At 40.6% G+C, this 115,343-nt stretch carries 127 protein-coding genes, 2 other RNA genes and 1 riboswitch (2 of these 130 running past the window's edge); of the genes, 95 read left to right on the top strand and 34 right to left on the bottom strand.

The window, feature by feature from the left end; all coding sequences use genetic code 11:
• From M2369_RS13505 to pbuX, 12 genes are all read left to right on the top strand, one after another.
• Positions 1-1,798, top strand: the 3' portion of a protein-coding gene (locus M2369_RS13505; protein ID WP_259254582.1) for a DEAD/DEAH box helicase. It extends 449 nt beyond the left edge of the window; 1,798 of the gene's 2,247 nt are visible here — the last part of the coding sequence; its start codon lies off the left edge, out of view; its stop codon occupies positions 1,796-1,798.
• A 23-nt stretch (positions 1,799-1,821) separates the two neighbouring features.
• Positions 1,822-3,069, top strand: coding sequence for a ribonuclease H-like domain-containing protein (locus M2369_RS13500; protein ID WP_203143380.1), 1,248 nt, complete (start codon positions 1,822-1,824; stop codon positions 3,067-3,069).
• A 314-nt stretch (positions 3,070-3,383) separates the two neighbouring features.
• A complete protein-coding gene (cotD, locus tag M2369_RS13495; RefSeq protein ID WP_072368252.1) occupies positions 3,384-3,620 on the top strand; it encodes a spore coat protein CotD in 237 nt (78 codons plus the stop codon).
• A 49-nt stretch (positions 3,621-3,669) separates the two neighbouring features.
• A complete protein-coding gene (locus tag M2369_RS13490; RefSeq protein ID WP_202394241.1) occupies positions 3,670-4,212 on the top strand; it encodes an SLOG family protein in 543 nt (180 codons plus the stop codon).
• Between the two features lie 75 nt (positions 4,213-4,287).
• Positions 4,288-4,593: a cell division regulator GpsB gene (gene gpsB, locus M2369_RS13485; protein WP_008344631.1), complete on the top strand. Its 306-nt coding sequence runs from the start codon at positions 4,288-4,290 to the stop codon at positions 4,591-4,593.
• A 60-nt stretch (positions 4,594-4,653) separates the two neighbouring features.
• Positions 4,654-5,035: RNase P RNA component class B (gene rnpB, locus M2369_RS13480), an RNA gene on the top strand.
• A gap of 108 nt (positions 5,036-5,143) precedes the next feature.
• Positions 5,144-6,298, top strand: a complete 1,155-nt coding sequence (locus M2369_RS13475; protein WP_259254579.1) for a THUMP domain-containing class I SAM-dependent RNA methyltransferase — start codon at positions 5,144-5,146, stop codon at positions 6,296-6,298.
• Between the two features lie 105 nt (positions 6,299-6,403).
• Positions 6,404-6,601, top strand: coding sequence for a hypothetical protein (locus M2369_RS13470; RefSeq protein WP_041507043.1), 198 nt, complete (start codon positions 6,404-6,406; stop codon positions 6,599-6,601).
• Between the two features lie 76 nt (positions 6,602-6,677).
• Entirely contained in the window at positions 6,678-8,615 is a 1,938-nt protein-coding gene (locus tag M2369_RS13465; protein WP_025207526.1) for an ATP-dependent DNA helicase, read from the top strand.
• A gap of 127 nt (positions 8,616-8,742) precedes the next feature.
• Positions 8,743-10,248 carry a carboxypeptidase M32 gene (locus M2369_RS13460; protein ID WP_259254576.1) on the top strand — a complete coding sequence of 502 codons (1,506 nt, stop codon included), beginning with the start codon at positions 8,743-8,745 and terminating at the stop codon, positions 10,246-10,248.
• A 341-nt stretch (positions 10,249-10,589) separates the two neighbouring features.
• A riboswitch (purine riboswitch) is annotated at positions 10,590-10,689 on the top strand.
• A 118-nt stretch (positions 10,690-10,807) separates the two neighbouring features.
• A complete protein-coding gene (gene xpt / locus M2369_RS13455; RefSeq protein ID WP_072368248.1) occupies positions 10,808-11,392 on the top strand; it encodes a xanthine phosphoribosyltransferase in 585 nt (194 codons plus the stop codon).
• Positions 11,389-12,708 (top strand): xanthine permease PbuX, encoded by a 1,320-nt coding sequence (gene pbuX / locus M2369_RS13450; RefSeq protein WP_007500846.1) that lies wholly within the window; start codon positions 11,389-11,391, stop codon positions 12,706-12,708. The genes xpt and pbuX overlap by 4 nt, the downstream gene beginning before the upstream one ends.
• A 65-nt stretch (positions 12,709-12,773) precedes the next feature.
• Here pbuX and M2369_RS13445 read toward each other — a convergent pair whose 3' ends face one another.
• Positions 12,774-13,628, bottom strand: coding sequence for a polysaccharide deacetylase family protein (locus M2369_RS13445; RefSeq protein ID WP_259254574.1), 855 nt, complete (start codon positions 13,626-13,628; stop codon positions 12,774-12,776).
• Positions 13,629-14,446: 818 nt separating this feature from the next.
• Here M2369_RS13445 and M2369_RS13440 point away from each other — a divergent pair.
• From M2369_RS13440 to M2369_RS13415, 6 genes are all read left to right on the top strand, one after another.
• Positions 14,447-15,544, top strand: coding sequence for a type III polyketide synthase (locus M2369_RS13440; protein ID WP_259254572.1), 1,098 nt, complete (start codon positions 14,447-14,449; stop codon positions 15,542-15,544).
• Entirely contained in the window at positions 15,544-16,053 is a 510-nt protein-coding gene (locus tag M2369_RS13435; RefSeq protein ID WP_047946661.1) for an isoprenylcysteine carboxyl methyltransferase family protein, read from the top strand. Before M2369_RS13440 ends, M2369_RS13435 begins: the two co-directional genes overlap by 1 nt.
• Positions 16,054-16,117: 64 nt before the next feature.
• Complete coding sequence (gene fbpC, locus M2369_RS13430; RefSeq protein ID WP_306172627.1) at positions 16,118-16,225, top strand: Fur-regulated basic protein FbpC; 108 nt, start codon at positions 16,118-16,120, stop codon at positions 16,223-16,225.
• A 131-nt stretch (positions 16,226-16,356) separates the two neighbouring features.
• Positions 16,357-19,950, top strand: coding sequence for a dynamin GTPase (dynA, locus tag M2369_RS13425; protein ID WP_259254570.1), 3,594 nt, complete (start codon positions 16,357-16,359; stop codon positions 19,948-19,950).
• A gap of 41 nt (positions 19,951-19,991) precedes the next feature.
• The gene (locus tag M2369_RS13420) at positions 19,992-20,255 is read left to right on the top strand and encodes a YpbS family protein (RefSeq protein WP_135009182.1); all 264 of its coding nucleotides are present in this window, start codon (positions 19,992-19,994) and stop codon (positions 20,253-20,255) included.
• 274 nt (positions 20,256-20,529) lie between these two features.
• Positions 20,530-21,417 (top strand): 5'-3' exonuclease, encoded by an 888-nt coding sequence (locus M2369_RS13415; RefSeq protein ID WP_047946659.1) that lies wholly within the window; start codon positions 20,530-20,532, stop codon positions 21,415-21,417.
• Between the two features lie 40 nt (positions 21,418-21,457).
• Here M2369_RS13415 and M2369_RS13410 read toward each other — a convergent pair whose 3' ends face one another.
• From M2369_RS13410 to M2369_RS13400, 3 genes are read right to left on the bottom strand one after another with little or no spacing between them, the layout of a single operon-like run.
• A complete protein-coding gene (locus tag M2369_RS13410) occupies positions 21,458-21,583 on the bottom strand; it encodes a hypothetical protein (RefSeq protein ID WP_008346357.1) in 126 nt (41 codons plus the stop codon).
• Between the two features lie 43 nt (positions 21,584-21,626).
• On the bottom strand, positions 21,627-22,022 hold the full coding sequence (locus M2369_RS13405) for a reverse transcriptase-like protein (RefSeq protein ID WP_017359712.1): 396 nt from the start codon (positions 22,020-22,022) through the stop codon (positions 21,627-21,629).
• 1 nt (position 22,023) lies between these two features.
• Entirely contained in the window at positions 22,024-22,713 is a 690-nt protein-coding gene (locus M2369_RS13400; protein ID WP_007500834.1) for a queuosine precursor transporter, read from the bottom strand.
• A gap of 94 nt (positions 22,714-22,807) precedes the next feature.
• Here M2369_RS13400 and M2369_RS13395 point away from each other — a divergent pair, with 94 nt between their 5' ends.
• The 3 genes from M2369_RS13395 to M2369_RS13385 all read left to right on the top strand — a co-directional run bounded on the left by M2369_RS13395 (position 22,808) and on the right by M2369_RS13385 (position 24,017).
• Entirely contained in the window at positions 22,808-23,479 is a 672-nt protein-coding gene (locus M2369_RS13395; protein WP_259254566.1) for a ribonuclease H family protein, read from the top strand.
• Position 23,480: 1 nt separating this feature from the next.
• On the top strand, positions 23,481-23,663 hold the full coding sequence (locus tag M2369_RS13390) for a zinc-finger domain-containing protein (RefSeq protein WP_096881553.1): 183 nt from the start codon (positions 23,481-23,483) through the stop codon (positions 23,661-23,663).
• Between the two features lie 171 nt (positions 23,664-23,834).
• Complete coding sequence (locus M2369_RS13385; protein WP_008346368.1) at positions 23,835-24,017, top strand: hypothetical protein; 183 nt, start codon at positions 23,835-23,837, stop codon at positions 24,015-24,017.
• A 51-nt stretch (positions 24,018-24,068) separates the two neighbouring features.
• Here the strand turns inward: M2369_RS13385 and cspD are convergent, their stop codons facing one another.
• Entirely contained in the window at positions 24,069-24,269 is a 201-nt protein-coding gene (gene cspD, locus M2369_RS13380) for a cold-shock protein CspD (protein ID WP_003215784.1), read from the bottom strand.
• Positions 24,270-24,536: 267 nt separating this feature from the next.
• Here cspD and M2369_RS13375 point away from each other — a divergent pair, with 267 nt between their 5' ends.
• The gene (locus M2369_RS13375) at positions 24,537-25,238 is read left to right on the top strand and encodes an AIM24 family protein (RefSeq protein WP_007500832.1); all 702 of its coding nucleotides are present in this window, start codon (positions 24,537-24,539) and stop codon (positions 25,236-25,238) included.
• Between the two features lie 34 nt (positions 25,239-25,272).
• Here the strand turns inward: M2369_RS13375 and M2369_RS13370 are convergent, their stop codons facing one another.
• Both M2369_RS13370 and metA read right to left on the bottom strand, forming a co-directional pair.
• A complete protein-coding gene (locus M2369_RS13370; protein ID WP_007500831.1) occupies positions 25,273-26,424 on the bottom strand; it encodes a diglucosyl diacylglycerol synthase in 1,152 nt (383 codons plus the stop codon).
• 227 nt (positions 26,425-26,651) lie between these two features.
• On the bottom strand, positions 26,652-27,560 hold the full coding sequence (gene metA / locus M2369_RS13365; RefSeq protein ID WP_008346374.1) for a homoserine O-acetyltransferase MetA: 909 nt from the start codon (positions 27,558-27,560) through the stop codon (positions 26,652-26,654).
• 138 nt (positions 27,561-27,698) lie between these two features.
• Between metA and M2369_RS13360 the strand changes: the two genes are divergently transcribed.
• The 12 genes from M2369_RS13360 (at position 27,699) to M2369_RS13305 (ending at position 38,555) form a co-directional block, all read left to right on the top strand.
• On the top strand, positions 27,699-29,381 hold the full coding sequence (locus tag M2369_RS13360) for a formate--tetrahydrofolate ligase (RefSeq protein WP_047946657.1): 1,683 nt from the start codon (positions 27,699-27,701) through the stop codon (positions 29,379-29,381).
• Between the two features lie 74 nt (positions 29,382-29,455).
• Complete coding sequence (locus tag M2369_RS13355; RefSeq protein WP_007500827.1) at positions 29,456-29,938, top strand: glutathione peroxidase; 483 nt, start codon at positions 29,456-29,458, stop codon at positions 29,936-29,938.
• A gap of 2 nt (positions 29,939-29,940) precedes the next feature.
• Positions 29,941-30,564 carry an HD domain-containing protein gene (locus M2369_RS13350; protein WP_259254561.1) on the top strand — a complete coding sequence of 208 codons (624 nt, stop codon included), beginning with the start codon at positions 29,941-29,943 and terminating at the stop codon, positions 30,562-30,564.
• 30 nt (positions 30,565-30,594) lie between these two features.
• A complete protein-coding gene (locus tag M2369_RS13345) occupies positions 30,595-31,734 on the top strand; it encodes a conserved virulence factor C family protein (protein WP_017367471.1) in 1,140 nt (379 codons plus the stop codon).
• Positions 31,735-32,044: 310 nt separating this feature from the next.
• The gene (ilvD, locus tag M2369_RS13340; RefSeq protein ID WP_007500822.1) at positions 32,045-33,721 is read left to right on the top strand and encodes a dihydroxy-acid dehydratase; all 1,677 of its coding nucleotides are present in this window, start codon (positions 32,045-32,047) and stop codon (positions 33,719-33,721) included.
• Positions 33,722-33,802: 81 nt separating this feature from the next.
• Entirely contained in the window at positions 33,803-34,237 is a 435-nt protein-coding gene (locus tag M2369_RS13335) for a BrxA/BrxB family bacilliredoxin (protein WP_008346384.1), read from the top strand.
• Positions 34,238-34,302: 65 nt separating this feature from the next.
• Positions 34,303-35,100, top strand: coding sequence for a class I SAM-dependent methyltransferase (locus tag M2369_RS13330; protein WP_259254555.1), 798 nt, complete (start codon positions 34,303-34,305; stop codon positions 35,098-35,100).
• Positions 35,101-35,366: 266 nt separating this feature from the next.
• Positions 35,367-35,984 carry a YpjP family protein gene (locus M2369_RS13325; protein ID WP_039165603.1) on the top strand — a complete coding sequence of 206 codons (618 nt, stop codon included), beginning with the start codon at positions 35,367-35,369 and terminating at the stop codon, positions 35,982-35,984.
• Between the two features lie 18 nt (positions 35,985-36,002).
• Complete coding sequence (locus M2369_RS13320) at positions 36,003-36,530, top strand: phosphatidylglycerophosphatase A family protein (protein ID WP_008346387.1); 528 nt, start codon at positions 36,003-36,005, stop codon at positions 36,528-36,530.
• A 102-nt stretch (positions 36,531-36,632) separates the two neighbouring features.
• A complete protein-coding gene (locus M2369_RS13315) occupies positions 36,633-37,427 on the top strand; it encodes a thymidylate synthase (RefSeq protein ID WP_017367468.1) in 795 nt (264 codons plus the stop codon).
• Positions 37,424-37,912: a type 3 dihydrofolate reductase gene (folA, locus tag M2369_RS13310; RefSeq protein ID WP_024718553.1), complete on the top strand. Its 489-nt coding sequence runs from the start codon at positions 37,424-37,426 to the stop codon at positions 37,910-37,912. Before M2369_RS13315 ends, folA begins: the two co-directional genes overlap by 4 nt.
• Positions 37,913-37,931: 19 nt before the next feature.
• Positions 37,932-38,555, top strand: coding sequence for a lysophospholipid acyltransferase family protein (locus M2369_RS13305; protein ID WP_035703293.1), 624 nt, complete (start codon positions 37,932-37,934; stop codon positions 38,553-38,555).
• A gap of 38 nt (positions 38,556-38,593) precedes the next feature.
• On the opposite strand, the gene trhA is transcribed toward M2369_RS13305, so the two are convergent.
• Complete coding sequence (gene trhA / locus M2369_RS13300; RefSeq protein WP_039165595.1) at positions 38,594-39,229, bottom strand: PAQR family membrane homeostasis protein TrhA; 636 nt, start codon at positions 39,227-39,229, stop codon at positions 38,594-38,596.
• A 13-nt stretch (positions 39,230-39,242) separates the two neighbouring features.
• On the bottom strand, positions 39,243-40,211 hold the full coding sequence (locus M2369_RS13295; RefSeq protein WP_259254543.1) for a sigma 54-interacting transcriptional regulator: 969 nt from the start codon (positions 40,209-40,211) through the stop codon (positions 39,243-39,245).
• A 180-nt stretch (positions 40,212-40,391) separates the two neighbouring features.
• Between M2369_RS13295 and ilvA the strand changes: the two genes are divergently transcribed.
• From ilvA to ypmT, 7 genes are all read left to right on the top strand, one after another.
• The gene (gene ilvA, locus M2369_RS13290) at positions 40,392-41,660 is read left to right on the top strand and encodes a threonine ammonia-lyase IlvA (protein ID WP_045035067.1); all 1,269 of its coding nucleotides are present in this window, start codon (positions 40,392-40,394) and stop codon (positions 41,658-41,660) included.
• Positions 41,661-41,696: 36 nt separating this feature from the next.
• The gene (locus M2369_RS13285) at positions 41,697-41,948 is read left to right on the top strand and encodes a YpmP family protein (protein ID WP_008346400.1); all 252 of its coding nucleotides are present in this window, start codon (positions 41,697-41,699) and stop codon (positions 41,946-41,948) included.
• Positions 41,949-42,135: 187 nt separating this feature from the next.
• Positions 42,136-42,978 carry a DegV family protein gene (locus tag M2369_RS13280; RefSeq protein ID WP_259254538.1) on the top strand — a complete coding sequence of 281 codons (843 nt, stop codon included), beginning with the start codon at positions 42,136-42,138 and terminating at the stop codon, positions 42,976-42,978.
• A gap of 22 nt (positions 42,979-43,000) precedes the next feature.
• Positions 43,001-43,591 (top strand): cytochrome c oxidase assembly protein, encoded by a 591-nt coding sequence (locus tag M2369_RS13275; protein ID WP_007500791.1) that lies wholly within the window; start codon positions 43,001-43,003, stop codon positions 43,589-43,591.
• A gap of 69 nt (positions 43,592-43,660) precedes the next feature.
• Positions 43,661-44,422, top strand: coding sequence for an SGNH/GDSL hydrolase family protein (locus M2369_RS13270; protein WP_234925057.1), 762 nt, complete (start codon positions 43,661-43,663; stop codon positions 44,420-44,422).
• Positions 44,423-44,431: 9 nt separating this feature from the next.
• Positions 44,432-44,998 (top strand): YpmS family protein, encoded by a 567-nt coding sequence (locus M2369_RS13265; RefSeq protein WP_259254537.1) that lies wholly within the window; start codon positions 44,432-44,434, stop codon positions 44,996-44,998.
• Positions 44,999-45,022: 24 nt separating this feature from the next.
• Positions 45,023-45,220, top strand: a complete 198-nt coding sequence (gene ypmT / locus M2369_RS13260) for a protein YpmT (protein WP_008346409.1) — start codon at positions 45,023-45,025, stop codon at positions 45,218-45,220.
• Positions 45,221-45,408: 188 nt separating this feature from the next.
• Here the strand turns inward: ypmT and M2369_RS13255 are convergent, their stop codons facing one another.
• From M2369_RS13255 to M2369_RS13245, 3 genes are all read right to left on the bottom strand, one after another.
• Positions 45,409-46,077, bottom strand: coding sequence for a DUF4397 domain-containing protein (locus tag M2369_RS13255; RefSeq protein ID WP_024718557.1), 669 nt, complete (start codon positions 46,075-46,077; stop codon positions 45,409-45,411).
• A gap of 117 nt (positions 46,078-46,194) precedes the next feature.
• The gene (locus tag M2369_RS13250) at positions 46,195-46,455 is read right to left on the bottom strand and encodes a hypothetical protein (protein ID WP_024718558.1); all 261 of its coding nucleotides are present in this window, start codon (positions 46,453-46,455) and stop codon (positions 46,195-46,197) included.
• A 52-nt stretch (positions 46,456-46,507) separates the two neighbouring features.
• The gene (locus M2369_RS13245; protein WP_007500780.1) at positions 46,508-46,939 is read right to left on the bottom strand and encodes a MarR family transcriptional regulator; all 432 of its coding nucleotides are present in this window, start codon (positions 46,937-46,939) and stop codon (positions 46,508-46,510) included.
• A gap of 138 nt (positions 46,940-47,077) precedes the next feature.
• Here M2369_RS13245 and msrA point away from each other — a divergent pair, with 138 nt between their 5' ends.
• Complete coding sequence (gene msrA, locus M2369_RS13240; RefSeq protein WP_017367464.1) at positions 47,078-47,611, top strand: peptide-methionine (S)-S-oxide reductase MsrA; 534 nt, start codon at positions 47,078-47,080, stop codon at positions 47,609-47,611.
• Positions 47,611-48,042, top strand: coding sequence for a peptide-methionine (R)-S-oxide reductase MsrB (msrB, locus tag M2369_RS13235; protein ID WP_007500777.1), 432 nt, complete (start codon positions 47,611-47,613; stop codon positions 48,040-48,042). The genes msrA and msrB overlap by 1 nt, the downstream gene beginning before the upstream one ends.
• Positions 48,043-48,095: 53 nt before the next feature.
• Here the strand turns inward: msrB and M2369_RS13230 are convergent, their stop codons facing one another.
• Positions 48,096-49,124: an SDR family NAD(P)-dependent oxidoreductase gene (locus tag M2369_RS13230; RefSeq protein WP_072368232.1), complete on the bottom strand. Its 1,029-nt coding sequence runs from the start codon at positions 49,122-49,124 to the stop codon at positions 48,096-48,098.
• Positions 49,125-49,378: 254 nt separating this feature from the next.
• Here M2369_RS13230 and M2369_RS13225 point away from each other — a divergent pair, with 254 nt between their 5' ends.
• On the top strand, positions 49,379-50,101 hold the full coding sequence (locus M2369_RS13225; RefSeq protein ID WP_259254533.1) for an acylneuraminate cytidylyltransferase family protein: 723 nt from the start codon (positions 49,379-49,381) through the stop codon (positions 50,099-50,101).
• A 28-nt stretch (positions 50,102-50,129) separates the two neighbouring features.
• Here M2369_RS13225 and M2369_RS13220 read toward each other — a convergent pair whose 3' ends face one another.
• Complete coding sequence (locus M2369_RS13220) at positions 50,130-50,924, bottom strand: CgeB family protein (RefSeq protein WP_259254532.1); 795 nt, start codon at positions 50,922-50,924, stop codon at positions 50,130-50,132.
• A 183-nt stretch (positions 50,925-51,107) separates the two neighbouring features.
• A complete protein-coding gene (locus M2369_RS13215) occupies positions 51,108-51,509 on the bottom strand; it encodes a hypothetical protein (protein WP_007500770.1) in 402 nt (133 codons plus the stop codon).
• Between the two features lie 208 nt (positions 51,510-51,717).
• On the opposite strand from M2369_RS13215, the gene cgeC reads away from it, so the two are divergent.
• The 7 genes from cgeC (at position 51,718) to M2369_RS13180 (ending at position 57,818) form a co-directional block, all read left to right on the top strand.
• Complete coding sequence (cgeC, locus tag M2369_RS13210) at positions 51,718-52,038, top strand: spore maturation protein CgeC (protein WP_007500768.1); 321 nt, start codon at positions 51,718-51,720, stop codon at positions 52,036-52,038.
• An 18-nt stretch (positions 52,039-52,056) separates the two neighbouring features.
• The gene (locus M2369_RS13205) at positions 52,057-53,352 is read left to right on the top strand and encodes a glycosyltransferase family 2 protein (RefSeq protein ID WP_178896924.1); all 1,296 of its coding nucleotides are present in this window, start codon (positions 52,057-52,059) and stop codon (positions 53,350-53,352) included.
• A 156-nt stretch (positions 53,353-53,508) separates the two neighbouring features.
• A complete protein-coding gene (locus tag M2369_RS13200; protein WP_024718563.1) occupies positions 53,509-54,885 on the top strand; it encodes a sigma-54 interaction domain-containing protein in 1,377 nt (458 codons plus the stop codon).
• A gap of 116 nt (positions 54,886-55,001) precedes the next feature.
• On the top strand, positions 55,002-56,402 hold the full coding sequence (kamA, locus tag M2369_RS13195; RefSeq protein ID WP_008346434.1) for a lysine 2,3-aminomutase: 1,401 nt from the start codon (positions 55,002-55,004) through the stop codon (positions 56,400-56,402).
• Positions 56,403-56,404: 2 nt separating this feature from the next.
• Positions 56,405-56,686 (top strand): YokU family protein, encoded by a 282-nt coding sequence (locus tag M2369_RS13190; RefSeq protein ID WP_024718564.1) that lies wholly within the window; start codon positions 56,405-56,407, stop codon positions 56,684-56,686.
• Positions 56,687-56,765: 79 nt separating this feature from the next.
• Positions 56,766-56,990 carry a YozE family protein gene (locus M2369_RS13185; RefSeq protein ID WP_003215834.1) on the top strand — a complete coding sequence of 75 codons (225 nt, stop codon included), beginning with the start codon at positions 56,766-56,768 and terminating at the stop codon, positions 56,988-56,990.
• A gap of 147 nt (positions 56,991-57,137) precedes the next feature.
• Positions 57,138-57,818, top strand: coding sequence for a hypothetical protein (locus M2369_RS13180; RefSeq protein WP_178896926.1), 681 nt, complete (start codon positions 57,138-57,140; stop codon positions 57,816-57,818).
• On the opposite strand, the gene M2369_RS13175 is transcribed toward M2369_RS13180, so the two are convergent.
• Complete coding sequence (locus M2369_RS13175) at positions 57,815-57,949, bottom strand: hypothetical protein (RefSeq protein ID WP_017359686.1); 135 nt, start codon at positions 57,947-57,949, stop codon at positions 57,815-57,817. The genes M2369_RS13180 and M2369_RS13175 overlap by 4 nt on opposite strands.
• Before the next feature lie 119 nt (positions 57,950-58,068).
• Between M2369_RS13175 and M2369_RS13170 the strand changes: the two genes are divergently transcribed.
• The 5 genes from M2369_RS13170 to M2369_RS13150 all read left to right on the top strand — a co-directional run bounded on the left by M2369_RS13170 (position 58,069) and on the right by M2369_RS13150 (position 60,976).
• On the top strand, positions 58,069-58,239 hold the full coding sequence (locus M2369_RS13170; protein WP_008346445.1) for a YozD family protein: 171 nt from the start codon (positions 58,069-58,071) through the stop codon (positions 58,237-58,239).
• A 51-nt stretch (positions 58,240-58,290) separates the two neighbouring features.
• Positions 58,291-58,899, top strand: coding sequence for a phosphatase PAP2 family protein (locus tag M2369_RS13165; protein WP_159159730.1), 609 nt, complete (start codon positions 58,291-58,293; stop codon positions 58,897-58,899).
• Between the two features lie 54 nt (positions 58,900-58,953).
• Positions 58,954-59,271 (top strand): YodL domain-containing protein, encoded by a 318-nt coding sequence (locus M2369_RS13160; RefSeq protein WP_007500756.1) that lies wholly within the window; start codon positions 58,954-58,956, stop codon positions 59,269-59,271.
• Positions 59,272-59,381: 110 nt separating this feature from the next.
• A complete protein-coding gene (gene deoD / locus M2369_RS13155; RefSeq protein WP_041507069.1) occupies positions 59,382-60,077 on the top strand; it encodes a purine-nucleoside phosphorylase in 696 nt (231 codons plus the stop codon).
• 68 nt (positions 60,078-60,145) lie between these two features.
• Positions 60,146-60,976: a M15 family metallopeptidase gene (locus M2369_RS13150; protein WP_017367458.1), complete on the top strand. Its 831-nt coding sequence runs from the start codon at positions 60,146-60,148 to the stop codon at positions 60,974-60,976.
• Positions 60,977-61,025: 49 nt separating this feature from the next.
• Here M2369_RS13150 and M2369_RS13145 read toward each other — a convergent pair whose 3' ends face one another.
• Positions 61,026-61,277 (bottom strand): hypothetical protein, encoded by a 252-nt coding sequence (locus tag M2369_RS13145; RefSeq protein WP_047946638.1) that lies wholly within the window; start codon positions 61,275-61,277, stop codon positions 61,026-61,028.
• 92 nt (positions 61,278-61,369) lie between these two features.
• Positions 61,370-62,068, bottom strand: coding sequence for a class I SAM-dependent methyltransferase (locus M2369_RS13140; protein ID WP_251211168.1), 699 nt, complete (start codon positions 62,066-62,068; stop codon positions 61,370-61,372).
• Between the two features lie 151 nt (positions 62,069-62,219).
• On the opposite strand from M2369_RS13140, the gene M2369_RS13135 reads away from it, so the two are divergent.
• Positions 62,220-63,605: a S41 family peptidase gene (locus M2369_RS13135; RefSeq protein ID WP_039165529.1), complete on the top strand. Its 1,386-nt coding sequence runs from the start codon at positions 62,220-62,222 to the stop codon at positions 63,603-63,605.
• Positions 63,606-63,645: 40 nt separating this feature from the next.
• Here the strand turns inward: M2369_RS13135 and M2369_RS13130 are convergent, their stop codons facing one another.
• The 3 genes from M2369_RS13130 to M2369_RS13120 form a co-directional block, all read right to left on the bottom strand.
• On the bottom strand, positions 63,646-65,139 hold the full coding sequence (locus M2369_RS13130; RefSeq protein WP_041507073.1) for a sodium:solute symporter family protein: 1,494 nt from the start codon (positions 65,137-65,139) through the stop codon (positions 63,646-63,648).
• Positions 65,124-65,342 (bottom strand): DUF3311 domain-containing protein, encoded by a 219-nt coding sequence (locus M2369_RS13125; protein WP_017359680.1) that lies wholly within the window; start codon positions 65,340-65,342, stop codon positions 65,124-65,126. The genes M2369_RS13130 and M2369_RS13125 overlap by 16 nt, the downstream gene beginning before the upstream one ends.
• A gap of 237 nt (positions 65,343-65,579) precedes the next feature.
• Positions 65,580-66,197, bottom strand: coding sequence for a nitroreductase family protein (locus M2369_RS13120; RefSeq protein WP_008346464.1), 618 nt, complete (start codon positions 66,195-66,197; stop codon positions 65,580-65,582).
• A gap of 141 nt (positions 66,198-66,338) precedes the next feature.
• On the opposite strand from M2369_RS13120, the gene M2369_RS13115 reads away from it, so the two are divergent.
• Complete coding sequence (locus M2369_RS13115) at positions 66,339-66,671, top strand: winged helix-turn-helix transcriptional regulator (RefSeq protein WP_144679477.1); 333 nt, start codon at positions 66,339-66,341, stop codon at positions 66,669-66,671.
• A gap of 75 nt (positions 66,672-66,746) precedes the next feature.
• Positions 66,747-66,965 (top strand): hypothetical protein, encoded by a 219-nt coding sequence (locus M2369_RS13110; protein WP_003215921.1) that lies wholly within the window; start codon positions 66,747-66,749, stop codon positions 66,963-66,965.
• Between the two features lie 40 nt (positions 66,966-67,005).
• Here M2369_RS13110 and M2369_RS13105 read toward each other — a convergent pair whose 3' ends face one another.
• Positions 67,006-67,482, bottom strand: coding sequence for an Hsp20/alpha crystallin family protein (locus M2369_RS13105; RefSeq protein ID WP_259254529.1), 477 nt, complete (start codon positions 67,480-67,482; stop codon positions 67,006-67,008).
• An 86-nt stretch (positions 67,483-67,568) separates the two neighbouring features.
• On the opposite strand from M2369_RS13105, the gene rarD reads away from it, so the two are divergent.
• From rarD to bshB2, 4 genes are all read left to right on the top strand, one after another.
• Positions 67,569-68,480 (top strand): EamA family transporter RarD, encoded by a 912-nt coding sequence (gene rarD / locus M2369_RS13100; RefSeq protein ID WP_007500743.1) that lies wholly within the window; start codon positions 67,569-67,571, stop codon positions 68,478-68,480.
• Between the two features lie 78 nt (positions 68,481-68,558).
• Entirely contained in the window at positions 68,559-68,840 is a 282-nt protein-coding gene (locus M2369_RS13095; RefSeq protein WP_160757585.1) for a hypothetical protein, read from the top strand.
• Positions 68,837-69,187, top strand: a complete 351-nt coding sequence (locus M2369_RS13090; protein WP_008346474.1) for a YojF family protein — start codon at positions 68,837-68,839, stop codon at positions 69,185-69,187. The genes M2369_RS13095 and M2369_RS13090 overlap by 4 nt, the downstream gene beginning before the upstream one ends.
• 17 nt (positions 69,188-69,204) lie before the next feature.
• Positions 69,205-69,870, top strand: a complete 666-nt coding sequence (bshB2, locus tag M2369_RS13085) for a bacillithiol biosynthesis deacetylase BshB2 (RefSeq protein ID WP_024718573.1) — start codon at positions 69,205-69,207, stop codon at positions 69,868-69,870.
• A gap of 21 nt (positions 69,871-69,891) precedes the next feature.
• Here the strand turns inward: bshB2 and M2369_RS13080 are convergent, their stop codons facing one another.
• Positions 69,892-71,259: an MATE family efflux transporter gene (locus tag M2369_RS13080; RefSeq protein WP_259254525.1), complete on the bottom strand. Its 1,368-nt coding sequence runs from the start codon at positions 71,257-71,259 to the stop codon at positions 69,892-69,894.
• A gap of 59 nt (positions 71,260-71,318) precedes the next feature.
• Positions 71,319-71,444, bottom strand: coding sequence for a hypothetical protein (locus tag M2369_RS13075; RefSeq protein ID WP_003215647.1), 126 nt, complete (start codon positions 71,442-71,444; stop codon positions 71,319-71,321).
• A gap of 81 nt (positions 71,445-71,525) precedes the next feature.
• Between M2369_RS13075 and cdaS the strand changes: the two genes are divergently transcribed.
• The 7 genes from cdaS to odhB all read left to right on the top strand — a co-directional run bounded on the left by cdaS (position 71,526) and on the right by odhB (position 81,770).
• On the top strand, positions 71,526-72,152 hold the full coding sequence (gene cdaS / locus M2369_RS13070; protein ID WP_024718575.1) for a sporulation-specific diadenylate cyclase CdaS: 627 nt from the start codon (positions 71,526-71,528) through the stop codon (positions 72,150-72,152).
• 404 nt (positions 72,153-72,556) lie between these two features.
• Complete coding sequence (locus M2369_RS13065) at positions 72,557-73,888, top strand: C40 family peptidase (RefSeq protein ID WP_024718576.1); 1,332 nt, start codon at positions 72,557-72,559, stop codon at positions 73,886-73,888.
• A 77-nt stretch (positions 73,889-73,965) separates the two neighbouring features.
• Positions 73,966-74,544, top strand: a complete 579-nt coding sequence (locus tag M2369_RS13060) for a superoxide dismutase family protein (RefSeq protein ID WP_259254522.1) — start codon at positions 73,966-73,968, stop codon at positions 74,542-74,544.
• Between the two features lie 89 nt (positions 74,545-74,633).
• On the top strand, positions 74,634-75,512 hold the full coding sequence (locus M2369_RS13055) for an ATP-binding protein (protein WP_017367449.1): 879 nt from the start codon (positions 74,634-74,636) through the stop codon (positions 75,510-75,512).
• A gap of 11 nt (positions 75,513-75,523) precedes the next feature.
• Positions 75,524-77,440, top strand: coding sequence for a vWA domain-containing protein (locus M2369_RS13050; RefSeq protein ID WP_259254520.1), 1,917 nt, complete (start codon positions 75,524-75,526; stop codon positions 77,438-77,440).
• A 224-nt stretch (positions 77,441-77,664) separates the two neighbouring features.
• A complete protein-coding gene (gene sucA, locus M2369_RS13045; protein WP_017359494.1) occupies positions 77,665-80,499 on the top strand; it encodes a 2-oxoglutarate dehydrogenase E1 component in 2,835 nt (944 codons plus the stop codon).
• A gap of 14 nt (positions 80,500-80,513) precedes the next feature.
• Positions 80,514-81,770, top strand: a complete 1,257-nt coding sequence (gene odhB / locus M2369_RS13040) for a 2-oxoglutarate dehydrogenase complex dihydrolipoyllysine-residue succinyltransferase (RefSeq protein WP_007500721.1) — start codon at positions 80,514-80,516, stop codon at positions 81,768-81,770.
• Between the two features lie 31 nt (positions 81,771-81,801).
• Here the strand turns inward: odhB and M2369_RS13035 are convergent, their stop codons facing one another.
• The 4 genes from M2369_RS13035 to M2369_RS13020 form a co-directional block, all read right to left on the bottom strand.
• Positions 81,802-82,752, bottom strand: a complete 951-nt coding sequence (locus M2369_RS13035) for a bile acid:sodium symporter family protein (protein WP_060811914.1) — start codon at positions 82,750-82,752, stop codon at positions 81,802-81,804.
• A gap of 153 nt (positions 82,753-82,905) precedes the next feature.
• Entirely contained in the window at positions 82,906-83,727 is an 822-nt protein-coding gene (locus M2369_RS13030) for a superoxide dismutase (protein ID WP_259254513.1), read from the bottom strand.
• Complete coding sequence (locus M2369_RS13025; protein ID WP_259254512.1) at positions 83,720-85,597, bottom strand: terpene cyclase/mutase family protein; 1,878 nt, start codon at positions 85,595-85,597, stop codon at positions 83,720-83,722. The genes M2369_RS13030 and M2369_RS13025 overlap by 8 nt, the downstream gene beginning before the upstream one ends.
• Before the next feature lie 100 nt (positions 85,598-85,697).
• Positions 85,698-87,182 (bottom strand): aldehyde dehydrogenase family protein, encoded by a 1,485-nt coding sequence (locus tag M2369_RS13020; RefSeq protein ID WP_019743300.1) that lies wholly within the window; start codon positions 87,180-87,182, stop codon positions 85,698-85,700.
• Between the two features lie 209 nt (positions 87,183-87,391).
• On the opposite strand from M2369_RS13020, the gene M2369_RS13015 reads away from it, so the two are divergent.
• The 8 genes from M2369_RS13015 to M2369_RS12980 all read left to right on the top strand — a co-directional run bounded on the left by M2369_RS13015 (position 87,392) and on the right by M2369_RS12980 (position 93,109).
• Positions 87,392-87,604, top strand: coding sequence for a DUF6501 family protein (locus M2369_RS13015; RefSeq protein ID WP_017367443.1), 213 nt, complete (start codon positions 87,392-87,394; stop codon positions 87,602-87,604).
• A gap of 49 nt (positions 87,605-87,653) precedes the next feature.
• The gene (locus M2369_RS13010) at positions 87,654-87,791 is read left to right on the top strand and encodes a YozQ family protein (RefSeq protein ID WP_072368424.1); all 138 of its coding nucleotides are present in this window, start codon (positions 87,654-87,656) and stop codon (positions 87,789-87,791) included.
• A 277-nt stretch (positions 87,792-88,068) separates the two neighbouring features.
• The gene (locus M2369_RS13005) at positions 88,069-88,410 is read left to right on the top strand and encodes a PH domain-containing protein (RefSeq protein WP_008346505.1); all 342 of its coding nucleotides are present in this window, start codon (positions 88,069-88,071) and stop codon (positions 88,408-88,410) included.
• Positions 88,411-88,587: 177 nt separating this feature from the next.
• Positions 88,588-89,235, top strand: a complete 648-nt coding sequence (locus M2369_RS13000) for an SDR family oxidoreductase (protein ID WP_017367442.1) — start codon at positions 88,588-88,590, stop codon at positions 89,233-89,235.
• 89 nt (positions 89,236-89,324) lie between these two features.
• Positions 89,325-89,825, top strand: coding sequence for a TraR/DksA family transcriptional regulator (locus tag M2369_RS12995; RefSeq protein ID WP_058336746.1), 501 nt, complete (start codon positions 89,325-89,327; stop codon positions 89,823-89,825).
• A gap of 133 nt (positions 89,826-89,958) precedes the next feature.
• A non-coding RNA gene (ssrS, locus tag M2369_RS12990) (6S RNA) lies at positions 89,959-90,144 on the top strand.
• A 135-nt stretch (positions 90,145-90,279) separates the two neighbouring features.
• Positions 90,280-92,061: a DNA helicase RecQ gene (gene recQ, locus M2369_RS12985; RefSeq protein ID WP_144679493.1), complete on the top strand. Its 1,782-nt coding sequence runs from the start codon at positions 90,280-90,282 to the stop codon at positions 92,059-92,061.
• 256 nt (positions 92,062-92,317) lie between these two features.
• A complete protein-coding gene (locus M2369_RS12980) occupies positions 92,318-93,109 on the top strand; it encodes a LysM peptidoglycan-binding and 3D domain-containing protein (RefSeq protein WP_007500712.1) in 792 nt (263 codons plus the stop codon).
• A 152-nt stretch (positions 93,110-93,261) separates the two neighbouring features.
• On the opposite strand, the gene M2369_RS12975 is transcribed toward M2369_RS12980, so the two are convergent.
• Complete coding sequence (locus M2369_RS12975; protein WP_008346514.1) at positions 93,262-93,768, bottom strand: GNAT family protein; 507 nt, start codon at positions 93,766-93,768, stop codon at positions 93,262-93,264.
• A 204-nt stretch (positions 93,769-93,972) separates the two neighbouring features.
• Here M2369_RS12975 and M2369_RS12970 point away from each other — a divergent pair, with 204 nt between their 5' ends.
• The 4 genes from M2369_RS12970 (at position 93,973) to prpB (ending at position 98,191) form a co-directional block, all read left to right on the top strand.
• On the top strand, positions 93,973-94,512 hold the full coding sequence (locus M2369_RS12970; protein WP_008346516.1) for a DUF420 domain-containing protein: 540 nt from the start codon (positions 93,973-93,975) through the stop codon (positions 94,510-94,512).
• A gap of 167 nt (positions 94,513-94,679) precedes the next feature.
• Positions 94,680-95,822, top strand: a complete 1,143-nt coding sequence (gene mmgD, locus M2369_RS12965; RefSeq protein ID WP_025207495.1) for a citrate synthase — start codon at positions 94,680-94,682, stop codon at positions 95,820-95,822.
• Between the two features lie 2 nt (positions 95,823-95,824).
• Positions 95,825-97,261 (top strand): bifunctional 2-methylcitrate dehydratase/aconitate hydratase, encoded by a 1,437-nt coding sequence (locus M2369_RS12960; RefSeq protein WP_277518536.1) that lies wholly within the window; start codon positions 95,825-95,827, stop codon positions 97,259-97,261.
• 12 nt (positions 97,262-97,273) lie between these two features.
• Positions 97,274-98,191, top strand: a complete 918-nt coding sequence (prpB, locus tag M2369_RS12955) for a methylisocitrate lyase (protein ID WP_058336748.1) — start codon at positions 97,274-97,276, stop codon at positions 98,189-98,191.
• Positions 98,192-98,225: 34 nt separating this feature from the next.
• Here prpB and M2369_RS12950 read toward each other — a convergent pair whose 3' ends face one another.
• Entirely contained in the window at positions 98,226-98,888 is a 663-nt protein-coding gene (locus M2369_RS12950) for a lysozyme family protein (protein ID WP_017359484.1), read from the bottom strand.
• A gap of 97 nt (positions 98,889-98,985) precedes the next feature.
• Positions 98,986-100,311 carry an APC family permease gene (locus M2369_RS12945; RefSeq protein WP_017359483.1) on the bottom strand — a complete coding sequence of 442 codons (1,326 nt, stop codon included), beginning with the start codon at positions 100,309-100,311 and terminating at the stop codon, positions 98,986-98,988.
• Positions 100,312-100,537: 226 nt separating this feature from the next.
• Between M2369_RS12945 and M2369_RS12940 the strand changes: the two genes are divergently transcribed.
• Complete coding sequence (locus tag M2369_RS12940) at positions 100,538-100,828, top strand: ArsR/SmtB family transcription factor (protein ID WP_135009778.1); 291 nt, start codon at positions 100,538-100,540, stop codon at positions 100,826-100,828.
• Positions 100,829-100,863: 35 nt separating this feature from the next.
• On the opposite strand, the gene M2369_RS12935 is transcribed toward M2369_RS12940, so the two are convergent.
• Positions 100,864-101,388: a CcdC protein domain-containing protein gene (locus tag M2369_RS12935; protein WP_135009157.1), complete on the bottom strand. Its 525-nt coding sequence runs from the start codon at positions 101,386-101,388 to the stop codon at positions 100,864-100,866.
• Between the two features lie 118 nt (positions 101,389-101,506).
• On the opposite strand from M2369_RS12935, the gene M2369_RS12930 reads away from it, so the two are divergent.
• The 7 genes from M2369_RS12930 (at position 101,507) to M2369_RS12900 (ending at position 107,513) form a co-directional block, all read left to right on the top strand.
• Positions 101,507-102,430: a helix-turn-helix transcriptional regulator gene (locus tag M2369_RS12930; protein WP_058336749.1), complete on the top strand. Its 924-nt coding sequence runs from the start codon at positions 101,507-101,509 to the stop codon at positions 102,428-102,430.
• 53 nt (positions 102,431-102,483) lie between these two features.
• Positions 102,484-102,960, top strand: coding sequence for a GyrI-like domain-containing protein (locus tag M2369_RS12925; protein WP_046526860.1), 477 nt, complete (start codon positions 102,484-102,486; stop codon positions 102,958-102,960).
• Between the two features lie 38 nt (positions 102,961-102,998).
• Entirely contained in the window at positions 102,999-103,718 is a 720-nt protein-coding gene (locus tag M2369_RS12920; protein ID WP_259254506.1) for an MBL fold metallo-hydrolase, read from the top strand.
• A 3-nt stretch (positions 103,719-103,721) separates the two neighbouring features.
• A complete protein-coding gene (locus M2369_RS12915; protein WP_135009155.1) occupies positions 103,722-104,294 on the top strand; it encodes a TetR/AcrR family transcriptional regulator in 573 nt (190 codons plus the stop codon).
• 151 nt (positions 104,295-104,445) lie between these two features.
• On the top strand, positions 104,446-105,327 hold the full coding sequence (locus M2369_RS12910) for a hypothetical protein (RefSeq protein WP_135009154.1): 882 nt from the start codon (positions 104,446-104,448) through the stop codon (positions 105,325-105,327).
• On the top strand, positions 105,290-105,895 hold the full coding sequence (locus M2369_RS12905; RefSeq protein ID WP_135009153.1) for a DUF4166 domain-containing protein: 606 nt from the start codon (positions 105,290-105,292) through the stop codon (positions 105,893-105,895). The genes M2369_RS12910 and M2369_RS12905 overlap by 38 nt, the downstream gene beginning before the upstream one ends.
• Positions 105,888-107,513: a YndJ family protein gene (locus tag M2369_RS12900; RefSeq protein ID WP_135009152.1), complete on the top strand. Its 1,626-nt coding sequence runs from the start codon at positions 105,888-105,890 to the stop codon at positions 107,511-107,513. Before M2369_RS12905 ends, M2369_RS12900 begins: the two co-directional genes overlap by 8 nt.
• Here the strand turns inward: M2369_RS12900 and M2369_RS12895 are convergent.
• The gene (locus M2369_RS12895) at positions 107,510-107,989 is read right to left on the bottom strand and encodes a hypothetical protein (RefSeq protein WP_007500681.1); all 480 of its coding nucleotides are present in this window, start codon (positions 107,987-107,989) and stop codon (positions 107,510-107,512) included. The genes M2369_RS12900 and M2369_RS12895 overlap by 4 nt on opposite strands.
• Positions 107,990-108,256: 267 nt before the next feature.
• On the opposite strand from M2369_RS12895, the gene csaA reads away from it, so the two are divergent.
• The 3 genes from csaA (at position 108,257) to M2369_RS12880 (ending at position 112,130) form a co-directional block, all read left to right on the top strand.
• Positions 108,257-108,589 carry a chaperone CsaA gene (gene csaA, locus M2369_RS12890; protein WP_017367427.1) on the top strand — a complete coding sequence of 111 codons (333 nt, stop codon included), beginning with the start codon at positions 108,257-108,259 and terminating at the stop codon, positions 108,587-108,589.
• Between the two features lie 517 nt (positions 108,590-109,106).
• Complete coding sequence (locus M2369_RS12885; RefSeq protein WP_045034982.1) at positions 109,107-110,498, top strand: glycoside-pentoside-hexuronide (GPH):cation symporter; 1,392 nt, start codon at positions 109,107-109,109, stop codon at positions 110,496-110,498.
• Between the two features lie 24 nt (positions 110,499-110,522).
• A complete protein-coding gene (locus M2369_RS12880; RefSeq protein ID WP_135009151.1) occupies positions 110,523-112,130 on the top strand; it encodes a glycoside hydrolase family 43 protein in 1,608 nt (535 codons plus the stop codon).
• Between the two features lie 46 nt (positions 112,131-112,176).
• Here M2369_RS12880 and xylR read toward each other — a convergent pair whose 3' ends face one another.
• Positions 112,177-113,337 (bottom strand): transcriptional repressor XylR, encoded by a 1,161-nt coding sequence (xylR, locus tag M2369_RS12875; RefSeq protein ID WP_242730546.1) that lies wholly within the window; start codon positions 113,335-113,337, stop codon positions 112,177-112,179.
• 213 nt (positions 113,338-113,550) lie between these two features.
• Here xylR and xylA point away from each other — a divergent pair, with 213 nt between their 5' ends.
• Together xylA and xylB are read left to right on the top strand one after the other, a co-directional pair.
• Positions 113,551-114,888 carry a xylose isomerase gene (gene xylA / locus M2369_RS12870; RefSeq protein WP_024718319.1) on the top strand — a complete coding sequence of 446 codons (1,338 nt, stop codon included), beginning with the start codon at positions 113,551-113,553 and terminating at the stop codon, positions 114,886-114,888.
• Positions 114,889-114,921: 33 nt separating this feature from the next.
• Positions 114,922-115,343 carry the 5' portion of a xylulokinase gene (gene xylB / locus M2369_RS12865; protein ID WP_259254501.1) on the top strand. Its footprint extends 1,072 nt past the window's final position, so the window shows 422 of its 1,494 coding nt (coding positions 1-422); the start codon lies at positions 114,922-114,924; its stop codon lies off the right edge, out of view.

The raw sequence follows: 115,343 nt of genomic DNA, 5'->3' as shown, positions 1-115,343 counted from the left end.
AGGACATATTGTCATCACAAATCCAGATATGCTGCACTCAGCGATTTTGCCTCATCATACGAAATGGGTCAGTTTATTTGAGAACTTAAAGTATATTGTCATTGATGAACTTCATACATACCGAGGCGTGTTTGGCAGTCATGTCGCCAATGTCATTCGTAGACTAAAACGAATTTGTGCTTTTTACGGAAGTGACCCGACCTTTATTTGTACATCAGCGACCATTGCGAATCCGAAAGAGCTTGCAGAGCAGCTGACCGGAAGCAAGGTGCATCTCATTGAACGCAACGGAGCACCTAGCGGTAAAAAGAATTTTGTCTTTTACAACCCGCCAGTCGTCAATAAGCCATTAAACATTAGACAAAGTGCGGCCACTGTTGTGAATCAGCTCGCTAAAACATTTTTAAAAGAAAAAATTCAGACGATTGTTTTTGCTAGAAGTAGGGTAAGAGTTGAAGTCATCCTAAGTCATATTCAAGAACTAGTGAAAAAAGAAATTGGTCCTAAATCGATCCGTGGTTATCGCGGGGGCTATTTGCCGAAAGAGCGGCGCATGATTGAAAAAGGCTTAAGGGAAGGAGACATTCTCGGTGTTGTCAGCACAAACGCACTAGAATTAGGAGTAGATATTGGACAGCTAAAAGTCTGTATCATGACCGGATATCCTGGCAGTGTAGCGAGTACATGGCAGCAGGCTGGACGAGCTGGAAGGCGTCATGAGGAAGCACTCATTATCATGGTCGCAAGCTCATCGCCACTTGACCAATATATTGTCAGACACCCTGAATACTTCTTTAACAGACCACCTGAATCGGCAAGAATCAATCCTGAGAACCTTATCATCCTAGTCGATCATCTAAAATGTGCGTCCTACGAGCTACCGTTTCGAGAAGATGAACAGTTTGGCGGTATGGAAGTAGAAGAAATTTTGCAATACTTACATGAAGAAGGGGTTCTTCATTTCAGCGGGAACCGTTATTATTGGTCAGATCAATCGTTCCCGGCTCATGGCATCAGTCTGAGATCTGCCAGTCAGGAAAATGTCGTCATTGTCGATCAATCCGATGTAGCGAATGTTCGAATTATTGGGGAGATGGATCGATTCAGTGCGATGACTTTACTTCACGATGAAGCGATTTATTTACATGAAGGGGTTCAGTATCAAGTGGAAAAGCTAGATTATGAACATCTTAAGGCTTATGTGAAACAAGTCGATGTAGAATATTATACAGATGCGAATTTAGCAGTTCAGCTCAAGGTGCTTGAAATTGATAAAACAACAGAGAAAGAGACGGTATCTGTTCACTACGGTGATGTGACCGTCAATGCAATGCCGACTATTTTCAAAAAAATTCGATTATCAACCGGTGAAAATATCGGTTCCGGCCCGATTCACTTACCTGAAGAAGAGATTCATACGAGTGCTGCTTGGTTTGAATTACATGAAGCAGAGCGGACATTTGAAGAAAAAACACTTGAACAGCTGTTGCTCGGTATTGCCAATGTTCTTCAGCATATTGTTCCGGCGTTTGTCATGTGTGACCGTTCAGACATTCATGTCATTTCTCAAATAAAGGCAGCCCATACCGGGAAACCGACCGTATTTTTATATGATCATTACCCAGGTGGAATCGGTTTAAGTAAAGAGGTGCAGGCTCGCTTTAATGAAATTGCCCGTGCAGCCACTCAGCTGATTGAGCGATGCAGCTGCGAGAACGGCTGTCCATCTTGTATTGGCATGGAAATGAAAGAGATCGATGGAAAAAGCAGTATCATTCAATTGATGGCAGGATTTTAAGGAAAGGGGGAAAAGACCTACTCATGTCATTAAAAGGAAAATTAAACAGAATGAAAAAACACCTGTCGCACAATCAATCAGATGAAAAGCGTGGGGCAGTAAAAGAGGGACAAACGCCCACTGTGACGGCTGAAAACATTCCATTTCTAAAAGAGTGGGGGGAATTAGGTGCAGCTCCTTACTACTTTGAAGATTCTTTCTGCCTCATTCGGGAAGTGACCTATCCACTTGACCATCAGCATGGGCGATATTCATTTGCAGAACTGCCGGAGATGGTGAGTGCATGGAACAAAAGTGAGATTCAGCATTCACTTTCTGCAAAAGGCTACAAGCCTCACGAGCTATTTTTCTTCGATACAGAAACAACAGGACTATCTGGCGGAACGGGAAATATGATTTTTCTGCTTGGGCATGCGAGAGTTTATTCAGATAAAGTAGTGGTAAAGCAACATTTGCTCACAAATCCAGGAAATGAAGCGGCACTTTACAAAAGCTTTCTTAGTGAGGTGGATGTTGAATCGCTAGTGACATATAATGGAAAATCATTTGATTGGCCTCAAGTCAAAACGAGGCATACATTATTACGCGATCAAATACCTGCTCTACCTGAATTTGGTCATTTTGACCTTCTGCATGGGTCAAGGAGATTGTGGAAACATAAATATGAGCGTATGGCTCTTTCGGTTGTAGAAAAAGAGGAACTGCACGTCAATCGAGAGGGAGATACACCGGGGTTCCTCGCACCAATGATCTATTTTCACTTTTTAAAGGAACAAAACCCGAAACTGATTGAAGGAATTTTGACTCACAATGAACTTGATGTCTTATCGTTAATCAGTCTCTACATTCATTTGTCTAAAAAAATCTTATCCAAAGATGCGGTGAAGGAAGACGATGAGAAATATGCATTAGCTAAGTGGCATCTTGCTCACCGTGATGTGCAGGAAGCAACAAAGCACCTGCAAGAATTAACGGGAGCAGCGTTTGAGCATGCGGATCAAGCAGCTTATGATCTATCGTTACAGTACAAGCGATTAAAACAATGGGATGAAGCGGCATGCATATGGAGACGTCTATTTGAATCAAGTGATGTTCATTTAAGATTAAAAGCGGGTGTAGAGCTTGCAAAGTATGAAGAACACCGTCAAAAAGATCCAAAAGCAGCCCTTTCCATTACCCAAACATTGTTATCACGATCGTCTTTAAGTGAACGAGACATTGTGGAACTTGACAAGCGAGAAAAGCGGCTCTTAAGAAAAGCTGGGCAATGAAATTATTGCCTGGAAAAGCGCAAAAAAAGACAACGTTCGGCTCTCGGCCGAAAATAAAAATTGTTTAGCACTTTTATTGTAGAAAAGTCACGAATCCTGTAAAATAACGTTAGATATTGAATGAGGAGCGTAGAGCATGTATAAGGGTCTTTTCTACTTGTTTTTTCTTGTTGTCATATTGGTCGCTTTTGTGTTTTCAAACTATAAAGATGTTTTTCTTGCAAACTTTTAAAATAGGTTAATGCATTAGTACATGTACACCTCTTGATTCATACATTATTAATGTAAGAAAATCAAGGAGAGGGGAATGCTACATGTACCATCATCATCATTGCAATCCAAATGTTACACAGCCAATTGTACATCCAACGAATCACTGCTGTACGCACAGTGAGTCAACTACAATTGTGCCGCACATCCACCCGCAGCATGTAACAAATGTTCATCACCAAAATTTCCAACATGTTCACTACTTCCCGCATACGTTTTCTCAGGTGGACCCGGCAACACATCAACACTTTAACTGCGGTGGACCTTGCTGTAACAGATAAAGTGAAATGGGACTTTTATAAGTCCCTTTTTTTAAAAGCAGGTGAAAAAATGAAAATTATTGCTGTCACAGGGTACAAGCCATTTGAGCTTGGGATCTTCAAACAAGACGAGCCTGCACTTCAATACATAAAAGCGGAACTTCGGAAAAGGCTGACGGCACTCATTGAAGACGGGCTGGAATGGGTGCTCATTTCAGGTCAGTTAGGGGCAGAAATATGGACAGCTGAAGTGGTCTTTGAGCTTCAAGAGGAGTTTCCAGATTTAAAACTTGCTGTCATTACACCATTTTATGAACAGGAAGAGCGCTGGAATGAACAAAATAAAGAGCTGTATGAAGGCGTTCTTGCACAAGCTGATTTTGTAGAAAGTGTCACGCATAGACCGTATGAAAGTCCGGCACAATTTAAACAAAAGAACCGCTTTTTTATTGAAAAAACGGACGGCCTTCTCGTCTTATATGATCCCGAGCACGAAGGCTCGCCAAAATATATGATCAAAGAAGCTGAAACCTATACCGACTACCCAATTATGTATATCACAATGGATGATTTAAGAGCACAGGTTGAGGCGGAAGATCCGTTTTTTGACTAAAAGCAAGAGAAAATTTGACAACGTCACGTATTTCTGAAAAAATATACTATGAATTCACGATATGAGGTGAAAAAGATGCTTGCTGATAAAGTAAAGCTTTCTGCGAAAGAAATTTTAGAAAAAGAATTTAAAACAGGTGTCCGAGGGTATAAACAAGAAGAAGTCGATAAATTTCTAGATATGGTCATTAAAGACTATGAGACATTCCATCAAGAAATTGAAAAACTCCAACAAGAAAACCTTCACTTGTCAAAACAGCTTGAAGAAGCGGTTGAGCAAGGGAAAAGACAGCCTGCACAGTCCAATACAACAAACTTTGATATTTTAAAAAGACTATCTAATCTTGAGAAACACGTTTTCGGCAGCAAACTTTATGATTGAGTAATACCAAAAAAGCTTGTGTCAGATGACATTGTCGTTTATAATAACGCATGTTGATTAACGTTCGGGTAATCGCTGTAATGCTTTGACATTGCAGAGGAAAGTCCATGCTCGCACGGTGCTGAGATGCCCGTAGTGTTCGTGCCTGGCGAAAAAATAAGCCAGGGCAGCCTGGGAAAGGCTGACGGCAGGAAAAATGCCTACGTCCTTTTAGGATATGGCAAAGTATCCTTGAAAGTGCCACAGTGACGAAGTCTCACTAGAAATGGTGAGAGTGGAACGCGGTAAACCCCTCGAGCGAGAAACCCAAACTTGGTAGGGGAACTTTCTCAAAGGAACCAAACGGAGAGAAGGACAGAGAATTCTGTAGATAGATGATTACCACCTGAGTACGAGGCTTTTGCCGTTTGCAGTACGATGGAACAAAACATGGCTTACAGAACGTTATATCCGTTATCATAAACATGATGAAATCAAAGCTCTCCTATTTCTACATATGGAGAGCTTTTATCTTGATTAAGAAAAGAACGAGAAAACAGGTGATAAACAAATGAAAACCTATACACTCATCGCAACAGCGCCAATGGGAATTGAAGCGATAGTTGCAAAAGAAGTAAGAGACCTTGGGTATGAGTGCACTGTAGATAACGGAAAAGTCATTTTTCAAGGAGATGCACTTGCCATCTGCCGTGCGAATCTATGGCTGCGTACAGCAGACCGAATCAAGGTCCAAGTTGCTGAATTTTCGGCCAGGACATTTGATGAGCTTTTTGAACAGACTAAAGCCATTGACTGGGCCGCATTTTTACCGAAAAATAGCACATTTCCCGTCATTGGTAAATCTGTTAAATCTCAGCTTGCCAGTGTGCCGGATTGTCAGCGCATCGTCAAAAAGGCTATTGCGCAAAAACTTAGATCATCTTACAACATACAGTCTGAATGGCTAGAAGAGACAGGCCCTGAATACAAAATCGAGGTAGCGCTTTTAAAAGATAAAGTATTGCTGACGCTTGATACGTCTGGTGTGGGTCTTCATAAACGTGGATACCGTGCAGATCAAGGGGGCGCTCCGATTAAAGAAACCCTTGCAGCGGCGCTTGTCTTATTAACGAACTGGACACCTGACCGTCCGTTTGTCGATCCTTTTTGCGGATCAGGAACAATTGCTATTGAAGCAGCGATGATTGGACAAAACATTGCCCCTGGATTTAACCGTGAGTTCGCATCTGAATCATGGGAATGGATCAGTGAGGACGTTTGGAACAAAGCACGCCTTGAAGTAGAAGAAAAGGCGAATTATGATCAGCCGCTTCACATTATCGCAAGCGATATCGATCATCGTATGGTAGAGATTGCGAAACTGAACGCAGAAGAAGCTGGTCTTAGTGAACTGATTCAATTTAAGCAAATGCAAGTGAAAGACTTTCAAACAAAAGATGAGTATGGTGTGATTGTCGGAAATCCGCCTTACGGTGAACGTCTGAGCGATAAGCTAGCTGTGGAAAAAATGTATCAAGGCATGGGCGAAGCATTGAAAAACCTAGATACGTGGTCCATTTACATTTTAACGTCACATGAAAAATTCGAAGAGTGTTTCGGAAGAAAAGCGACGAAAAAGAGAAAACTGTTTAATGGATTTATTAAAACAGACTATTATCAATACTGGGGAAAACGCCGGCCTAGAAAGCAAACAACTGAATCGTAACAAATGTCCACACCACGAGAAGGTGTGGATTTTTTATGCTAAAAAGGTATAAGTCTTCACGGGACGGAATAAACTGAACTTGATTTTAAAAAAAGAGGTGTCTTCATGATTCATTATGATCAATTTCAGTTAATTCAAAAAGCACTCGCTTCAACAGCCCGAGAAATAGAGGGGATTGAAATGGGACAATCTGCTAAACTTACGGCAGCCATCGAGAACTTAGCAATGGCTCAAAACTACATAGACCATTCAGAGCACGCATTTTTAATGAAGGAAAGCTACCAGCATCGCCTGCGCTCTTAAAAAAAAGATTGTCATACCCCAGCATAAATGTTACTATTGAATGTCTGAATGATTCAAAAGTTGGGGGTTGAAGCAGGTGACAGCATCTCGTTTGCCTTTTTCATTAACAAAAGAACATAATTTTTACGAAGAACTGGGCAACTGGATTGGTGATGTGTTTTATGACATTTTGCCAGAAAAGGGCTTTGATCTTCGAGATGAACAAATATTCATGGCTTTTCAGTTAGAAAGGGCCTTTAAAGAAAAAAGTGTGATGTTTGCCGAAGCTGGGGTAGGCACAGGCAAAACAATCGTTTATCTTTTATTTGCGGTCACATATGCAAGATATACAGGGAAACCTGCGATCATTGCATGTGCAGACGAAACGTTAATTGAACAGCTGGTCAAACAAGAAGGTGATATCTATAAAATTGCCAATCACCTTGATATTCAAATAGATGCGAGATTAAGTAAATCGCATGATCAATATTTATGCTTAAAGAAACTAGAGAAAACGATGCAACGTGAAGATGATGAGAAGTGGCTCGATATTTATGAATCGCTTCCTTCATTTGTTCATGAATCTCATGGGATGCAGACATTTTATCCGTATGGTGATCGAAAAGAGTATCCAGAATTAACAAATGATGAGTGGTCAAGAATTGGTTATGACTCTTTTCAGGACTGCTTAACGTGCGACATGCGGCACCGCTGTGGCTTGAATTTATCAAGAGACCATTACCGAAAAGCAACAGACCTCATCATTTGTTCTCATGACTTTTACATGGAGCATGTATGGACAAAGGAGTCACGTAAACGTGAAGGACAGCTGCCGCTCCTTCCTGAGCATAGCTCTGTTGTATTTGATGAAGGACATCTTCTTGAGTTTGCAGCACAAAAAGCGCTAACATACCGAGTGAAGCAATCAACACTTGAGACGTTTTTGGAGCGTCTTTTGCAAAATGATATTCGTGAAGAGTTTGCAGAGCTTGTTGAAGATGCACTTGCAACAAACGATCAGTTCTTTTATCTCTTAAAAACGAATGCCAAAGAAATCAAAGGATCACACCGTCTTGAAATTGGTCGTGTAGATGAGGTAAAGCGTTCAGCAAGTGAATTATGTGATTTGCTTGAGAAGATTGGAGAAGCGCTCGTATTTGAATCAGAGATGTACACAATTGATCAATACGAATTGTCTGTTGTGGAAGAGTACATTGAGCAGATGGCGTATTCTCTGTCGCTTTATCAGAAAAATGCCATTAGCTGGCTGGAGAAGCAGGAATTAGATACCACCTTTGTCGTTATGCCAAAAACGGTAGCAGAAGTTCTCGGTGAAAAGGTATTTTCGCAAAAAATCCCTTATATTTTCTCATCTGCTACGTTATCTGAAAATCAATCATTTGATTATTTAGCTGAAAGCCTTGGGATCAAAGATTATTTATCCATGAGTGTGGCTTCGCCGTATGATTATGAGGAGCAAATGCAAATGTATTTCCACGGAATTCAGCAGCCAATGACAGAGTCAGCTGTAAAAGGTCAGCACGTGCTATCTCAGGTAAAAGAAAATGGCGGTCGATCTCTTATTTTATTCCCTTCATTTGATGAACTGCATGTATTTAGAAAGCAGCTCGATGCATCAAATGAATCACTGCCTTTCCATGTGTATTTTGAAGGAGACGAGGAGATCAGTACCATTGTTCAAAAGTTCCAAGCGGATGAAACATCTGTGTTATGTTCCGTTCACTTGTGGGAAGGGCTGGATATTCCAGGACAGTCGCTAACAAATGTGGTCATTTGGGGACTTCCATATCCACCGCATGACCCAGTATTTGAAGCAAAACGGAATGAAGCGAAAGATGCATTTACTGAAGTGGATCTTCCCTACATGCTGCTTCGTCTAAGGCAGGGCATTGGGAGACTGATTCGGACAAGCCAAGATGCTGGCAGCATTCATATTTACTTTGGCAGTCAGAAAGATATTGAGCTGCAAAGTAAAATTGAATCCGTTCTTCCAGTAAAGCCAGTGATCTCTTAATGATAGAAAACCATTCAATAAGAGGAGGATACGATCAGCGTATCCTCCTTTTTCATTGACAAAAGAACATTTATTGAAGTAGCCTTGAAACGTACATACATATTTTATTGATTGGGGGAACGAACGCATGAGTCTTGAATCAAAAGAGAAAGCGTTTTATCAATTACTAGGAAAAATCGCCCATTATACAGAGGCGCTTCATTTACTTTATTGGGACTCTCGAACACAAGCGCCTAAAAAAAGTGCTGATTTCAGAGCAGAAACCATCGGTCAATTATCCAGCGATATCTTTAATATGAAGACTTCTGATGAAATGAGAGATCTTCTTGATGCATTAAATAAAGAGAAAGAAAAGCTGTCAAAAGACACGCAGAAGGCACTCGAATTATCGCAAAAAGAATATGATGAAAACAGTAAAATTCCAAAAGAAGAATTTAAAGAATACTCCATTCTTCAATCAAAAGCAGAACATGTTTGGGTAGAAGCAAGGGAGAAATCAGATTTTTCACTCTTTGCACCCTATTTAAAACAGCTGATTGATTTTAACAAGCGTTTCATTCAGTACTGGGGCGTGAAAAAAACACCATATGATGTGCTGCTCAATAATTATGAGCCGGATATGACGGTTGAACAACTCGATCAAAAATTCGGTGCACTCCGAGACGCCATCGTTCCTCTCGTGAAAAAAATTGAAGCTTCGCCAAATAAACCAGATACTTCGTTTTTATCGAAAAGCTTCCCGATCGACAAACAAAAAGAGCTGAGTCTCTTTTTCTTAAAAGAGTTAGGGTATGACTTTGACGCAGGACGACTTGATACAACGGTTCATCCATTTGCTGTGACATTAAGCAGAGGGGATGTACGTGTGACGACGCGTTATGATGAGCACGATTTTCGCATGGCGATCTTTGGCACCATTCACGAATGCGGCCATGCCATTTATGAACAAAATATTGATGAGGAACTGAGCGGAACGCTCTTATGTGACGGGACATCAATGGGTATTCATGAATCACAGTCTCTTTTCTTTGAGAACTTTATCGGCAGACATGAAGATTTCTGGAAAACGTATTATCAAAAGCTGCAAGAGGCATCTCCTGAACAATTTAAAGATGTCACTTTAGAAGAATTTGTGCATGCGGTGAATGAATCGAAGCCGACTTACATTCGAATTGAAGCAGATGAACTCACGTATCCGCTTCACATTATTATTCGCTATGAAATTGAAAAAGCCATTTTCAATGAAGAAGTAGCCGTTGAAGATCTGCCAGCGTTATGGAATGAAAAATATAAAGCATATCTTGGCATTACGCCGCCTAACGATGCGCTTGGTATTTTGCAGGATGTTCACTGGTCTGATGGTAGTTTTGGTTATTTCCCTTCATATGCACTTGGTTATATGTACGCGGCGCAATTAAAACAGCAAATGATCAAAGATTTACCGAATTTTGATGAACTGATTCAAAATGGGTCTTTTGCACCGATAAAAGAATGGCTAACTGAACATGTCCACAAGCACGGAAAACGGAAAAAGCCATCTGAGATCATTCAAGACGCAACTGGTGAAGAATTAAATGTTCAATACTTAATTGATTATTTAACAGATAAGTACACGAAACTGTATTTATCATAAATGAAAGGCACCCTTTGATCAGAAGGGTGCTTCAGCGTGTAGACAAACCCTCGCATTCGTTGTCAGGGTCTGCGCGCCTGTGCTCACGAATGTTAAATTCGCTCTGCTCCGGTGCTCGCCCTTCCTAGACTGCAAAGGTTTTCTATCACGCTGAAAAGAAGACAAAGGGCTAAAATAAAGTTCATTTTAGCTCTTTGTCAACAATCTGAGGCACCCTTTAATCAGAAGGGTGCTTTTTTGCTGGTTGAATATTCTAAAAACGAACGTTTAAAGCTTAATGATTATTTAAGTTCGGTATTTTTCTAGAAAAGTGCTTTCCAAGCGTCTGAAATCTTGTTATAATTTGAACACTATGAAACACTCATATAATCGCGTGATGAAGGCACGCAAGTTTCTACCGGACACCGATACCGTCCGACTATGAGTGAGCAAAATGAAACAGCTTTTGTATGAGCTGAAGATCCCGTGGATCGTTTTCGCATTGCTTGCTCCTTAATGGACAGCAATGCTTTTTTTATGCAAAAAAATGAAAGTTGCTAATATGCTGGGAGGAAGAATGATGGAATTGTTACGTCAAAAGATCGAGAACGAAGGAATCGTTCTGTCAAATCAAGTGCTAAAGGTAGATGCTTTTTTAAATCATCAAATTGACCCTGTGTTAATGCATGAGATCGGTCAAGAGTTTGCTAGATTATTTAAGCATGATGGAATTACTAAAATTATCACAATCGAATCTTCTGGTATTGCACCTGCTGTCATGGCTGGACTTGCCCTTCATGTGCCAGTTGTTTTTGCCCGAAAGCGGCAATCACTGACTTTAACGGATAACCTTTTGACAGCAAGTGTGTATTCTTTTACCAAAAAAGTAGAAAGTACGATCGCTGTCTCTAACACGCATCTTGGTGAGGATGATTGTGTGTTAATCATCGACGACTTTTTAGCAAATGGAGAAGCTGCTAAGGGACTAGCCGCAATCGCAAAGCAAGCGAAAGCAAAAGTAGCTGGTTTTGGAATTGTTATCGAGAAATCATTCCAGCCTGGAAGAAAAGAGCTTGTGCAAATGGGCTATAGAGTCGAGTCACTCGCACGTATCGAATCGCTCGAGGAAGGAAAAGTCACGTTTGTACGCGAGGTACAATCATGAGTGCCGCTAAAAAAGCCAAAACCCTTTCGCTAGGGATACAGCATGTACTGGCGATGTATGCAGGTGCGGTTCTTGTCCCGCTCATTGTTGGAGATGCGCTTGGGCTCACGCCAGCCCAGCTGACGTACTTAATTTCGGCAGATATTTTCATGTGCGGTGCCGCCACACTGCTTCAAGTATGGAAAAACCGCTTTTTTGGCATCGGTTTGCCTGTTGTACTAGGCTGTACATTTACTGCGGTATCTCCTATGATTGCGATTGGCTCTAAATATGGAATTTCATCTATATATGGAAGTATTATCGCCGCAGGGTGTATTGTCATTGCTCTTTCATTTTTCTTTGGGAAGCTTGTGAAATTCTTCCCGCCCGTTGTCACAGGTTCCGTCGTCACGATCATTGGAATTACCTTAATTCCGGTAGCCATGAACAATATGGCAGGTGGTGAAGGAAGTGCAGACTATGGTTCTTTTGAGAATCTTGGACTTGCTTTTCTAGTGTTGTTTATTATTGTCCTTCTCTATCGATTTACAAAGGGATTCATGAAAGCCATTGCCATCTTAATCGGCATTCTACTTGGGACAGCAGTTGCTGCTTTCTTAGGGAAGGTGGAGACGGCAGAAGTGGCGAATGCACAAGTTTTCCGCATCATTGAGCCTTTTTACTTTGGGTTGCCTACTTTTGAATTTGCACCAATCATGACAATGACATTAGTTGCCATTGTGTCATTAGTCGAATCAACGGGTGTATACTTTGCGCTCGGAGATTTAACGAATCGTTCATTAAAAGAGAAGGATTTAGCAAAGGGATATCGTGCAGAGGGAATTGCCGTCTTATTAGGCGGTATCTTCAACGCTTTTCCATACACAGCCTACTCCCAAAACGTTGGATTGATCCAATTAACAGGTGTGAAGAAAAATCAGGTCATTGTGGTGACAGGTGTATTATTAATGGTATTTGGCCTTTTTCCTAAAATCGCGGCATTTACAACAATTATTCCAAAATCCGTTCTAGGCGGTGCAATGGTCGCCATGTTTGGCATGGTCATTGCGTACGGGATTAAAATGCTCTCACGCGTCGATTTTGCAAAACAGGAAAACTTACTCATTGTCGCATGCTCAGTTGGCATCGGGCTCGGAGTAACGGTTGTGCCGCAAATGTTTGAGCATTTGCCAGAATCGATTAAATTGTTAACAAGTAACGGAATTGTCGCCGGAAGCTTTACCGCTATTTTGCTTCATATTATTTATCACATGATTCCTTTTAAAAAAGAAACAGAGCAGGAGCTAATGGAAGAACCTAAGCAATCTGTTATGTAATCACTTCTCTTTGGAGAGCTGAAAGCCCGCATCCTTTGGATACGGGCTTGTTGTGATTAGTGCTATTAATGTTGTACCGGCGGCATTGTTTCGTTAATGACTGCAAATGTATAGCCCCTTGCTTTTAGTTGTGTAATCAGGCTATCTAAATAGTTCGTGGTAGAGGGTTGATCATGCATTAAAATAACTTTTGGTTCCCATGGTTTATTTTTCTCAAACATTTGCAGTTGATTCAATACCTCTGGAACATATTGTGAGTTTTTATATCTCCAGTCAAGGCTATCAATCGTCCAATCCCAGTAAATAAAGCCATATTGGTTTAAGCGTACTTTTTGATCATATGTTAAATTTGGAACACTGCCATAAGGTGTTCTCACAAGACGGGTGTAAACGCCTGTAACAGAAGCAAGAATGAGCTGAGCTTCTCTCATTTCATTTGCGGGAGACTCACTGTTTTGATAAAAGCGGTTTATATCATGCGTCATGCCATGAAGCCCTAATTGATGTCCTTCTTGATAAAGTCTTTTCACAGTTGCTTGGTGAGCTTGGATTTGCGGTCCAAGCATGAAGAATGTCGCCTTCACTTGATGTGCTTTTAAGACATTTAACAGCTGATTTGATGTAGCTGAAGGGCCATCATCAAATGTTAAAAAGACCGTTTTATTCGTTGCCTGTTGGTTTGGATTGGTCTTAAATTGTTGATCCAATGTTCTTGTAGAATGATCTTTTGCTTTCAGACTGATACTTGTGTCTCGGAAGTCACTGCTAGCAACAATTGTTGCATGCCCATTTGTCGCCTGCAAATGGGGTTTAGACATATCCCAGATAAAAACGAGAAACAGTGTAAGAAGCACTAAACCAATTATCTTCGAGAGAAATATCGTGTTGTAGGGTGTTTGTTTTTTGGACACCTTTTTCATGACAATCACTCCAGTCAATTAAATTTTGTGCCGAATCATGTAGTAGATTCTGTCTTTTTTCACTGTTTTTCATGGTGTTCATATTGATTAAGTATACAGGAAAAAAACCCCTTTTCATATATAATCATCAAATAAATTAGTATTTTATGGTTATTTATTTGTGTTGATCAGAAAAAAAGGTGATCCATTCATGTTTAAATGAAATAATTCTGAATAGTGATCGAAAAGTTGGTATTTATACGCTAAGATAGCAACAGATTTAACCATTAATGCGAAGTGAAAGGAGATTCCGTATGAAAGTGTTGTAAAATGACGATTTCATTGAGAAAAGGATGCTCATGTGGATATTGGAGATAGAGGCTAACTATCGCGAAATACATAGAGAAAAGCTCTTACCCTACAAAATAAAGAAGAAACAAAAAAAGCAAAGTCAGTACAACTGAATCAGAGATTGGCTACTATGTAAAAGGTGAATGTGAAAAGTCATTTGCTTATTCCTTTCATACAGCACTTTTACTTGAAGTAAAGGTGGGGTTTGTCTACGGTCTGCACTTCTCATTTGAGAGGTGTTTTTTTGCATAAAGCTATGTTAACTAATTCTATTAAAATTGCATAAAAAAAGCAGGTTCGCTTGGCTTGGAACGAACCTGTGAAGGAGGAAAACTACATCATGTTTTCACCTATATTATCCAATATTTATCAATTGTCGTCAAGACAAAAAGTTAGACGGAGGAAAATATTTTGACTGAATTGTGTCGTTTTGGCATGTATATCCTTTTTTTGATTGGGGATATTAACCGAAAAAAGAGGTGAAGCCGATGGCATACATTCTTTCAGTTGGAACAAGTCTGCCAAAACATCATGTGAATCAGCAAGCAGCTGCTCATTTTGCAAGGTCTCAATTTAAACGATCGTTTAAAGATATTGATCGGCTATTAAAAGCTTTTAATAATGGCGAAATAGAGAGCAGGCAGTTTGTACAGCCTATTGATTGGTATCAAGAACATCACTCTTTTGAAGAGAAAAACGACCTCTATATCGAAAAAGCATTGGCTCATGCGAAAGAAGCCGTTTTTCACTGTCTGCATGAAACAGCGTTCCTTACAATGCCAGTTCCTTTTGATGAGATTGATGCTTTGTTTTTCATCTCCAGTACAGGGTTATCAACACCAAGTCTTGATGCAAAGCTGATGAATGTTCTTCCATTTTCTCCTTATACGAAACGAGTGCCAATTTGGGGGTTAGGATGCGGGGGCGGGGCGGCAGGCTTATCTCGAGCTTATGAATACATCAGGGCGTATCCAGAAGCGAAAGTGCTCGTTGTTGCCTGCGAGCTTTGCAGCCTCACTTTTCAGCCGCAAGATCAATCAAAAAGCAATTTAATTGGAACCTCGCTGTTCGGTGACGGGACTGCGGCCGTTCTTTTAACTGGAGAAAAGGCTGCCTCTAAGTATACGCGGTTAAAAACAGTACCTAAAGTGCTTGGCACGCAGTCAGTGACCATGAAAGATTCTGAGGATGTGATGGGATGGGATTTTACCGCCGACGGATTTCGGGTCATCTTCTCACGTGACATTCCGTCCATCATTTCTGGGTGGTTAAAAGAGCAAGTGGATCAATTCTTACATCAGCTAGGGTTTTCAACAGAGGATGTATCCGTTTTTCTTGCTCACCCTGGAGGAAAAAAAGTGATTGATGCCTATCTTGAAAGCTTATCTTTACAAGAGCATCAGCTATTTTCTTCAAAAGAGGTTCTGAAACAGCATGGAAACATGTCCTCTGCCACTGTTTTATATGTCATGAAGCATTTTCTTGAACATCAGTCACTAGATGCAGGACAGGTGGGGCTTTGCGGAGCACTTGGTCCAGGCTTTTCGTCAGAATTATTGCTCATGAAATGGGAGGGGCTCTCGTGATGATTTTCTGGATAGTGATTGGCATTTTCATTTGTCAGCGTCTCATTGAAATGCTTGTGGCGAAAAGAAATGAAAAGAAAGTGAAGGCGCTCGGAGCGATTGAATTTGGTGCAAGCCATTATCCTTATATGGTCGCTATGCATGCAGCTTTTTTCCTCTCGCTTATTGGAGAGACATGGCTGCTGCATCGTCAACCGTCTCGTTTTTTTCTATTGCTGCTTGTGTTTCTGCTTGCAACCCAGGTGATTCGGTACTGGGCACTATGTTCACTTGGGACGTATTGGAATACAAAAATCTTAGTCGTTCCAAATGCAATGATTGTGAAAAAGGGGCCGTATCGCTGGTTAAAGCATCCTAACTATGTGGTGGTGGCGATTGAACTGATGTTCATTCCGCTGCTATTTAACGCATTTATTACTGCCATTTTGTTTACGTGTTTAAATGGATGGATGATGATGGTCAGAATTCAAACAGAAGAAAAAGCACTGAATCAGTATTTACTAAATTAATATTGAAAATCATTATCAATTGTGCTACACTTTCATTAATGATAAACATTCTCAATCATGAAGGATGGACGGTGATCACATGACAATGATTTTCTTACTCGGTACGGTCTGTGTATACAGCTTATTGATTGGCTTCGTATTAAAAGGTGTTTCAAAAAAATCTGCTTCCTGATTGCAGTCCATTGCGACTGATCGGGCAGCAGATTTTTTTATTTCCTCAGATGAGAAGAAAAATCTCTTTATTTTGTGTAAAATGGTACACATACATAACTGACTTTTCTAAAAACAAAGGGGTTTATCGTCATGAAAGACTTGTCTATTCGAGATTCGCTCGTTCAAACTACAGGTGCTTTATATCAAAGCCTTCTGAAAAGGGATGATCACGAGCGCGCAGCCAAACTTGCATCTATTATGAAAAAGGAAGCTGAAGAAGAAGTATATATCGCATTTACCGGTCACTATTCTGCTGGTAAGTCATCACTAGTGAATCATCTTCTTCATGATCACATCCTGCCCACAAGCCCAATTCCAACGAGTGCAAACTTGGTTGTTGTCAGGAAAGGGGTCAGTGAAGTTCAGCTCCATACGTCTGATGGACGTTTTGCAAAAATGAGCGGTTCTTATGATAAAAAAGCGGTGCAGCGTTTTTGTAAAGATGGGGAACAAATTGAGATGGTGGAAATTAGCGGTGATTATAGTGGACTTGAAGAAAAAGTGGCACTCATTGATACGCCGGGAATTGATTCAACGGATCATGCGCACTTTTTATCCGCTGCTTCTATTCTTCATCAAGCGGATGCTCTTTTTTATGTCGTTCATTATAACCATGTCCATTCTGAAGAAAACATTCGCTTCATTCGCTCGATTAAGGAGAAAGTGCCCAATCTTTATTTCATCGTCAATCAAGTGGATCGGCATGATGAACAAGAGACAACTTTTGAAAACTACAAAAAACAAGTCGTTGAGATGCTTTTAAAAGAAGGCATTGAAGAAGAACATCTATATTTTACTTCTGTGACGGATGAGGCACACCCAAAAAACGAAATGATCCGTTTAGTGAAGAAACTACAAGAATTACAAACCATGCCTAAAGCATCACTTCGAGCCTATACAGAGCAGAAAATCGAACATGTTTTAAAAGAACATATAGACTCGTTAAAAGAAGAACTGCATGAAGAGGACCTTGATAAGCAGCTTCAAGAAAAAAGGAATGAAGTGAAAGAACTAGAAGAGAAACGCCGATTTATTGAAAATGGTGCAAAGCAGGTAGAAGATGAAGTGTCTTCTGAAGTAGAGAACATCTTAAAAAATGCAAACCTCACGCCATTTAAGATGCGAGAGCTTGCAAGTGACTATATCGAATCAAAAGCACCTGGCTTTAAAGTAGGTTTACTTTTTGCAAAAAATAAAACCGAGCAGGAAAAGGAAAAGCGGGCAAATGATTTCTTAGCAGATGTAAAAAAGAGAATGAAAGCGGAAGTTGACTGGCACATTGCAGAGCTCCTCAAAAAAGAAATAAAACAGCATCAGCTTGGGGAAGCGTTATTAGACAAAGCCATGGCATTTGAGACACCTATTGAAGAATCCTTGCTTGAAAAGGTCATTCACCAAGGGGCAACTTTTTCTAACGAATATGTTCTTCAATATGCGAAAGATGCTGGTGAAGCATTGAAAAGACAGGCGAAACAGCAAGCACTTCAATTGATTGAACAGATGATTGAAACCTTGAAAGACCAGCTCAAGAATGAACAGGAGAAGCAAGAGGAAAAATGGGAGCAAGCGAAACAAGAGCTTCAGAGCCTTGAGGAGTATAACGAAAAAAATGAACAAATAAGACAGGATATTCAGCATTTATGGGATATTTGGCAAAACGGAACGGATGAGCATATCCCAGGCGACTGGTTTTATGCGAAAAAGCAATGGATGCAGCACGACCAGCTGGAGATGAATCGCGCATCAATTCATGTTGAAGAGAGCGATCAAGCTGCTGAACGGACAGAGCGCGATCAATACCGCCAATCACAGCATTTAACAACAGCACAATCAATTGCACAATTTAAAGAGCTTTCCCGCATTTTATCGCCTTTAGATATTCTAAAGTCTCAAAGAGATTCCTTTGAAAAACGAACAGAACGGCTACAGGCAAAAGAATTTACACTCGCTTTATTTGGCGCTTTTAGTTCTGGAAAATCTTCTTTTGCCAATGCGCTTGTTGGACGGAAGGTGTTACCATCATCTCCTACGCCAACAACTGCAACAATTAACAAACTGACACGACCTACGGAAGATCATCCTCATGAAAGTGTCAAAGTGGTGTTTAAAACCAAGCAGGACATTCTAGAGGAACTCGATCAGATTCTTGGATTTTCGATCACAACAGAAAAAGGAGATTCGTTTAAGGCAAAGCTGGAAAGAGTGCTGAAAAAACGGCAGCTCGAACAGGATCACCGAATCATTGTAGAACATTTTCTACAAGCATATGCCAAGTTTCATGATGACATTGACAACCAAACCAATTTACATGTCACACTTCAAGAATTAAAGCCTTATGTAGCGGAAGAATCTGTTTCTTGTGTGGTGAAGGAAGTGACGGTGTATTTAAGTACACCTCTGACAGATAAAGGGCTGACGATTGTCGATACACCAGGTGCAAGCAGTATGAATAAGCGTCATACAGAAATCGCCTTCCAGTATATGAAGGATGCAGACGCCCTTCTTTATTTAACGTATTATCAGCATTCTTTCTCAAAAGCTGATCGCTCATTTTTACGGAAGCTTGGACTCGTAAAAGATTCCTTTAGCATGGATAAAATGTTCTTTATCATCAATGCAGCTGATTTGGCTAAGGATCAGGCAGAGCTTGAAACCGTATTTGACTATGTACGAAGCGAGCTCACAAAAGAAGGTATCCGCAATCCAAACCTGCATCATGTGTCTAGTAAGGAAGAGATCGAAGGGAAAGAGCCGACATCTTATAATCAATATGCAACACTGAGAAAACAGCTCGACTATTTTATCGAGGAAGAATTAACGAAAGATGCCATTGAACTTTTGCATTTTGAAGCTAGTACATTATGTACAACGGTCGATAGACTACGTGCGACCTTGCATCAATCAGAAGATGAGAAAGAAGCTGAAAAGAAAAACATCAAGACATCCTATGAAGCCATTCTCGAAAAAATGCAAGATGTGAAACGGTCTAAACTTGTGACCGAAAGCGTAAGAAAAGACGTGCATGAACAGCTCTATCATATTGTACAGCGGCTTTCATTATTTGCGAATGATCTATTAAAGTCGGCTTTTTATCCTGGCATATCTCAAGGGAATTTTGGTCAGCAGTTAAAAAAGGCACTTGAGAAAGCGTTAAAGGAGTATGAATTTGAATTTGTGCAGGAGCTCAAGGCACTTGATATCCGAATGGAATCGTTTATCCATCATTATTTCCAGGAGGAGTGGGAAAAAGGGATGCAGGCTGCATGTGCGGAAGATCCTTACTTTTCTCTTAGTCTGTCAGCCCCTGAGGAGAAAAATGCTGAGCTAAAACAAATTGAAGTTGAAGCAGAGATTACACCATTTGAGCCGCTTTTAAAGAAACAAAAATCAGCGAAAGCCTTCTTTGAACAAAATGAAAAGGCTACGTTTATTGAAGCCATTCGAGATGTTCTACATCAAATGACAACACGTTGGGCAGATAACGAAAAAGAAGAGTTGCTGAGCAGATATGAAAAGCTAGTGAAGACCTATACGGAAAGGTACGAACAAGATGCTCTCCAACAGCTCAATGAGCAAAAACAGACATTTATGACAAGCCTTACAACAGATGCTGAAAAACAGGCGATCATTGAACAAGTTTATGAACAAACAAATGAATGGAAGAACCAGTTGAAAACGATATGATTCATGATAGACTATATAAAAAAGAAAGCAGTTGATAGACGATGACGAGCGTACACGAAGAAATTTCTGCACATTCACAGAAACAACATGCCCATATCCAATCTTTTCTTGCACTTGAACAAAAAAGAGAGCAGGCGATTGAATTGGCTGTGAAAAAATGTGAACACAATGAACCATTTTCAACAGATGAGATCAATGCCATTACGTCTAAAATGAATGAGCTTGCCCGAGGCGGAATTGTTCCGCTTCGTAAACATGTCACGATTGAGATGGTGGAGGAATACACCCAGCGTAAACAGAATTAAAGAGTAACTTTCTCATTTTTGGTCATCTTAACAAATGAACCAGAAAGGGGAATGATCATGGCAAAAAAGCAAAACGTAAAGCAGCAGAAGGAGCGCATGCCGAAGGAAAAAGGCATGCCATCCTACGCAGAAGCGGAAACGAAAAAAATGCAATATGGTAAAAAGTAATCGGGCTGCCTCTTCTTTATCAAAAGAAGAAGGCGCCTTTTTTATGTTCGTTTCGATGTTCTATGATAGAATAGGAGTATTGTTTATAAAAAGGGAGTTTAGATGAATGAATAAACACGTCTTACTTGTAGATGGAATGGCACTTCTTTTTAGGTCGTTTTATGCGACAGCTGTCCATCGTAATTTTATGATAAATGATCGTGGTGTGCCGACAAATGGAGTGAATGGTTATTTGAAGCATTTGTTAACAGCTGTCCAAACATTTGAACCGACTCATATCGTATGCTGCTGGGATATGGGGAGCCAGACATACCGGAACGAATTGTTTCAAGATTATAAAGCCAATCGAGGCGAGGCGCCTGTTGAGCTTATCCCACAGTTTGATTTAGCAAAAGAGGCGACAGAAGAACTGGGGATCATGAACATTGGTGTGAAAGGTTTTGAAGCAGATGATTGTATTGGAACGCTTGCATCAATCTATCAAAACGAAGCACATGTGACCGTCTTAACAGGAGATAAAGATTTGCTGCAGATCTTGAATGAACAAGTGACCGTGGCTTTAATGCAAAAAGGCATCGGGAATTATAAGCATTACACAAAAGCCCTTTTTGAAGAGGAAATGGGCATATCTCCAAAGGCGCTGATTGATATGAAAGCGCTGATGGGTGATGCTAGCGATAATTACCCTGGTGTAAAAGGAATCGGCGAAAAAACAGCATTGAAATTTATTCAAACGTATCAAACGATTGATCGACTGTTAGAAAATGTTCATGCATTAACGGCAGCTCAGCAAAAGAAAATGCAAGCAGGTTTAGAAGATCTGAAGCTTTCTCGTATACTGGCAGAAATTAAATGTGATGTACCACTCAGCTGTCCGATTGACGAAACAAAAATAAAAATGGACCCAGAGCGGGCAGCGGCAATGCTTCGCTTGCATCAAATCAAAGGGATCGAACCAATGGTTAACCGCTTAAGTCAATTAGGAATCAGTTAAGGTTGTTCTTATGTAGAAAAGAAACAAAGGGCTACATGTATTAGCCCTTTGTGTTGCTTTTTTTCGCCTTATTTTCTAATTGCGATATTGGCTGTTTATCTTTCGTTTGCGCATCACCTTGAGGAGTCGTTCCGTTTGTGACACGGCCTCTGTTCTCTTTATCCAATTCGTATCACCTCACACATTAGCATAACCAAAAGAAAAGCGATTCATCCTTTTGAAAGGTGAATCGCTTTTCTAGCGAGCTGATCAGCCACTTGATTTTCCTTGCTCGGAATCCACTTAATGAAAAATAAATCAAATTCGCTTTGAAGCTGCAGCATTTCTTCGATAAAATGACGAAAAGATGGATTTTTGGCAAATCCTGCATTGGCTGCACGATCCACTACTTGTGAATCAGTGCGGAATGAAACGGTCCGTAATCCTTTTTCTACGCAAATTTTCATGCCTTCAATGAGCGCGGAAAACTCTGCTTCATGATTGCTCATGATGCCAAGAGGAATGGAGAAAGACTCAGCTTTTCCGTCATATTTCAAGAAAATGCCGATGCCAGATGGACCTGGGTTTCCGGCACTAGCACCGTCAATATATATTTCAGCTGGCAATTTATTTCCCCCTTTCATCAATCGGAACCATTTTTTTCGCCGCATAGGCATAAGGTGTGCCAATGGCAGCGACGATAAATTTAATCACATAAGTCGTGATGAAAATTTCGATCCATATATGGAATGGGTAGGTCCCAAGAAAGGCAATGGTTGTGAAAACGAGTGTATCAAGTAGCTGGCTAATCATTGTACTCCCGGCATTTCGCAGCCAGAGCGCACCGTCTGAAGGAAATATCCGGCGAATAAACGAATATACATAAACATCTAACATTTGACTGATGATATAAGCAGCAAGACTACCAAGAGCGACCCTTGGCATAAAGCCAAATATCGTTTCTAATGATGATTGGGAAATGTCAGATGGAGCGGGATGGAAAAGCAAAGCCTCCTGCATGACAACAGTTAATGTTAAAAGGGTGGCAAAGCCAATCCAGACAGCTTTTTTCGCTTCGGTTTGTCCATATTTTTCATTTAGGACGTCCGTTGCAAAGAACACACTGCCATATAAAATGTTGCCAAGTGTTGCTGTTAAGCCAAATAATTCAACGGTTTTGACCACTTGTAAATTGGCAGCAACTGTTGCAAAACCAATCCATACGAAAAGCCCCATCTTGCCAAATCCTTTATAAAATAGAAGAACAATGATAAAATTAATGATCGCAAATAAGATCCAAATACCTTCATTAAACAAGTGACATGAACTTCCTTTCTAAATGTAAAATGTAACTTTTTGATTATAGCATAACGAACGTTTACCTTAAAAGTATGGGAAGGCGATGTGATCAATGAAACTAAGAGCGCACTATACAATGAAAGTGAAATCGATTGGGTCCATTGCTTTTTTCCAAGAAGATTGGATGGAGCTCAAAGAGGCCTTGCTTTTAGCAAAACATATAGACAAAAAAGAACCGCAGTCACTTCTATCATTTGAAGATGAAAAGGGTGCGATGTGGTCGATGAAAGAACTTGAAAAGCTAAACGAAGAACTTAGGCTTGAACCCGATCAGCTTCAGGTCTATTTTGATGCGAGTTTTCGCAAAGAAACAGGTGATGCTGGGCTTGGAATTGTCGTGTATTATCAGCTCGGACAGGATGCATGCCGGTTAAGGAAGAATCACCCTTTTCAGAGCACCACGAACAATGAGGCAGAGTATGCGGCTTTATTTGAAGCGGTAAAAGCTTTAAAAGAACTGGGAGCCAGCAGAAACTCTGTTACGATTAGAGGAGATTCTCTTGTTGTGATGAATCAGCTCAAAGGGGAATGGCCTTGTTATGATGATATACATAACAAATGGCTCGACCGAATTGAGGCTGCGATCAAAGAGCTGAAGCTCACGCCAACATATGAAGTCATCGATCGTAAACAAAATGCAGAAGCAGATCAGCTTGCCAGACAGATACTTGCAGACGTCCCTATCGAAAGTAAGTTGAAATTAGAAGCAGACGGAGCTGAATAAAGTGGATAAAAAAACAGCAGTAAAAGAATTAACAGATCTTCAAGACACGTATTGTTCAGATTGCTTGATTAAAAAGCACTTTCGTAGAGAATTTGGCAAAAAATACGCCCACTCCTTTTGTATACAGCAATGCACGGTAGGAGAGAAGATCAAACAATACGGGAATGAATTACTCAAAAAATAAGCGTACACTCCGGTTTTCCCCTAGATGTATCACACGCTCACGAAAAAAAACGAATAGAATGTGTAAAAAAAGAACATATTCTGAAAAATGAGCCGATATAACTATAGAAAGTTTTGGTTGAGTTACTTTTTGACTAAGTGACGGATAATAGAGGAAAAGGGGAAGGCCGGCATGGATAATAAGGATTTTGAAACGGTATTACATCGGACATTTCAAGAGGTGTACAGTGATCTAGAGCAACTGGTAGATGTAGCAAAGAAGGGAAGACCTTTTCTCGAAAAAGATATCTCTGAAATTGAACAAAGATTAAAGCAAAATATTTTAGCGATTGAAATTCAGCTGAAAATCAAATAAGAGAGGCATACGCCTCTCTTTATTTTGTCGTTTCATCATTGATTGAGTTGATTAGATTTTTGTTACGTTTGCAGCTTGAGGTCCACGATTACCTTCAACGATTTCAAAAGAAACTTCTTGTCCTTCTTCTAGAGATTTGTAACCGTCACCTTCGATAGCTGTGAAGTGAACGAATACGTCGTCTCCGCCTTCAACTTCAATGAAGCCGAAACCTTTTTCATTATTGAACCATTTTACTTTACCGTTTTGCATATTGCTTTTTCCTCCTAGTACTGTAGCACACCTTTCGGCATACTAAAAAAAATTTTTCATCACCTAACGACTTAAGAAGTTGTTAAATGATGGTTCCACTATACACCATCAAAAGTAAAGCGTCAAGCAGGCAAGCCAAATTTTGAGCAGAATGTTTGATTTTTTTGTTTTTTTAGTGAATGACATTTATCTATAAAACGTCCTAATCTCATGAAACCTAACGTATAACTTGTCCGTATATAGTAAAAATACAGAAAGAGGTGCGTCATGAATCGTTACACAATTGAGGAGTTTGTTCAGAATACGCAGCAAGAAGACAAAGGGGAAGGGGTTTTTGAACTTGAAACACCAAGATTGTTAGAAATTAATTTAACGGATACCATTTGGGCAAAAACAGGCTCCATGGTTTCATATCGCGGGAAAATAAAGTTTGAACGTGAAGGTGTGTTTGAACACGGTGTGTCAAAGATGTTCAAAAAAATGTTATCAGGAGAAGGAACTTCTTTGATGAAGGCCACAGGTGATGGGAAATTATATGTAGCAGACCAAGGGAAAAAAATTTCGATTCTTCGATTGGCTCAAGGGGAGTCTATTTTCGTTAATGGAAACGACTTGCTCGCATTTGAACCGTCTGTTCGGTGGGATATTAAATTAATGAAAAAGGTGTCTGGCATGCTTGCAGGCGGATTATTTAATGTCAAACTTGAAGGACCAGGTCTTGTGGCAATCACAAGTCATTACGAACCGCTGACGCTGATTGTTCAGCCAGGTGATTCTGTTTATACAGATCCGAATGCGACGGTCGCATGGTCAGGAGATTTGCAGACTGAATTTGTGACAGATGTATCGTTCAAAACGTTTATTGGCAGGGGAAGCGGAGAGTCCATTCAAATGAAGTTTAGCGGAAGTGGCTTTGTTGTCGTGCAGCCGTTTGAAGAAGTGTATACAACGAATGGGAATCAAGGTTAAAAGAAGAAAGGTGTCCGTCAATGACGGACACCTTTTATGATAATGCTTGAGCATACGATTTGTTGCTCATGATCAGATCTGATTGTTCGACGATATCTTCTAAAATGGTTTGAGAAGACTGTTTTAAGTGTAATTTTTTGATGTTTTGTTTCATGGATTCTAATTTTTCTTCGTCTTGCAGCAAGTTGGTGACAGATTCTAAAATGTCTTCGTGTCTGTTGATGACAATGGCAGCGCCGTAATCTTCAAAGAAAAGAGCATTTTCTTTTTCTTGTCCTGGAACAGGTTTGTAAAGAATAACTGGGACACCAATTGCTGTTGCTTCTGTTAATGTAATTCCGCCCGGTTTTGTAATCATACAGTCCGTTACTCTGAACAATTCATCAATTTGTTCCACATATCCAAGCGCCTTCAATTGATTTGGGTGTGCTTGTTCAAGTTCGCTAAGCGATTGCTTCAGCGCTGCATTCTTACCGCACACAACAACAATTTGTACTTCACTGTCAAGAAGTAGTGCTTCACACAGTTCCTTCACATTTTTTAGTACACCATGGGCACCCGCCATAATGAGAAGGACTTTTTTGTCTGATGATAATCCATATTTTTTATAGATGATCGATTTAGGCACGTCTACTTCAAATTGTGGTCTAATCGGAATGCCTGTTACCTTGACATCGCTTGGATGTGTGCCGATTTCTACTAGCTTTTGTTTCACATAATCGGTTGCAACATAGTATCGGTCAATGTTTTCATGTACCCAAATTTTATGAAGACAAAAGTCTGTCATCACATTAAATGTTGGAATGACTTTACCTGTTTTGTTTCGGTATTCAGGTACAACAATCATCGGGAATGTAATGATGATGATATCCGGATTGTGTAATTGAATTAATTCATCTAGACGCTTATTTCCCATCTTTAAATAAATGTTAAATTTGCGTTTATTGTAAATTTTATCTACACCGTAATAAAACAAGCGATAAAATTGTTTCCCAATGGAGAAGCTCTTTAAATATAAATATTGAGTCACTTCGGACACAATGGGATTTGATTCTTGATACAAATTAGAAACTATCACATGTTCAAACCCTTGGGATTTGCATTCATCATACAGTGTTTTTGCAACCTGCATATGTCCATTTCCATAATTTGCGGTCAAGATTAATATTTTTTTATTGGTATTCAAGAATATTCACCTCAAATGTAATCAACAACAACAAAACTTCGTACGAAACTATAAATCTCATAGGTCTACATATACATAAAGATAACATATAAACAGCGAGAGCATATCATTCGTTACGAAAGAATTAAACTAATTTTAAAAAACAAACAGACTAAATTGATAATGGAAGACAGAGCCATTTGTATTTTAACACATTTTAAGCATTTATCATCAGACTACAGTCTATTTTATTCCCACACATATGGTGTTTCTTGATAAACATAGTAATTAAGCCAATTCATAAACAGCAAAGTAGCATGGGCTTTCCAGCGGTTCACTGGAACTAATGTGTCTCCATCTTCGATGAAATAGTGGACGGGTTTTTTGACTGTATCATGTTTCAACAAATCTCTTTCATATTCCTGCTTCAATGTATCTGTATCGTATTCAGGATGTCCAGTTAAAAATACTTGTTTATCATCATCTGAAACAATTAAACAAACACCAGCTTCCTCAGACGTGCTCAATACTTTTAGATTCGGCGTGTTTTTTAATTGTTCTGTATTAATATCTGTATGCCTAGAATGTGGGACATAGTATACTTCATCGAAACCTCTTACTAATCTTTCTTTTTTCTCTTTGACAAGATGCTCAAAAACACCGAATTTTTTCTCTGGAAGCTTGATTTTTTCAATGCCATAATGATGATAAAGACCAGCCTGTGCCCCCCAGCATATATGGAGAGTAGACGTCACATTCGTTTTACTCCAGTCCAAAATGTCCTGCAGTTCTTTCCAATAGGAAACTTCTTCGAAAGCTAAATGCTCAATTGGTGCACCTGTAATGATCATGCCATCAAATTTTTTATGACGAATCGAGTCAAAGGTCGTATAAAATTCATCTAGATGCTCTCTCGATGTATTCTTCGGTGTATGTGTACTTGGAATCAAAAATGTAAAATACACTTGCAAAGGAGAATTTCCGAGCATTCTCAGCAGCTGCGTTTCAGTTTGTATTTTTTTTGGCATTAAATTTAAGATCACGATATTCAAAGGACGGATATCTTGTTTGAATGCCCTTGTCTCATCCATGACGAAAATGTTTTCGCTCTCTAGTATTTGTTTTGCCGGCAGATGAACTGGTATGTTAATAGGCAACTCGCCACCCCCTGAACCAAAGCTAATTTCACTTCATTATAGGAACTTTCTGGCGATATTTCAATGTTTCAATTATGTTACAATGAAAAATAGAGCAAAAAAGAAAGCTGTTTCTGTCAAAAAAGGAGGCCATTAATCATGATCACAAAGCATTTATCAGATATTGACATTGCCCAAAAGGCAAAGCTGAGACCGATTCAAGACATCGCAGCAAAATTACAAATACATGACGAAGAATTAGAATGCTATGGTTTCACAAAAGCGAAAATATCTTTGACTATTTTTGACCGTTTAAAGGAACAAAAAGAAGGAAATGTGATTCTTGTGACTTCGATCAACCCAACGCCAGCAGGTGAGGGGAAGTCCACCGTAACAGTTGGCCTCGGTCAAGCCTTCGAGAAAATTGGGAAAAAAGCGATCATTGCCATGCGTGAACCTTCACTAGGTCCCACAATGGGTATTAAAGGTGGTGCAGCTGGCGGCGGATATTCACAGGTGTTACCTATGGAAGAAATCAATCTTCATTTCACAGGGGATTTTCATGCGATTACATCTGCACATAACGCTTTATCTGCTTTTATTGATAATCATATCCATCACGGAAATGAGCTTGGGATCGATGCACGCCGAATTGTATGGAAACGAGTGTTAGATTTAAACGATCGTGCTCTAAGACAAGTGGTCGTAGGACTTGGCGGTCAATTAAATGGGTACCCTAGAGAAGATGGATTTGATATTACGGTTGCATCCGAAATGATGGCCATCCTCTGTTTAGCAGACGACTTAAACGATCTAAAAAAACGTCTTTCTTCTATTGTTGTTGCCTACAATCAAGAAGGTGAACCGGTCACAGTTGGAAATCTAGGATATGAAGGCGTATTAACCTTGCTTTTAAAAGATGCGCTGAAACCAAACCTTGTTCAAACGATTGAAGGAACTCCAGCCCTTGTTCATGGTGGTCCTTTTGCCAATATTGCACATGGATGCAATAGTTTAATTGCCACAAAAATGGCGGCAAAACTAGCAGATTACGTCGTAACAGAAGCGGGATTTGGTGCAGACCTCGGCGCGGAAAAATTTCTTCACATTAAAACAAGAGCCGGTGATTTTAAACCAGGCGCTGTTGTCATTGTAGCAACTGTCAGGGCGCTTAAAATGCATGGCGGAATGCAGAAAACAGAGCTCAAGGAAGCAAATGCACAGGCTGTATTAGAAGGTATACATAATTTAGAGAAACATATTGAAACAGTGCAAGCCTTCGGTCTACCATACATCGTTGCAGTGAACCGTTTTATTACCGATACAAAAGAAGAAATTCAAGCAATAGAAAACTGGTGCGAAACGAATGGACATCCAGTCAAAGCCGTCAATGTATGGGAAGAAGGAGGAGCTGGCGGCGTAGCACTTGCCGAAGAGCTCACGACACTCATTGAAAAGAATGAAAACAGCTTTTCTTATTTATATGAGGAGCAAGATTCCATTGAAGAAAAGTTGTCAAAAGTCGCCAAAGTGGTTTATGGTGCAGACGGCGTCAACCTTACATCAAAAGCAAGAAAGCAGCTAGCTGCAATTGAGAAAAATGGCTGGGCCCATTTGCCGGTTTGTATGGCAAAAACGCAATATTCACTATCGGATGATCCGGCTTTAATCGGCAGACCAAAAGGCTTCACCGTTACGATTCGAGAGTTAAAAGCTTCTGTAGGAGCAGGTTTTATCGTTGCACTAACGGGAAGCATTCTGACCATGCCAGGTCTCCCTAAAAAACCTGCGGCACTTGAGATGGATTTATTAGAAGACGGCAGTGTGACTGGACTCTTTTAGCAGGAAGCATAAAAAGCGATTTTCTAAAAGAAGCATGTTACGATAGGAAAAAGTGAATCCTAGGAGGCTATGAGATGTCAATTTATGATATTCAGGTCAAGACCATTAACGGTCAGGAAAAATCAATGGCAGATTACAAAGGGAAAGTACTGATCATCGTGAACACAGCGAGCAAATGTGGACTGACCCCTCAATTTAAACAATTACAAGAGTTATACGATCAATATCATGAAAAGGGCCTTGAAATTTTAGGATTTCCGTGCAATCAATTTATGAATCAAGAGCCAGAAGGGGAAGAAGCAATTCAAGAATTCTGTTCGTTAAACTATGGTGTGACCTTCCCGATGTTTGCAAAAGTAGATGTCAATGGTGACAATGCGCATCCGCTTTTCAAATACTTAACGAGTCATGCGAAAGGTGTGCTTGGTACAAAAACGGTGAAATGGAATTTCACAAAATTTATCGTTGACCAAAACGGAGAAGTGACTGAACGATTCTCTCCTAAAACACCACCAAAAGAATTAGAAAGCTCCATTATCGCTCTTTTGGAGAAATAAGCATGTATTCGAGTAAGCAGCAAGAACAATTGGAGGCAGCTGCCTCCTTTGTTTCAAAACAGCTAAAGAATGAACCGACTGGACACGATGAAGCTCATATCAATCGTGTTCGCCAGCTTGCCGTCCATATTGCACAACAGGAGGGCGGGTCGCTTTTTGTCATTGAAATGGCAGCGATTGTCCATGATGTAATTGATGACAAGCTGTCTAGTGAATGGAAGCTTTCACCGCATGATCTCAAGCAGCAGCTCCTTTTGTGGGAAGTGGACACGCGAGATATTCGCTATATCATGGATATCATTACAACGATGTCTTTTCGTCACCGGCATATGCAACATAAGCCAGTGACATTAGAAGGGGCCATTGTTCAAGATGCAGATCGACTGGATGCAATAGGTGCAACCGGAATTGCAAGGGTGTTTACATATGCAGGTGCAAAAGGGGAGCCTCACTATACAGAGGGTGCTCATCAAGGCACAGTACTTTTGCATATGCAAGAAAAGCTGCTTCAATTAAAAGACTTGATGAACACACGTGCTGGAAAGCAGCTGGCTCATGATCGACATGAGTTTATGTGTCTATTTATTAAGACATGGAAAGAAGAATGCGGCCTTACAGATGAGTAGGGTCTTTATGTGTGTAAGGAGGATGTATAGATGAAAATAACTGCCATAGAACCAACGCCAAGCCCGAATACAATGAAAGTCATTTTGACAGAAGCGCTTGCAGGCGGTAAAAGCAATAACTACAAAAAAGATCAAAAAGACGAAGCGCCAGAGATGATTAAGCGCATTTTAACCATTGAAGGTGTAAAAGGTGTTTACCATGTAGCCGATTTCTTAGCGGTTGAGCGTAATGCGAAATTTGACTGGCAAGGTATTTTACAGCAAGTCAGAGAAGCCTTTGGACAAGAAACAGAAGGGCTTCAGGGAGAATCGCAGTCAGGTGATGACACATTTGGAGAAGTCAAAGTGTTTGTTCAAATGTTTAATGGGATTCCGATGCAGGTGAAGCTGACAGACGGTGAAAGAGAAGAACGATTTGGAATGCCTGAACGTTTCCAGGCAGCGATTTTAAAGCTAAGAAGCAGTTCAGATAATGTTGTATTTGAACGTGTGTGGAAAGAACATGGCGTACGTTTTGGAGAATTTGCTGATATCGGTCAAGAAGTCACAGAAGAGCTGCAAGCTGCATATGACGACGAGCGTTTATCCCGTTTAACAGAGGCAGTGAAGGAAGGTCAAGAGGCTGTAGATAAACAAGTGAACCGAAAAGCATATGATGTGACAGAAGAGATGCTGCGCGATGAAGATTGGAAGAAACGTTTTGCTCATTTAGAGCAAATGCAGCCAGAGAAAAAAGATATACCTGTTTTAATGAAAGCGATGGAGGATCCAAAAACATCGATTCGCAGACAAGCTGTTGTGAATGCTGGCATGATTGAAGATCCAGCCATTTTGCCTATTTTGTATAAAGGGCTTGAAGATAAAACAGTGACGGTTAGAAGAACTGCTGGAGATTGTATTTCGGATCTTGGTGATCCTAGTGCGATTGAAGCGATGATCCAAGCCTTAAAGGACCCAAGTAAGCTTGTCCGCTGGCGTGCGGCCATGTTCCTTTATGAAGAAGGTGACGAAACAGCACTAGAAGCTTTAAAAGAAGCGGAGCAGGACCCTGAATTTGAAGTGAGTCTTCAAGTGAAAATGGCCATCGAACGAATTGAGCACGGAGAAGAAGCAAAAGGCTCTGTGTGGAAGCAAATGACAGAAAGTAGAAAAAATGCATCAGAATCATAAGAAAGACGAGCGGGCTGCCAATAAAAGGCAACTTGTTTTCTGAAAATGGCTTTTTTATTGGCAGAAAAATTTTTTTAGAAAAATTATTTTGAATATTGTTGAAATATGAGAAAAAACTCTATATAGTAGTACCAATATAGAATATTGGAGGTCAGATTTTATGACACAATCCTTGCTGAGCACTTGCTTCAGCAGAGAAATCAGTCACTATCTATTATAGGTGGCTAAATAAACAGAAAATTTGTAAAATAAAATGAACTCAAAATCATACAGTCAACAAGACTAGTAGTATAGGAGGCTTTTTAAACAGATGGCAGAACTTCGCAGTAATATGATTAAACAAGGAATTGACAGAGCACCTCACCGAAGCTTACTAAGAGCAGCTGGGGTAAAAGATGAGGATTTTGGCAAACCGTTTATTGCCGTATGTAATTCCTATATTGATATTGTCCCAGGGCATGTCCATCTTCAGGAATTCGGGAAAATTGTGAAAGAAGCCATTCGTGAAGCTGGCGGTGTTCCATTTGAATTCAATACAATTGGGGTAGATGATGGTATTGCGATGGGGCATATTGGGATGAGATATTCATTGCCAAGCCGTGAAATCATTGCTGATTCAGTAGAGACCGTGGTGTCGGCGCACTGGTTTGATGGCATGGTTTGTATTCCGAACTGTGATAAAATCACGCCAGGTATGATGATGGCTGCCATGCGTGTGAATATCCCAACGGTATTTGTCAGTGGTGGACCGATGGAAGCTGGGAGAACAAGTGATGGCAGAAAAATTTCTCTTTCTTCTGTCTTTGAAGGCGTAGGCGCATACCAATCAGGGAAAATTAATGAAGAGGAATTAAACGAATTAGAGCAATTTGGCTGTCCTACATGCGGATCTTGCTCTGGTATGTTTACAGCAAACTCAATGAACTGTTTAGCAGAGGCGCTAGGGATTGCTCTTCCTGGAAATGGAACCATTTTGGCGACTTCACCAGAACGAAGAGAATTTGCGAAGAAGTCAGCAAAACAATTGATGGAGCTAATCAAAAAAGACATTAAACCACGTGATATTGTCACCGAAAAAGCGATTGATAACGCATTTGCTTTAGATATGGCACTTGGTGGTTCAACAAATACAGTTCTTCATACATTGGCGATTGCAAATGAAGCAGGTGTTGAATATTCACTTGAGCGTATCAATGAAGTCGCAGAACGAGTGCCTCATTTATCGAAACTTGCTCCTGCTTCAGATGTTTATATTGAAGATTTACATGAAGCTGGCGGAGTGACCGCTGCACTAAATGAATTGTCCAAAAAAGAGGGGGCTCTTCATTTAGATACCATGACCGTCACAGCGAAAACGTTAGGCGAGAACATCGCGGGGCATGAGGTAAAAGATTATAACGTCATTTATCCAATTGACAAGCCATTTACTGAAAAGGGCGGTTTAGCCGTTTTATTTGGAAACCTTGCGCCAGATGGAGCGATCATTAAAACAGGCGGTGTACAAGACGGCATTACGCGTCATGAAGGACCTGCGATCGTATTTGAATCCCAAGAGGAAGCACTTGAAGGAATCATTAATCGAAAAGTAGAAGCAGGACATGTTGTCATTATTCGTTATGAAGGACCTAAAGGCGGTCCAGGCATGCCTGAAATGCTTGCACCAACTTCACAAATTGTTGGAATGGGACTTGGTCCAAAGGTTGCTTTAATTACAGACGGACGATTCTCCGGTGCTTCTCGCGGATTGTCTATTGGACACGTCTCTCCAGAGGCAGCAGAAGGTGGCCCGCTTGCCTTTGTTGAAAATGGTGATCATGTCGTTGTCGATATCGAAAAACGCATTTTAAGCGTAGATGTCCCGGAAGAAGAATGGGAAAAAAGAAAAGCAAACTGGAAAGGCTTTGAGCCAAAAGTAAAAACAGGTTACCTTGCCAGATACTCAAAACTTGTGACATCAGCCAATACAGGCGGAATCATGAAAATTTAATGTGAAATTGAACATTTGAAAATTGGCTCTCTCTATAGTATCCTTTATTCACAACATAAGGATTATAGAGGGGGCTTTTTTATGTCAATGGCATATGAAGAATATATGCGTCAGCTCGTCGTACCAATGCGCCAAGAACTGACAAGTGCAGGGTTTCAAGAATTGACGACTGAAGAAGAAGTAGAAAAAACGATGCAGGAAGCAGAAGGAACAACATTTGTTGTCGTCAATTCCGTATGCGGATGTGCTGCCGGTTTAGCACGCCCTGCTGCTACTCAAGCTGTCATGAAAGCAGAAAAAGCACCAGATCGAATGGTGACGGTCTTTGCTGGTCAGGACCGGGAAGCAACGGCTAAAATGAGAGAATACTTCACAGGTGAGGAGCCATCTTCTCCATCTATGGCACTTTTAAAAGGAAATGAACTCGTTCACTTTATCCCGCGTGACGAAATTGAAGGTCATGAAATGGAAGATATTATGAAGAACGTCTTATCTGCATTTGAAAAACATTGCTAATACAAATGTTGAAATGTCCTGTGATCCATCAGGGCATTTTTTCTTGATTATGATGGAGGAACGACATGCTCATTACAACAAGCTTTAGAGCAAATGAACAAACAATTGAAACGGCAAAGGCCCTCGCAAAGGACTTGCATGGTGAGTATATCGAGCGGCGCAAACAATCTGTCAAACAGCTTGCGATCAAGCGGGGGCATGTACTGGTTGTTGGGAAAGAACGATTTGAATGGTATCAGCCAAATGGTGAAAAGTTCTTTTTCCATCCAAGCTCAGCGATGTTTAGGGTGAAGCGGGTTCTGCGAGGGGAAAAAGATCCATTAATAGAAGCAGCACAATTAAAGCCGGGCGATTCCTTTTTAGATTGTACGCTTGGCTTAGGATCTGATGCGATTACCGCAAGCTGCGCTACAGGAGCCAATGGAAAAGTGGCCGGTATTGAAAAAAATCCAATGACGGCATTGCTTGTTCGAGAAGGACTCAGCACATGGGAAACGGGTGTGAAAGAGGCAGACGAAGCGATGAAACGGATATCTGTCATCAGCGGGGATAGTATTGAGCAGTTAAAGAAGCTCCCTGATCGATCCTATGATATCGTCTATTTTGACCCAATGTTTGAAGAAACCATACAAGAGTCTGCTAGTATGATGCCGCTTCGTCATGCAGCTGAGCATCATTTTGACCATGAAACCGCTGTGAAAGAAGCAATGAGAGTGGCTAGAAAAAGAGTGGTTTTAAAAGATCATTGGAAAAGCACACGATTTACCACTGATTCCTATCAATTTCAGGTGATGAAACGTAAAACCGCCCAATTCCATTACGGATATATCTCAATAGAAGAAGACAAATCAACAAAACTTTAATCACTCTTAACAATTAAAAAAGCCCTATTTCAGGGCTTTTAATCGGTGATCTCCATATAGACAAAATAAAATAACGTCAGCAAGGAAGCTGTGATGAAAAACCCTTCAAGCATATCCATTCCTCCCAAATTTTAGTCGTCGTTACTGTCATTGTAAACGTTTTATCATGAAAAAGAAAGTCTCAACTCAATGACCAAATTGAATGACTGAAAATTCATTATATGCTAGAATAGCAGTATGATAACTTATGGAAGGAATTAGATATCATGAAAATGTGGATGAGAAAAACGCTTGTTGTACTCTTTACGATTGCGACTTTTGGTTTAATCTCTCCTCCATCAGCTTTGATGACAGACAAGCCATCTGAACTTTCTTCATCTGATAAATCACCTTATACAGCAGTTTATGATACATCAGATGATACGCGCAGCTGGGAATTTTCGCAAGAAGACAACAAAGAGCGGGTAGACCCCTTTGAGCAATATAAGCAAGAGGTTCTATCAAGTGCAGAAAACCAATCCTTTCTCAAATTTGGTCGTAAAATCACACCTGTCATTGAGGACGAGTATAGAGAAGAGATTCAACCAAAAATTGAACAAGTGTTAACCGACTTTTTAACAAATTTCAAAGATGACGAAAAATTTCAAGATGTTGTTTTAACTGATCAGCCTTCAAGCGGAAATGGGGAAAAAATCTTCCACATTTATAATAGAAAGACTGGAGAAGATTTGCTTCGTTTTCATGTCAGGAGAGATCAGCCGCCTCACAGCGGATATTGGTTTAACTTTCACTACCATACAGCAGAAGATGGATTCCAGACGCATCATGAACTCGGTAATATTTACTGGGATAAAAACACCCCGCCGAGCTGGATGAGCCACTAGAAGGAGATGTCATGCCAATTGAAAAAGTATACAATGAACGAAATGGTTCGCATTACAAAACAGATGTTAAACGAGCGTGGAGTGAAAATAGAAGATATTGCACACATTGTGCTGAAACTCCAAGAGAAATACAACCCAAATCTTCCACTTAGTGTCTGCATTGAAAATGTTGAAAAAGTGCTGAATAAAAGGGAAATTGTCCACGCAGTTTTGACAGGACTTGCTCTTGATCAGCTGGCAGAAAAAAAACTTTTGCCAGAACCTTTGCAGCATTTAGTTGAAACAGATGAACCGCTATATGGAATTGATGAGATTATTCCGCTCTCCATTGTCAATGTATATGGATCAATCGGTTTGACCAACTTCGGTTATCTAGACAAAGAGAAATTTGGTATCATTAGAGAATTAGATGAAGGTCGTCCTGGTGAAGTACACACCTTCCTCGATGACCTTGTCGCTGCGCTTGCGGCTGCAGCAGCAAGTCGCATAGCTCACTCACACCAAGATATTAAGGACGAAGAGCAGGATCGAGTGAATCAAGCATAAAAAGAAAAACATGTCTGCTCATCTTGCAGACATGTTTTTTGGTTTCAACAAAAGCAGAAATAAGGTAAACTACAACAAGAACATAAATAAAGGATGAAAAAAATGAAACAATACAAAGAGTTATGCCGTCATGTATTACAGCACGGGGATGAAAAAGGTGACAGAACAGGAACAGGCACTATCAGCACGTTCGGTTACCAAATGAGATTTGATTTACAGGAAGGGTTTCCTTTATTAACAACAAAGAAATTACACCTGAAATCAATCATTCATGAGTTACTGTGGTTTTTAAAAGGTGATACAAATGTCAAATATCTTCAAGAAAATGGTGTCCGTATTTGGAATGAATGGGCAGATGAAAATGGAGAGCTAGGGCGTGTGTATGGTGCGCAGTGGAGATCATGGGCGAGTGGAGACGGAGAGACAGTAGATCAGATCAGCAAGCTGATCCATGATATAGAGAATCATCCTAATTCGAGAAGATTGATTGTCAGTGCGTGGAATCCAGGAGAAATTGATCAGATGGCGCTGCCTCCTTGTCATTGCTTGTTTCAATTTTATGTATCAAACGGTAAATTATCGTGCCAGCTCTATCAACGTTCGGCAGATATCTTTTTAGGTGTGCCTTTCAATATTGCTTCGTATGCACTTCTAACGATGATGATTGCCAAAGTGACAAACCTTGAGCCAGGAGAGTTTATTCATACGCTAGGAGATGCTCATATTTATCAAAATCATCTTCCGCAGGTCAAAATGCAGTTAGAGCGTGAGGAGCGCACACTTCCGCAGCTTCGCATCACTAGAGATGTCAAAAGTATTTTTGATTTTACGTTTGATGATTTTGTGCTCGAGAACTATGATCCACATCCGCATATTAAAGGAGAAGTCAGTGTATGATTTCCATGATAGTGGCGACAGGAAAAGACAGAGTCATTGGCAAAGATAATCAAATGCCTTGGCATTTACCCGCTGATTTAGCGTATTTTAAAAAAGTCACAAGTGGCCATACCATTGTCATGGGCAGAAAAACGTTTGAATCAATTGGACGAGCACTGCCTAACCGCCGGAATATCGTGTTAACCACAAGTTCTTCTTTTCAAGCTGAAGGATGCGAGGTAGTTCATTCAATCGATGATATTTTAACCATTGCGAAGACCGAGGAAGAATTATTGATCATTGGCGGGTCTAAGCTGTATGAGGAAATGATGCCATACGCAGATCGTCTATATATCACGCACATCCATCATTCATTTGAAGGCGACCGTTTCTTCCCTTATTACGATGAAGAGAATTGGACGGTTGTATCACGTGAAAAAGGCCATCGTGACGAAAAGAACCCCTACAATTATGAATTTGTCGTCTATGACAGAAAAGAAGGATAAGTGAGTAGGAGGAGTACGGTTGTTTCGTTATTGGTTTTTAACGATTTATGTTGTTGTATCCTTTTTTAAAAGTATAAGGCATTTGTATGATCATGAATTAACGGATCCACGCATTTCCTATACGAAACGAATGCATCTCATCCATGAGCATGCAAAAAGGTTTGCCAGAGGGTGTATTGATCAATCAGGATCGGTCATGACCATTCATCAGCAAAAAAAGCTGCCAGATGGTCCTGTTATTTATGTCACAGAAGCACATCATCCAGTGACGACGACATTGCTGATTGGTCACTTAGAGAAGCCATTTGCTTTTATGGCAAAACCGCATCTGTTTCGCTATCCCATCTTAAAACAATGGTTGAAGAAGATGGCGGTGATCAAGCAGAATCAATCTGATGAGGCGTTATTAGAAGAAGCAAGAGAAAGAGTTCTATCTGGCCAGAGTCTGTTGCTTTCTGAACAGTATCGTGTCATGGCAGAAACGCTTGCTGAAGAATGTAACTGCTCACTTGTTCCGGTTGAAACAAGCGGCACAGACCGTCTTTTAACAGGGAAGATCGTCAAAAGACTTCGTCCAGTTAATGTCGATATCCATATAAAAGCACCGGTCAAGATGAGTGATTACGCACAAAAGCGCGCATAGAAAAAACCAGCATCCGAATGTAGATGCTGGTTTTTTGATCATGCTGGGATGTTGACGCAATAAAATAGAATGCAGAAGAACATGGATGCACTTCCGCCGAGAACAAAGCTGTGCCAAATCGCATGATGATAGGGAATTTTCCGCCAAATATAAAAGATCGTTCCGACTGAATACAAAATACCGCCTAATAGTAAGAGGCTGAATCCAGCTCCTGTTAATTGAACGTACAGAGGTTTAATTGCGATGATAATCATCCAGCCCATTAATAAATAAACAAGGGTGGATACAATGATAAACCGTTTGACGAAAAAGATTTTAAAAACGATACCGCCTGCAGCAAGCGCCCATACGATTGCAAGAAGAGTATAGCCAAGTGCGCCTTTTAATGGGCCAAGCAAAAATGGCGTATATGTACCAGCAATCAATACATAAATCGCAGAGTGGTCAAGGATTTCAAATACATCTTTTGTTTTTTTGTGCCGAATACTATGAAGCAAAGTAGAGCTTAAATAAAGCAGCAGCATCGACGCGCCAAATATCGAAAAGCTAATAATGTCAGTGACAGTGCCGTATTGAACAGCGAATAAAACGAGAAAAACAATGGCGGGAATGGATAAAATGACGCCAATGCCATGTGTAATTGCGTTGGCAATTTCTTCTTTTACAGTAAACAATGGATGTCCTCCTTTATTGAACCGGTATATAACCATCAAGCGACTTCAGAAATGAGAGACCTTCAAGTGTAATCTTCGTTCCAGCTCTGCCTTTCCCTTTCGTCACATAGGCTTTTTTCTCAAGATCATCTAATCGACTCCTGACTTGCTGAGGGGTCAGTGGGATGTCGCCTTGTTTGCTTAACTCAGACAAGATACGTCTGCTGGCTGCTTCTCCTTTTTCATTTAGAGACTTAATGGCTTCGAGTAAGAAAACAAATTCTTGTTTCTCCATAAGCGTGAGCTGGTGTTCTTCTTTTTTTCCTTTACCAGCTGTTTGTTGAGGTAATAATACAAAAGGTGGCAAGTGATGCAAGAAAACTGTTTGCCCTTCGAGAATCGCGGCTGCATAATGAACGATATTTTTGAGCTCCTGGACATTCCCTTCAAACGAATATTGCTGTAAGACTTCCCACACACTTGAGTCGATATCAGGCGTCATGTTCAGTTCTTGAAAGAAAGCAGCGGTTAAAATAGGAATATCTGTTTTTCGATCTTCTAAAGGCGGGAGAGGGATATGAAGCACATTGAGCCGATAAAACAGCTCAGGTAAAAAACTGGACGAAACGCTCATCGCCTCTAATGATAAAGACGAAGAAGCAATAATTTTTGTTGCAGGAGAAACTTCGAGAAAACGAATGACCTGATGCTGCATAGGAATACTAAATGCGCTGACTTCGTCTAAATAAAGCACATGATTTGCCGCATGAGTAAATGCTTCCTGCAAAGTCACTTCATCTACAATGGGGCAATAGATATATTTCATCGAAGCCTGCGCAGCAAATGAATGGGCCATTTCTTGTGCAAAGCGTGATTTGCCTGTTCCAATTTCACCTGTGATCAACACAGGCTGATCGTTTTTCGTGAATTGTTTTGCCAAATGAATGGCGTGTTTTATATCTTGGTGTTCTCCATATATATTAGCAAACGGATGTGTGGTCATCGAGCGATTCCTTTCTTTTGGTTCTAATTGGTTTTATTATAACACCCAATTAGAACAAATGTATAGAAAAACGAAAAAGTTCATGAAATTTATCTCCGATCCATGATCTATTGGTTTATTTTTTGAATATTCATGTTATAATGACAAATTAAATAAGGTTAAAGAGAAAGGATCTTGTACATGAAACCGTTGCTCAAAGAAAACACGCTAATTCAAGTGAAAGACATCTTAAAAGCCCATCAAAATTTGAAGGATGTAGTGATTCATACACCACTTCAAAAAAATGAGCGACTTTCTGAACGATATGAATGTAATGTCTACTTAAAAAGAGAGGACCTGCAAGTTGTTCGTTCTTTTAAATTAAGAGGCGCTTTTAATAAAATGAGCCAGTTGCCAAAAGAAAAACTAGAAAATGGCATTGTTTGTGCCAGTGCAGGAAATCACGCACAAGGTGTTGCCTATTCTTGCAAATATTTAGGTATCCACGGGAAAATCTTTATGCCTGCTACCACACCAAGGCAAAAAGTATCGCAAGTGGAGCTTTTCGGAAAAGAATATGTTGACATTATCTTAACCGGAGATACCTTTGATGATTCGTATCATGAAGCAGTCAAATGCGGAGATAAGGAAAAGCGGGAATTTATCCATCCATTTGATGATTTAGATGTCATGGCAGGACAAGGAACAACTGCTGTAGAAATATTAAATGATATCGAAGTGGAGCCTCACTTTTTATTTGCAAGTGTTGGGGGCGGAGGTTTGTTATCTGGCGTTGGCACGTATATTAAAAATATCGCACCAGAAACAGAAATTATTGCAGTCGAGCCGCTTGGTGCCGCCTCACTTCATGCTTCCCACGAGAAAGGGGAGGTTGTCACACTTGATTCAATAGATAAGTTTGTAGACGGAGCAGCGGTTCAGCGGATTGGCGAAAAGACGTTTACATCGCTTCAGTCTGTTGTCGATAAGATTAGTCTTGTACCAGAAGGAAAAGTATGTACAACCATTTTAGAGCTGTATAATCAATGTGCAATTGTAGCTGAGCCAGCGGGTGCGTTACCGATCGCGGCTTTAGATGCACATCGTGAGGAGATTAAAGGGAAAAATGTCGTTTGTATTGTCAGCGGAGGTAATAATGACATTGGCCGAATGCAAGAAATCAAAGAACGCTCCATGATTTATGAAGGACTCCAGCATTATTTCATCGTTAATTTTCCGCAAAGAGCAGGTGCTCTCAGGGAATTTTTAGATGAAGTGTTAGGGCCAAATGATGATATCTCACGCTTTGAATATACGAAAAAGAATAACCGAAGCAAAGGACCTGCGCTTGTTGGGATCGAATTGAAAGAAAGAGATGACTATGCAGCGCTGATTGACCGAATGAATAAAAAAGGCTTCCACTATGTTGAAGTGAATAAAGATCAAGATTTATTCCACCTATTTATTTAGGCTTAACAGATAATTGGAAAAGAGGATTGATCGTTTGTGCTGCTCAAAACAATATGTTTTAGACGGATGGATGGAGCTCAGATCAAGGTAACAGAAGTCCCTGTTTTAAAGGGAGATGAATCCTATGGTTTCATGCTCACCTTTAGACTTGAAGCTTTCTTGAAAAAAGTCTATGTATCTAAGGGAAAGAGGCATGTGTACTCTTTCAGGGAGGATGTGAAACGTAACGTCAAGTGGAGCACATATGAACAGATCTACCAAGAGCCTACACTAAAACACAATGCGTAAATTGGAATCTTTGCCAAAGAGAGTGAGCGGCCATTTTCAAATGGCGGCTACTCATCTTGGCAAGGATTTTTTACATGAAAAGAAGAAAATGTGACAATTTCAAAAACGTTCTGACAGTTGTTTTCAAGTATGCACGAAATAAGGTAATATCATATGTAAAGACTAAGACAGCAAGGATGAGACGATAGTGAAACAAATTAAAATTGTAACAGATTCAACTGTGGACCTTCCGCAAGAAAAAATCAATGATCTTTCCATTCATGTCATTCCGCTCAATATCTCCATTTCTGGGGTTGATTATATTGACCGAGTGAACATACAGCCAGATGAATTTATTGAAAAAATGGAGGCCGCTGCTGAACTGCCGAAAACGTCTCAACCTGCCATCGGTCAATTCGTCGAATTATATGAAAAACTGACGGCAGATGGAAGCGAAGTCATTAGTATCCATTTAACTGGTGGGATGAGTGGTACGGTTCAAACTGCTGAAAGCGCTTCTAAAATGGTAGACGGACATATCACTGTCATCGATTCGAATTTTATTTCCTATGGTTTAGGGTTTCAAGTCACCAAAGCAGCAGAGCTTGCAAAAAAAGGGGCAAGCCGTGATGACATCCTCAAAGAAATGGACAAAATTCGTCTTAAAACAAAGCTATTTGTCACAATCGATACATTAGAAAATCTCGTGAAAGGTGGACGAATTGGAAGAGGAAAGGCGCTGATCGGTTCACTTCTTCATATTAAACCAATTGCCAGCTTAACAGACGGCATATACACACCAGAAGCGAATGTGAGAAGTTACTCCGCTCTTGTCCGCTATTTGACAAAACAGTATGTACAGGCGGTGAAAGGGAAAACCGTTCAGGCCATTGGGATTGCACATGCAGACGCATTAGAACTTGCAGAAAAGCTTAAAGCAGCACTGCTTGATCACACACCTGATGCACTAGTTGACATCGCTTATACAACACCGATTATTTCCTGTCATACTGGTAAGGGCGCTATAGGCTTTACTTTTTATACCGATTGATTGAAAAGGGGATGTAATTGTCATGTATACAAAAAGGGGAGCCTTATTTGGTGCGCTTACGATCATAAGCGTGCTTCTTTTAGTCTCATGTTCAAATGGACAAATCAAGGATGCATTAAATTATCAAATCCAGCCGTTTGAGTATCAAAACCAGGATGGTCAAAAGGTGTCGCTCGACGATTTAAAGGGGAAAGTCTGGGTGGCAGATTTTATTTTCACAAGCTGTGAAACGATTTGCCCGCCGATGACCGCACATATGACAGAGCTACAAAAACGGTTAAAAGAAGAAAAATTGGATGCGCACATCATTTCATTTAGCGTCGACCCAGAGGTGGATTCACCGAAAAAGCTAAAGGAATTTGCAAAAGCATATCCATTATCCTTTAAAAATTGGGATTTTCTCACTGGTTACTCGCAGTCAGCGATTGAAAAATTTGCAATGAAAAGCTTTAAGACGATTGTGAAAAAACCTGAAGACGAAGACCAAGTGATACACCAATCTCTGTTTTTCCTCGTTGATCAAGAAGGAAAAGTGATGAAAAACTATGATGGTGTTCAAAATACGCCATATGATGAAATCATCAAGGACATCAAAACACTGAATCGAAGCTAGTATAAGGATGTTCAAATGAGCGAAAACATGATACACTTTTTTAATCAGAAAAAGGAGGGACATCATCGTTTGAAGGCTCGTTTGATTTTGATTGTGATGTCTCTAGCTTTTGTTCTTTCTGCATGTTCCGCGCAAGAGGCTGGCATAAAGGATAAACTAGAAGACACACAAAACGTAAAAGAACATATTACGATCGCAGCGGTTGGAGATTCCTTAACAGAAGGAATCGGAGATCAAAATAAAAAAGGGTATGCCGGCATCACCCGTGACAAGATAGAAGCGGTGGACGGTGTACAGTCTGTTACATTAAAAAACTATGCCATTAAAGGCAGTAGAACGGTAGATTTATTAAAAAGATTAAAAGAAAAAAAAGTGCAGGATGGACTGAAAGACGCTGATTATATTTTCTTTACGATCGGCGGAAATGACTTAATGCATGTCGTCCGTCAAAATGTGCTCAACTTGACATTTGCTCCTTTTCAAAAAGAGCAAGGTCCTTTTGAAGAGCGTTTTAAGACCATTCTTGCTCAATTAAGAGAGCATAATGACCATGCAAAGATCATGTATGTCAGTATGTACAATCCTTTTAAGTTCAGCTTGTCTGAGCTGAGAGACATTGATGAGGTCGTCAAAGACTGGAATGCTGTTGCCGAAAAAGAACTAAAAAAAGACGGCAATGCTGATATGATCGATGTAGCAGATTTATTTGAAGATGATAAAGATGAAAAATTACTGGCAGATGATGATTTCCACCCAAACCAAAAGGGGTACTCTCTTATGGCAAATCGTTTATTCTCAGAAGTGAAAAAAGAAGGACTGCCGAAGGAATAGGGTGAAAAGATGAAAAAATGGAAGAGTTTATTTTTTATTTTACTGTCACTTAATCTATTGATTGTTCTTGTATGCGGTATTTTTATGCTGCTGCCGAGCGATCAATCCGCTTCGAAAAAAGAAGTGAACAGCGAGTATGCTTTTAACATTTCTAGTTCAAAAGAGTCGCTTACCAGCTTTGTCAATGATTATTTGAAAAACCAAGGATCAAGCGATATGCCCGACTTTCATGTTGCGATTGACCAAGATGTGAAAGTAACAGGTGCAATCAAAGCTTTTTCTTCAACGATTAATGCAAATGTATCATTTACACCATCTGTTGAAGATAATGGGGATGTTCTACTGAAAGTAGATGACTTTTCAATTGGACAATTAAGCATCCCAATCAGTTTTGTTTTAAGCTACATGGGTCAATTCTATGAACTGCCTGATTTCGTTCATGTGAAACCAGACCAAAAAACGGTGGAAGTGCGCCTTTCAGAAATGCCGCTGACGAATGATATGTATGTCAAAGCGAACAAAATTGATCTTGAGAATGATGAAATTGAATTCTCATATTATCATCCAAAGCAATAGAACGTGTAAGTCAGGAGTGAAACTATGAAGCGAGTCTATCAATATTTTAGTTTACTGTCGCTCTTATTTGCTGCATACTTTGGCATGACAGCTGCCTCTCATTTAAAAGCAGAAAATATCGACCAGTTTTACTTAAATATCGCCTATTGTGCATTATTTTTAGGTACCATGATTCTTGCTTTTGATTTTCAAAAACAAGAAAAAGCTGAAGATGTCTCGTAAATAGCCTTTTCCATTTGGAAAGGCTATTTGTCTTCTTTTCAGCGGAATAGAAAACCTTTGCATTCTAGGAAGGACGAGTACCGGCGCATAGTGAATGTGACATTCGTGAGCACCGGCACGCAGGACTGACACCGAATGCGAGGCTTTGTCTACACGCTGAGAGCCTTTTCCATTTGGAAAGGCTCTTTTTACATTTGGTGAGACAAGACGACTTTTGCCATTAGCTCTGGCTCTCCGTTTGCAAATCCATGAAGTAAAATAAGATAGGCCCGCTTTGTTTGCAGGTGAACTTTCGGAATATCAAGCAGTACACTTTGAGTACCGGCAGCTTTTAATTCAAAGTGATACTTATTCGGAGAGAAGTGGTGGGTTTGGGTGCCGTTCACATATCCGAGTTCCTTTGATAACATGCCTTGATCTCGTTCATATATATCAATGAAAGGGAGGTCTGGTGACAGCTGGATAAACGTGAGTGCTGATAGCTCTTCTTGCTTAATCAGCGAGTCTTGCTTTTCTGTGAGCAGCGCAAAGCCGGTACGAGCTCCTGTGATACATAGCGTGTAAGTCTCGTTTCCATTAATCATCATACGAGAAGAAAGAATTCTTTCTTTTGTAGCCAGCTTGAATACTTCTATCTCATAAACACCCTCATCCCATTCCATATAAGCAGACAGCTGACCGTATGGCAGCTTTTTTTGGATTGGCTGCTGATTTACAAATACAGCAAGCTCACTTAAATCCGGTGCAGCGTGAAATAATCGAATAACAGCTTTGGAAATGGTGTTTCTCGGATGGTATGGGGGAAAGGTAGCTAATGGACGATATAGAAATTGATTCATCTCGTAGAGCTGCTGCACGTCTTTATCCCTTCTTTCTCTGCAATGTGTTTTTTGTAGCGTATGCAAGAAAGGGACGATCTGTATAGGCAAAAGAAACATAGAAAAAAGCCTGACAAAAAGTGTCAGGCTCTCGTATTAAGAAGGAGATGAATATTGATGATATTCAGCCAACTTAATGAACGTTTTTTCATCCTCGATTAATCCGCAAACGCCGCACTGGACTTTGATTTTCGGTCCTTGATAGTCCATGTGAAAAGGAGAAAGCTGATCTCCTTCATATGTTTCGACAATAGCTCCAGTTGCTGGATCAAGTTTCACAGGTTCTGAATGCTGCTCGATGAGATTAAAACGCGTTCTGTTGGTTTTGCAGTTCGGACAAAGATATGGACTTGTCATGGTTCATTCCACCTTTTTATCCGTAGCATGTCCTCCACGCTAAAATCTATGCTTAATCCTTTTGACTTTTATCCAGCTTTTTAAATAATTTGATCATCGTTTTCAGTTCTTCATCATCAAATGATTCAAATCGTTCCATGAAGTATTCTGTTTTCTTTTTCTCAAAATGCTCAGTAATTTCCTTACCCTTATCGGTTAAGTGGATTTTGATGATGCGTCGATCCTCTTTTGAACGGATACGAGTGATCCAGCCTTTTTCTACAAGCGTGTCGGTTACAGCTGTAATATGGCTTGCTGATACACCGAGAATTGAGGCGAATTCCGTTACTTTTTTTGCGCCTTGTTCACGCAGCAGATTTAAAATGAGAAATTCATTCCGAGATAATTCGTTTTCAAGCAAGCTGTTAATTTCATAACGTATTTGCTTAAATACGGTTCTCAGTAAAGTATCCATTTCATACATCATTTGTTTTCTTTGTTCCAATCATTAAACCCCCATTATATTTTAAGATACGACAGAATGCTTTCATTTGTTTTTAGGTATACAAGTCGTATCATTTTCATTATTTTTTATCATGTTATAATATGATGATACCATTTTTTAAATGAAGGGGGCACTAATATGTCTGAAAAACAAGAATTAGCCACATTTGCTGGAGGCTGTTTCTGGTGTATGGTTAAACCTTTTGATGAACAGCCAGGCATTATCAAAGTTGAATCAGGGTATACTGGCGGACATACAGTGAATCCAACCTATGAAGAAGTATGTACAAATACGACAGGCCATAGAGAAGCCGTTCAAATTACCTTTGATCCAGACGTTTTTCCGTATGAGAAGCTATTAGAACTATATTGGCAGCAAATAGACCCAACAGATGATGGAGGACAATTTGGTGATAGAGGAGAGTCCTACCGTACAGGGATTTATGTCCACAATGAAAAACAAAGGCAACTTGCAGAAACATCAAAAGAGCAGCTGAGCCAAAGCGGAATTTTCCAAAAGCCAATCGTGACAGAAATTTTAGAAGCTGGTCCTTTTTATCCTGCTGAGGAATATCATCAGCATTATTATAAAAAGAACAAAATGCACTACGAACGATACCATGTCGGTTCGGGCAGAGCAGGTTTTATTCAATCTCATTGGAGTGATAAATAATGGCTAACGAAAAAGAGCAGCGCATCAAAGAATTAAACCGAATGCAGTACGAAGTGACGCAAAATAATGGCACTGAGCCGCCATTTCAAAATGAATTTTGGGATCATAAGGAAGAGGGCATTTATGTAGATATCATTTCAGGCAAGCCATTGTTTTCTTCTTTAGATAAATTTGATGCCCATTGCGGCTGGCCAAGTTTTACAAAGCCGATTGAAGATCAAGAGGTAGAAGAGAAAGTAGATACGAGCCATGGCATGGTGCGGACTGAAGTTCGCAGTAAGACGGCCGACTCTCACCTTGGTCATGTATTCCCTGACGGCCCAGGGCCAAACGGTCTAAGGTATTGTATTAATTCTGCCGCTTTAAAGTTTATCCCGAAGGATGATCTTGAAAAAGAAGGCTATGGTCATTTGAAACACATCTTTCAATAATTGATTTTAAAAATCGTCACATGGAAGTCAGCTGCTTCCGTGTGACGATTTTTTTATTTTTTATGGTGGGTATGATGTAATTGTTCAATGATGTGAAACAGTTTCTCTTTTGTAATGAGCGGTGCTTCGTTTGATGTGTAATGGGTCAAATGAACTTTTTGAAAATGAGGGTGAAGATGTGGTCTTGGTAAAATGGCATAAAATTGTTCATGTTCAAACAGTGCATCTGCCTCGTGAGGGAATGTGAGCTCCTCGTGAAGTTTTTCTCCAGGTCTTTTTCCGACAACGAGAATATCAGGAGAAGGAACATTGATCAGACCGGCATATTCATGAAATGCTTTCAATAGATCAGCCAGCTGTAATGACTCCATCTTGAGGATGAATGTTTCGCCGCCTTTCATCATGATAGCTGCTTCAAGCGTGAGAGATACAGCTTCTTCGATAGACATAAAAAAGCGTGTCATCTTAGGATCAGTTACAGTTAGAGGTTGTTCATTTAACAACTGTTGAAGCATGATGGGGATGACGGAACCCCTTGATCCAAGCACATTGCCAAACCGGACAGAGCAAAACCTCGTTTTCTGATTTGAAATACTTTCATTCGCTTGAAAAAACAATTTTTCTGAAATTAATTTTGTAGCTCCCATGGCATTTGTCGGAGAAACCGCTTTGTCGGTTGAAATGTTGACAACATGACTAACTTCATGTTCAAGTGCTGCTTCAATGACATGCTGTCCGCCGATGATGTTGGTTTGGACAGCTTCAAACGGATTATCTTCGCAGGTGGGTACTTGTTTGAGTGCAGCTGCATGGAAGATGATATCTACCCCTTTGGCAAGCTGCCTGACGCGGCTGGCATCCCTCACATCTCCAAGTGCAAATACAACCTCTGGATTTGCCGCATATTCATTTTTCATCATGTATTGTTTACTGTCATCTTTACTGAAGACAATGACCTTTTTAGGAGAGCAGGCTGTTAATTTTTTCACAATCTGCCGGCCAATCGAACCCGTACCGCCTGTGACCAAGATGATTTTGTCACGAAAAAAGGTCTTCAAACTCGTTTCTATTTGTTTGGACATATCTAATCCCCCAACTCTCATTTCTCTACTTTGCATCATATGTGAAAGAGTGGAAGACGTTTGAGGAAAAGAACCACTTCATGCATAAATTAGGTGAACCAATTATAACCATCTGCTTGACGACTTAATAGAATATGTAGAGATAGAAGATTAAGTAGAATAGCGAGGCACCTGAAGAACTTCAGTACGGTGATCAGTTCAGCTCTCAGAATTTATTCTCTGATACTGAGCTGCGCGAGGGGAGAAGATCATACATGTATAGGGGAAATCGTATTTTAGCTATGATACCAGCTTTTAGCAGCAAGCAGGAACATCATGCTGAACACATTCGCGTATTGGCGGAGCGGCCGCTGATCTATTGGACCATTCAGCCATTATTACAAATGATTGAATTAGATGAAGTCATCGTATCTTCAGAGGATGTGAATACTCAAATCATTTCGTCCCACTATGGAGCAAATGTGATTGAACTGCCAAGCACACATGTGACGGAACAAACACCTTCTTTAGTAGCTGTGAAGCATGCACTTGCTTATTTAGAACGAGAGGGAAAGACGTTTGATATTGTTTTGTATTTGCATCCAGCATCACCACTAAGGCAGACGGCAGATATTGAGAACTGCTTGCAGCTTCTAGTAGAGGGGGGATATGATTGTGCGGCTTCTTTTACAGAGGCGTTAGAAAATCCAAATGAAACTTGGACACTTCATGACACCAATGAAGCCAGCCTGTATAAGGACAATCATTATTTTTTTGTACCAACTCAGGAGCACCCTTATACGTATGGACGTTTAAATGGAGCTGTCTATGCGTTTCATGTTCCATATGCAAAAGAATGCATTCATTCCTTTTTAGAAGGATCTGTTGGTGCATATATGATGGATCATGCGCAATCGCTTGTTGTGAAAAGTGAGGAAGATCGGAAAAAGGCAGAGAAGAATTTATTGGCTCGGCAAGATGCAGAAGGAACGGCATAAGATGATGGCAATTAGAAAAAGCGCCCGGTCATAGGGCGCTTTTGACTATTTCATAAAGTCTGTAAGGCAGCGTATCAAATGTGTTCCAGCGAACGACTTGCTCGTAATTGTTCTCTGCAACCGATTGTCTTTGTTGAGGGTTTGTTACATAGTGCTCGACCTGCTTAATCAAATCGTTTTCATGTGTGTAAAAAGCGAAGCTTGAAAATGCCTGTGACGGTTGTAGATCTGTCAACTGAAAGCCTCCGCTTGCAGCGATATCAAATGCTCTGTTGTTGAGGCTCATATTTTGAACATTGGCTTTGTTTTGATTATAGGCAAATTGCGCGGGCCTGTGCGGATTCAGAACAATGGCTGATGTTTGATAGATGTCTGCCATCTGCTCGGGACTCAGCCAGTGGGTCATCAGTGAGAGATCACGATATCGTCTGCGTGATTTATTCAACACGCGATGCCACTCTTTTCCTGCTACGAGAATGCGCCATTTGTTTTGATGTAAGAGTGTATTGATGGCTTTGATGCGGTTTGGATAAGGGTAGCCAATGAGTGCAATGTCATAGATGCACGACTCATGTGGTGATTTTTTTTTCTGAAATACGTGTGTATTGGTTGGAATGGGAAAGTAGTGCGTGTGATCAGCGCCCAGTTGTTTGTAAAATGACAAAGCACCTTCGTCAATCGTTAAGATCAGCTGTGCATCACTTACACATGCAGCTGACACATCTATATAAAAAGGGTCTTCTGTCATCCACAGTACAACGGGGATCTTTTCTTGTTTGAATTGATGAAGCAGTTCTGTTGGAATATGATCACCGATCATCATGAAAACAAAATCCGGAGAAAATGTCCGGATTTTGTGCATATGAGCGGGTAGAGTTTCCCTTTCCACCTTGACGCATGAAAAGGGGGAATCAATGAAGCTATCTTCTATCCATTGATCGAACATCCGATAGATTCCACCGTAGCCAGAGCTGATATAAAGAAGCTTCATGATGGCCCTCTCACATTAAGATGTGAACGTAACACTTTCTACTTTATCTACATCTAATAGAGTCGTTGCAGAGCCCGTAGGTGTCACAGAGCTTTCTTGTGTGACGAAAACAACACCTGTTGAAGCATCGAATGATACGAATTGAACGGGTCCGATTAAGTCACCTGAGTCCATGACAATGCTAATGACTGTTCCAGGTGCAAGTCTTGCGAAAATCCATCTTGCTGGTTGAGATACGTCGAGTGTTGTAGCAGAATCTGAAGGTGATGCTTCAGCAGCTACCTCACTAAATAAATCGTTCAATTTTTCTTCCACTTGAACTCCTCCTTCTTCGAGATTAACTGTTAACGCATGACTAAGCGGTTTGAAAAACAGCTTTAATAGCTCTTTTTTTAATTCGGCACGCTTTTCGCTCATGTTTTCCCCATCCTTTCTTCATCCATTCAAACACACCACTATGTATATGCCGTTCTCTTTTTTTGGTATAAGCAGAATGCTCATTCCTTGTTCTTTTTTTCATTTAATGACTTCACACATTTTTGAAAAATGTTTTCAAATGCTGATGCTAAATGAAGTGATCCTCATACTCTAGTAAAGATCAAACGAGAAGAAAGAGGGAATCTGAATGGAATTTGAACAACTATTAAATGGCTGGAACGAAGAATTACTAGAAACAGAAGGAATACTTGAAGTTGTGTTGATTATACTTCTTCTTCATCTTTTAGAGGAAAGTGAGGAAGGGAGTGCGTCAGAGATTAAAGAATTGCTGCGCCCGTGGCTTGAGCTCGGCATTCCGCTGCCGCGTGTTCATTTAGTCAATGGAGATGTGCTGCAAAACGTGGTTGTCGTACAATTGTTTGACTCAGTAGCAGTCTTTAAAAATGCGACAAATCAGCTAAGAGTAAGTGTTCCTTATGTGAACATTGTCAGCTGGGGGGCTTTTTAATCTATTTAAAAAAGGATAATGGTCATGAAAGTATCAGTGATATTAACAAGCTACAACAAACCTGATTTCATTGAACGTGTGCTAAAGAGTGTGGTAGAACAAACGTATCAGCATTGGGAGCTTTTGATCATGGATGATGGCTCTGAACAAGAAACGATCCAAAAGATGCAGCCTTATTTAGTGGATAAACGCATTCAATTGTATTCTCATCAAATTCATCCTGCAAACCGGCTGAAGACTGTACGTTATGCAACGCTAATTAATGAAGCATTAACACGTATAACAGGTGAGCTGGTTTGTTATGTAACTGATGATACAGTCTACAGAAAAGATCGTTTAGAGAAAATGGTCGAGGTTTTTCAATCGAAGCCTCACATAGATATCGTCTATTCCTCGCAGCGTGTCGTGCATGTGAATCAGCATTTGGTGGAAACGGCGAGCTTCGTTCGAGAAGCAGATCAAGTGTTGGAGCATGCATCCTTTCAAGTCGACCATTGCTCTGTTATGCATAGAAGCCGGCTGCTTTCGCTTATTCATGAAAAATACGGACAATACTGGGCCGACGAACCAAAACATTGGCATCATGCTGACTCTGTGTTTTGGATGAGACTGAATCATTTTGCTGCGTTCTTTCCATTACAAGAAGTACTTGATACCACATATAAAACGCCACAATCATTCCATCATATGTTTGCGAGTATGCCCTACGATTTAATTGACGGAGCTGTGATTGAAAGAGAAGGCGCTTATTATCAAATCGCTAGCGGATATCTTCATCGCATTGACAAGCGCTGGGTGAATGAAAAGAACAGGCGTGCGATTCGTGTTCCTTCCTTATGTACGATGAAATATGAAATGAACGAGCCGCTGACAGTCCCAAATTATACAGTCGTCACCGCAGATAACGGCAGAACATTTTATTATATTGAACATCAGACAAAAAGACGGTTTGCTTCAAGACGTGATGTGCAATATTTTCAGTTTCATCAAAAGGAGATATACACGGTCACAAAACAGCAGCTGGAGACGTTTAAGGATGGCAAGATCATTCAAGTATCTCCTATATTCAGCCCGCCAAATAGACGGCTGTTTAAATGGAAACAAGATGTCTATTTATTTGTGCATGATACCTTTTGCCGAATTGTCCCCGAGGTAGTGAAAATATTTGCGTTTTACCATCAGCCAATCAAACTACAACCTTCTCAATTTGCATTTTTTCAAGAAGGAAAGCCAATTGTGCCGCTGTATATGGAGTCTCTTCAGGAATTTGACTTGTCTCTTTATCAAACGTCAGGGCGAAAGCACTCCTCCTAAGAGGGGTGCTTTTTTTAGAATTGACGAAAAAAGCAGGAGATCGACAGGAAAAAGCGAAACGTGAAAAGGATAGGGGAACACGTTGAATATCATCAAGCCGCTGAAAATTGGGCAATACAGTGCCGGATTTTCGGCATAGAAAGTGAGGGGGAAATAGTGGGGAAGGTTGTCGAAAGAGCGGATTGGTTTGAATTAATTTTAGAAGCCATCGATGAAGCGATTCACGTTGTAGACGATCAAGGGGTCACCATCTTTTATAATCATAATGCAGCGAAGTTCGACTGTTTAGCGAAAGAAGAGGTGATTGGCAAGTACATACTGGATGTGTATCCTTCATTAACTGAAAAGACAAGTACACTCATGCATGTACTTAGAACAGGAAAACCCATTTATCATTCGTTGCAAACCTATTTGAATAAAAATGGAGAAAAAATTGAGACCGTCAACACCACACTGCCCATTATGGAAGGCAGTAAGTTAATTGGGGCGGTAGAAGTAGCGAAGGATGTGTCGAAGCTGTCGGCGCTTTCGAATCGTTTAGATCAAAAAAAACGAACGGATGGTGCCGCAGAGACCACTCAAATGCTCGATTTTTCTTCATTTTTAACAAATGATCCACACTTAAAAGAGATGCTGGAGAAAGCGAAAAAAGCTGCTGCATATCCTTCATCGGTTATGGTCTTCGGGGAAACTGGGACAGGAAAAGAGGTACTCGTACAAGCGATTGTTCATGCATCTGATCGGAAAGATCAAGTCTTTATCCCGCAAAACTGCGCCGCTCTTCCAGAATCGCTGCTTGAAAGTCTGTTATTCGGGTCTGTCAAAGGAAGTTATACGGGCGCAATAGATCGCAAGGGGCTGTTTGAGTTAGCAGATGGCGGTACGCTTTTTCTTGATGAGCTGCAAGCGATGCCGCTTACGCTTCAAACAAAATTACTGCGTGTGTTAGAGGATGGTGTTGTCCGCCGGATAGGTGATGCAAAGGCGGTTCAAGTAAATGTCAGAGTGATTACTGCCCTCAATATCGACCCATTTGAAGCCGTTAAAAAACAAATGTTAAGAGAAGACTTATTTTATAGACTGCATGTGTCATCATTTCATATCCCGCCGCTTCGCACAAGGAAGCATGATATCCAGCTGTTATCCCGCCACTTTATTCAAACGTATCATCAGCAATTTTCTAAAAACGTCAACCGCCTTTCTGAAGAAACCGTCCAAGTATTTATGGCCCATCAGTGGCCAGGGAATGTGAGAGAATTAAAACATACGATCGAGCATGCCGTCTTGATGATGCCAAAGGAAGCAGAAGAAATCACCCCAGCATATCTCCCTGCCCATTTGCGGACGCATCAGATAGAAAGTCATCCGCCAGAGTCCTCATTAAAAAGTCAAGTGACGTCATTTGAACAAACGCTGATTCAAGAAGCTTTAAGACAGCACGCAGGGAATATTAAGCAAACAGCAGCCGCTTTAAAAATTCCTCGACAAACATTGCAGTATAAACTAAAAAAATATACAGATGCCGAAAAGTAGGCACTTCAAACAGGTGAATGTGACGGAAAAGCTCCTTTTGTAAAGAATAGGGGCATTTTCCCATGTTGGCACATAACTTGCATAGTATAAAGTGAATGCTGATAGGGGGAATGGATATGAATCAAAAACTGTATCAACCTGCGCGACATTGGAAGGACATTGAACTTTGGAAGGACGTACCCGAGGAAAAGTGGAACGACTGGATTTGGCAGCTGACGCATACGGTCAAAACGCTTGAAGATTTAGAAAAAGTCGTGAACTTAACAGAAGAGGAAAAAGAAGGGGTGAAGATTTCTACGAAAACCATTCCACTCAACATTACACCCTACTATGCCTCACTGATGAATCCAGACGATCCAAGATGCCCAATTCGTATGCAGTCTGTACCGATTGCAGAGGAGCTTCATAAAACAAAATATGACCTCGAAGATCCGCTCCATGAAGATGAGGATTCACCTGTTCCAGGTTTAACGCACCGCTACCCAGATCGTGTGCTGTTTCTTGTCACAAATCAGTGCTCCATGTACTGCCGCTATTGTACGAGAAGGCGTTTTTCCGGTCAGATCGGGATGGGTGTGCCGAAAAAGCAATTAGATGCCGCCATTGGATATATTAGAGAAACCCCTGAAGTGCGGGATGTGTTAATTTCAGGCGGTGACGGGCTGTTAATTAATGATCAAGTGCTTGAATACATTTTGAAAAACTTACGAGACATTCCTCACGTTGAAATCATTCGAATTGGAACACGTGCACCGGTCGTGTTTCCGCAGCGAATTACAGATGAATTGTGTGAGATTTTAAAAAAATATCATCCTGTTTGGTTGAACACTCACTTTAATACAAGCATTGAAATCACAAAAGAAGCGAAAGAAGCGTGTGAGCGACTTGTCAATGCTGGCGTGCCTGTTGGCAATCAGGCAGTGATCCTAGCAGGAATTAACGACAGTGTTCCAATTATGAAGAAGCTGATGCATGATCTCGTCATGATTCGCGTCAGACCTTATTATATTTATCAATGTGATTTATCTGAGGGGATCGGCCACTTTAGAACACCGGTTTCAAAAGGCCTTGAAATCATTGAAGGCTTAAGAGGACATACGAGTGGTTATGCTGTGCCAAGCTTTGTTGTAGATGCACCAGGCGGAGGAGGTAAGATCACCTTACAGCCAAATTATTTATTATCTCAAAGCCCAGAGAAAGTGGTCCTGCGTAACTTTGAAGGTGTGATCACCTCTTATCCAGAGCCGGAACATTACGTCGCAGGCCAAGCAGATGCGTATTTTAATGAAATCTATGAAGAAAAGAAAGAACCCGCCATTGGCATAACAGCTCTATTTGAGGATGAAGCAAGATCCTTTACGCCTGAAAATTTAAGCCGAATGAAACGAAGAGAGTCTTATGAAACGAATCCTGAACATGATACGCTCAAAAACAAACGCGAAAAACGAGATGAATTAAAAGAGAAGAAATATCAAGCCCAGCTCAAAAAAGAACAAACCGTAAAGGAGGAGAAATAACGTTGCTGACATGTGATTGGTGTGAGGAGAAGAAAGCGAACGCAGGACAGACCACAGTCTATTGGGAACTCATCACGGGCACACAATCGATTGAGATTTTGGAAACGCCTTCGATTTCTTGCACGCATTGCGGGATGACGTATCAGAAGGATGAGACAGTAAAAGAGATAGAAGATCAATTAATTTTAGTCGATCAAACAAAACTTCCAGAAAAAATCTCATATGAAGAATTAATGAGCATGGAGCGGTTATTAAAGCGTAATTACTTTGATTTTTCTTCATAAGTTGTACCTCCGCCTATACAAGTCATCAAATTCCTGTATAATATAACAACAAAATAGAGTGTCGCGGAGGGAAAAACAGGTGAAGTCGTTTTACCATTATTTAATGAAGTACAGACATCCAAAACCGAAGGATGAAATCAGTCATTTTGCAAATGCTGCTTATGAAGATCACAGCTTTCCTAAAGCATCCACTGATTATCATGAGCTATGTGCCTATTTAGAGTTAAATGGGGACTATTTAAGCTCCATGACGACATTTGATGAGGCTTTTGAGCAATACGAAGTAGAAGTCAAAAAAAAATAACACACACAACCGCTTGTTCCGTATGGAAGAAGCGGTTTTTTCATGAAGAAATAAAATGGCGTTTTGCATGGTGTGGTTGCCCATGCAGAATTCCTTGCGCCGGCATACGATACGTTAAGACCAAAAGTCGGGCAAGGGGGAGACAGAATGAAGGCGAAAGCACCAAAATATAAAGTAGGGGATATTGTCGTCGTTGTCATGTACGGCACAGTTGGAACGATAACAAAAGTCCATCAAATTGACCAACATTATCTATATGAGGTCAATCATAATGAGGTGCTTTATTTTGAAACATCACTTCAGCTTTACGATGAGTACGACGGGGTGATTGTAGATACAGAAAAGCTGGACATTGAATATGAGTTCCTCATTGGCGATGTTGTATATGTAAAGGATTACGGGAAAGAGCTATTTAAAATCATTGGCCATCGGACTGAGATATGGCGCTACCTTGAAGATGGCTGGGAAGATGTCATTTATGAACTCACAAGGTTAAAAGACGGAGAATGGCTGGAAACAGAAGAAGAAGACTTGACGCTTGTCCTAAGAAAATATGAGATGGATCAGTTTGTTCATCAGCTTCTTTTTGTGCATTACGTTGGAGAAACCTCAAAAGAAATAGAGGAAGATATGGTGCAAACCGCTCTATTACAGTTAGAAGCGAAACAAGAAAGCGAAGCATCACTAGAATTTCTAGCTGTATCTATAGTGGATGAGCTTCTTGATATTTACAATGATTATAAAATTCTCTATGAATTTTTCAAAGACCCAGAATATAAGGATATGATGGACTTTATTTTGGAAAGTTTAAACGAGCATTTTGGTTAAAAGAAGACTTGTCCTAACACGAATAAAAAGTAAGGAACACAGAAAAAAGCAATCACATAAAACCATCCCCTCAAGATACGGCCCATCACCTGATCAAAAGTATGTCCATCTAAAATGCTTAACCATTTCATTGCCTCATGCCCCTTTTCTTTTCGTTTACTGCATTTATATGTATGGAATGAGCCATTATGACAAACTGTAATAAAAATAAGGCAGCGTTCATACATCATAAAAAAGGAGGCGGAAAGCAATGAAAGAAGCAGATTTGGTGATTGATACAGAGGAAATTGCAGAATTCTTCTACACGGAGCTGGTCAAAAGAGGGTACATACCATCTGAGCTGGAAACGTTTGAGCTTGCCGATATTACATTTGAATATATGCTGAGGAAAGCAATGATAGTTGAAGAAGAGGCGCGGTAGGCACTATACTTTGAAGAGATTCTGAGTAGAAAGGGAGGGGAATTGTTTCGCGTGTATGTCATCATTTTTTTCCTTTTGTTTGGCGCCATCGCAGCGCTTATGGTGTCTGGCATGTTCCAGGAGTTGGACAACCAGATCATCTTATCGTTTGAAAACATCAGACTTCCTTTTTTAAATGATGTCATGCTGACTTTGACTGACTTTGGTATCAGTGCGCTGCTTGTCCCAATCATGCTCATCTTTAGCGTGGTGCTGTTTATGTATAAACGCTACCACTCTATTATGCTGCTTTTTCTACTATATATAGCAGAAAAAACGGTCAATCATGAACTGAAAGGACTGTTTGCTAGAGAGCGTCCAGCCTTTGATCATCTAGTGAATGAGACCTATTACAGCTTTCCGAGCGGTCATTCTATGAATGCGGCAACGATCTATCCATTTATCGCCTATCTATTAATTGAAATGATTCCGTGGCTGAAAAAGAGACAAAAAGCAGTCTACATGGTGACAGGATGTTGTGTGCTGATGATCGGCATCAGCAGGATGTATATCGGTGTTCATTATGTCACTGATGTAGCAGGGGGCTTTGCGATAGGACTAGCTTTATTTCTCATATGTAAAAAGATTGACGAAAAATTGTCCGTCATTCGACAAAAATAGAAGAAGGAAATTCATAGATCCCAGCCAATTTTATATAAAAGGGGAGGGATTTGAATGCAATTGACGTTGAGATTTTTTCAAAAGAAACCTTCAGCTTATCACTTAACCATTTATCAAACACCTGAATATGGTGCAGAAAGCGGGCATCAACCTGTATACCGGACAAAGATTGGCGGCAGGACACACCTTGATGTACTGGAAAAAGCATTCTCGACATTTAATGTACAAGATACAGTCCCTAATGATTACAATGCACGGTTTATCACAACAGGGGATATCGTTGTGATTGATGACCAGAAAAAAGGGAAGTGCTACTACCAGCTCTTTCCGGCAGGATGGAAACGCAGTGAACGCCTAATGACGATGAGTTAAATATAAACGACGATGCCAGCTTTACTTTCAGCTGGTATTTTCTTTTTTGATCTCAATCGTTTATAATAAATGGGACTAAACACATGTTAAACGTAAGTGGAGGCTAAAAAATGAGTGTACATATTGGAGCAGAAAAAGGACAAATTGCAGAAACGGTATTGCTGCCAGGCGATCCGCTTCGTGCGAAATATATTGCAGATACATATTTAGAAGATGTTGTGTGCTATAACGAAGTGCGCGGCATGTATGGTTATACTGGAACATATAAAGGAAAACGCATTTCTGTACAAGGTACTGGAATGGGCGTACCGTCTATTTCGATCTATGTGAATGAGCTGATCCAAAGCTATGATGTTCAAAACTTAATCCGTGTTGGCTCTTGCGGAGCGATCAAAAAAGATGTCAATGTACGTGACGTCATCTTAGCTCAAACATCATCAACAGATTCTCAAATGAACCGTGTGGCATTTGGACCGATTGATTACGCACCATGCGCTGATTTTGGTTTACTGAAAAAAGCCTACGACACAGCAGAAGCGAAAAAAGTAGCTGTGCGTGTTGGGAATGTATTTACAGCAGACCAGTTTTATAATGAAAAACCACTTGAGCTGATGGATCAATATGGAATTCTAGCGATTGAAATGGAGACAACGGCTCTTTATACGCTTGCTGCAAAATTTGGCAGAAAAGCGTTGTCGATTCTAACAGTGAGTGATCATGTGCTAACAGGAGAAGAAACAACTGCTGAAGAGCGTCAAACGACATTTGACGAAATGATCTTAATTGCACTAGATTCTGTTTTATAATAGTATAAAGGGTGTGCTACGATGTAGCGCATCTTTATTTTTTTAGTAGAGCAAAAGGAAGGTATGTCATGAAGAAAAGCTATAAAATACTCTCAATCGCATCGATTCTTGGTTTGACGGCCGCATTATCAGGCTGCCAGTTACTGGATCAGAAAAGCGGTACCACTGAATCCAACAAAACAAACGAACAAAAGAACGCAGCAAGTTCATCACCCCAGCAAAACTCAAACGATACGGCAGATTCATCTAATCAAGAGCTGACGTTAAAGAGTGAATATTTCAATGACATCAAGGTAGTGAGCGGACTGAAGACCATTCAAAACCCTGAAAATGTGCTTGCTTTAGTGAACAAAGAATATGCACTGCCAGGAACCTATAAACCTTCTGATCTCGTTGTACCAAAAGTGGAATTCTCTTTTTCAGAGGATATTGAAAAACGATATATTCGAAAAGAAGCAGCGGAGGCACTTGCAAAGTTATTCAAAGGTGCTAAAAAGGAAAACTTTGAGCTTGCTGCAGTATCTGGCTATCGTTCCTATGACCGTCAAAAAGTCATTTTTGATAGTGAAGTGAAACTAAAAGGGAAAGAAAAAGCCCAAGAAGCCGTAGCCTTACCAGGGGAAAGTGAACATCAAACAGGTCTTGCCATGGATATTTCCTCAAAAAGTGCCGGCTTTGAAATCTCTGAAAAATTTGGTGAAACACCTGATGGTAAGTGGGTAGCCAAAAACGCTTATAAATATGGCTTTATCATCCGTTATCCAAAAGGGAAAGAAGACATCACGAAATATGAATATGAGCCGTGGCACCTGCGCTATGTAGGGAAAGAAGCTGCAAAAGCGATGCATGATCATGATTTAACATTCGAAGAGTACATGAACAAAGTGAAGAAAATATAAACAAATAAAAGGCCTCCCGAAGCTGGGAGGCCTTCTTTTATACGCCGTTTTAAAAAAAGAACAAACCTGCTAAAGCGAAGCCGGTAATAAAACCGAGACCGATGCCATAAGCTGCACCCCAGCCATAATAACCTCCGTAATATCCATAACCAAAGCCCCCGCGGGACCCGCCGACTGGACGAATATAAACTTTGCGGTTTGTCACCCGCTCAATACGTCCAACATGTACTCTGCCATTTCGATCAGTAATTCTAGCTACTTTCCCCATATGCTGCTGACAAAGTTTGTAGTAGCGCTCCATGTTTTTCCTCCTTATGACAAACTCTTTTCACTCTTATCCTATGCGAAAGACTTCATAGAGTTTGGACAAAACATATAGGAGATTCGCTCATTTTATACTGTACATTCAAATACAAGGTGACTCAGATGTTCTCGGTGTGTTTGAATCAGGTCATAGTGTGTCTGTAATGTATCATAAAGAGAAGGTGGTATTTCATCTGATAATTCCATTTCGGTCGGCTCCTCCTGCACCATGTGCTCATCGAATGAGAGAATCTGAATGTCACGGAATCCTGCGGACGCTAACTGTTTTTTCCATTCAGAAAATGAAAAGAGGGAGTGAAACCCATAAAACTCCCGAATGGCTGCCTGTTCTTTTGAGGGAAGCGGCACTTTTAACACAGCCTCATTTGCGATCAATTGTTTTCCAGGAGCAAGCACCCGTTTTATCTCAGCAAGCGCAGCAGGTAAATGGGTGAAACTTAAAACAGATTCACTGATCAGTAGAGAGAACGAGTCATCTGCAAATGGTAGGTGTTCGATCGATGCTTGCTGTGCACGGAAAGGTAGTTGTTCCCGCTCGAATCGCAGATTGGCTTTTTCAATCATCAAAGAATGTGTATCAATCGCCTCTACTTCATAACCTAAATGTCCTAAATAGGCGGCTGTTTGTCCTGTGCCGCATCCAACATCCAGTATACGATCGTCAGACGTCAAGTTAAGATGCTCAATCATCGTTTTTGTTAGCTCAATTCCACCAGGATGGGCACCTGATACCCCAAAATAAGCAAGCATTTCTACATAGTCACTCATGGAATCCCTTCTTTCTTTATCATGTTTCTCTCTAAAGATTATGCATTGCAGGGCGAAATGGCTTATCTTTTCAAATAGAAGTTTGATCCTTTGGTTGACGGATGAAGAATCGTCCTTGATAATAATGAAAGGAGATAAAGGTGGTGTTTTTTTGAAAAAACAATTCAAGTTCGTGATAGCCATTCTGGTGACAGCAGCGCTTTCCTCAGTGATTACATTTGTGATCACAAAACAAGGTGCTGTCAGCGTTTCAGGAGATGAGAAGTTTAGTAAACTCATGGCTGCATATACGAAGGTAAAAAACGAGTATTACGAAAAAACGGATGATCAAAAACTAGTAGACGGTGCGATTCAAGGCATGATTGCATCACTTGATGATCCATACTCTACATATATGGATCAGGAGGAAGCCGAAGGGTTTAACAACACCATTTCATCTTCATTTGAAGGAATTGGTGCACAAGTAGAAGAGAAGGATGGACAAATTTTAATTGTCGCACCGATTAAAGGCTCTCCTGCTGAAAAAGCTGGTTTGAAACCTCATGATCGTATTTTAAAAGTGGATAGTAAAAGTACAAAAGGTATGTCAGTGAATAAAGCCGTTTCTCTTATCAGAGGGAAAAAAGGAACGGATGTCAAACTGCATTTGAACCGACAAGGTGTTGGAAATGTGGATGTCACGATCACAAGAGATACGATTCCACTTGAAACGGTGTATGCAAAACTAACAAAAGATAAAATAGGCGAAATCCAAATCACTTCTTTTGCTGAAACCACGTCTAAAGAGTTGGATAAAGCGATTGATGACCTCGAGAAAAAAGGGGCAAAAGGTTTTGTCATTGATCTGAGAGATAATCCAGGCGGCATTATGACAGAAGCAATTGAAATGAGCAATGACTTTATCGATAAAGGAAAAGTCATTATGCAGGTTGAGGAAAAAGGAAAGAAACAAGTGTACAAAGCGGAAAAAGAACGCAAAGTTCATCAGCCGACAGTTGTTCTTATAAACGGCGGTTCAGCGAGTGCTGCTGAAATCATGGCGGGAGCTCTGCACCAATCCTCCAGCATTCAACTTGTTGGAGAAAAGACATTTGGTAAAGGGACTGTTCAGAATGCCCAAAGCTACAATGATGGTTCTAGTGTGAAATTAACCATTGCCAAGTGGCTGACACCAGACGGGTCTTGGATTCACAAAAAAGGAATTGAGCCACAGGTGAAAGCATCTCTGCCGAGTTATGCGAAGCTGCCATACTTAAGTCCGAAAAAGACGTATCAACTGAATGATGATGGAGATGAAGTCAAAGCGGCTCAAAAAATGTTCCAAGCGCTTGGCTACAAAGCAAAAGCCAATGGAGAATATGATCAAGCATTCCAGTCGGTCGTGAAAAGGTTCCAATCAGATCACGATCTGAAGGCTGATGGTATTCTGACAGGGGACACAACGACGGTACTGATGACAAACATCCAAGATAAGCTCAAGAAAAATGATACGCAAATGAAAAAAGCCATTGAAGTGTTGAAAAAAGAAATGAAATAGAAAAAGCAGCCCTCATCAGGGGACTGCTTTTTTTCTTGTGTTACGCTTTGTTAGCCACAGGTTCCGTTGTTTTCCCATTCTTTTCAAACAAATCACTTGTCACAGAATTAGATGTGACATTCTTCTGGAAGAATGGATTCAAAATCAGGATGACCACAACGTTTGCTAGTAAACCGAGAAAGCCTTCATAAAGGCCGAATGTCATTTGTGTCATATTCGCTGTAAAGGTCACGATAATTCCTACGATGAGCCCCGCAATCGTTGCTTCTCTCGATTGTTTTTTCCAGAACAAGCTGATGGCAATGGCTGGGAAAATTTGAACCATTCCAGAAACACCGATCAGCTGAAGCGTGACAAGCGCAGTCGGGAACAGCATACCGAATAAAAGAGCAAGCCCGATCACGATAAATACCATCGAACGTGTAATGATCGTTAACCGTTTAGGTGACACATTTGGATGGATTAAATCACGGTACAAATTATTGGCAAATAAATTCGACGCCCCAATGGCCATGATCGAACATGGAATGAGAGAAGCAAGTGCAATCGTTGAATACGCAAGCCCCTGCATCACGCCGCCATATGACGTCTGAATTAAATGAAGAAGAGCAAATCTTGGATTTGTATCTTCCGGTAAGACTAAAAAGGCAATGAAGCCAAGGAAGATGACCAAAATCAATACAATGTTGTAAAGAGGTAAAAACATACTGTTTTTACGGATGGCATCTGCGCTTTTGGCTGTGAAAACACCAGTTGCTGCATGAGCCCACATAAATAATGCGAGTGCAGAAACACCTGATGCGGTAATAAACCATAAAATGCCTTTAGGGCCGCTTTCAGGAATCGTCAGAAGCTGTGGGGCCTCCTTAGCTAACGTATTCATCATTGGTGTCCAGCCGTTAAAATGAATAATCGGGAGGGAAACGACCATAAAGAGCATGATCACCCAAACAAGAATATCTTTAATAATGGCTGTATATGTAGGACCTTTAATACCACTGAAAAATGTATAAAGTGCAACTAAAATAAATGAAATCATAACCACTGCATTCACATTAATATAACTCGTTCCAGCGACAGTTAACGTATCTTGAATCCCGCTTAGCTGAAGACAAATGTATGGAATGAGCATAAGTACACCAACAATGGCAATCAAACTGGATAACAGTTTACTGTCAAATCGCTCACGTGCATAATCAGCAAGTGTTGTCAGCTTGTGATTTTTTGCAACCGTCCAAAGTTTTGGTAAGAAGAAATACGCAATAAAATAAGCAAGAACGGAATAGGGGATAGCGAAAAAAGCAACACTTCCTGCTGTATAAGCTGTACTTGTGAGCCCTAAAAAGGTATAAGCAGTATATAAGTCTGCGCCAACAAGGAACCAGACGAGAAGCCCGCCAAATTTTCTCCCGCCAACAGACCATTCTTCGACTGATTGTCTTGATGATTTATCACGACCAGCGGCAAAACCGATGACCACGACGATGAAAATGATACTTGCAGTAATCAATAAAGCTGTTAAGTTTCCTTGCATTCGTCAGTTCCTCCATTTGAATGTTGCATCCTGTAAATGATAAATGTGCAAACGGGTGTGAGTACAATCCATAGTAAGAGCCAGAAGTGGAAAAAAGGCAGCCCGATGACAAATGGATGAATACGATTCACAAAGGGGAGCAGTGCAAGCTGTCCAATGAATGGAATCGCGATGAGTAGCGCCAGTATCAGTTTTTTGTTCATGTTTTCCTCCTCTAATATTTTGTAATTTCATAATAATAGCAGTTGTCAGATTAGATCACAAGACCATTTTCAGAAAAAACAATCATTTTTATGAATATCATACTAATATAACGCTTTCATTTTTAAAAAGAGGTAAATACTGAAGAATGAGAAAGGAAGACTTGAAAATAAGTATGGAAAAATAATATTTAGAGCAAATAAAAAAGCCCCAGCATGACGCTGAGACTGTGCCGTTTTTTATAGGAAATCAGATACTTCTTCGATGTCAAAACGATTGCTTTTGTGAGCTTCTTTTGCTGCTTTCCCGACAGAAATCAACATCACTGGTTCGTATCGACCACTCACATTGAATTCTTTTACGTACGCTTCTTTGCTGAAACCGCCCATTGCGCATGTATCATATCCCATTGCTTTCGCCGCAATCATTAACTGCATAGCAGCTAACGAAGCGTTTGAATACGCAGCTTCACGTGCATATTGCTCGCTTTGGTATGCACCATTGATTTGCGTCATCAGTGTTTCTTTAATATCTTCTGTGATGAAGCCTTGTTCTGCTAGCTCACTGTAGATTTTTTCACCCTTTAGATTGGCTTCAAGGTCACCTAGCACAGCAATCACAGCTGATGCTTGTGAGACTTGTTTTTGGTTGTAAGCAATTGGAAGAAGTTTTGCTTTTGATTCAGCACTATGGAAAACAGTGAAATGCCAATGCTGAAGGTTCCAAGCAGATGGTGCTTTTGTTGTGATATCAAGAAGCTCTTTTAACTCTTCTTTTGTCATTTCATGAGTTGTATCATACTCTTTTACTGAAGCTCTTTCTTTTAAAATGTCAATCGTTTTTTGATCGCTCGCCATATGGATATTTCCTCCCGTTTTTGCAAATAGTATGGTACAATAAATAAAAAAGTGAGAAACTTACTTATTGTAACTAGAGATATATTTTAAATTGTATACCGTTAGTTTGTCAAACGATTATGAAAAGAAAGGCTGAAATATATGGAATTTCAATTATGTCCAAACATTCAGCAAGCTTTTTTGCTTCTTGGAAAAAGGTGGAATGGTCTCATCATTCATGTATTGCTTGATGGTCCGAAGCGGTTTAAAGACCTGACGGACATTATTCCATCCATCAGTCAAAAAATGCTCGCAGAACGCTTAAAAGAGCTTGAGCAAGAAGGAATCATAAAGCGCACTGTACTTCCTGAAACGCCAGTCAAAGTCATCTATTGTCTAACCGAAAAAGGGAGTGCATTACATGGTGTGTTCGGAGAAGTATCGCGCTGGGCAGGGGAGTATGCTGGATCTCGTGAAAAAAAAGAGCAAGCCTAGTTTTAGGTTTGCCCAAACGTTTTGTCTCCTAATGAATATGCTGATGTTAGGCACATGACAAAGGAGGAGAAATGCATGTACCCTCATACTCCGTATTTTCGAGGCGGTGCCCCTGGCATTCCGCCATATGAATCTAGAGTCCCTTTGTTTTTTGGTTTTGGCGCTCCTTTAGTCGGCGGACTGCTTGGCGGATTTCTAGGAAGTGCGATTTTTAATTATCCTCGTCCATATTACCCGCCACCACCACCGCCTGTTCCACCACCTTATGGCGGCGGATATCCACCATATTATTAAGAAAAAAGAGTAAGCCTGCTTCCATTTCAAAGCAGGCTTTTTATAATGGAATATCAATTTCAGAAATGCCTGGATCATCATGCTTTAAAAACATAATTTCTAAAATACCATCTTGATACGAAGCCTTCGTTCCTTTTCTTTTCACAGCAGCAGGCAGGACAACCTTCTTTTGTTTATTCTCTTCAGGAAAATGATCAATAAACAGCAGATTGGCTGTATGTTTGATTTTTACTTTTTCCGTGTTCGGACGATCGAGCTCTATTTTGACAAACACGTGATCTGTCGTCTCAAATACTTCAACATTCGGCTCTTTCTTTTTTTTATCGTCTGTCTCTCTTGCTGCTTTCTGCTGCTGAGACAGCGGATCCTGAAAGGGGAATTGAGCAGAATAATTGGAGCCGAAAACACTTTCCATGACTTGATTGACATATTGCTCAACGTCTTTAGGATCTGAATTTTTTAACGCTTCTTTTGAAAATTGCTTTTGAAAAGGGAATAATCGGTTCCAGTCAAACATGCAAATCATCCTTTCTAAATGCCCTGAATTAGTATATGCCCATAAAGTGATGTGCGTGCTATAATATACGATAGGTTTAGAAAGGAATGGTTAGATTGAACGAACAACAATCAAAAGGTGTCTTATATACGGCTGCATCTTTTACATTATGGGGGTTGTTCCCATTATATTGGAAACTGATGGAGCATATTTCGTCAGGCGAAATTTTAGCGCACAGAATAGTATGGTCCTTTGTTTTTATGTGCGGTATTCTTTTATATTTAAAGCAAGTACGTCCAGCGATGCAGACTGTGAAAGGTCTGATGATAGATGGAAAAGCACTTTTTTCATTACTTTTATCGGCTATTTTAATTTCGGTCAATTGGTACGTATACATTTGGGCGGTAAATCACGATCTTATGCTGGAAGCGAGTTTAGGGTATTATATTAATCCGCTTGTATCAGTTTTACTAGGCATCATTTTCTTAAAAGAACGACTGAATAAAATGCAAACCACCGCCATTCTCATTGCCGCAGCTGGGGTCATCATCTCAACTGTTCAGTACGGCTCATTTCCTGTCGTGGCTTTCGTATTGGCTTTTAGTTTTGGGTTTTATGGACTGATTAAAAAAAGGATGAGTTTTACGAGTGCCATTGGATTAACCATTGAAACACTGCTTCTTGCACCAGCTGCGCTTGTTTACTTATTCTTCTTCTTAAAAGAACCTGTTGTCACGATGAATCCGAGCAGCTTCGGCTCTCTTGGGCTATTATTTTTTGCAGGTGTCTTTACAGCTGTACCGCTTCTTTTATTTTCTGAAGGGGCCAAAAGAATTCCTTTATATCAAGTTGGTATTTTGCAGTATATTGCACCGACCATTACACTCTTTTTGGGGCTGTTTGTGTATCACGAACACTTATCTGCAGCAAAAATCGTGACATTCCTCTGTATTTGGGTGGCGATTTTACTATTTACAACCTCTCAACTGCGAATGAAAAAAACAGCGAATTCTCATTAAAGAGACCAAGCAGTTTGCTTTTTTTTGCAGGCGGATCATGTCATAATAAGTTGTTACCAAAACTGTAGAGGTGATCACATGTCATCAGTCGATGAGCTTGCACACGCTTATCAATCTTTATGGAAAAATCGGCAGCTTGATGTAGTGGATATGTCTTCATTACACGAGGCAATAGGTGATGATTTACTAGATGCACGAACCCATCCTCGCGCAAGAAAGTCATTACATCAAAAGTATGTACTCGCTGTGGAAAGAATTTTAGAAAGCACGATTGAGCAGGGTCATCAACTACAGCTGATCAGCTTACATACGAAAAAGCTGCGAGAACTAATTCAAAATGAAGGAAGGAACCACTCATGAAACCAATTCAAACGGAAGATGTCACAGCACATCTTGAATCGTTTTTAAATCGGCCAGTCTTCGTTCATCTTGAAACGACAACTGGTTCTTATTCAGCTCATGTGAATGAGCAAAATATGACGGTCGTGGCGTATATCCGCAACGCAAAAGTCGTCTATTCACAGGCGAAAATAAAAGGACAAGGTCCATACCGAGTCGGAATGAAAACAGAAGATGGCTGGATTTACGCAGAAGGTTTAACTGATTACGTGTTTGATGAACAAGGCCGCCTGCTGTTAGCAGGACACCTGCCAGACGGAAAACTAGCGATCTCATTACAAATTAGTGAAACACCATTTCAGGTGTAGGAGAGAGGGGAACAGTGATGAACGAACATGTACTTGTGATGCTGCCTCACCCCGACGATGAATCCTTCGGGGTCGCAGGGCTCATCGCGCAAAGCAGAAAACGTGGAATTCCAGTGACGTATGCATGTGGGACACTTGGAGAAATGGGAAGAAATATGGGAAGTCCAACATATGCTAACCGTGAGACACTTCCTGAATTAAGAAAACAGGAATTAATCAATGCATGTAAAGAAATGGATGTCACAGACTTGCGAATGCTTGGTCTTCGGGATAAAACGTTGGAATTTGAAGATGATGAGTATTTAGCGGATGTGATGGAAAGTATTATTGATGAAGTGAAACCAACCCTTATTGTCACATTTTATCCAGGTCATGGTGTACACCCTGATCATGACGCGACAGGTGAAGCGGTCATTCGTGCTCTATACCGAAAGAAAAAAGAAGACCGTCCCGTCACATACTGCATGGCCATTACGAAAAATCGAGAAGAAGTGCTAGGAAATGCCGATATTGTGATTGATATTACGGATGTAGCCGATATCAAATTAAATGCACTAAGAGCGCATAGAACACAAACAGAAGGCATGCTAAGAGAGCTTGAACAAAAGTTGAAAAACAAAGAACCAGTCGTTCAAAAATGGTTTGATGAAGAAATTTTTTGGACGTATCAATGGAATGACTAAATGAAAGGCAGCTGACTTCAGTCAGCTGCCTTTTCCTGTTGTATCAGAATGCATACGTCTTTCAATCAATCTAAGACGAACAAATAGGACGATGGCACCTGCCGCAAGCCCAGTAATCAGCCCAATCCAATAACCGAACGCTCCAAATGAGGTATACGTGCCAATCAAGTAGCCAGCTGGAAGGCCGATGACCCAGTAAGAGACAAACGCAGCAATCAGTGTATAATTCACATCTTTATACCCGCGTAGAGCTCCCTGAATTGGTGCGGCGATCGCATCTGACAGCTGGAAAAAGATCGCATACATCAAAAAGTGCTGTGTCATTTGTAAAACAGCTGATTCAGTTGTATATAAACCAGCGATCTCAGGTCTAAATAACAAGATGAGTGCTGCGGTACATAATGAGAACAAAACAGCTGTTGCAATGCCAATATAGCTGTAGCTTTTTGCGTCTTTATACCGCATGGCACCGGCTTCAAAACCTACAACAATCGTTAAAGCCATTGAGATACTAAGCGGCAGGATATATAAAATAGAAGCAAAGTTCATCGCTGCTTGGTGACTGGCGATTGTCACGGTATCAAAGTGACCCATTAAGAGCGTGACAGCTGCAAAAATACTTGTTTCAAAAAAGATCGCAAACCCAATAGGGATACCGATTTTCAGTATTTGACCCATTCGGAAAACGTTAAAGCGAGGTAATGTCTGAAACAACCGAAAGGATGCAAACGGTTCGGCTTTGATGACAATACAAATACTCATGATGAAAATCGCCCAATACGTCAGCGCAGATGCAAGACCTGCCCCTGCACCGCCTAGCTTTGGAAACCCAAAGTTTCCAAAAATAAAGAGATAATTTAAAACAAAATTAATAGGAAGTGCGGTTAACGTAATGAACATCGTCACACGTGTTTTTCCTAATGCATCAATGAACGATCTCATGACTGAATAACCAAAAAGCGGGATGATCCCAATAGCAAGGAAGCTGAGAAAATGACGGGCAATGATTTCTACGGATGGTTCAAGCCCAAGTCTCCCTAAAATAAAAGGAACACACAACGATCCAATGACAATCACCACGATACTTAAAAGAAAAGATAAATAAATGGCCTGAAATACTGCACGAGGAACACCTTCCCTGCGGCCGCCTCCCATCAGCTGAGCCACTATAGGGGTAACAGCCATTAAAATACCAGCGAGACCAGTATAAACAGGTGTCCAAATGCTCGAACCGATGGCTACACCTGCTAGGTCTTCTGCACTCACTTTTCCAGACATCACCGTGTCTAAAAATGTGATGAGCGAAAGACCTGCTTGTGTAATTAAAATCGGAATCAATATGGTTAAAAATTGTGCCAACTTTGCTCGAATACTATTCGTTTCTCTCATCATAAGTTCCTCTCTGAACAGAAATAACGAGAGGAATTATATCACGCTATGTAAAAAAATCAATTCTCCGTCGGATTATTTTTCTTTGAGGGCTTCGTTTTTTTGAACATTTGGGCATAAATAAAAGAAAGACTGACAACACCTAAAATGCTGCAAGCATATTGAATCACTTTTTGAATGGTCATATTGAATTCACCTCCATACAAATAGAATGTGCACAATTTGTTATTTTATGACACTAGCGAAAGAAGGAGGGACATGGTGAGATGATCAATCGCACAAATGAAGAAGCGATGTTTAAGTTAGAAATGAAATCTCATTTAACGCAAATTATGATGGATGCAAGGAAAATCGTCGATTCGCTTGACCAGACGGAACAATGCCTTCTTTGTGAACTCGAATCATTGCATGATCAGTTTAATGAAATGCATGCAGAGGCTTCCTCATTTTATTTACAAGCATATATGGAAGAATTCACACCAGGTTTTGCTCAATTTTCTTTAGCCATTGAGAACTTATCAAAACAAAAGCATGGCGCACTGATTGTGATTCAAAGGAGAGATGAGGTGGAGGATTATATACAAAAAGGGACAAACCTCCATGCGAAAATTAGCGCATCATTAATAGAAAGCATTTTCTATCCTGGAAACCCACTTCATGATGGCGCCCTTTTAGTGAAAGAAAACACGCTTGTTTCCGCTGCAAATGTCCTACCGCTCACCTCGAAAAAAGTCAGCCCTTCTCTAGGCACAAGACACCGGGCAGCCATTGGACTTTCTGGCATGACCGATGCCCTTGTTCTTGTGGTATCAGAAGAAACAGGGAAAATGTCGTTTGCGAAAGAAGGCGTCCTCTATCCGTTAACTGTAAAAGATCAAGAAATCAGAAAGTAAACATGAACACAGCATTCTTCATTGGGAAGGGTGCTTTTTTTATTGAGGAGAAAAAACAGGCAATTAAGTAAAAAGTCATTTGATACAGAAAAATTTGTCATGTAGAATAGAACTATGAAACTAGCAACGTGCTTGTTTTGACAAATTTCTAAACGTCAACTTAAAAATTCCTTAAAAAATGTTTATAAATACAGCAAACAGCCGATAGAAACGATATGGCTTTGTTTTAGCATTTTGAGTTTGCTGCTCTAAAACCTATTTAGTATTGCCCAACGTCTTCATGTCGAGTAATATTATAGAAATAAAGATAAAATAGTGCAAGAGAAGCAGAACCATTAAATGCTAAACTCAAAACTAGTACATAAGTCTTATGGTACGAAATCATGAAAGGCGGAGATTCATCTATGAAGAAAAAAGTAGTAACCGGCCTCACAGTTTCAGCGATCGCAGGCTCAGCTGTTATTGCTGCACCGGCAGAAGCACAGACGATCAAGGTGAAAAGCGGTGACTCACTTTGGAAGATTGCCGAACAGTACAACACAAGTATTTCGGAACTTCAATCTCTTAATCAATTAAAAACGACGATGATTTTTGCAGGACAAAGCTTAAAGATTCCTAGTGCAAAAAGTTCAAAATCCAGCTCATCAACAAGTTCAAAAGCAACGAAATCAAGTGCTTCAACAACATCTAGCTATACAGTCAAGCTTGGGGATTCATTATGGCTGATTGCGAAGAATCACAAAATGTCAGTTGCAAGTTTGAAAAGTTTGAACAGCTTAAACAGTGACCTCATTCGTCCTGGACAAAAGCTGAAAGTGTCTGGAACAGCGAAAACGAGCGGCAGCCAGTCCTCAAATTCAAACTCAACATCTAATTCTAGCTCAAGTAACAAATCAACGAATTCTAATAGTTCGTCGTCAGCATCTAGTACATATAAAGTGAAATTAGGCGATTCACTTTGGAAAATTGCCAATTCGTTAAATATGTCGATTGGTGAAATTAAAACATTGAACTCGCTAAAATCTGATACGATTTATCCAAATCAAGTATTGAAGGTAAAAGGAACGGTGACGTCAAAACCAAGTCAGCCGAAAGCACCTGCTCAACCTAGCACGCCTTCAAACAGCAATCAGTCTTCAAGTAGTAAAACCACATCTTATACGGTTAAATCAGGTGATTCATTATGGAAAATTGCGAATCAGTTTAAGGTGCAGGTTCAATCAATCCGCACAGCAAACAGCTTGAAAAGTGATGTGCTGAGAATTGGACAAGTATTAAAAATCAACGGAACAGCTTCCGGTTCAACTGGATCTAATGGTTCTACGTCAAACGGTTCAACAACACCGGTCAACAATAATAAAAATGACGTTCCAATGAATGCAAAAATCACGACAATGATTCAAGAAGGTAAAAAACTCACAGGCATACCTTACAGATGGGGCGGCAATACACCAGCTGGATTTGATTGTAGCGGCTTTGTTTACTATCTCATTAATAAGGTTTCATCAGTATCTAGATTGAGTACAGCAGGATACTGGAATATGATGACGCCTGTCAGCACACCACAAGTTGGAGATTTTGTTTATTTCACAACGTACAAAGCAGGTCCTTCTCATATGGGACTATACCTAGGTGGAGGAGATTTCCTTCATGCAAGTGACAGCGGAGTAGGAATTTCAAACTTAAGCAATCCTTATTGGAAAAAAGCGTACCTAGGTGCGAAACGTTTCTTCTAAAAAAGCCGATTTTCGGCTTTTTTTGTTTGCCTTCTCATCAGTTTGTCCATACTGATAGCAAAAGGGGGCAGTCATAAATGAAAAAGTCAGTGTGGATGATCATGATATGTTTGATCTTTACCGCATCAGCATGTCATGCACCGCCGAAAAAAGAAACGACAGAAGAAACAAGAGAAGTTGCCGCACCTAAACAAGCACCAGTGACAACGTCACTCATAAACGAAAGCGGGCAAAAAATAGGGAGCATTGAAATAAGAGAGTCCTCAGAAAATGGGCTGGATCTGCATGTGAAAGCGAAAGGACTGCCACCAGGTCCTCACGGCTTTCATATTCATGAAACAGGAATATGTGAAACGCCAGATTTTGAAACGGCGGGGGCTCACTTTAATCCGACCCAAAGAGAGCATGGCTTCGACAACCCAAAAGGGCATCATGCTGGAGATATGCCTAATTTAGAAGTAGGGGCAGATGGTCAAATTGACGTCGTTGTGAATGTTCCGAATGTGACGGTCAAAGGAGGCCCGAATCAATTGGTTGATCAAAACGGGCGAAGTTTCATCATCCATGCAGAAGCAGATGATTACTTAAGCAACCCTTCTGGCAACTCAGGGAAACGCATTGCTTGCGGAGCCATCACAAAAGAAATGGTAAAATAACAGAAGACGAACCTTTATGTATTGAGTGCATAAAGGTTTTTTTAGTATACTTGGTGAGGAAAATGATCGAAGAGAGGAATTAATCATATATGTTTAACCAACCATCACTCCCAGAAGAAATTCAAGCAATGATCGAAGCAAAAGGAAAAGTTCTCGAAGAAGAATTTCGTCCGCTTATCGGAACAGGCGGCTATGAATCACAAGATACGTCTATTATTCAAGATGCCATGATTGCACTTGCCCTAGGAAAAAATGTTCTGTTAAAAGGACCGACGGGCTCAGGTAAAACAAAACTAGCAGAAACTTTATCAGCTTTCTTTCAACAGCCGATGCATAGTGTAAACTGCTCAGTTGACCTTGATGCAGAAAGTCTAATTGGCTATAAAACCATCCATAATGATGGACAAGTTGCTTCTATAGAATTCATTGAAGGACCCGTTACAAAAGCAATGAAAAAAGGACACCTTTTATATATTGATGAAATCAACATGGCAAAACCAGAAACACTGCCTATTTTAAACGGTGTGCTTGATTACAGAAAAATGATGACAAACCCATTTACAGGTGAAGTCGTTAGAGCAGAAGAAGGTTTTGGCGTGATTGCAGCAATCAATGAGGGATATGTGGGGACAGTGCCGCTCAATGAAGCGCTGAAAAACCGTTTTGTTGTCATTGAAGTTCCTTACATTGGCGGCGGCATTTTAAAAGAAGTACTGCACACTCAATCCGTATTAAAGGATGAGCGGTTAATCGATCAATTCGTACAGCTTTCATCAGATCTCATCGTCCAAGCACACAATGGACAGGTCAGTGAAGAAGCCGCATCCATTCGCGCACTGTTAGATACATGTGATCTTGCGCAATATATCCCGCCGCTTCGTGCAATTGAACGAGGAATTGTAGAGAAGCTAGAAGATGACCGGGAAAAAGCAGCGGTAAGAAATATCGCTCAAACATTATTCGAGTGAGGTTCTGACTTTTGAAATTCATCAAATTTAATGACAGCAGAATCGATTCATTTCTATTTATGGAATTAACGGATTTAGCCAAAACACTTGCCAAAAGTGATGATGTGGAGCTTGAATACGGTGTTCAATCGTACTATGAACCGTTTGAAAAGAAAATTTTCATCAGCCATTTTTGGGATGATCGTCATCAAGAGGATATGATGGCAGGCCTAAAAAGTGATGTGTTCCTGCGAGCAGTAGGGACGGTGTATAGCGATCTTACAGTATTTGAAGACATCATTCGCTATGCCCACACATTATCCATTCCTGATGTGTGCAAACAATTGTTTATGCTGTTTGAAGATATCCGCATTGAAGAGCGGATTAAACGTGACCGCCCAGGAACAAAAAAGGTATTTAAACGGAGAAGAGAGCTTTACAGACGTCACTTTAAAACACAATTAACGATTAACCAAGAGCGCAGTATTTTAACAGATGCACTCTTTTGTGCGATATACGTGAAGCTGACAGCCGAATCTCCGCTTGAAGACATTCCACCCCTTCATGAGCGGATAGATCCAATGATTCCGTTTATTGAGTCAAGTCTTGAACGTGTATATGACGCACGCTCGACATCTGATATCGCCATCATTGTGAAGGAATTGACAGAAGGCTTCGATGAGCTCCTTGAAAAGGATATGCTGAACACATACTTTTTCTTCCCAGAATTGGACTATGAAAAAGCGGCAAAAGAACCGCTTTTCCATGACCTCAAAAGAAAGCCTAAGTTAAGTGAGGATATAAAAGTCGATCGGGAAAAAGAGGGGGATGAAGACATCCATAATGAATATATGGAAGTATGGCATAGAGAAACGGAAGCACCATCTAAAAGTTTCCTTCAATTTGATTTAGAACACGGTGGTAAAAGCGATCTCGGTAAAGATGCGGCAAGAGAAGGTGACGATGGAGATCAGGCGCTTGGAACGGTTCAAGGTTCAGCCAAACAAACCCATCGAAAAGACTATTCAAAGCTTGAAGCACTAGAAGAGGCAGAAGGAGAAGAAAGCGGGGCAGATGCGCATGAGAATGGAAAAGAAAACAAATATGCATTTCCAGTCATGATTTCACCAGAACCTCCTTCACCAGAGCAAATAGATGTGTACAAGCAGCACGCAAAGGCAATCGAGCCTTATCAGAAACGCTTAAAACAAATGATTCAAAAAACACTTGAGCATAAAAAAACATGGCCAAAAACAGATCTTCATGCAGGACGTCTCAGTAAAAAGCTCATTCGTTATTTTACAGAGTCCAATCCTCGACTATTTTATAAAAAACAAGCGCCATCTTCTCAAATTGATGCTGTGTTCACTTTATTAGTTGACTGTTCGGCAAGTATGTTTGACAAGATGGATGAGACAAAAAAAGGGATTGTTCTGTTTCATGAAGCTTTAAAATCAGTGCAGGTACCTCATCAAATTGTAGGGTTCTGGGAAGATACAAATGACGCAACTGAAACAAGTCAGCCGAACTACTTTAACACCGTCGTATCGTTCAAAGATTCCTTATTTGACGCAGGACCATCCATTATGTCACTTGAGCCAGAAGAGGATAACCGGGACGGCTATGCGATTCGCCAAATGACAAAAATGATTTTAAAACGAAGAGAAGAGCAAAAGTTCCTCATTGTTTTCTCAGACGGAGAGCCGGCTGCATTCAGCTACGAACAAAATGGGATCGTGGATACACATGAAGCGGTTCTCGAAGCGAGAAAAAAGGGAATTGAAGTGATCAATGTGTTTTTATCCAATTCTCCGATTGAAGAGGCGCAGATGAAAACGATCCAAGATATGTATGGCAAGTTCAGCATTTTTGTACCGGATGTCGATACATTGCCAGATGTGCTATATCCATTACTCAAGAAATTGCTGCATAAAAGCATTGGGGCATAAGGTTTTGCCCCTTTCTTTAAAATATTTTTCGGAATGATTTAAATTTTTTGTTTTTCTTTGAATTTTTTATCTTTAATTGAACAAAGAATGTAGAAAGTAATCCGAAACAGTGGTAGAATATGATTGGAAGCGTTTTATTACATAAATTTGGTCATTGTGTTCTGGAAGTTATATCGAGATAGTGTTCAATCACTTGATGATCAAAGTTGGGGGTAGTGTTCAAAATGTTTCAAAATGATGTGAAACAACCGTTGAGTTGGGAAGAATTTCATGGTCCGAACCTCGGCTACGTGCTCGAGCTCTACGATCAATATGTCCAGGATCCTACTAGTGTTGATGAAGACATAAGAGGCATATTTGATGAACTTGGTGCACCACCGAGTGAAATGAAGGAGGAAATTGGGAAAAAAGAAAATAGCGTAGTTACTTCTGAACAAATCCAAAAGATAGCATCAGTCGTTAAACTGGCAGAAGACATCAGAACGTATGGCCATTTAAATGCTTCCGTCAATCCTCTTCGCAAAGAAAAGGAATTACAAGAGCTGTTTCCATTAAAGGAATACGGTTTAACTGAAGAAGACGTTAAGAATATTCCAATATCAATTATTAGTCCAGATGCACCTAAACACATTTCAAACGGCATAGAAGCCATTAACCATTTGAGAAATACGTATAAGCGTACCATTTCATTTGAGTTTGATCACGTACATGACTTCGAAGAGCGCAACTGGCTCTCTAAATCTATTGAGTCTGGTGAATTATTTAAGAAAAAACCAGCAGATAAACTAGTTTCTGTATTCAAAAGATTAACAGAAGTCGAGCAATTTGAGCAGTTCCTTCATAAAACATTTGTTGGACAAAAGCGTTTTTCTATTGAAGGATTAGACGCACTTGTTCCAGTACTTGATGAAATTATATCCGAGTCTGTTACACAAGGGACTTCAAATATTAACATTGGAATGGCACATAGAGGCCGTTTAAATGTATTAGCACATGTGTTAGGAAAGCCATATGAGATCATTTTCTCAGAATTCCAGCATGCGCCTAATAAAGAGCTTGTACCATCAGAAGGCTCTATCGGCATCAGCTACGGATGGACAGGGGATGTAAAATATCATCTCGGTGCTGACCGCCAAATCAAAGATGAAGATACAAAGAGTGCAAGAGTCACACTTGCCAATAACCCAAGTCACTTGGAATTTATTGACCCGATTATTGAAGGAAGCACTCGTGCAGCTCAAGAATCGCGTACTCAAAAAGGCTATCCAGTTCAAGACGTTGAAAAAGCGTTAGCCATCTTAATTCATGGGGATGCTGCATTTCCTGGAGAAGGAATTGTCGCAGAAACATTAAATTTAAGTCAATTAGTCGGCTATCAAGTGGGGGGAACGATCCATATCATTGCCAACAATATGATTGGATTTACCACAGAAAGCAATGAATCTCGTTCAACTAAATACGCTAGTGACCTTGCAAAAGGTTTCGAGATTCCAATTGTTCACGTCAATGCAGACGATCCAGAAGCTTGTTTAGCAGCTGTTCAGCTGGCGGTAGAATACCGTAAACGGTTTAAAAAGGATTTCTTAATTGACTTGATTGGCTACCGCAGATATGGCCATAACGAAATGGATGAGCCTTCTACTACTCAGCCAATGCTGTACGATGCGGTCAGAAAGCACAAAACGGTCAAGAATATCTTCGCAGATAAGCTTGTCACTGAGGGCCTTCTGTCAAAAGAACAAAGAGAAGAAATTGAGCAGGCTGTCACGGCAAAAATTGAAGAAGCTTATAAAAAAGTGCCTTCAAAGAAAGAACATACGATTCAAGAAATCGAACTGCCAGAGCCTGTATCTAACGGCTTCCCTGCAGTTGATACATCTGTAGAGTTTGATGTATTAAGAAAGCTGAATGAAGAATTAATTAGCTGGCCGAAAGACTTCCAAGTATTCGGTAAGCTAAAGCGGATCCTTGAAAAACGTGCAAAAGTGTTTACAGATGATCGCAAAGTGGAATGGTCACTTGGTGAAGCACTGGCATTTGCATCTATATTAAAAGACGGTACGCCGATTCGAATGACCGGACAGGATTCTGAGCGAGGCACATTTGCTCAAAGAAACCTTGTTCTTCACGACAGTCAAACGGGAGATGAATTCATTGCTCTTCATGAACTGAGTGATGCAAATGCATCATTTACAGTCCATAATAGTCCACTGTCAGAAGGCTCTGTCATCGGGTTTGAATATGGTTATAATGTCTATTCTCCTGAAACATTAGTGATTTGGGAAGCTCAATTTGGAGACTTCGCAAATGCGGCTCAAGTGTATTTTGATCAATTTATTTCAGCAGGCCGCGCCAAGTGGGGACAAAAGTCAGGGCTTGTGATGCTCTTGCCACATGGATATGAAGGACAAGGTCCAGAACATTCTAGTGGAAGAACAGAACGCTTCTTGCAATCAGCTGCTGAGAATAACTGGACAGTTGCGAACCTGACAAGTGCAGCTCAATACTTCCATATTCTTAGAAGACAGGCGAAAATGCTACTTCGTGAAGAGATTCGTCCTCTTGTCATCATGACACCGAAGAGTCTGCTTCGTAACCCGAACACATTATCCGAAGTCCAAGAACTAACAGATGGACAGTTCCGTCCAGTTCTTGAACAGCCGGGCCTTGTGCATGATCATGAAAAAGTAACACGCCTTGTGCTATCGAGCGGGAAGGTATCGATCGATATTAGTGATCGTTTTACTCAAATGGAAGACTCAAAAGATTGGCTTCATATTGCGAGAGTGGAACAATTATATCCATTCCCGGCCAAAGATATTAAAGCCATTTTATCAAAACTGACGAACTTAGAAGAAATCGTATGGGTGCAAGAAGAACCGCAAAATATGGGCGCTTGGGGATATATTGAGCCATATTTACGTGAAATTGCATCTGAAAAAGTAAAAGTACGTTACATCGGCCGCAGAAGACGTTCAAGTACGGCTGAGGGTGATCCAACTGTTCATAAAAAAGAACAAGAACGAATTGTATCTGATAGCTTGACTCGCAAAAACTAAGGGGGAAATGAAAAATGGCGGAAATTAAAGTACCTGAACTAGCGGAATCAATCTCGGAAGGAACAATTGCTCAGTGGCTAAAACAGCCGGGCGATTATGTTGAGCAGGGGGAATACCTGTTAGAACTTGAAACAGATAAAGTCAATGTCGAATTGACAGCTGAAGAATCTGGTGTTCTAAAAGAAGTACTGAAAGATTCTGGTGACACTGTCCAAGTTGGAGAAGTCATCGGAACGATTGCAGCAGGTGAAGCTGGCGGAAGCGAGTCCGCAGCTCCAGCACCTGAGCAAGATTCTGCACCAGCTTCGAAAGAAGAACCAGCAGCTGAACAAAAAGAAGAGGCAGCAAAAGAAGAGCCGAAATCTGGTAATGGCAGAACGATCGCTTCTCCAGCAGCTAGAAAACTAGCAAGAGAGAAGGGGTTAGACTTATCTGAGATTCCAACCGCAGATCCGCTGGGCAGGGTACGAAAGCAGGATGTAGCTTCTTACCAAAAGAATGAAGCTCCTGCAAGTGCACCGAAAGCCGCGCCAAAAGCAAATGCTGCGGTGCAAAATGATCAAGCAGGGAAACCAGTTGAGCGTGAAAAAATGTCACGCCGCAGACAAACCATTGCAAAACGTTTAGTTGAAGTTCAACAAACGGCAGCGATGCTGACAACATTTAATGAAGTCGATATGACAGCTGTCATGGATCTAAGAAAGCGTCGCAAAGATGCCTTCCTTGAACAAAACGATGTGAAACTGGGCTTCATGTCCTTCTTCACAAAAGCAGTGGTAGCAGCACTTAAAAAATATCCACTTCTCAACGCAGAAATTCAAGGTGATGAGCTTGTCATTAAAAAATTCTATGACATCGGTATTGCTGTAGCCGCCAATGAAGGGCTTGTGGTACCAGTTGTCCGTGATGCAGACAGACTATCGTTTGCTGGAATTGAAAAAGAAATCGGTCATCTTGCGAAAAAAGCAAGAGATAACAAATTATCGCTCAATGAATTACAAGGTGGATCATTCACGATCACAAACGGAGGAACATTTGGTTCTCTGCTTTCAACACCAATTTTAAACAGTCCTCAAGTTGGAATTTTAGGTATGCATAAAATTCAGCTTCGTCCTGTTGCAATTGATGAAGAACGCTTTGAAAACCGTCCAATGATGTATTTAGCTCTTTCATACGACCACCGTATTGTCGATGGTAAAGAAGCTGTTGGGTTCCTTGTCACGATTAAAAATCTACTTGAAGATCCTGAACAGCTATTGCTTGAAGGATAATCGAAAGAAAAAGCTAGTACCGATGAGGGTACTAGCTTTTTTGGTCTTTATTTTCTGGGTAGCCTCTTTTTGACCAAAATGTTGCCAGCCAAGAGCCAGATAAATTATGCCATACGCTAAAAATGGCACTGGGAACGGCGGCAAGTGGAGAAAAATGTGCGGTTGCAAGGGCTGCGCCAAGTCCAGAATTTTGCATCCCTACTTCTATTGAAATTGCTCGTTGAGAAGGAATGTCCATTTTACACCATTTTGCAATGAGGTAACCCAATAATAGACCAAGAGCATTATGTAAAACAACAACGGCAAAAATAAGCAGTCCAGATTGCAGAATCTGTTCTTTATTTGCGCTGACAACAGCTGCAATGATGGCGACAATGCCAACCACAGATACAAGCGGGAGTGCTTGTACAGCATACGTCACTTGTTTTTTAAAAAACAATTTGACGATGACCCCTAAAATAATCGGAATTAAGACAACTTGGACAATCGACAAAAACAAAGCACCCGGTGATACAGATAACCAAGATTTTGCAAAGATATAAATGAAAACAGGGGTCAAAATGGGAGCAAGTAGGGTCGAGATCGTTGTCACGGCAACGGATAAGGCCGTATTTCCTTTCGCCAAAAAGGTCATTACATTGGATGCAGTCCCGCCTGGACAGCAGCCGACGAGAATGACACCAACAGCGATTTCAGAAGGCAAATGTAACCCATAGGCCAATAAAAATGCAATGAGTGGCATCAGTGTATACTGCGCTAAAACCCCGATCAATACATAAAGAGGCTTTCTAAAAAGCTCTTTAAAATCTTCAGAAGACAGCGTCAGCCCCATGCCAAACATAATAATGCCAAGTAAAAAAGGGATATAAGGTCCAATCAAAGAAAATGCCGCAGGAAAAGTAAAACCTAGACAAGCAAAGACAATGACCCATATAGCAAATGTTCTTCCCGCAAAGTGACTAATGTGTAAAAGGGTGTTCATACTATCTTTCAACTCTCTTTCTTTTCATATCTTTTCTATTTTAAATGAATTTTCTGAAAAAACAACCTATGATTTTGCATCTGGTGCTCATAATATTATTATGTAAACTAATAAAAAACCCCACATAGTATATGAACTATGTGGAGTATGCGATCAAAAAGGTGTCCATTTCACTTGTTGAGCCTGTTTTAGTCTTGCTTCTGGCTCACGCCAGTCAACGACATTCCACCACTGGTCTACATATTGCGCCTTCTCATTTCGATATTGGAGGTAATAGGCATGCTCCCACACATCAAGAGCAAGAAGGGGGATGATGTCCCATTGCGAGAGGAACTGATGGCGCTCTGCTTGTAAAATGTCTAAACGCTGAGATCTCGGGGACCATACAAGGATCGCCCATCCGACACCTTCTACTTGTTTGGCAGCAGCTGAAAAATGTGACTTGAACGCCTCATAGCTGCCAAATGATTGATCAATGAGACGAAGCATTTGACCAGTAGGTTTTCTTTTTCCTGAAGGACTCATTGAAAACCAAAAGATACAATGTAAATAATGTCCTGCCCCATGAAAGGCAAGTTCACGTTCCCAATGCTTGATCATCGTAAAGTCGTTGGTTCTTCTTGCTTTTTTTAGCGCAAGTTCAGCTTGATTTAGACCATTAACATAAGTTTGATGATGCTTTTGATGGTGCAAGTACATAATTTCTGTTGAAATATAAGGTTCGAGCGCGTCATACCGATAAGGCAGTGGTGGTAACTGATGATTTCCAGCTGCTACATCGCGCACTTCTTCGTGTGGCTGCATGTCTTCTGCAATCCTTTCGGCTAGTTCGTACCATTCTTGTTCACTCGAATGATCTTCCTCCATTTTGAGTCGTAAATTTTCCACTTTTCGATGAATTTTATCATCTTGCCACACATGTTGAATGGTGCTAAGCCACTCTTTGAGCTGTGAGCGATATTCTTCTTTATTCATGTATACGCCTCATTTCGTTTAAAAATGTAGAACAAGCCATCATCGGAAACACAAATGGGTAGCTATGATAGGTGATGTAAAATTGTTTTGGCAGTCCAATGCCGACTGGATAGTACATGGCTTCTTCAGTATGGTGATGGTTCACTAAAAAGGAGACAGCTTTCAAAATGGCTGCGTTATTTGCTTTCTCATATTGGAGGAGCGCCTCGGTCGCCCATGCGGTTTGAACCACTGTGCCAAAGGGAAGCGGGACATAGGTTTTCAGTTCTACACTTTTACACGATTCTCCGAAACTGCCATCTTCAAGCTGAATCTGCTTTAGAAAACGGCACGCTTTTTGCACAGCAGGGTGTGAGGAGGGAACGCCGGCCGCTTTCAGTCCTGTTAACGCTGCCCAAGTTCCATAAATATAACAAACACCCCATCTGCCAAACCATGATCCGTTTTTCTCTTGGTGGTCAATGAGCCATTTTACACATCGATCTTTTTGCCTGAGAATCGAGGGTGAAGCAGTATCTTTTTCTTCTAAACCAATCAAACGGAGCACACGACCAGTAATATCAGGAGTTGACGGATCAATCGCCGCATCCTCCGCAGATTCAAGCGGAAGGTGACGAAGTAGAAAGTGATCTTGATTTTTTTCAAAAGCAGAAAAGCCGCCATCACGGTTTTGCATGGAGAGAAGCCAGTCATATCCTCGTTTCCACTGAAGTGGAGCGTATTCTTTTGGGATCGCTTTTAACACAATTTGCGTGTCATCACAATCAGGATTATTCGTATTGATATGTGAGAAACCAAAGCCCCCGGGAGCAGCATGACGGTTATGAACTGCCCAATCCGCTTTCTTCATTTGCTGCCGGTCCAGCAAATAGGTGAAGGAATTCATGATCATGGGATCTTCTCGTTTTCTTCCTGTTCTTTGAGAAGCGTAACTGACAAGCGCTGTATCCCACACAGTCGAGGTGGAATTCTCAGCATATATCTTGCCTTGACAGGAGGTGACGAGCCTTTTCATACCTCTGACTGCTTTTTGGATGAGATGATGTCCAGGGGAGTACCCAAGGCTCATGAGGGCATAGACCATAAAGATGGTTGCACTTAAGTAACTATACAGCGTCCCATCTTTTTCAAGACGGTCAAACATGTATCGCTTTGCCGCTTCATATCCGAAAAAGTCGAGCCGGCTGTCGAGGGCTGTATATGACCGCATATACATGAGGAAGTGATCAGTCGAACGTTCTTCTCTTGCCATAAACCAGTCAAATGGATTTTTAGACATGTTTTCATCAAGATGGGCTAATGATGGAAACGTAGCATGAGAGGTGTACCGTTTGTTCAGTGCGATCATCATGGGTACAAAATGAATCCTTGCATAGGCACTAAGGTGGTAGAAGTGCAGCGGAAAAGAAGTAGGGATGAGTAAAAGAGAAAGAGGTGCATAGAAGTAGGGCCAAGGGTGCATGCCATTTACGGCAAGCATCCACTTTGTCATAAAATGAACGCTCTTTAGTCCACCTTTTGAGCGAATATATTGTGCTGCTTTTTCCATATGGGGCTCGTCTTTTTGAAATCTGCCAGATGCGAGCATGCCGCAATAACCTTGTACTGTAGCTGTGAGATGTCCCGACTGGTCATGATACAAAGAAAAGGAACCATCTTCATTTTGTTTGGCATGTATTGCTTCGGCCAATTGATGGATCAATTGCTGATCAGGGTCACCAACGGCTTTTAACAGCATAATGAAAAAAGCATTTGTCATCATAGGTCCTTCAAAGCAGAAAATAAATGCGCCATCTTCTCTTTGTCTGCGTTCTACCCGCATGTGCAGTTCATCGATATATTCGTTGACTCTCGTTTTAAAATCTTGCATTCGGCCATGCTCCTTTCCTTTATCACTATATTCAGGAGTCGGCCTGTCACATGCCAGCACAAAAAAAGCCGATGACATCGTCATCGGCTTTCTTAAATGATTAGTCTTGCAGATTAATCCACACGCTTTTGACTTCTGTATAGTTGTTAAGGGCATATGATCCCATTTCTCTGCCAAGGCCTGACTGTTTATATCCGCCAAACGGGGAGGCGGCATCAAAGACATTATAGCAGTTGACCCAAATGGTTCCTGCTTCTAGGCGTGCAGCGATATCGTGAGCATGCTTTAAGTTTTCTGTCCAAAGTCCTGCCGCTAACCCATAGTCAGATTGATTGGCCCGTTCGACCACTTCATCAATGGAATCGTAAGGAATCGCAGATAGAACTGGACCGAAGATCTCTTCTTTTGCGATTGTCATTTCATCTTCTACATCTTTAAAGACAGTAGGGGAGACGAAATAGCCTGCTTCATAAGGGCAGTCACCACCGACTACGGCTGTTGCACCTTCTGACTTCCCTTTTTCAATATAACCTAACACACGTTCATGCTGCTCTTTACTCACTAGAGGCCCAATCTGGGTATCATGATGAAGACCAGCTCCTTGTTTTAATGATGTCGCATATTTAGCCATTTGATCGACGACTTCATCATATTGGCTCCGGTGCACAAAGACCCTTGATCCTGCACAGCACACTTGGCCTTGGTTAAACATCACGCCGTTTAATGCACCTGGAATGGCTTTCTTTAAATCGGCATCTGGTAAAATAATATTCGGCGATTTTCCGCCAAGCTCTAAAGTAACACGCTTGATGGATTTGGCTGCTTTCTCCATGATCAATTTCCCAACACTTGTTGATCCAGTGAAAGCCAGCTTATTGACATCAGGGTGATCGGTTAATGCTTCACCGGCTGTTTCGCCGAATCCAGGAACGATGTTAATCACGCCTTCTGGGAATCCGGCTTTATCCACTAATTCAGCTAAATATAAAGCAGATAGTGGCGTTTGTTCGGCTGGCTTTAAAACGATGGTGCAGCCTGTTGCTAGTGCAGCACCCATTTTCCACATGGCCATGAGCAGCGGGAAGTTCCAAGGAATGATTTGTCCCACAACGCCCACAGGCTCATGGCGGGTATAATTAAAATATCCCTGACTGACAGGAAGGGTTTGTCCAGTCATTTTTGTGGTCCACCCTGCATAATAGCGCATGTGCTCAATGGCAAGAGGGATATCCGCATTGGTTGTTTCATTAATTGGTTTTCCATTATCAAGTGTTTCAAGCTGAGCCAGTTCTTCTTGGTGTTCTTCCATTAAATCTGCCAGCTTAAACATCAAGCGGGCACGTTCGGCTGCAGACATAGAACGCCAAGGTCCATGGAACGCCTTTTTAGCAGCTTTTACTGCCTCATCAATGTCGGCTGCACCTGCTTCATATACATCAATAAGGGTTTCTCCTGTGGCAGGGTTAGGCGTAGAGAATGTTTTGTTATCATGACTTGTGACAAACTGACCGTTAATGTAGAGTTTTTTCGTCCCTTGGAGAAAAGATTCGAGTTTTGAACTGATTTGAAGTGTTGTAGAGCTCATAAATAAACAAACCTCCTTAAAGATATGGGTTGTTCTGCGAGTTCTAGGTGGAAAAAGTGAACATGAAGCCATTTGTATACGCACACGCATGTAAACGTATACATTTATCATATTACACGACATCTTTGAAAGCAATCGATAACACTCATTGCATTTCACGAAAAATTGGCTACAATAAATGTATAGATGAAAAAAGGAGTTTTTAAATCATGATCCATCAAAACTGGCAAACGGCTGAAACGGTAAAACAAGTAAAATGTGTACATACAAATGCGAAAAAATATATGGTTGACCGGGCATTAACGGTTGGACACACATATGATGTGAAAAATGAAACAGAGGAATTTCTCTTTGTTGTTGATAATACGGGTAAAGTAGGCGGGTACTACAAAGAGTATTTCGAAGACAATTCTGCTGAATGATTTTGATGGTCATCACTCATACTAAGAAAAACAGTAAAGGGTGATGATGATGAAAAAGCAGCAGCAAGAAGAGCAGAAACATCAAAATGCTTGGCATGACAATGAAGATGCTGATATGGCGATGACACTTGAGCAAATTTCTGACGTGTATGCCGAAGGAACGATTGATACCCCGAAAGATGAATAGTCATTTAAAACAGTGATTTTACATAATCACTGTTTTTTTATGGTCTCATAACGAATGATTTCTTGAAAAAAACTGAAACTTTTTTCCTGCTTTAACAGTCTAAATAAGTAGAGGAAAGAGCATCGGATCAAAAAGAAAAAGTTAAATGAAATTTAATCTATTCGTAATGGAATAACGACGATTTATAGCGTATTCTATAAGTGAGAATAAAACGTACCCACAGAGCCGTGTGGCCGTTTTGTCATAAAGGAATTTGATGCAGGAAGAGGGGGTTTACGTGGGTATTTTTTCTGTCAGTAAACAAAATGATCATAAAAAATTCGAATCCTTATTAATTGAAGGAGAAAGAATTGAGGCTGTTTACAGACTGCGTCACGACCAAATTTGTTTTACCAATAAACGACTGATCTTTGGCGATAACCGCGTATTTTCTAAAAAGAAAGTCAGGGTCTCCTTGCCGTATCGATCAATTGAAAGTTTTGCCATTCAAGAAGCTGGCGTGTTTGATCAGGACACTGGTATGCTGCTTGTTACAAGCTCAAAAGTATTTGAACTCGATTTTTCTAAAGATACAGATTTGAGTGACGTGCAGGCCATTTTAACAAAACATCTTTGCTGATCAACGATGCGATTACATAGATCACATGCACTTTTCTCATTCTTTGTTCTTATTTTTATCTATCGCATATCCCTTGAGCTTTTCCCATCACAGTGGGGAAGGCTTTTTTCTATTCGTGTGTTTGAATCACATCAAAAAAGGATAAAGATGAAACAGATACAGAAAGGAGAATGAACAATGAAAGTATTAGTTGCTGGAGCAAACGGACATACAGGGAGACTTGTCATTCGATATTTAAAAGAAAAAGGACATGAGCCGCTTGCTCTCATTCGAGATGAAAAACAAGCAGATGCACTAAAAGAACTTGGTGCAGCGCCTGTCATCGGTGATCTTGAAAAGGATGTGACAGATGCTGTGAAGCAAGCAGAAGCTGTCATCTTTGCAGCTGGTTCAGGCTCAAAAACAGGTGCAGATAAAACCATCGCTGTTGATCAAGAGGGGGCAAAACGCCTCGTTGATACAGCCAAAAAAGAAAATATTCAGCATTTTGTGATGCTGAGTTCTTATAATGCCGACGATCCTCATCAAGGAAAAGGACAAGGCAGTATGGAGATTTATTATGAAGCGAAAAGAAAAGCCGATGAACATTTAAAACAGTCTGGTCTTTCTTACACCATTGTGCGGCCAGGAGCACTGCTGCATGAGGAGAAGACAGGGAAAATAGAAGCGGCGGCTCATATTCCAGACGATCGTGACATTGAGATTTCAAGAGAAGATGTAGCCACTGTCTTAGTGGAAAGCTTAACGGAATCCAATGTGAAAAATAAAGCCTTTGACTTAATCAAAGGTGATACACCAGTAGAAGAAGCACTTCGTAATCTTTAAATGAAGAAAGCTGCTGCCAAAGGCGGCGGCTTTTTTGATGTTTTCATTTCGCATGGAGCGGGAAGGTAAAGAGAAAGGAGTGATTGACCGTGAGCTTAACGAAAGAGCAAAAAGCTGATTTATATGAAAGACTTATTCAATTAAAAGAAGATGTGAAAGGATCAAAAAAGAAAGAAGAATCCATGCTGGTCGAATCGAATGAGATTTCAAATGGTGTTGGAAACCATATCGCAGATCACGGAAGCATCTATTTAGATCGCATGACCGAACAGACGCTGGATCAAGTCGACGATCAGCTCGAAGGTGAAATTGATGCGGCGCTTAAGCGGATGGAAGACGGAACATATGGAATTTGTGAAAAAACAGGAAAAGACATTCCATATGAACGTTTGAAAGCAGTACCCTATACTCGTTATTCAATTGATGCAAAGAAAAATGAAGAAACCAATCAAGATCCAAATGAATTTGACCGTTCGTTCTCTGAGCAAATGCGTGATTTAACAAATAGTGAAACAATGGATCAATTACATTCAGATACGTATGAAAGGCTAGAAGAAGAGCAAGATGTTGATGTAGATGAGGAAAAATAACATGATGAGAGGAATTTATGTTTTCTCACCATAATGTTTTCCCACGTCTACATGGACAAAAATCTTGTATATATGAGTATTTTTTTAGAAAAAACATATCTTGAAATTTAATAAACTTTCGTGTAGTATAGTTTAAAGGCTGCGATGCGCGTAATGTTAATTAAGTTTTAACCTTTAAGCTGTAATAGGGAGTTTTATATTGAAGCCGGAATGTCACGCCTCCTTCGAGAGGAAGACAGGAACGTTTCTGCAAACACCCACTTTGAGGAGTGGTGGTTTAAAACTTTCTTACTTAGATTACGGCATCCGCAGCTTTTCCTAGGATGATTCAAGCCATTTTCCATTTTTGGAAAATGGCTTTTTATTTTGTCCAAAATACGATTTTGAACAGACCGAATGTGGATGTACAAATGTATGTTAAAATAGACAAAACAAACGACGGAGAGGGAATTGGATGTTACAACAAGCAGAAGCACTTCTTAAACAATATTATGGCTTTGATGCTTTTAGACAAGGACAAAAACAAGCCATTGAATCGATTGTGAATAAACGGAAGGATACGGTCTGCATTATGCCGACAGGCGGAGGGAAATCGGTTTGCTACCAGATTCCTGCCCTTATGATGGAAGGAACGACAATCGTTGTATCTCCGCTAATTTCTTTAATGAAAGATCAGGTTGATGCGTTAAATGAGATGGGAATACGATCGTCCTTTTTAAATAGTACACTTTCAGCAGGTGAAATGAATACAAGGCTGAAAAAATGTGAACAGGGGGAGTATGATTTGCTTTATATCACCCCTGAACGCTTACAAAATGAACGTTTTTTTCAGCTGCTTGATCGATTGACGATTCCTTTAATGGCTATTGATGAAGCGCACTGTATATCTGAGTGGGGACATGATTTTAGACCGAGCTATCGCTTTATACAAGAATGTGTAAACAAGCTTTTAAAAAGGCCTGTTATTGTAGCATTAACAGCCACTGCTACAAAGAAGGTCCAACAGGATATATGTGAGCAACTTGGCATGGACGAAGAAGAAACAATCTTTACTGGTTTTGCTAGAGAAAATTTGTCTTTTCAAGTGGTGAAAGGGCAAAACAGCGACCAATTCATCACACAATATATGAAGAAAAACAGTCTTGAGTCAGGCATTATTTATACAGCCACACGAAAAGAAGCAGATCAAATTTATCATCGTCTAAAAAAGCAAAAGATCAAAGCGGGTGTTTATCACGGAGGATTAGATGATGAAGTCAGAGAAGAACAGCAAAATCTTTTTTTAAATGATGATATTCAAGTAATGGTAGCTACATCTGCATTTGGTATGGGGATTAATAAGTCTAATGTACGTTTTGTCATTCATCATCAAATTCCAAGAGATATTGAAAGTTACTACCAAGAAGCAGGACGTGCCGGGAGAGACGGGCTTGAAAGTGAATGCATTTTACTGTTTTCACCGCAAGGCGTACGCGTGCAGCGCTTTCTCATTGAACAATCAACAGAAGATGAATTGCGGTATCAGCATGAATTGCTCAAGTTGAGACAAATGGTAGACTACTGTCATACGGAACAGTGCCTTCAGCAATTTGTGATGGATTACTTTGACCAATCATCAAGTGCCCCTTGTCAAAAATGCAGCAACTGTCTAGACGAGAGAGAGCGTGAAGACGTCACGAGAGAAGCACAAATGGTTTTGTCGTGTACCGTTAGAATGAACGAACGATTCGGAAAAATGATGATTGCTCAAGTATTAGCCGGCTCTAAAAACAAAAAAGTACTTGATTTTGGTTTCGACCGGCTTCCTACTTATGCTTTAATGAAACAGCATTCAGCCCAACATATCAGTGATTTCATTGAATTTTTAATTACGGAAGAGTATTTACACATGTCTGAAGGAGCTTTTCCAACACTAAAAGTGACACAAAAAGGAAAGAAAGTGCTAGTGGGGCAGGAGACCGTCTATAAAAAGCAGGCGATAAAGGCAGAGGCTATTCAAGAAAATGATGCATTATTTGAGCAGTTAAGAATGGTCAGAATGAAGTTGGCAAGAGAGCAGGGTGTTCCGCCATTTGTTGTCTTTTCTGATCAAACATTGAAGGAAATGTCAGCAGTAGAGCCTAAAACAGAAGAAGAACTTTTAAATATTAAAGGTGTCGGTGCACAAAAAAGAGAGAAATATGGAGATGTTTTTTTAGAAGAAATTCGTTTATTTATAGAAAAAGAGAAAAAATAAAGAGTTTGAAGAAGGAAAATAAATTTTTTTCGTTTCACTTGGACGCGTTTTCATCATGATGATTTCCATCCCTACAAAACCTTGATATGATGCGGAATTGAGCCATTTAGTGGGCTGATTTACCAATGGAGAGAGATGTTTCATGTAAAGGAACTGTAATCTAAAACATATCGTTTTGTTATTGAAATGACATTTACATATGTTACGATAGCACTCGTTAGCCGCCATAAAAAGCTAACAAGGGAGGATTTACTTTATGAAGAAGACTATTATGTCCTTGGTTGCTGTTGCAGCAATCTCAACAACAGCATTAGGAGCACAGCAAGCTTCTGCAAAGGAAATCACTGTACAGAAAGGTGATACACTTTGGGGAATCTCTCAAAAAAATGATGTGTCTCTAAAGGACCTAAAGGGTTGGAACAATTTATCTACAGACATGATCTATGTAGGAGATAAATTGACAATCTCTTCAAAAGAGAAAACTCAGGAGCAGTACAAAGTCCAGAAGGGGGACAGCCTCTGGAAAATCGCTCAAAAATTCAATGTGTCAATTAGCGATATTAAGTCTTGGAATAACTTAAACTCAGATATAATTATGATTGGTTCAACATTAAGTGTTGCTGGTCAAAGCTCAGCTCCGGTAAGCTCAGAACCTGTTCAAAAACAGGCACCTGTCCAAAAAGAGCAAACAACGAAAAAAGCTGCTCCTAAAAAGGAAACAGCTAAAGCAGAATCATCTTCTGCTAGTCAAAGTGTTCAAAAAGAAATGACTGTAACGGCTACGGCTTATACAGCAAATGATGGTGGCATCTCAGGTATCACTGCAACAGGGGTAAACTTAAACAAAAACCCAAATGCAAAAGTAATCGCAGTAGATCCTAATGTCATTCCATTAGGAAGTAAGGTTTATGTTGAAGGCTACGGTGAAGCCATCGCAGCAGATACTGGCGGCGCAATTAAAGGTAACAAAATTGATGTACACGTACCAAGCAAATCCCAAGCTAAAAATTGGGGCGTAAAATCAGTCAAAGTGAAAGTACTTAACTAGTAGTCTATTGTTTTTGGAAGAAAGCATCAGGTGGCGGCCTGATGCTTTTATTATACCTTTTTTTGGCCGGAAATACACATATTTTTCTGAAAAATTCGCATTTTCGACAAAAACCAGCGTATAAGTCCATCTCAACGCTGGTTTTTGTGTCGTTAGCTGTCCACCCAATAAATTTCTCCGCTTTGCTCTTTCCAATTAATTTGGACATCAAAATGGTGTTTTTCATAAAAATGAATCAGGCGGTCCACATGGTTCCAATCTCTTTTGACGAGATCCCCAGTAATGACTGGAATGTTTTGCTCTCTTGCGATTTCTTTTAAATGCTTCATACAGATGGATCCATAGCCATTATCAGGCGGGCCTTTAATATCGGCAATGTGAATCTTTCCTTCTTCAGGATATTCCGCAATCAAGGAAAAATCAGATTGTCCGCGAAAAGCTTTTTCACAATCGCTTAACATGATTTTGCACGTATCTGCATTCTCAATTGCAGAGACGATCATCCATTCATCTTCCTTCGCTTGATCAATGCCAATAATCTTTGCTTTTTTTGAAATATCTTTTATATTTTCTTGCATTCGATACATTTGGAACTGCAACTGCTGTAATTCTTGTTCTAATGTCTTCACATCTTTTGTTGTTTCCTGTAAGATTGACAAGTCTATTGCTCCTTTCATAGAAGAGTTGATAAAAACCACACAAATTCCCATTCTAAAGGAAGTGAGTGGATCTTTCAAGCCGCTAGAAGGCAGGCAATCGGCAAGTTTGTCTAAAATTCGACGAAGACAGCGAATTCATTGACTTTAGAGAGAAAGTTAAATAACATACTCTTAGTCGGAACTAATAAAGAGAGGTTTTCAAACATGAACGAACAGAATCAAAAACCGAAAAATTTCACCGGCATTGTTGTCTTTTTAACAATTGCCATAAACGGCTTAATTGCTTTATTATTTTTCATGCCAAAAACAGATAAATTTAGTCATCTGGATATTACATTTCTGCCGTTACTGAATGCCGTGATGAACAGTTTTACGTTTATCTTTTTACTTTCAGCGCTCATTATGATTAAACAAAAGAACATTAAAGCCCATAGACGATTTATCTTTGCGGCTTTTTCAACAACACTTGTCTTTTTAATTTCGTATGTGACGTATCATTCAATGGCAGCTGATACACACTTCGGGGGAGAAGGAATCATTCGTCCGATTTACTTCTTTATTCTCATCACACATATCGTCTTATCTGCCGTCATTGTACCGCTTGCACTGATCACTCTCTTTAGAGGCGCACAAATGCAAGTCGAACGTCATCGTAAAATTGCCAGATGGACCATGCCCCTTTGGCTCTATGTCAGTCTAACAGGTGTCATCGTATATATTATGATTTCTCCATACTACAGCTAACGTATGTCCATCTGGGCATACGTTCTTTTATTTACAAGATGAAGTGCTTTGGATAAAATGGGAATTGGGTATCCGACTTGCACGGTATCTTCCCACCTATAGAATCACATCATGTCTGGCCGTTTGCTCGTTTGGAGAACACAATTGAACGAAACGGGGGTTATATGATGACTGAACAATTGCAGTACAAACCGGGGCTTGAAGACATTGTGGCAAGCGAAACGTCAATTTCGTTCCTAGATGTCCAGCAAGAAGAAATTGTGATTCGCGGTTATGACCTCATCGAGCTGGCACAAAACAAGACGTACTTAGAAACAGCCTATCTGCTCATTTATGGAAGATTACCAGATGCAATGGAATATCACCAATTTCAGCAAGATATTTCCTCACAAACAAGCTTACATCCAACCATTCAAACCATTTTGACAAAACTGCCAAAAACCACTCACCCAATGGATGCCATGAGAACGTGTTTATCAGCTCTTGCAGGGTACGATGAACAATTGAATGATCGATCAGAAGCATGCCAACAAGCGCGTGCCGTTCGATTACTTGGCCAGCTGCCAGCGATTGTTGCGGGAAGCTATCATATTCTCACACAAGACACCACACCTACTCCAGACCAGACCAAATCCTACACTGAAAACTTTCTAGCGATGTTAACAGGCCGCACTCCGGCACAAGACGAAATCAAAGCATTTGACCAAACGCTCACGCTTTATAGTGAGCATGAGCTGCCGAATTCCACATTTGCAGCAAGAGTCATTGCATCTACTCATTCTGACATGTATGGTGCTTTTACTGGAGCGATTTCTTCATTAAAAGGTGACTTACACGGAGGCGCAAACGAAGCAGTCATGCACATGCTGCTCGAAGGCAAAACAACAGAAGGTTTCCTTGCGCTCATCGAACGTAAATTAGCCGCAAAAGAAAAAATGATGGGCTTTGGACACCGGGTATATATGAGAAAAATGGACCCAAGAGCGGCTCTTTTAAAACGATCATTGAAAACGCTTACCGAATCAAAAGGAGATACGACGCTTTATGACATGTGCGTCGCAGGCGAGGCATACATGAAAGAAAAGAAAAACCTCTATCCAAACCTTGATTATTACGCAGCACCTATTTATTACGTGCTCGGCATTCCTATTTCACTTTATACACCGATTTTCTTTGCTGCGAGAGCAAGCGGATTAGCAGCGCATGTCATCGAGCAGCATTCACACAATCGGATTTTTAGACCGAGAGTAAGATATTTAGGACCAAGAGGATTAAAAGTCTCAAATGATGATGGAAAAACGGGGGAATGAATATGAATAAAACAGCAGTAGCCAATCAAACAGATCAACTATTAGAAGATATCGCAGCCTATGCCGTGGATGGAGAAATTACGAGCAAAGAGGCCATTGAAACAGCTCGGTATGTACTCATGGATACACTCGGCTGCGGTATGCTGGCGCTCAACTTTCCAGAATGCACGAAGCATCTTGGACCAATCGTACCTGGAACTGTTGTGCCTAACGGAGCAAGAGTGCCCGGCACTTCATTTGTATTAGATCCTGTTCAAGCGGCTTTTAATATAGGATGTATGATCCGCTGGTTAGATTATAATGACACGTGGCTTGCACAGGAGTGGGGCCATCCCTCAGATAACCTGGGCGGGATATTGGCTGTAAGCGATTATATCAGCAGAACGAGGCTTGCAAACGGAGAAGAACCGCTTTCGATGAATGACGTACTGCATGCGATTGTAAAGGCACATGAAATACAAGGTGTGCTTGCTTTAGAAAATTGTTTGAATCGAAATGGCTTGGATCATGTTCTTTTTGTCAAGGTGGCATCAAGTGCAGTCGTTTGTGCAATGCTTGGCGGAACGAAAGAAGATGTGCAGCATGTGTTATCACAAGCATTTGTGGATAATTCACCACTTAGAACGTACCGGCATGCCCCGAACACAGGATCAAGGAAATCGTGGGCAGCAGGGGATGCCACAAGCCGTGCGGTGAGACTAGCGATGATGACATTGAAAGGAGAAATGGGCTATCAGACGCCCCTCAGTGCAGAAAAGTGGGGATTTGAAGATGTGTTAATGAAAGGAAAACCACTCACACTTGCCCAGCCGCTCGGGTCATATGTGATCGAAAATGTACTTTTTAAAATTGCCTATCCAGCAGAATTTCATGCGCAAACTGCCGCTGAGGCCGCTGTCATTCTACATGATGCGGTAAAAGACCGTTTAGATGAGATTGACAGAATTGAGATTACGACACATGAATCAGCCATTCGAATTATTGATAAAAAAGGACCGCTTTACAACCCGGCAGACCGTGACCATTGCTTGCAGTATATTACGGCCATTGGGTTAATCTATGGTGAGCTGACTGCTGATCATTATGAAGAAGAGACGGCGCAGAATCCGCTCATTGACCGTTTGCGTGATCAAATGATCGTCAAAGAAGATAAACGGTATACAGAAGACTATTTAGATCCGAAAAAGAGATCAATTGCAAACTGTGTTCAAATCTTCTTTAAAGACGGAACGATGACAGATCGAATTGAAATTGAATATCCGCTTGGTCATCGCAGAAGAAGGCAGGAAGGGGTCCCGCTGCTTGAAAAGAAATGGGTGTATCATTTGAAAACGAGATTTCCACAAAAACAAGTCGATCAAATTGTTTCACTTTGTCAAAATCCAAATCAGTTAAAAACAACGACAGTACCAGCATTTATGGATTTATTTGTCATATAAGGGGGAGCTAGTGTGTGGATCGTGAATGATGAAGTAAATCAAGCTGACTTAGCCGCAGCTTTTAAAGAGCAAATGCACAAATCCGCTTTATTTCAAATTCCAGGCGTTCATGATGGAATGTCTGCGCTCTATGCGAGGAAAATGGGATTTCAAGGGCTTTATTTATCGGGTGCCGCTTTTTGCGCAAGCAAAGGGCTTCCTGACCTCGGTATGATTCATTCCACTGAAATGGCAGAAAAGGCAAAGGAAATCATTCGAGCTTCTCAGTTGCCTCTTTTAGTTGATATGGATACTGGCTATGGCGGTGTATTAAATGCAGCCAGGGCAGCAAAAGAAATGGTGGAGAGCAAGGTAGCGGCTGTTCAAATTGAAGATCAGCAAATGCCGAAGAAATGCGGACATTTAAACGGAAAATCACTCGTTTCTGTAGAAGACATGATGGCGAAAATCAAAGCGATCAAACAAGCGGCACCTACACTTCTCGTCATCGCAAGAACGGATGCGAAGTCAGTAAACGGGATGGAGGATGTCATTCACCGGGCGAATCTCTATCTAGAAGCAGGAGCAGATGCCATTTTTCCTGAGGCGCTGATTACAGCAGAAGATTTCACGTATGCTTCAAACAATATAAAAGGGCCGCTCCTTGCAAACATGACGGAGTTTGGAAAAACACCTTATTATCATACAGACGAATTTTCTATGTTTGGCTTTCAAATGGTGATTTATCCAGTGTCATCCCTGAGAGTTGCTGCAAAAGCGTATGAGCGTTTATTTACAGAGATTAAGGAAAAGGGGACGCAGCAGGGGATGCTGGAGGACATGCAAACGAGAAAGGAGCTATATGAAACGATTCATTATGATGAATATGAAGAAATGGATCAGCATTTAGCCAAAACGATCCTGCCGGAAATCGGGAAAGAGCATTCATAAAATGAAAAGCACTTCCTAAACGGAAGTGCTTTTTTTACGATGATGGTGTGGATGATGAAGCCAATTTCATCTTTTCTTCAACTGTTTTCGTTTTTTCTTTTACTTTTTCAGCATAAGTGAAATCACCGTAGCAATACGGATAGCGGAAGTTATCTTTGTCGCCCCCGCATGTATAGACTTCAGGGTTTCGCTTCACTTGCTTTTTGGAGTATTGCTTTGCCAATTTTTCGGAATGTTTTCCCCCGTTTTTTGCAACAAAATCAATATAGCCGATTCCCATGTTATAGCTTTGAATAATGGTTTCCAAATCAACGCCTTTTTTCTTCCCATGCTTGTACATGGTCGAAAAATGATGGACTCCTTGTTTAATGCTTTTCTGAGGGTCATTGATTTCATTTCGTTTCAAACCAAGAGATTCAGAGGACTGCATTGGATCTCCGCCTCTGCCTTTTGATTCTTGATACATCATACCGAGAATTAACGCGGTATATTGATCTAAATCTTGATCTCTTAACTCTGTTTCTACAAGCGGTTTGTAATCATCCAGTCTCGACAAAACAATTGATTCCGTATCAATCGGCAGCTTTTTTAACTCCTTTTGATTAAAGGAAATGACAATGGCCGCTAATACGCAAACAAACAGAAAAATCGTGAAACAGCCTGAAATGGCAAAACATCCTGTTTTTTTCTTTTTCAAGGTCAGTTCACCCCTGTTTTGCCCCGCTTTTAAAAGGGAAGTACAGCCTTTATATTATGCCATATCCTGCACAGGATACCAAGTGAAAACCTTATATTCAATCATAGCCAAACGTAAATTCTGTTCTTGTTTTCAGTCTATAGCAGAAATAAACAAAACCGATCATGAGCCACACCATGCCGATGATTAATGCATTTGTACTGATGCTTGTTAAGAGCCAAATACAAAAAGCCGTTCCGCAAAGAGGGATGATGGCATACCTCAGTGTGTTTAATACACCTCTTTGTTTTTGTTTGATGAAATAGTAAGCGAAAACAGACAAGTTAACAAACGTAAATCCAATTAATGCCCCGAAGCTGATAAACGAGTAAATGACCTCAAGCTCACCAACAACTGCGGTTAACGAAAAAACACCAATTAATAAAATATTAAATACAGGCGTTTTCAATGTTGGGTGAATATAACCGAAGAAACGCTTTGGTAATGATTGATCTCTTCCCATCGCATACAAGAGTCTTGCGGCACTCGCATGTGATGATAGGGAGGAAGAGATGACAGCGACCATGGTGCCGGCTAAAAAGAATGAGTGGAGAAACGCGCCGCCCACAAATTCTGCAATTTCAAGTGATGCCGCATCTGGATGCTTGAACTGTTGAAAATTTGGAAACACCTGCTGTAAAAAATAAGAGGTGAGGGTAAACAGCACACCTCCAATAGCGACCGTTAAAAATATGGCGAGAGGAATCGTTCTTTTTGGTTTAATTGTTTCCTCAGACATGGTCGAAATCGCATCAAATCCTAGAAAAGAAAAACATAAAATCGTCGCGCCGGAAAAAATAAGGGCGGGATCTAAGCTCGCTGAATAAAAAGGACGGGTTGACAGTATCTCTCCCGTGCCTGCATGCTGCGTGAGCCCATAAATAATAAACCCAACAAATGTCACAGCGACAATCACCTGAAAGGTCACAAATAGCGCTGTAATGTTGGCTGTAAGACGTATACCGATCACATTGACAGTCGTTATGGCGATAGCAAGTATGATGATCCAAATGTAATGAGGTACATCAGGAAAGGCTGCGGTTAAATATGCACTTCCGATTGCAAAATTCACCATAGGCAAAAATAAATAGTCCAGCAATAGTGTCCAGCCTACAAGGAAACCGACGTGAGGATGAATACTTTTTTGCGCGTATGTATATGCAGATCCTGCTTTTGGAAAAGCCTTCACCATATTCCCATAGCTAAGCGCTGTCAATAGTAATGCCAGTAAAGTAAAGATATAAGCTGCAGCAACGTGTCCTTTCGTCAGCTGAGCAACAATGCCGTATGAATCAAATACGACAAGTGGGTCCATATAAGCAAGCCCGATCACAACAAGTGGAAAAACAGTCAGGCTGCGTTTTAGTCTTGGCTCTTCAGTCAATTTGCCTATCAGCTCCTCTAAAAAAATGAATAAATAATGCTCATTTTAAAAAGAATGCTACCACGTGTCAATGCTATTTGAATAAATCTTTTTTCAAAAGGTGTGGAAGCTTTGCATGCTACACGTTTTGGTATATGATGATACATAGAATAAGTCGTGAGTTGACTGACAAGAAAGGTGAAGCGAATTGAAGGAAGAACTGAATACAAATCAAGAACAGGAACGGATGGAGCTGGACGAAGAAAGTCTATTTCTTGTCTCCCAAACATTTAAAGCCTTATCTGATCCGACGCGTATTCGTATTCTGCATTTGCTGTCTCAAGGTGAACATTCAGTAAATGATATAGCAGAAACACTAAACCTTATGCAATCAACCGTATCTCATCAGCTGCGCTTTTTAAAAAATCTTCGTCTCGTGAAATCTAGACGAGCAGGGACCTCGATTTTTTACAGTCCTGAAGATCAGCATGTGATGGAAGTGCTTGAACAAATGATACACCATGCACAGCATGATTGAGAAAAAACCTTCCTACTTTTATATAGGAAGGTTTTTTATGCATGATGTACTTGGGTTGATCGTTTATTTGCTTTCATCATTTGATAAGAAAACACAATATAGTAAGCCGCTAGAAGGAAAAAGCTGAGTATTGTCAGCGCATCATCGCTGACAATATGCTGATACAATTCAACGATATCCATTTTGGTGATCGCATGTGTTGTCAGATTGACCGATTTAAATGCAAGCCTAGATAAAAACAAACATAAAATAAAGCTTTCAATCCATTTACTTGTTTTCATATACAGCCGGCCATTTTCTAATTTCATCTGAATCGTCTGATAGGCGTGAACGGCGAGACTGCTCCCGAAGATCATGCCAATGACGGCATAGATAAAAATACTGTGATTTTGCCATCCTTCTGATAAGAGAATAAGGGCAGTCAGACTAAATACATACATTCTCATGAAAAGATTTACCGGGCGCACAAGCTGATAGCGTCTCATTCGATTCATTCGAATGATGATCCAGACGAGCATGACGATCCCGATCATGAACAACTGCCATACGTAATGTGTCATGATGCAACCTCCTCCTGCACAGGCAGGGATGTAAACGAATGCTGGCTGTTACTTATCATTACCATTCTTTCTTTTTTTATCAAATCAAAACCTATATTTATGAAAAAGAGGAAAAGTCATGAAAATTGATCGCATTTTGTCCATTGTGATGATACTGATTAGCAAACGGCAAGTACAGGCGAAAGACCTCGCTGAACTACATGAAGTGAGCGTAAGAACCATATACCGTGACATTGATACGATTAATCAAGCGGGGATTCCAGTTGTCACAAAACAAGGCGCAGGGGGTGGAATTTCACTCGTTGACGACTATCGTCTAGAGAAAAAATTATTCACCGATGATGATATTGAACTGATTTTAACAGCTCTTGAAAGCATTACGAGTGCATACACCTTTAAAGAAAGTGAACATGTACTAAAGAAAATGAAATCCCTGATTCCGTCTCAAAATGAAAAACAGCAACATGTATTTATTGATTTAAGCTCTTGGGGGAAAGACAGCTACTTAGAAAAGAAGCTCCAGCTCATTCATACCGCTGCCTCAGCGCATCAATATATCCAGTTCACCTACCGCAATGCAAAAGGCGAAACACTTCCTAGAAAAGTAGAGCCTTATACACTTGTCTTAAAAGGAAGACACTGGTATTTGTATGCGTATTGCTGCGTGAAAAAAGCGTTTCGCCTGTTTAAACTCAAAAGAATGTCAGACCTTATCACGCATTCAGTATCCTTTCTTTCTAAACGAATAAAAAATGAAGAAAAGCCTTGGAATGATTCTTGGCACGAAGAACCTTCCGTCAGTACACTAACGCTCAGGTTGACTGAAGATTCTGTTGGTAAAGTGAAGGAATGGATAGATGAAAATGAATTCACCGTATGTGCAGATGGTACGTATCTTGCCACAATCACGTTGCCTCAGGATGATTGGTTATATAGCTTTCTTTTTTATTTAGGGCCAGATATCGAGATTGTCTCTCCGCCATCCGTTCGGGAAGCGTTTGATCTCAAGTTGAAACAATTTCAAAAACCAAAAGGAACTTGACACAATGTTGTCAGGTTTCTTTTTATATGATGGAAAAAAGGAGATGAGAATGTATGTACGATATCGTGATTTTACAGAAACAATGGATCAAGGGATTATCTGTTCGAACAACAAACGAAATGGAGCAAACAAACGAGCGGAAGATTGCACCGCTTTGGCAGCAATTTTTCACGCAGCAGCTTCGCGGAGGACATGCGCCAGTCATAGGGCTGTATTCAGATTATGAAAAGGATGAAAATGGTGCTTATTTGTTCACAGCGGGGCAATTGGTTGACCAGCAGCTAGCACAAGATGCAAAAGAGATTCCAGGCTCCACCTACGCAAGATTTCAAACGAGAAAGGGCCCGATTGAAGAGGTTGTGTTTGAAACATGGCAGCAGATTTGGAGTTGGGATCAGCGTTATTTGCGAACATATACTGGCGATTTTGAATGGTACGACGAACGATCGATTGATCCAAAAGAAGCGCAAATTGATATTTATATTGCTGTCGATGAAAAAATAGTTGCTAAAACTAATGATATTAGTTAATATAAAACTAACGACATTAGTTTTAGGGGGAAAACAAGATGAGATTGACAACATTTGACCGTTTGCACCAGCTTACATTAATGCCGCGTATTTTTCCGGTAAATTGTTATGTATTTGAGGAAGAGAATGAACTCATCTTAATTGATGCAGCTTTGAAAATGGCAGCAAGCTCGATAATTGAATTTGCACATCAATTAAACAAACCCATTAAAAAAATTATTCTGACTCATAGTCATATGGATCATATTGGCGCACTAGATGAAGTGAAAAAGGCTTTTCCAGAGGCAGTTGTTTATTTATCGAAACGAGATGCTCGCCTGTTTGCTGGCGATTTCTCTTTACTTCCTGGTGAGCCAGAGAAAAAAGTCAAAGGCAGTTTTTCAAAAGACATTCACACAAAACCAGACGTGCTTGTTGAAGAAGGGGACGAGATTGGGTCCCTGAAAGTCATTACCACACCAGGACATACACCAGGAAGCATCTCTTTATACGATGAAAAGTCAGGGGTTGTCATTGCGGGTGATGCAGTTGTGACAAAAGGCGGTTTATTTGTAACGGGTGAGTTTCGCTTCACCTTCCCATTCCCGGCTTTTGCCACTTGGGATGCAGAAACAGCACTAAAAAGCGCTGAAAAATTACTGGCACTTCCCTTGTCTTGTCTCGCAGCAGGGCATGGTGATCTCATCATAGAGCCTGAGGCAAAGCTCAGAGCCGCTATCGAAAAAAGGAAGCAGCAGCTACAAAAGGGGGGACAGTAAGCCATGTCTCCAAGAATGGGTATCACACAAGAAAAAATTGTTGAATCTGCCATCGAATTTGTCGATGAAGAGGGCTTTTCCGCTTTGACTATTGCTACATTGTCCAAACGGCTTAACATCAGACCACCATCTCTTTACAACCATATATCCGGTCTTCATGAAATACAGGCAGCTCTTGCTGTCAAGGGGCTGACAATGCTTTGTGAGGCCGGCAAACAAGTAACAGCGGGGCTGGAAAAAGAAGACGCTGTTTTAGCATTTGCAAGACAATATGTTCAATTTGTTCGTCAGCATCCCGGTCTTTATGAGGCTGCTTTTTCACATATGAATGAAAAAGAAGTCAGTGTGGCTGCAGAGAATCTTGCTGATTTTGTCCAATCCATCATGTCTCGTTTTGGTGTAAAAGAAGAGGACATGACGCATGTCGTCAGAGGGCTTAGAAGCTTACTGCACGGTTTTGGAGATATTTCAAACAAAAAAGGATTTCAACGGAAAGAACAGCTTGAAGATAGTGTGAGCTATGCGGTCCGTCTTTATATTGCAGGCATCAAAGAGCAAGAAGATCTGTCTTATTGACAGGTCTTTTTTATGTATCGAACCGATATGATGAAGGAGATGTAAACAAATCAAAACATTTTTTGGGCAAAAAACCAATAAAGATTTGACAGTTTTGTGAAACATGGTATGCTTATTATGTGAAATAATTCACATAGAGGAGTAGAGGCAGATGAAAAGAAAGCCTGTTTATGTGGAAACAACCATTCAAGCACCTATTGAAAAAGTATGGGAGTATACGCAAAATCCAAAGCTTCATGAACAATGGGATTTGCGATTTTCGACCATTTCATTAAATGGACCTAGTGATGAACAGCCCCAATCCTTTTTGTATGAGAAACACCTTGGATTCGGCATTAGTGTAACTGGGACAGGAGCGTATCGAACGAGCGTGAAGGATGAGCGTCATGAAAGAGCATCCTCACTTCAATTTAAATCATCACACCCCTTGTCTTTCATCAAAGAAGGCGGAGGGTATTGGAAATACATGAAAACGAATGATCACATTGTGTTTCAAACGCAATTTGATTATGAAACAAAGGAAGGAAAAGGGTGGAAATGGGCAGACCGTTTGTTTTTTCGACCAATGATGGGGTTTATGACTGCCTTTAGCTTTGGCGCATTAAAGACGTGGCTTGAAAAGGGCACGCATCCCCGGTTGCTGCTAGAGAGAACACTTGCCCATTATGGCATTTGTTTGTTGTTTGCTATCGTCTGGTTATGTCAAGCGATCATTCCTTTTTCACCTTCTGCTTTTGAACATAGCACCGGATTTCGATTGTTTTATGCGCTATTAGGTGTATCATGGCTCATGCCTAAACTGCCAAAGAAATATATATTCATCCTTCAAAGCATCTTTCTGTTGCTGATGCTTAGTATAGGGATTTTATCGCCAGAAACGACTCTGCACGAGCCGCTGGTGCTGAGTGCATTTTTGATTTTATCTGTTGCAGGAATGATCAACTTAAAAGATTGTGTAGATGTGTTTTCGATCAAACGAAAAAGGGGAGGTAGACATGGTCGTTCATCATCATCAAGTAAAGGACTACGATAAGCTGCATCCAACATTAAAAGAACGTTATAACCGCGCGTTTACGGCCGAAGGCATCATGGAGGAAATAGGAGGCGGGACAAAGCTCATCCGATTGTTATTCAAAATCGGCCCATTGTTTCGCTGTTTTTTTCCTGAAAGAGGGCGAAATATTCCCTTCCAAATTGTGAACAAGCCTTTTACGACAAGTAAGGGAGAAGAAGGGATGCACTGGTTTCGAACGTTCTATTTTCCTGACAAGGAAAGACATTTTGATGCAGATATGATCATTGATCAGAAGAGCCATCAAGTACTGGACTACTTTGGAAAACCTAGGCTTCTTGTGTCAGAGCTTCATTTTACAGTCACGGAAAAAGGGTTCTTGCACATTCAATCAGGTAAGCAAAAGTTTTTGCTGTTTGGGCGGGAGTGGCCACTGCCTTCTTGGCTTTACGGTGAATCTGATGTAACAGAAGGGTACGACGAGCGTGCAGGTGAGTATACGATTGATGTTCAAGTGAAAAATCGCCTTTTTGGCACTCTTTTTACTTATAAGGGCCGGTTTACGGAAAGGGTGTCACCTTATGAATAAATGGCATTTGATGTGTAGCATCGTGTTGATGTCCTGCTTTCTCGTTACCCGTTTGACGACAGCTCCCATACCAGAATTTTTTGTTCTCATCGCGATTTTATTTTTTCTTCCCGCTTTCTTACACTTTTTTTATCAGGAAGAGAAGAAACGGCAGCAGAAGGGGCTGATCGGCTTCATAATGAAAGCCTTTCCAGTAGCAGCTCTATGTGCAACAGGCGCATTCATCTATCATTCTCTTTGGCTTGCATTGGGATGGCTTTTCTTTACAATGATTCTGGCTTTATTTGGTTTCACCCGTTTGCTGAAAAGAGGGGCTCATCCGCTTCATGAGCTGATGATCGATGGCGCATGTATGTATATCGCTCTAGGTGGGCTTTGGTTCTGGCTGTACATAGCAGATATACAAGTGATGACATTTTCACCGATGATTGTTCTTTTGACAGCTATTCATTTTCATTATTCGGCTTTTTTTATCCCAATCTTTTATGGCTTATTAGGAAGGCAGCGGAAAAAAGAGACGACGCTATACAAAGTGGGTGGCTGGGTTATTTTACTGTCGCCAGTGATGATAGCTGTTGGAATCAGCTATTCTCGCCTGTTTGATACGTTCAGCGTCATTTTGTATGTGATCGCACTTTATTTGTATGGAATTTTGTGTATGAAAACTTCTTTTCGTTCAACTGTCGCAAAAGGGTTTGTTGTGTTTTCTAGCATCATGTTAATGGGAACGATCGTCCTATCATTCCTTTATTCTGCCGGAATGCTTTTACATGTTACCTACATCAGCATGGATCAAATGATTTGGTTTCATGGCAGTATCAATGCAAGTTTGGTTATTTTACCAGGCCTCATTGGATGGTTGATTGAAAGACCAGCTGATCGATTGAAACAGAAGGATTTTCCGGTATCGAGAGTTCACGGTCGTTTTCAGATCATGTCTTTTCAACATGACGACATGCAGCATGATGAGAAGATTGGTTTAGTCGAATCTCTTGACCAATTAAATGGAAAGGCATTTTCAGCAGAGAGTGTGTCACCGGTTATTCGCAGATTTTATGAGGACCCGATGTCCTTTACGTTAAAAGCAGCCGTCTGTTTTCATTGGTGGGTAAGGCCGTTTGTCTTTTTGCTTCAACCTGTTTTTAGACAAATAGGACAGCTCTATTTAGGGTCATCACGAATGCCATATGAAATGCCGGGGAGTCTTTCAAGATTTCAACATCCTCTTGAAGAAAGGAAGAATGTACGTGTGTGGATCAGGCGCAATGAGAAAGGCGAGCAAGTCTTTTATGCGCTCTATGCTCAGCACCATGATGAAGAGACAGTCTATATGAATATTGCTTTGCCGCTTCCTTTTTCACAGCTTACGGCTATTTTAAAACCTTTGAATGAAAAGGAAGATTTTCTATTAAAAAGTAAAAGTCCAAAAGGCAGTACGGGTGATGAAGGATTGTATTTGCATACGTCTTTCATCACCATGAAACTGCCAATGGAAGAAAGCTTTCATATGAAACCGGAGACGGAAAAAAGTCTCACAGCAATTCATCAAATGAAGCTATTCGGTATTCCTTTTTTAACGATTCAGTATCAAATCGACAGTGAAAGCCACTCATCTTAATCAATGATGTCACATGGTTCACCGTGCCGAATGATGTTCACAATCGCTTGCCCATCACTCGGATGATGATCTGCATACTGTACTGGCAGTAAAGCAAAAAATACATAGTAGACTGAGAAGTAAGCAAATTGATAGAAAAATTGATGTTCTGGCAGGAAATCGTTGGCGATCATTGTGTTCAATATGAGAACACTGAGCAGGTTGCATAATGATCCGCCTAAGTAGACAAGAATGTGTGAGAAACGGTTATTTCTCCTCATTTCTTCATAGTGGCAAAATGCATCTAGAAAATAGATTCTTCTAATTTCAACGACGCCTATTTTCAATACTTTTTTGCCTCTGCCAAGCGCAAACGAAACCTTTGCTCCAAACAGCCAGGCGACTACAATGTGACCCAGCTGATGCAAGATGGCAACGATAGGAAGAATGACGAAAAACGACCAGCAAAACGTCCACATATCTGATAATGTAAACAAGTGTTAACCCTCCCTGAAATATTCGAGAGGAAGCAGTAGGATTATTTGCCATTTTACCGAATTCATTTTCATGATGCAAATATTTAATAGACTACTATAAAATCATTATGTAAACTAGAAAGGATTTTCAATGAATAGGCTTTTTAACCCTTTCTTTTAGAAGAGTAGGGTGTGCTACAATAAAGAAATTAGTGGAAGACAAGTGGTCATCTAGCAGAAGAAAAATGTGACCTTTTTTATGAAAGATTGAAAGGGAGAGAGATTCTAATGGCAGATATTGAACAGTTTTTAGCGTTAGACATTCGCGTTGGGACGATAGTAGAAGCAGAATTTTTTGCAGAAGCAAGAGTGCCTGCTTTCAAGCTGAAGATTGACTTTGGGGATGAGATTGGCATAAAACAATCTAGTGCACAGCTGACAAAACGTTATCAGGCTGAGAATCTCACTGGGAAACAAATTATTGCAGTGGTCAATTTCCCGCCAAGAAGAATTGCCGGGTTTAAATCAGAGGTGCTTGTCTTAGGAGGCATGCCGTCAAAAGAAGACGTTGTCCTGCTTGCCACCGATGAGCCGGTTGAAAATGGCACCAAAATAGGGTAAGAAAAAAGACATCTTCATCAGAAGATGTCTTTTGCGTATTGAGGCGGAATAACCACACGCCACATTCGTGTGTGTCTCAAAGAGACGTGTTACCCGACTTACACAATTCAGCTCATCGCTTGATTAATATAGCATGGGATTGGTATGAATGCAACCATTATTTGAGTTCTCTTTGTTTTTGGAAGAAAAAAAGAAGGTTCATATCCTCATATCATAGAAAAAATGACAAGAAATCAATTATTTGGATTATTTTTTCAAAAAATATTGAAAAGTCAGATCATATTTTATAAAATGAATTCATCTTAGTTTGTTTAATCGATAAACTAAGATGTCGATCATCTATTGATCTATTGTGTAAAGCGAATGATTTGCTGCTATGTGGGCTAAGCTGAAAGAAAGAGATGTTCAGCTTCATTTTTACAACGAATTGAAAGCGCTTTATTTTCGACCTATTGATTGCTGCTGCCCTGCACCATCTGTCCGTTAGAAGAGGCTAAGTGAAGAAGGGAGAAAACTCATGGTGAGTGAGAATTTAAAGAAGATTCGTATGTCTGAAAAAGTGGGGTATGCTTCAGGAGATTTCGCATGTAATTTAATTTATGCAACTGTCTCTACGTATCTATTATTTTTTTATACGGATGTCTATGGATTATCAGCAGCAGCAGCAGGGACAATGTTTTTGGTGGTTCGGGCCATCGATGCGCTTGCAGATCCGTTTATTGGGGCGATGGTTGACCGAACGAACAGCCGTTTTGGCCGGTTTAGACCTTATTTGTTATTTGGTGCGTTACCTTTTGCCGTTCTTGCCATTCTTTGTTTTACGACACCGGATTTTTCCGAAATGGGAAAACTCATTTATGCGTACATCACGTATGTTGGTTTATCGCTTACATACACGTTCATCAATGTTCCTTATGGTGCTTTAACTTCCGCAATGACAAGAAATAACCAAGAGGTCGTCAGTATTACGTCTGTTCGTATGCTTTTTGCAAATCTCGGTGGTTTAGTTGTTGCTTTTTTTGTTCCGTTTCTTGCGACGTTTTTGGGTGATACAACAGGAAATACAGCACTTGGCTGGCAGATCACGATGGCATTTCTCGGTGTACTTGGGGGCGGATTATTGATTTTCTGTTTTAAAAGTACGAATGAGCGCGTCACGCTTCAAAAGCCAGAGGAAAAGATCAAGTTCAGTGATCTCTTTGTCCAGTTACGAGTGAATCGTCCGCTTGTTGTGTTAAGCATTTTCTTTATCATTATCTTTGGTGTGAACTCGATCAGCAACTCAGTCGGTATCTATTATGTGACGTATAACCTCGGCAGAGAAGATTTAGTGAAGTGGTACGGCCTGATTGGCAGTCTGCCAGCTTTAATGGTGTTGCCGTTTATTCCTAAGCTGCACAAGTTGTTAGGAAAGAAAAAGCTGCTGAATTATTCATTATTGCTGAATATTGTTGGCCTTCTTGCATTACTTGTGATCCCGCCGAGTCAAATCACTTTAATACTTGTTTTCAGGCTCGTTGCGGCTGCAGGGAGTATTACAGCAGGTGCTTACATGTGGGCACTCATTCCTGAAACCGTTGAATATGGTGAATATAAAACAGGGAAAAGAATGGGTGGACTGATCTACGCAGTGATTGGCTTCTTCTTTAAATTTGGGATGGCCTTAGGCGGCATCGTTCCAGGGCTTGTCCTTGACCGATTTGGTTATATTGCAAATCAAGTGCAAACACCAGAAGCTTTACTGGGCATTTTAATCACGACAACGGTGATTCCTGTATGCTTACTAATTTTAGCGATGGTTGATATTAATTTTTATAACCTAGATGAAGAAAAACATAAAAAAGTCGTACGAGAGCTTGAGAATAGAGACAAGGTGTATATCGATCATATGGACGACTTTAAAATGTAGCTCTCTGAAAGAGGAGGAAATTCAATGAACATTACCAATCCAGTGCTCAAAGGGTTTAACCCTGACCCAAGTATTTGCCGTGCGGGAGAGGACTATTACATGGCGGTTTCTACATTTGAATGGTTCCCGGGGGTGCAAATTTATCACTCGAAGGATCTCGTCCACTGGCGGCTCGCCGCGCGTCCCTTGCAAAAAACTTCTCAACTCGATATGAAAGGAAATCCTGATTCCGGCGGGGTTTGGGCGCCGTGTTTAAGTTATGCGGATGGTCAGTTTTGGCTCATCTATTCAGATATTAAAGTAGTAGATGGTCCGTTTAAGGATGGTCATAATTATTTGGTCACAGCTGACGAAGTAGATGGCGAGTGGAGCGATCCGGTTCGGCTCAATAGTTCTGGGTTTGATCCTTCCTTGTTCCATGATCCAAGCGGAAAGAAATACGTGTTGAATATGCTGTGGGACCATCGAGAAAAACATCACTCCTTTGCAGGTATAGCCTTGCAGGAATATAGTGTATCTGAAAAAAAACTGGTCGGTGAGCGGAAGGTCATTTTTAAAGGCACGCCAATCAAACTGACAGAAGCCCCGCATCTTTATTACATCAATGATGTCTATTATTTATTAACAGCTGAAGGGGGAACACGTTACGAACATGCAGCCACAATCGCCCGTTCCTCGCGTATTGATGGGCCGTACGAGGTTCATCCTGACAACCCAATTTTAACGGCTTTTCACGCGCCTAGCCATCCACTACAAAAATGCGGGCATGCTTCCATTGTACAAACGCATACAAATGAATGGTATATGGCTCATCTGACTGGCCGCCCAATTCATTCAAGGAAGGAATCCATTTTTCAGCAAAGAGGCTGGTGCCCTTTAGGAAGAGAGACAGCCATACAAAAGCTTGAATGGAAAGATGGCTGGCCGTATGTGGTAGGCGGAAAAGAGGGGCTCCTAGAGGTTGAAGCGCCTGCGATGAGCGTAAAAGAGTTCTCTCCAACCTATCACATAGTCGATGAATTTAAAGATTCATCGTTAAATAGACATTTTCAAACATTAAGAATCCCATTTACGGATCAGATTGGTTCAGTGACGGAAAATCCTCATCATTTAAGGCTGTATGGGCAGGAATCTTTAACGTCTAAATTTACCCAAGCGTTTGTTGCGAGGCGCTGGCAAAGCTTTTATTTTGAAGCAGAGACAGCGGTTTCCTTCTTTCCGAAAAACTTTCAGCAAGCGGCAGGTCTTGTGAATTATTATAATACGGAAAATTGGACTGCACTTCAGGTGACTTATGACGAGGCGCTTGGCCGTATCCTTGAGTTATCTGTGTGTGAAAATCTGGCCTTTTCTCAGCCGCTAATTAAAAAAATCATCATCCCAGACGAGATTCCGTATGTGTATTTAAAAGTGACCGTTCAGAGAGAGACGTACACGTATTCTTATTCTTTTGATCAACAAGAGTGGAAAAAAATAGATATACCGCTTGAATCGACTCATTTATCAGATGATTTTATTCGAGGAGGGGGGTTCTTTACAGGGGCTTTTGTCGGAATGCAGTGCCAAGACACAAGCGGCGAACGTCTGCCTGCCGATTTTAAGTATTTTCGATACGAAGAAACAACTGAATAAAAAAAGACAACACTCTAAAGGCTGTCTCTCTTTAACATGTATTCCATTATGGTGAAGGCGTGACATCACGCAAAAAAGCTTCAGTGACAAGAGATGTCATCCCTAAGGCTGGTGCGTTTTGTCCTAATGATGAAGGAAGCAGCTCCACCCGTGAGCTGAATTGTGCATCCATTCTAGAGGATACTTCATCTTGAATGACACTTAGAACGGCCTGCTCAGATTCAATGACCTTGTTTCGTAAAATAACGGCTTGTGGGTTGAAGGTATGCAGAACGTTTGTGAGACCTACCCCAATGTAAAAGCCAAAGTTACGCAAGGCATTGAGTGTCTTCATATCATTTAACTTCGCCAGCCGCTCAATATCTTGATAGGTGAATGGCTGACCATCTGTTTGGAGCGATTGGAACAGTGCCTTCTCAGATGCATACAGTTCCCAGCAACCACGATTTCCGCAGCTACATGTCGGTCCATTAAAGTCGATCGTCATATGTCCCATTTCACCAGAAAAACCGTTTGTGCCTCTATATAAATGATGATTGATAATGATGCCTATTCCAATACCAGTGCCGATACTTGCATAGATCAGATGGTCATAATGTTTAGCAGCACCGAAGATTTTTTCACCGTACGCACCGGCATTTGCTTCATTCTCGATAAAAACCGGTACTTGAAATGTGTCTTGGAGACTTGTTTTCAGATCGACATTTTTCCATTTTGAATGAGGCGTAAACACAATTTGTTCATCTGCATCGACCAGACCTGGTATACAAATCCCTATACCAATCAGCCCGTATGGAGAAGAAGGAATGTGTGAACGTAACTGCTGAATCAATTCAATTAAAATACGGACGGTCACATCAGGTGTGCTGGATGGGAGCTTAAACTGCTCATTATGAATAATCGACCCTTCAAGGTCTGTTAAAATGCCGTTGACATAATCAACACCGACATCAATGCCAATAGAGTAACCTGCACGTTTATTAAACATGAGGAGCACGGGTCTTCTTCCGCCACTAGATTCGCCTTGACCGATTTCATAAACAAGATGTTCTTTCATTAATGTACTCACTTGAGAAGAAACGGTCGATTTATTTAACCCAGTGCGTTCAGATAATTTTGCTCTGGAAATTGGTGCATGGTGCAGAATTTCGTTTAGCAATAGTTTTTGATTTATTTTTTTCACAAAGTTCTGATCCGCAATATCCATTGTATCCACTCCATTTGTTTCGTCTTTAGATTAAGTGAAGAAAAGCCGTTTTTTGTCGAGTTCATTCTCTATAAAACATGCTTTTCATTTTATTATAACGAAAATATTTCTAAAAAACTAAAAAATATGGAAAATTCAAAGAGATTAGTTGGTAAACTCGTTCGTTTATTTGTTGAATCAACTTACTAAGTGAATATATAGGGGGAATCACTTATGGTCAAATCAAATATGACTTCGTTAAGTAGTTTACAGGGGATTGGCAACATTCAATATGAAGGAAAACATTCAAAGAACCCATTCGCATTTAAATATTATAATCCGAGCGAAATGATTGGCGGAAAGACAATGAAAGACCACCTGCGATTTTCCGTCGCTTATTGGCATACACTGACTGCTGATGGAACAGACATGTTTGGAACTGGCACGATGAAAAGAGCTTGGGATTCTTATAGTGGAATGGATTTGGCGAAAGCTAGATTGGAAGTGGCTTTTCAGCTCTTTGATCTATTGGATGTTCCGTATTTTTCATTCCATGACCGTGATATTGCACCAGAGGGCGACACGCTTCAAGAGACCAATCAGCAGTTAGACATCATCATAGAAAGAATGAAAGATTACATGCAGCAAAGCGGGGTTCGGCTTCTATGGAACACGGCTAATATGTTTAAGCATCCAAGATTTGTTCACGGTGCAGCGACATCCTGTCATGCAGATGTATTTGCCTATGCAGCTGCACAAGTGAAAAAGGGCATCGAAACAGCAAAGGAACTCGGCGCAGAAAATTATGTTTTCTGGGGAGGACGAGAAGGTTACGACACACTGCTGAATACAGATATGAAAAGAGAGCTTGACCATTTGGCGACCTTTTTGCATATGGCGGTCGATTATGCAAAAGAAATCGGATTTACAGGTCAATTTTTAATTGAGCCAAAGCCGAAGGAACCGACAACTCATCAATATGATACGGATGCAGCGACATCAATCGCCTTTTTAAAACAATATGGATTGGATACACACTTTAAATTAAATATCGAGGCCAATCATGCGACATTAGCGGGTCATACGTTTGAGCATGAGCTGCGAGTAGCAAGAATTCATGGACTGCTCGGTTCCGTTGATGCCAACCAAGGAAACTCCCTTCTAGGCTGGGACACAGATGAATTCCCAACGGATTTATATGCCACAACACTCGCCATGTATGAAATTTTGCAAAATGGCGGACTTGGAACAGGCGGTCTCAATTTTGATGCAAAAGTCAGAAGAGCCTCCTTTGAACTGGAAGATCTTCTGTATGCCCATATTGCGGGGATGGATGCATTCGCAAAAGGGCTGCGGGTGGCTCATAGACTCATAGAAGACCGTGTGTTTGAAGATGTGATCAAGCACCGGTACCGTAGTTTTTCTGAAGGAATTGGACGGGAGATTTCAGAAGGAACGGCAAATTTTCATACATTAGAAGAATATGCACTGAAACATCCGCTCATCAGAAACGAATCTGGCAGAGAGGAACAGCTGAAAGCCAGATTGAATCAATATTTGTTAGAAGATTAATGGAGCGGGCTGATGTTTTGAAGGAGTGAACACATGAAGTATGTGATGGGAATTGATCTTGGAACGAGCGGAGTCAAAGCGATATTAGTAGATGAGAGCGGAAAGGTATGCTACGAGACGACTAAATCTTACCGCCTCATTCAAAGAAAACCAGGTTATTGTGAGCAAAATCCTGAAGACTGGGTAAAGAAGACGATGGCCGCGATGACAGAACTTATGGAGAGAAAGCCTGTTCAGTCAATGCAGGTAGAAGGCATCAGTTTTTCTGGACAAATGCACGGACTTGTTTTATTGGATGAATCCCTTCAGGTGCTCAGGCCTGCCATCTTGTGGAATGACACAAGAACAACACCGCAATGCGTGCGCATGACAGAAAAGCTAGGAGGCAGGCTGCAAGAGATCACAAAAAATCAGGCGTTAGAAGGATTTACACTGCCAAAGTTGTTATGGGTAAA

Source organism: Bacillus sp. JUb11 (assembly GCF_024807925.1).
In the GTDB taxonomy this organism is placed as follows: domain Bacteria; phylum Bacillota; class Bacilli; order Bacillales; family Bacillaceae; genus Bacillus; species Bacillus altitudinis.
Note: the sequence above shows the minus strand (reverse complement) of the source record. Positions and strands in the feature narration are given on the sequence as shown.

Excerpts from the sequence above, each read along its gene's own strand:
- M2369_RS13500 (WP_203143380.1), top strand. The coding sequence starts at position 1,822 with ATGTCATTAAAAGGAAAATTAAACAGAATGAAAAAACACCTGTCGCAC.
- cotD (WP_072368252.1), top strand. The coding sequence starts at position 3,384 with ATGTACCATCATCATCATTGCAATCCAAATGTTACACAGCCAATTGTA.
- M2369_RS13490 (WP_202394241.1), top strand. The coding sequence starts at position 3,670 with ATGAAAATTATTGCTGTCACAGGGTACAAGCCATTTGAGCTTGGGATC.
- gpsB (WP_008344631.1), top strand. The coding sequence starts at position 4,288 with ATGCTTGCTGATAAAGTAAAGCTTTCTGCGAAAGAAATTTTAGAAAAA.
- M2369_RS13475 (WP_259254579.1), top strand. The coding sequence starts at position 5,144 with ATGAAAACCTATACACTCATCGCAACAGCGCCAATGGGAATTGAAGCG.
- M2369_RS13470 (WP_041507043.1), top strand. The coding sequence starts at position 6,404 with ATGATTCATTATGATCAATTTCAGTTAATTCAAAAAGCACTCGCTTCA.
- M2369_RS13460 (WP_259254576.1), top strand. The coding sequence starts at position 8,743 with ATGAGTCTTGAATCAAAAGAGAAAGCGTTTTATCAATTACTAGGAAAA.
- xpt (WP_072368248.1), top strand. The coding sequence starts at position 10,808 with ATGGAATTGTTACGTCAAAAGATCGAGAACGAAGGAATCGTTCTGTCA.
- pbuX (WP_007500846.1), top strand. The coding sequence starts at position 11,389 with ATGAGTGCCGCTAAAAAAGCCAAAACCCTTTCGCTAGGGATACAGCAT.
- M2369_RS13445 (WP_259254574.1), bottom strand. The coding sequence starts at position 13,628 with ATGAAAAAGGTGTCCAAAAAACAAACACCCTACAACACGATATTTCTC.
- M2369_RS13440 (WP_259254572.1), top strand. The coding sequence starts at position 14,447 with ATGGCATACATTCTTTCAGTTGGAACAAGTCTGCCAAAACATCATGTG.
- M2369_RS13435 (WP_047946661.1), top strand. The coding sequence starts at position 15,544 with ATGATTTTCTGGATAGTGATTGGCATTTTCATTTGTCAGCGTCTCATT.
- fbpC (WP_306172627.1), top strand. The coding sequence starts at position 16,118 with ATGGACGGTGATCACATGACAATGATTTTCTTACTCGGTACGGTCTGT.
- dynA (WP_259254570.1), top strand. The coding sequence starts at position 16,357 with ATGAAAGACTTGTCTATTCGAGATTCGCTCGTTCAAACTACAGGTGCT.
- M2369_RS13420 (WP_135009182.1), top strand. The coding sequence starts at position 19,992 with ATGACGAGCGTACACGAAGAAATTTCTGCACATTCACAGAAACAACAT.
- M2369_RS13415 (WP_047946659.1), top strand. The coding sequence starts at position 20,530 with ATGAATAAACACGTCTTACTTGTAGATGGAATGGCACTTCTTTTTAGG.
- M2369_RS13395 (WP_259254566.1), top strand. The coding sequence starts at position 22,808 with ATGAAACTAAGAGCGCACTATACAATGAAAGTGAAATCGATTGGGTCC.
- M2369_RS13385 (WP_008346368.1), top strand. The coding sequence starts at position 23,835 with ATGGATAATAAGGATTTTGAAACGGTATTACATCGGACATTTCAAGAG.
- cspD (WP_003215784.1), bottom strand. The coding sequence starts at position 24,269 with ATGCAAAACGGTAAAGTAAAATGGTTCAATAATGAAAAAGGTTTCGGC.
- M2369_RS13375 (WP_007500832.1), top strand. The coding sequence starts at position 24,537 with ATGAATCGTTACACAATTGAGGAGTTTGTTCAGAATACGCAGCAAGAA.
- M2369_RS13360 (WP_047946657.1), top strand. The coding sequence starts at position 27,699 with ATGATCACAAAGCATTTATCAGATATTGACATTGCCCAAAAGGCAAAG.
- M2369_RS13355 (WP_007500827.1), top strand. The coding sequence starts at position 29,456 with ATGTCAATTTATGATATTCAGGTCAAGACCATTAACGGTCAGGAAAAA.
- M2369_RS13350 (WP_259254561.1), top strand. The coding sequence starts at position 29,941 with ATGTATTCGAGTAAGCAGCAAGAACAATTGGAGGCAGCTGCCTCCTTT.
- M2369_RS13345 (WP_017367471.1), top strand. The coding sequence starts at position 30,595 with ATGAAAATAACTGCCATAGAACCAACGCCAAGCCCGAATACAATGAAA.
- ilvD (WP_007500822.1), top strand. The coding sequence starts at position 32,045 with ATGGCAGAACTTCGCAGTAATATGATTAAACAAGGAATTGACAGAGCA.
- M2369_RS13335 (WP_008346384.1), top strand. The coding sequence starts at position 33,803 with ATGTCAATGGCATATGAAGAATATATGCGTCAGCTCGTCGTACCAATG.
- M2369_RS13330 (WP_259254555.1), top strand. The coding sequence starts at position 34,303 with ATGCTCATTACAACAAGCTTTAGAGCAAATGAACAAACAATTGAAACG.
- M2369_RS13325 (WP_039165603.1), top strand. The coding sequence starts at position 35,367 with ATGAAAATGTGGATGAGAAAAACGCTTGTTGTACTCTTTACGATTGCG.
- M2369_RS13315 (WP_017367468.1), top strand. The coding sequence starts at position 36,633 with ATGAAACAATACAAAGAGTTATGCCGTCATGTATTACAGCACGGGGAT.
- folA (WP_024718553.1), top strand. The coding sequence starts at position 37,424 with ATGATTTCCATGATAGTGGCGACAGGAAAAGACAGAGTCATTGGCAAA.
- M2369_RS13295 (WP_259254543.1), bottom strand. The coding sequence starts at position 40,211 with ATGACCACACATCCGTTTGCTAATATATATGGAGAACACCAAGATATA.
- ilvA (WP_045035067.1), top strand. The coding sequence starts at position 40,392 with ATGAAACCGTTGCTCAAAGAAAACACGCTAATTCAAGTGAAAGACATC.
- M2369_RS13275 (WP_007500791.1), top strand. The coding sequence starts at position 43,001 with ATGTATACAAAAAGGGGAGCCTTATTTGGTGCGCTTACGATCATAAGC.
- M2369_RS13265 (WP_259254537.1), top strand. The coding sequence starts at position 44,432 with ATGAAAAAATGGAAGAGTTTATTTTTTATTTTACTGTCACTTAATCTA.
- ypmT (WP_008346409.1), top strand. The coding sequence starts at position 45,023 with ATGAAGCGAGTCTATCAATATTTTAGTTTACTGTCGCTCTTATTTGCT.
- M2369_RS13250 (WP_024718558.1), bottom strand. The coding sequence starts at position 46,455 with ATGACAAGTCCATATCTTTGTCCGAACTGCAAAACCAACAGAACGCGT.
- msrA (WP_017367464.1), top strand. The coding sequence starts at position 47,078 with ATGTCTGAAAAACAAGAATTAGCCACATTTGCTGGAGGCTGTTTCTGG.
- msrB (WP_007500777.1), top strand. The coding sequence starts at position 47,611 with ATGGCTAACGAAAAAGAGCAGCGCATCAAAGAATTAAACCGAATGCAG.
- M2369_RS13230 (WP_072368232.1), bottom strand. The coding sequence starts at position 49,124 with ATGTCCAAACAAATAGAAACGAGTTTGAAGACCTTTTTTCGTGACAAA.
- M2369_RS13225 (WP_259254533.1), top strand. The coding sequence starts at position 49,379 with ATGTATAGGGGAAATCGTATTTTAGCTATGATACCAGCTTTTAGCAGC.
- M2369_RS13220 (WP_259254532.1), bottom strand. The coding sequence starts at position 50,924 with ATGATGATCGGTGATCATATTCCAACAGAACTGCTTCATCAATTCAAA.
- M2369_RS13215 (WP_007500770.1), bottom strand. The coding sequence starts at position 51,509 with ATGAGCGAAAAGCGTGCCGAATTAAAAAAAGAGCTATTAAAGCTGTTT.
- cgeC (WP_007500768.1), top strand. The coding sequence starts at position 51,718 with ATGGAATTTGAACAACTATTAAATGGCTGGAACGAAGAATTACTAGAA.
- M2369_RS13205 (WP_178896924.1), top strand. The coding sequence starts at position 52,057 with ATGGTCATGAAAGTATCAGTGATATTAACAAGCTACAACAAACCTGAT.
- kamA (WP_008346434.1), top strand. The coding sequence starts at position 55,002 with ATGAATCAAAAACTGTATCAACCTGCGCGACATTGGAAGGACATTGAA.
- M2369_RS13180 (WP_178896926.1), top strand. The coding sequence starts at position 57,138 with ATGAAGGCGAAAGCACCAAAATATAAAGTAGGGGATATTGTCGTCGTT.
- M2369_RS13175 (WP_017359686.1), bottom strand. The coding sequence starts at position 57,949 with ATGAAATGGTTAAGCATTTTAGATGGACATACTTTTGATCAGGTGATG.
- M2369_RS13170 (WP_008346445.1), top strand. The coding sequence starts at position 58,069 with ATGAAAGAAGCAGATTTGGTGATTGATACAGAGGAAATTGCAGAATTC.
- M2369_RS13160 (WP_007500756.1), top strand. The coding sequence starts at position 58,954 with ATGCAATTGACGTTGAGATTTTTTCAAAAGAAACCTTCAGCTTATCAC.
- deoD (WP_041507069.1), top strand. The coding sequence starts at position 59,382 with ATGAGTGTACATATTGGAGCAGAAAAAGGACAAATTGCAGAAACGGTA.
- M2369_RS13150 (WP_017367458.1), top strand. The coding sequence starts at position 60,146 with ATGAAGAAAAGCTATAAAATACTCTCAATCGCATCGATTCTTGGTTTG.
- M2369_RS13145 (WP_047946638.1), bottom strand. The coding sequence starts at position 61,277 with ATGGAGCGCTACTACAAACTTTGTCAGCAGCATATGGGGAAAGTAGCT.
- M2369_RS13140 (WP_251211168.1), bottom strand. The coding sequence starts at position 62,068 with ATGAGTGACTATGTAGAAATGCTTGCTTATTTTGGGGTATCAGGTGCC.
- M2369_RS13130 (WP_041507073.1), bottom strand. The coding sequence starts at position 65,139 with ATGCAAGGAAACTTAACAGCTTTATTGATTACTGCAAGTATCATTTTC.
- M2369_RS13125 (WP_017359680.1), bottom strand. The coding sequence starts at position 65,342 with ATGAACAAAAAACTGATACTGGCGCTACTCATCGCGATTCCATTCATT.
- M2369_RS13120 (WP_008346464.1), bottom strand. The coding sequence starts at position 66,197 with ATGGCGAGCGATCAAAAAACGATTGACATTTTAAAAGAAAGAGCTTCA.
- M2369_RS13115 (WP_144679477.1), top strand. The coding sequence starts at position 66,339 with ATGGAATTTCAATTATGTCCAAACATTCAGCAAGCTTTTTTGCTTCTT.
- M2369_RS13110 (WP_003215921.1), top strand. The coding sequence starts at position 66,747 with ATGTACCCTCATACTCCGTATTTTCGAGGCGGTGCCCCTGGCATTCCG.
- M2369_RS13105 (WP_259254529.1), bottom strand. The coding sequence starts at position 67,482 with ATGTTTGACTGGAACCGATTATTCCCTTTTCAAAAGCAATTTTCAAAA.
- rarD (WP_007500743.1), top strand. The coding sequence starts at position 67,569 with ATGGTTAGATTGAACGAACAACAATCAAAAGGTGTCTTATATACGGCT.
- M2369_RS13095 (WP_160757585.1), top strand. The coding sequence starts at position 68,559 with ATGTCATCAGTCGATGAGCTTGCACACGCTTATCAATCTTTATGGAAA.
- M2369_RS13090 (WP_008346474.1), top strand. The coding sequence starts at position 68,837 with ATGAAACCAATTCAAACGGAAGATGTCACAGCACATCTTGAATCGTTT.
- bshB2 (WP_024718573.1), top strand. The coding sequence starts at position 69,205 with ATGAACGAACATGTACTTGTGATGCTGCCTCACCCCGACGATGAATCC.
- M2369_RS13080 (WP_259254525.1), bottom strand. The coding sequence starts at position 71,259 with ATGAGAGAAACGAATAGTATTCGAGCAAAGTTGGCACAATTTTTAACC.
- M2369_RS13075 (WP_003215647.1), bottom strand. The coding sequence starts at position 71,444 with ATGACCATTCAAAAAGTGATTCAATATGCTTGCAGCATTTTAGGTGTT.
- cdaS (WP_024718575.1), top strand. The coding sequence starts at position 71,526 with ATGATCAATCGCACAAATGAAGAAGCGATGTTTAAGTTAGAAATGAAA.
- M2369_RS13065 (WP_024718576.1), top strand. The coding sequence starts at position 72,557 with ATGAAGAAAAAAGTAGTAACCGGCCTCACAGTTTCAGCGATCGCAGGC.
- M2369_RS13060 (WP_259254522.1), top strand. The coding sequence starts at position 73,966 with ATGAAAAAGTCAGTGTGGATGATCATGATATGTTTGATCTTTACCGCA.
- M2369_RS13055 (WP_017367449.1), top strand. The coding sequence starts at position 74,634 with ATGTTTAACCAACCATCACTCCCAGAAGAAATTCAAGCAATGATCGAA.
- sucA (WP_017359494.1), top strand. The coding sequence starts at position 77,665 with ATGTTTCAAAATGATGTGAAACAACCGTTGAGTTGGGAAGAATTTCAT.
- odhB (WP_007500721.1), top strand. The coding sequence starts at position 80,514 with ATGGCGGAAATTAAAGTACCTGAACTAGCGGAATCAATCTCGGAAGGA.
- M2369_RS13035 (WP_060811914.1), bottom strand. The coding sequence starts at position 82,752 with ATGAACACCCTTTTACACATTAGTCACTTTGCGGGAAGAACATTTGCT.
- M2369_RS13030 (WP_259254513.1), bottom strand. The coding sequence starts at position 83,727 with ATGAATAAAGAAGAATATCGCTCACAGCTCAAAGAGTGGCTTAGCACC.
- M2369_RS13025 (WP_259254512.1), bottom strand. The coding sequence starts at position 85,597 with ATGCAAGATTTTAAAACGAGAGTCAACGAATATATCGATGAACTGCAC.
- M2369_RS13020 (WP_019743300.1), bottom strand. The coding sequence starts at position 87,182 with ATGAGCTCTACAACACTTCAAATCAGTTCAAAACTCGAATCTTTTCTC.
- M2369_RS13015 (WP_017367443.1), top strand. The coding sequence starts at position 87,392 with ATGATCCATCAAAACTGGCAAACGGCTGAAACGGTAAAACAAGTAAAA.
- M2369_RS13010 (WP_072368424.1), top strand. The coding sequence starts at position 87,654 with ATGAAAAAGCAGCAGCAAGAAGAGCAGAAACATCAAAATGCTTGGCAT.
- M2369_RS13000 (WP_017367442.1), top strand. The coding sequence starts at position 88,588 with ATGAAAGTATTAGTTGCTGGAGCAAACGGACATACAGGGAGACTTGTC.
- recQ (WP_144679493.1), top strand. The coding sequence starts at position 90,280 with ATGTTACAACAAGCAGAAGCACTTCTTAAACAATATTATGGCTTTGAT.
- M2369_RS12980 (WP_007500712.1), top strand. The coding sequence starts at position 92,318 with ATGAAGAAGACTATTATGTCCTTGGTTGCTGTTGCAGCAATCTCAACA.
- M2369_RS12970 (WP_008346516.1), top strand. The coding sequence starts at position 93,973 with ATGAACGAACAGAATCAAAAACCGAAAAATTTCACCGGCATTGTTGTC.
- mmgD (WP_025207495.1), top strand. The coding sequence starts at position 94,680 with ATGACTGAACAATTGCAGTACAAACCGGGGCTTGAAGACATTGTGGCA.
- M2369_RS12960 (WP_277518536.1), top strand. The coding sequence starts at position 95,825 with ATGAATAAAACAGCAGTAGCCAATCAAACAGATCAACTATTAGAAGAT.
- M2369_RS12940 (WP_135009778.1), top strand. The coding sequence starts at position 100,538 with ATGGAGCTGGACGAAGAAAGTCTATTTCTTGTCTCCCAAACATTTAAA.
- M2369_RS12935 (WP_135009157.1), bottom strand. The coding sequence starts at position 101,388 with ATGACACATTACGTATGGCAGTTGTTCATGATCGGGATCGTCATGCTC.
- M2369_RS12930 (WP_058336749.1), top strand. The coding sequence starts at position 101,507 with ATGAAAATTGATCGCATTTTGTCCATTGTGATGATACTGATTAGCAAA.
- M2369_RS12925 (WP_046526860.1), top strand. The coding sequence starts at position 102,484 with ATGTACGATATCGTGATTTTACAGAAACAATGGATCAAGGGATTATCT.
- M2369_RS12920 (WP_259254506.1), top strand. The coding sequence starts at position 102,999 with ATGAGATTGACAACATTTGACCGTTTGCACCAGCTTACATTAATGCCG.
- M2369_RS12915 (WP_135009155.1), top strand. The coding sequence starts at position 103,722 with ATGTCTCCAAGAATGGGTATCACACAAGAAAAAATTGTTGAATCTGCC.
- M2369_RS12910 (WP_135009154.1), top strand. The coding sequence starts at position 104,446 with ATGAAAAGAAAGCCTGTTTATGTGGAAACAACCATTCAAGCACCTATT.
- M2369_RS12905 (WP_135009153.1), top strand. The coding sequence starts at position 105,290 with ATGGTCGTTCATCATCATCAAGTAAAGGACTACGATAAGCTGCATCCA.
- M2369_RS12900 (WP_135009152.1), top strand. The coding sequence starts at position 105,888 with ATGAATAAATGGCATTTGATGTGTAGCATCGTGTTGATGTCCTGCTTT.
- csaA (WP_017367427.1), top strand. The coding sequence starts at position 108,257 with ATGGCAGATATTGAACAGTTTTTAGCGTTAGACATTCGCGTTGGGACG.
- M2369_RS12885 (WP_045034982.1), top strand. The coding sequence starts at position 109,107 with ATGGTGAGTGAGAATTTAAAGAAGATTCGTATGTCTGAAAAAGTGGGG.
- M2369_RS12880 (WP_135009151.1), top strand. The coding sequence starts at position 110,523 with ATGAACATTACCAATCCAGTGCTCAAAGGGTTTAACCCTGACCCAAGT.
- xylR (WP_242730546.1), bottom strand. The coding sequence starts at position 113,337 with ATGGATATTGCGGATCAGAACTTTGTGAAAAAAATAAATCAAAAACTA.
- xylA (WP_024718319.1), top strand. The coding sequence starts at position 113,551 with ATGGTCAAATCAAATATGACTTCGTTAAGTAGTTTACAGGGGATTGGC.